Raw genomic sequence first — 112452 nt, 5'->3', positions numbered from 1 at the left:
GCCGCTCGCCGAGTGCTTGAACCTCCTGGTGCGCGATTTCGGACGACGCCATCCCGGAACGACCTTCGCGGGCGGCTTCGAGGGTCTGGCGCGCGGCTACGGCGACCTCATCGACCTGACGGTGTTCCGCTGCATTCAGGAGAGCATGACGAATGCCGTGCGGCACGGGGGCGCCACGGAGGTCCGCGCCGAGGGGCGGGAGGGCGACGGGGCCGTCCTGACGGTGACGGTCGTGGATAACGGCAGCGGCCTTCCGCCTGCGCACGGCATCGGACTCGGCATTTCCGGGATGCGCGAGCGGCTGGGCGCGCTCGGCGGAACGTTTATGCTTGACAACGCAAGGCCAGGCACGGTTGTCCGGATTGACATCCCGATCGATCCGGAACGGGATGAGGCAACCTCGAACGTTCCGTCATGAACGCCATCGCGCTGAAGACCGACGCCGCGACGACCCGGACCCCGGTCCTCGTCATCGACGACCATCCGATCGTTCTGCAGGGCTGCCGGCGCGTGCTGGAGGATGCCGGCATCGAGACAATCGCCGAGGCGACGAGCGTCATCGCGGGCTACCGGATCTTCCACCGGCTGCGCCCGCCCGTCGTCGTCTGCGACCTCACCTTCCAGGGCAGCGGCCTCGCCGGCCTCGGCCTGATCCGCCGGATGCGGGCCGTCGAGCCGAAGACTCACATCCTGGTCTTCAGCATGCACAACGACCCGGTCATCGTGTCGCGCGCGCTCGAGGCCGGCGCGCTCGGCTACGTCCTCAAAGACCACGCCTCGGGTGAGCTGTTCGAGGCCTTCGAGCGGGTGCGGGCCGGCGAGGTCTACCTCGACAGGCGCCTCGCCACCGAGGTAGCGATGCTGCGCTCCGACGCGCGGCGCACGCCGGAATCGCAGCTGACACCGCGCGAGCAGCAGATCCTGGCACGCCTGGCTCAGGGCAAGGCCTACGGCGCCATCGCGGCCGATCTCTCGGTCAGCTACAAGACCATCACCAACGCGTGCTCGCAGATGCGCCAGAAGCTCGGCGTGCGCACGCTCGCGGAGCTGATCCACGTGGCAGTGACGCAGGCCCAGCGCCAGGGCTGAGCGCGGGCCCAGGGAAGCCGAACGATGTCCGCAACCGCATCCCGCGCCGAGGCGACACGGTTCTCAGCCGAGGCGTGGGCACGCAACGCCGGAGCTTACGAGTCCATCCGGACGATGCCCTTCAACGCGGAACTCGCCGCCGGCACGCTCAGCCGCGAGCGCTTCCGCCACTACATCGTGCAGGACGCGCATTACCTGATCGGGTTCGGCCGGGCGTTGAGCCTCGCCGCCGCCAAGGCGCCCGAGCCCGACCGCATCGTCCAGTTCGCGAGAGCGGCCGAGACCGCGATCGTGGTCGAGCGCGCGCTCCACGGCGGCTTCCTCCGGGAGTACGGCATAGGGCCGGAGACCTTCGCGGCGACGCCTCTGTCGCCGGCCTGCGACCATTACGTCTCGTATCTCGTCGCGACGGCCTATGCCGAGCCCTACGAGGTCGTCCTCGGGGCGCTGCTGCCCTGCTTCTGGATCTATGCGGAGGTCGGCCGCGACATCCACGCCCGGGCCGCCGCCGGCAATCCCTACCGGGCCTGGATCGACACCTATGCGGGCGAGGATTTCGCCTGCGCGGTGGCCGAGATGATCGCCGCGACCGACGCGGCGGCGGTCGATGCCGCGCCGGCCCTGCGCGAGCGCATGCACGGGGCCTACACGCGGGCCACCCAACTCGAATGGATGTTCTGGGACGGCGCCTACAGGCGGACGGCGTGGCCGCTCTGACCTGCGGCCCATATCGACCGAACGACAGGGGGCGCCCCCTGAATCGGCGCGACGTCACGGCCGCGGCCGTGGCCACCCTCGGCCTGGGAGCGATCCGCCCGGCGCTGGCACTTTCCGAGCCGGGCGCGCCGCGGCCGGCGCGCATCGCGATGCTGCTCTATCCCGGCATGACGGCCCTCGACGTCGTCGGCCCGCAGGCGCTCCTGGCCGGCCTGTCCGCCGGGAACCTCCACCTCGTCGCCAAGGTGGCGGGCGCCGTGGAGAGCGACACCGGCGTCAGCCTCCTGGCGACGATCAGCCTCGCGGAATGCCCGCGCGACCTCGATGTCCTGTTCGTCCCCGGCGGTGACGGCACGCCGGCGCAGATGCGCGATGCGCAGGTGATCGCCTTCCTGCGCGATCGTGCCGAGCGCGCCGCCTGGATCGCGAGCGTCTGCACCGGGTCGCTGATCCTCGGCGCGGCGGGGCTTCTCGACGGCTATCGCGCCACCTCGCACTGGTGCGTGAGGGATCGCGTGCTGCCGATTCTCGGGGCCGAGCCGGTGGCCGAGCGGGTCGTTTTCGATCGCAATCGCGTCACCGCGGCCGGCGTGTCGGCCGGGCTCGACCTCGGGCTGGCGCTCGCGGCGCGCCTGTGCGGATCGGACTATGCCCGCACCGGCCAGCTCGTCGCCGAATACGCGCCGAGGCCGCCCTTCCGATCCGGTACGCCGGAGGAGGCCGGGCCCGAGATCACGCGCGCGGCCCGGGCGATCCTCGATCGGCTCGCCGCGGATTCGCTCACCGCCGCACTCGCTCTGCGCCCGCGCTGAAAAAAATCCTTGGCCGGCTTCCTGCACGGACTGGTCGCGTGATGGCTTTCGACTAGCTTGTCGGAAGACCGAGGCGGCGGCAGCCCTGAAGGGTATGGGACGCCTGCTCGCGCAGAACGGGATGGAAGCATGTCGGCCGGCGTCGCGAGCGAGTTGATGCGCACGAAATCTCTCGAGCGGCTCAATGCCGACGCGGAGGCCGGCGAGCATACGCTCCAGCGCACGCTCGGCCCCTGGAGCCTGATCGGGCTCGGCATCGGCGCGGTGATCGGCGCGGGCCTCTTCTCACTCACCGGCATCGCGGCGGCCGAGCATGCGGGGCCAGCCGTCGTCATCTCCTTCGCGATCGCCGCCATCGGCTGCGCCTTCGCGGGCATGTGCTACAGCGAGCTCGCCGGCATGATCCCGGTCGCCGGCTCGGCCTACACCTATACCTACGCCACGATGGGCGAATTCGTCGCCTGGATCATCGGCTGGGACCTCGTGCTCGAATACGCGGTCGGCGCCGCCACGGTCTCGGTGAGCTGGTCGAAATACGTCACGCGCTTCCTTCACGAGTTCGGCATCGATCTTCCGGCAAGCCTCGTGCACTCGCCCTTCGAGACCTATCAGCTCGCAGACGGCAGCATGGGCCACGGCCTCGTCAACCTGCCGGCCATCGTCATCATCTGCGCCACCTCGGCCCTCCTGATGATAGGCATCCGCGAATCGGCGCGCGTCAACGCCATCGTGGTGGCGATCAAGCTCGCGGTGGTTGCGGCGGTGATCGGCGTCGGCATCTTCTACGTGAAGCGGCAGAACTACGTGCCGTTCATCCCGGAGAATACCGGCACGTTCGGCGAGTACGGATGGAGCGGCATCATGCGGGCCGCGGGCGTGGTCTTCTTCGCCTATATCGGCTTCGACGCGGTCTCGACCGCCGCGCAGGAGGCCAAGAATCCCCAGCGCAACATGATGATCGGGATCCTGGGCTCGCTCGCGATCTGCACGGTCATCTACATCCTGTTCGCGGGCGTGCTCACGGGCCTCGTGCGCTACGACGCCATGCGGGGCGACGCCGCGCCGGTGAACACCGCGATCGCCCAGACGCCGTTCCCGTGGCTGACCTCGCTCGTGACGCTCGGCATCATCGCGGGCTTCTCGACCGTGATCCTGGTTCTGCTGCTCGGCCAGAGCCGCGTCTTCTACACCATGTCGCAGGACCGCCTGCTGCCGGCCCTCTTCTCCAGGATCCATCCGACCTGGAAGACGCCCTACCGCTCGAACCTGTTCTTCATGGTGTTCACCGGGGCGCTCGGGGGTTTCCTGCCGATCAGCCAGCTCGGCCACATGACGAGCATCGGCACGCTCCTGGCCTTCGTGCTCGTCTGCCTCGGGGTCATCATCCTGCGGCGCACCCAGCCCGCAGCTGAGCGGGCCTACCGCACGCCGCTGGTGCCGCTGGTGCCGATCCTCGGCATCCTGTCCTGCGGCGCCATGATGGTGTCGCTCGACGGCGAGACCTGGATCCGCCTCGTGGTGTGGCTGGCGATCGGCCTCGTGATCTACTTCGCCTGGAGCCGGCACCACAGCCGCATCGGGCGGGAGGCCTAGATCATGCTGCGTTCCGGCCGAATCGGTCAAAACGCAGAAAACATGATCGATTCAATCCGTTAGAGCATACTGCGAAAAGCCGTTGCCGCTTTTCCGCAGCATGCTCCAGCGGGCAGCTCTCAGGCCATCCGCACCAGCGCCGGGGGCTTGCGCGGCTCGGCGGCGCGGCGCGCGGTGGTGTCGGCGGCGTTTTCGGCTTCGCGCGTCGGGGGATTGCCCTTGCGCCCCTCGCTCTTGCGCGGCCTGCCGGCCGGGGCGCCGACGGTCACGCTCTGGCGCTCGCGGGCGATGAAGGCGGTCGGCATCTCGGCCTGCATGTCGGCCTCGACGCTGCGCAGCGCCGTGTCCGAGTGGCAGGGATGCAGGTGGATGATGGCGAGCGCCTTCACCCGCGCCGCCCGGGCGAGCTCGACGCCCTTCTGCCAGGTCGAGTGGCCCCAGCCGCGGCAGGTCGGATACTCGCAATCCGTGAACATGCCGTCGTAGACCATCAGGTCCGCGCCCTCGACGAAGTCCCGCAGGGCCGGGTCGGGCCAGGGATCGGTGTGCTCGATGTCGCTGATCACGCAGAGACGCCTGCCGCCATGCTCGAAGCGATAGCCGACCGAGCCCTGCGGATGGTTCAGCAGGATCGTGTCGACCCGGGTCCCGTCCGAGAAGATCAGCGGCTCGCCGGCCTTGAAGCCGTGGTGCCGCAAGGTGCAGGGCAGGACGTCGAGCGTGACCGGAAAAAGCGGCGGCGCGTAGAGCCGGCCGAGCGCCTCCTCGGCGGACGCACCGCCGAGATTGCCGCAATAGGTGTTGATGGTGCGCTCGGCATCGAACACCGCGGGCTTGAAGAAGGGCAGGCCGCCGGTGTGGTCGAGATGCAGATGGCTGAACAGCAGGTCGACCTGCTTCGGCAGGGCATCGCGGTGGTGCTGGCCGCAATTGTAGATGCCCGAGCCCGCATCGATCAGGAACATGCGCTCGCCGCATCGAACTTCGAGGCAGGGGGTGCTGCCGCCGAACTCGGCGTAGCTGGGGCCGCTGACGGGCGTGGACCCGCGGACACCCCAGAAACGCAGGACAAGGCCGCCGTCCGGGGCCGGACATTTCGACGTCATCATACCGGTTCGTTTTACCAAATCGTCCTGACCTCGAGCGATCAGGAACCTGTCGCCGCGCCGTCGTCAATGCGTCCGCGCGGATCGGCCGAGAGGCCGGGAGCGGCTCGCGCTCTGTATAGGAGATTGAGGTGGTGAGAACCCACCGGCCCTGATGTGCGTGTCCGCACACTGCGGAACGGGTCTCCGGCGCTTTTCCGCATGGCTTTCCGGGGCTTGATCAGCGGGCCGCCAGGTGGTCGCGGGCACTCGCGGCGCCCGCCTCCGGGCTCGGCACGAGGCTCGCGAGCTCGACTCCGACGAGGGTCGGGAGGGTCTGCGCGTACGAGACGACGAGCGGTTCGAACGGGTCCGGGGCGCGCGCGTAGGCGGGCACGAAGCCGCGGGCCCGGCGGTCGAAAGACAGGGCCGTATCCGGCGCGATCCAGGCCGCCCAGACCGCCTCCGGTACCGGCGGGGCGCGCCGGCGCGCCGGGATGACGATGATCTCCTGGCCCGCGTAGGCAAGCGCCTCGGGCCGGCTCACCTCGCCGACCGGCACGCCCTTGGTGATGAGCGCGGCCCAGAACGCGTTCTGGCCGCCGTCCGAATAGGTGGTGCGCACGGCCGCGGCCCCGTCCTCGACGAGCGCCGCGATGCGCGCCTCCTCGGCGGCGCGGCGCGTCGCGACCGCCGTTTCCCTGGCCGGGTCCTTCGAAGGCGCGAACACGTATCGACCGGCCGTGACGCCGACCTGAAGCTCCTCCCCGGTCGCCTCGAAGCGGTCCGAGCCCTCCTTGAGTTCGCGCCAGAAGGCGATGTTCGGGTCGGTGCGGTGCCGGGCCATGTTCGCGGCACTCATGCGGAACGGGTAGGATTGGAACTGGAAGGCCGCCTGGCCGCCTCGGAAGGCCTCTCTGGCGATCGCGTAGATCTCAGCCACGGTCTGGTCCGTCATGGCGAAGCAGCCCATCGAGGAGCAGACTCCGTGCACCATCACGGCCGAGCCGGTGCCGCCGTGGGCGCGGTCGTAGGCGTTCGGGTAGCCGACGTCGAAGGAGAGATAGTAGCGCGAGTTCGGGTTCATCTGGCTCTTCGGCACCGTGTAGAACCCTTCCGGCGTCTGCCGGTCGCCCGTCTTGCGCTTGGGCCCGAGCTGGCCCGACCAGCGGCAGATCGGGAAGGACTTCACGAGGACGAAGCGGCCGGCCGGCCCCTTCTTCCAGACCTCGATCTCGGATTCCTTCTTGTAGGCCCGGAACAGGACCGGCGCGGCGGCGCTGGTGCCCTTGGCGGCCATCAGCGCGAGCGTCGCGGGCGGAATCGGCGCCTCGGCCTTGGCGTTCTGTGCCTGCGCGGCGCCGGCCGCGAGAACGAGCGCGAGGCCGGCGAGCCACGATCGCATTGCCGAGAAGCGAAGATGCATGGGCAGCCCGGAGAGACGGCCGAGCTTGTAGCAGCTGCGCCGGAGTCGCGCGAGATGCGGACGCGCTGCGACGCTGGCGCGCCAATGCGGCGGCGTTGAGGCCGGCGCGGGCGTCAGGCCGGCACCGCCTCCGCCTGGGCCGGCACCACCGTGTTGCGCTCGACCGCCGCCACCGCGTCGAAGGGCGGCAGCTCGCGAAGATCGGCCGCGTCCGGCAGGCAGACGATCAGACCCCGTCCCGCCCGTGCCGCGCGCAGGCGGGCCAGCCGCTCACGAAAATCGCCGGGCTTGCGCTCGTCGAGAAGGATCGCGACGACGAGGATATCGGGGCGGCGCACGAGGCATCGCGCGAGATCGACCGCGACGCGCTCGCGTGGGCCGATCGCGCCGTCGCCGAGGCTCGCGCCGCCGCCGGCCAAGCCGGGCTCAACGCGGCTGTCGAGGCCGAGCCTGTAGACGGACTGCTCGAGCCCCTGCTCGGACAGGACCCGCCGCACGAGGGCGCGCACCCGCGTCTCGGCGCCGGCCTCGCCGTAGGCGATACGCCCGAACAGCAGGTTCTCCTCCAGGCTCGCCGCCGCGTTGAGGCGGGACGGATCGTAGAACTCGACCTTGCTGCGCAGATGCGGCGGCAGCATCCGCGAGAAGGAATGGCGGGCGCTCACCAGACGATCCTCGAAGGCCGCGTCGATGAGCCCGAACCGGTGCCGGCTCTCGCTGTAGCGCAGCGACAGCCCGATCAGGCGCTCGCGGTCGCGCTGCCCGGCCGGGCCGCGGCGCCAGCCGCTCGCCTCGGTCTGGCGCGCCACGAGGTCCTCGAAATAGCCGCGGTCCGCCGCCGGGAAGAGCGAGAACGCGTCGAACAGCGGATGGTCGTTCGGCAGGTCGGCGAAGATCTCGACCGTGCTGCGCGCCACCTGGAGGCCGATCTCGGCGAGCGGACGGGTCAGGTCCTCCGCCTCGAGCACCGCGCGGAGATACGGGTGCCGGGCGAGGTTGGCGTCCGAGAAGGCGGTCCCCACGGGCTCGCCGAACAGGATGTTCTTGCCGACCGTCGCCTGATGGTTGTAGCGCGCCGGATCGAAGGGCTCGACGAGGCGTGCGGCCTGATCGGCGTCGAGCGACTCGCGCACGGCGCGGCGGGCCGCGACGATGGCGCGCGCGAGATCCGGCTCCGTGCGCGGATTGACCCGCCCGACGAGGCCGCGCGCGTACACGACGGCGTCGAGTCCCGTCAGGCGCAGGATCTCGACGAGTTCCGGCTCGTCCGGGCAGGCCGCCGGATCCGAGCCGTAGAGGACGTTCTGGCGCAGAGACCCCTCCATCAGGATCGCCTCGCCGGCCGCGAAGGCGATGCGGCGGGCGCGCTCGGCCGGGTCGAAGGAGCGCAGGTCGTGTCCCGCGAAGGTGACGGCGCCGGCGGTCGGCTCCACCTGTCCGGCCAGCACCGCGGCGAGCACCCGCGCGCCGCTGCCGCGCCCGCCCGTCACGGCGAGATGGCCGGGCATCGGGACCTGCAGGTCGACGCCCAGCAGCCGCTCGCCGGTCGCCGGATCGTAGGCGCCGACGCCGTCCGCCACGAGATCGCCGCCGCTCGGGATCGGGGTGTCCTGCGCCGCGTTGCGCGGGCGACGGCTCTCGAGCCCGCGCAGAACCCGCGCGATCTCGCCGAAAACCGGCCGCACATCCTCGCGGATGAACCAGAAGCGCAGGCTCACCGCGATGAGCAGGGCCGCGATGGCGAAGGCGCCAACGGCCGCCGCGAGGGCGCCGGGCGTGACGGCGACGGCCGGCGCCGCGGACGGGTCGGGCGAGCCGCGCCACAGCGCGCTGCCGAGGCCGAGCGCGGGCAGCACCACGGCGAGAGCCAGCGCGGGCGCCCGCGCGTAGGCCAATCGCTTCTCCGCCCGCGCGAAGGCACCGCGGCTGGCGAGCGCCTTGCCGCGCAGGCGCGCGCGCTCGTGGGCTACCGCGCCGTGGACGCGCACGGCCGGCATGCGGCGGACGAGATCGACCAGGATGCGCTCCGCATTCGCGCTCTCGCGCCGCCGAAGGGCGGTGCGGTCGCGGCTTCGGCGCAGGATGAGGGCGCGGCCGAGGCCGGCCGCCAGGAGGCCGACGGTGGCTGCCGGAACCAGGCGCGGCGCCGCGAGCGCCGCCATCAGGAGCGCGAGGAGCGTCGCGCCGAGTGCCATTGCGGGCACGAGCAGGCCCAGCGAGAGCAGCCCGTCGATGCGGGAGAGGGCGTCCCCGACGAGATGGGCGAGGCCCCGCACCTCGTCGCGGGCGCCCGGCGGCGCCCGCAGGATCGCGCCGCTGGCGATCTCCCGCAGCGCGGCGGCGGCGCGCGCCTGCGCGGAGAAGCACAGGCTCGCCACCGCCCAGCCGAGGCCTGCAAGACCGACCGCGATTCCCGCGAGCGCCAGGAATCCCGCGAGCTCCAGGGTGAGCGGCGCGAGGCTCCAGCCCGAGGCCACGACGAGATCAGCCCGCTCGCCCGGCAGGGGCAGCACGATGCGCAGGAACGGCAGCGCCGCCGCCTCGCTCCGGGCGAGAACCGCGACGAGGTCGCGCAGACAAAGGAGCGCCAGGAAGCAGAGCGGCCCCCCGATGCCCAGCGCCAGCGCGATCGCGGCCGCGTGCCGGCCCGGTGCGGAGCGCCAGGCGAAGAGCATCGGGTCACGTTCCATCATCGCCCCTGCCGCCGCGGCCTTCGCCCGGCCGAGCTTCGCGCTGCCGCATGGGCACGGGGCTTAGAGGATCGGGCCGGCCGCGCAAAGCGCGCCGCCGCACCTCGGTGACGCGGATGTGATCAGCGCGCGGGCCGTGGCTGCCGGCGCGCCGCGCGCTATCTCGTCCGGGCCGCGCGGTGCCCAGGCCGTTCGCGGCGAGGGTCGGCGACGTCGCATTGATTTATGATGTCGACCGCTCGTGATCAGCTTGGGCATAGATTTCGGCGACGCGGCTCCTGCGTCCAGATTGGGTGAAGCCGGCTTGCGGTCCTGCAATTCCGTACCTGATCACCTTCGAGCGGCGGGAGCCGGCTGATGGCGCAGCTCTTCTCGCCCGGCGCCGACGCGATCTACCGGCTCTCGCTCCTGACCGCGCTCGCCTGTCTCGCCGGCATTCCGGTCGTCGCGGCCGGAATCATGCGCTCCGACTACGTCACCGGCGTCGGCATCGCCCCGGCCCAGCCCGTCCCGTTCAGCCACAAGCACCATGCGGGCGAGCTCGGCGTGGATTGCCGGTACTGCCACACCACGGTCGAGACGCAGGCCACCGCCGGCATCCCGCCGACCCATACCTGCATGACCTGCCACTCGCAGATCTGGACGGGTGCCGACATGCTGAAGCCCGTGCGCGAGAGCTACGCCCGGGACACGCCGCTGCAATGGGTGCGCCTGAACCGGCTGCCGCAATACGTCTATTACAACCATTCCGTGCACGTGACGAAGGGCATCGGTTGCTCGACCTGCCACGGCGACGTCACCGCCATGCAGATGACCTACCGGGCCAACGCCTTCGAGATGCGCTTCTGCCTCGATTGCCACCGCAACCCCGAGAAGTATGTGCGGTCCCCCGATCAGGTCTGGAACATGACTTGGAGCCCGCCTCCGAATCAGGCGACGCTCGGGCCGAAGCTCGTGGTTGAGAACCACATCCGGGGTGGCGAGCGCCTCGCCGAATGCTCCGTGTGCCACCGCTGATGGCCGGGGCATCCGATATCGGCGCCCTGCGCGCCCGCCTCGCCGGCGGCGACGGTCCGGCCTTCTGGCGCAGCCTCGAGGCGGCGGCCGACACGCCGGAATTCCGCGCCTATCTCGAGGCCGAGTTCCCGGCCACGGCCCGGCTCGCCGCGGCGCCCGAGCGGCGCGGCTTCCTCAAACTCATGGCGGCCTCCTTCGCGCTCGCCGGCCTCTCGGCCTGCGACGGCTTCGACGGGCGGAGCCGCGAGCTGCCCTACGTCAACCAGCCCGAGCGGATCGTCCCGGGCGCAGCGCTGACTTACGCGTCCTGCGCCCTGTTCGACGGCTTCGCCAACGGTGTCTTCGTCACCACCCGCAACGGGCGGCCTCTCAAGATCGAGGGCAACCCTGAGCATCCGTGGACGCGCGGCGGCACCGACGTGATGGCGCAGGCCTCGGTGCTCGGGCTCTACGACCCGTTTCGCTCGCAGGCCGTCCAGCATCTCGGCCGGCCGAGTTCGTGGAGCGCCTTCCGGGGTGCGATGACCGGGCCGCTGGCGACCTGGCAGGACAATGGCGGGGCGGGCGTCGCGATCCTCACCGGCGCGGTCACGTCGCCGTCGATGGCGGCCGAGTTCGAGCGGATGCGGAAAGCCTATCCGGCCCTGCGCTGGTTCGCCTCGGCGGGCGTCTCCCGAGAGAGCCTGTACGAGGGCGCTCGCCAGGCCTATGGCCGCCCGCTCGAGACGCAGTTCCGCTTCGACAGGGCGCGGGCGATCGTCTCGCTCGACGGCGATTTCCTCGATGCCGGACCCGGTCAGGTCGGCCTGTCGCGGCGGTGGATCGAGGCCCGGCGCGCATCCCATGCGGTCGGCAGCCTGCTGACGATGCACTCCGCGGCGCCGACGCCGAGCCTGACCAGCGCCAAGGCCGACCACGCGGTCGCGGCGGGCAGCCGTCAGGTCGCGCAATTCGCCCGCGATCTCCTGAGCCTGACCGAGGGCGGCTCGGCTCAGGAAGCGGATGGTCCCCTCGGAGCATGGCTGACGGGCGCCTTCGAGGCGCTGAAGGCGGCGCGCGGCGCCGGCATCGTCACGGCGGGCCTCGCGCAGCCCGCGGAGGTACACGCCCTCGTTCACCGCCTGAACGGGGCCCTCGGCAATACGGGTGCCACCCTCGTCCACACGGCGCCGGTGCCGCTTCTCGGTTCGGAGACGGTCGCGGCGCTTGCCGAGGCGATGGCGAGCGGTGCGGTGCAGGTCCTCGTGGTCCTGGGGGCGAACCCCGTCTACGAGGCGCCGGCCGCCCTCGACTTCGCCGGGCGCCTGGAGCGGGTGCCGCTCAAGATCCACGCGGGCCTCTACGTCGACGAGACCGCGGCCTATGCGGACTGGCACCTGCCGCTCGCCCATCCCCTCGAATCCTGGGGCGACGCCCGCGCGCTCGACGGCACGGTCGGGCTGATCCAGCCGACCGTCGCGCCGCTCTATGGCGGCCTCTCCCCCCACGAGATGCTGACCCTCTTCGACCGCGGCGAGCCCGCTGTGGGCCGGGCGCTGCTCCGCGACCACTGGCGCGCGGCCAGCGAGGACGAGGCCGCCTTCGACGCCCGCTTCGAGGAGGCCCTGCGCCTCGGCTTCCTCCGCGACACGGCGCTCCCCGTCGAGAGCGCCACGCTCACGCAGTCCGTCGCCGCGCCGACCGCGCCCGCCCCCGGCGGCGACGCGATCGAGGTCGTGTTTAGGCCCGATCCGACGATCTGGGACGGCAGCGTCGCAAATCTCGCCTGGCTGCAGGAACTGCCCAAGCCCCTCACCAAGGTCGTGTGGGAGAACCTCGTGTCGCTGAGCCCGCGTCTGGCCGAGCGCCTCGGCATCGCGCCGGGCGACATCGTGCGCGTGGAGGCGGAGGGACGCGCCGTCGAGGGACCGGCCTGGATCGTGCCGGGGCAGGCCGCGACGACCGTCACGCTAACCCTCGGCTACGGCCGCAACGTGCCAGACCATCTCGCGAACGGGCTCGGCTACGCCGCCAACCTCCTGCGCCCGGACGGCGCCCCGGTTCTGCCGGAGGCCAGGATCGTGAAGACCGGCCGCCGCCGCATGCCCGCGACCACGCAGGATCTCGGCACGATGCAGGGCCACGACTTCGTCCGGGTCCAGCCCCTCGGCGCGGCGCCGGTCGGCGAGAGTGACAGCCTCCGCCTCGCCTCCTTCTACCGGGCGCCCGAGGCCGCCGCTCCGGGCCGCGAGCGCGCCTGGGGCATGGTGATCGACCTCGACGCCTGCATCGGCTGCAACGCCTGCGTCACGGCCTGCCAGGCCGAGAACAACATCCCGGTGGTCGGCCGGGACGAGGTGGCGCTCGGGCGCTGGATGGGCTGGATCCGGGTCGACCGCTACTATGCGGGCGGCCTCGACGAGCCGCGGACGCATTTCCAGCCCGTGCCCTGCATGCATTGCGAGCAGGCGCCCTGCGAGGTCGGCTGCCCCGTCGAGGCGACGCTCCACGACAGCGAGGGCCTCAACCTGCAGGTCTATAACCGCTGCGTCGGGACGCGCACCTGCCAGAGCTACTGCCCCTACAAGGTCCGGCGCTTCAACTTCCTCGACTATACGGGCGAGATGGCGCCCGTGGAGCAGCAGCAGCGCAACCCAGAGGTGACGGTGCGGGCCCGCGGCGTCATGGAGAAATGCACGTATTGCGTGCAGCGCATCGTGGCGGCCCGGATCGAGTCCGCCAAGGACGCGCACGCGCCGATCCCCGACGGCGCGGTCGAGACCGCCTGCCAGAATGCCTGCCCGACCCGGGCGATCGTCTTCGGCGACCTCTCGGACGCGGGAAGCCAGGTCTCCGCCGCCCGCAGGGACCCGCGCCACTACGCGCTGCTCGGCGAGCTGAATACGCGGCCCCGCACCACCTATCTCGCGAGCCTCGCGCCCGCCGACGGTGGAGGTTGAGGCGTGGCGGGCGCGACCCTCGACCGCGGGCCGGACGCGGCCCTCATCGCTCCGGAGGAGACCCTCGGCGGGATCGGCCGCGCGGTGACCGCCATCCCGCTGCGCCACCCGATGAACCGGCGCTGGTGGATCGCCTTCGCCGGGGCGCTCTCGCTGCTCGTCCTATTCGCGGCGGCGATCGGCTGGCTCCTCATCAACGGGGTCGGAATCTGGGGCAACAACAACGCCGTCGTCTGGGCGCTCGACATCGCCTCCTACGATTGGTGGATCGGCATCGCCTCGGGCAGCCTCCTGGTCTCGGCGGCGCTGCTCCTCATCGGCGCCGAGTGGCGCAGCGCCGTCAACCGCGTCGCCGAGACGAGCGCCCTCCTCTGCACCGTGGCGGCGGGGCTCTACCCGATCCTGCATCTCGGGCGGCCGTGGTTCTTCTACTGGAACCTGCCCTACCCGAACACGCTGGCGCTGTGGCCGCAATTCCGCTCGCCGCTCGTCTGGGACGCGGTCGACATCGTGTCGTTCCTCGTCGTCTGCGTGAGCTTCTGGTACATCGGCCTCCTGCCCGACCTCGCGGCCCTGCGCGACCGCGCCTACGAGGCGGCGCTCGCGCTCGAGACGGAGCGGGGCCGGGGCCGGCGGCTCGCGCTCCTGAAGGCGCAGCTCTACGGCATCCTGGCGGCGGGATGGCGCGGCTCGGCTGCCCATTGGCAGCTCTGGGCGCAGGCCTACCGCACCATCGGGCTTCTCGGCCTGCTGCTCGTGGTCTCCCTGCAGACGGGCGCCTCGGTGATGCTGGCGGGCTCGGTGATGCCGGGCTGGCATGACACCATCATGCCGGTCACCTTCCTGGTGAACGCGGTGCTCTCCGGCGTCGGCCTGACGGCGGCGCTGACGGTCCTGATCCGCTCGGTCTACGGGCTCGGCGCGCTCATCACCGCGCGCCACCTCGCGATTCTGGCCCGGCTGCTTCTCTGCCTCGGGCTCGCGAGCCTCTACTGCTACGCCGCCGAGTTCTTCTCGACCGCGCTGCACGGCGACGCCTACGAGCGGGCCGCCCTGGTCCGCCGGGTGACCGGCGCCCATGCCTGGGCCTTCTGGGCGATCGTCGCCTGCCTGCTGCTGCCGGTCCAGGTCTTCTGGCTCGCCGCCGCGCGGCGCTCGCCGCTCATCATCGCGGGCGTGGGGATCCTCACGGCGGTCGGTGCCTATGCCGACCATTTCATGGTTCTGGTCGTCACGCTGCAGCAGGACTTCCTGCCCTCCTCGCGCCTGCCCTACGCGGTGAGCCTCTGGGGCGTCGCGACCTTCGTCGGCTCGATCGGCCTGTTCCTGACGCTGTTCCTCTTGGCGCTGCGCTACTTGCCGCTGGTCTCGATCACGGAAACGCGCCGCCTCGCCCTCGCGCGGGCCTCCGGAGCGGCGGAATCCCCGGCCGACAGGCACGCGGCCGCGCCCGACGAAGATCCGCGCGACGCCCCGTTCTGGGGTATCAGCGCCGAGTTCGGCTCGGAGGAGGCTCTCGCGGCGGCGGCGCGCGCCGTCGGCGGGCTGCAATCCGAGCATGTCCATATCGATGCGCATGCGCCGGTGCCGATCCCGGGCGTGCTGAAACCGCTGCGCATCCGCGACCGGATGATCCGCCCCTACGCGATTCTCGGCGCGGCCCTGGGCGGTGCCGGCTTCATCGCCCTATGCATCTACGCCACGGCCTACGACTATGCGTTCCTGATCGGCGGGCGGCCGCGCTTTTCCTGGCCCTCCTTCGCCGTGCCGAGCGTGTCCGTCGCGATGATGAGCGGGACGCTGGCCGTTCACCTCGCCCTCCTCGTGCTCAACCGCCTGCCGCGGCTCAATCACCCGGCCTTCAACATCCCCGGCTTCACCCGTGCGACGCAGGACCGCTTCTTCCTGTCGGTCGAGGCGCGGGGCGACCGCTTCGATGCCGACCAGATCGAGGAGATCCTCGCGAGCCTGCCCGCCGATGCGGGACGCCCCCTCGCCATCCGGCGGATCGGCCGATGATCGCCGCGCGGACCCTCGCTCTGATCGGCTTCCTGAGCCTCGGCGCCTGCGGCGAGGCGAACATGACCGAGCAGGACCGCGCCGACACCTGGGACAGGAACGAGTTCTTCGGCCGCGACATGACGATGCGCCAGCCGGTGCCCGGCACCGTGCCGCGGGTCGACCCCGCCAGACCGGTGCTGCAGCCCGCAACCGTCACCGAGGCGATGCTCGAGCGCGGCCAGGAGCGCTACGACATCTTCTGCGCGCCCTGCCACGGCCGCACCGGGAACGGCAGGGGCATGATCGTCGAGCGGGGCTTCCCGGCCGCGACCGTGCTGACCTCGGACCGGATGCGCGCTGTCAGGGCGGCCGAGATCGAGCGCGCGATCGCTGAGGGCCACAAGACCATGTTCGGCATGGCCCAGATGATTCCCTCCGCCGACCGCTGGGCCATCGTCGCCTATATCCGCGCGCTCCAGCTCAGCCAGAACGCCGAGGTCGCGAGCCTGCCCGAGCCCGACCGGGCCAAGCTCGAGGCGGTGCGATGAGCGCCGGGCCCGTCCGAGGCGAGGGCCGCCGCGCCCTCCTCGCCGCCGGCGCCGGCGTCGGCCTCCTCCTGCTCTCCGGCCTCGCGCTCGGCTGGCGGGCGGCGATGACGTCCTATCTCGCCGCCTGGCTGGTGCTGCTCGCGCTCCCGGTCGGCGCCCTGCCCCTCGTGGTCCTGCTGCAGCGTTTCGGTGGCGGACGCTGCCCCTTCCTGCTCGCTGGCCTGCGGCGTCTCCTGTCGCTGATGCCTGTCGCCCTCCTCCTCGCGCTGCCGCTGCTCGCCTCCGTCTGGACCCTCTATCCGTGGGCGCAGGGCGCGCAGCCGGCCACGCCCCTCGGCAAGGCCTGGTTCACCCCGGTCTTCTTCGTCGCCCGGCTCATCGCCTACGGCGCCGCGTGGTTCTGGCTCGCGCTCCGCCTCGTCGCGCAAGCCGGGACCGACGACCGGACGGCGATCCTCGGTTGTTTCCTCCACGCCATCGTCGGAACGCTCGCGGCGCAGGACCTCGTCATGTCCCTCGACCATCGGCTCGGATCGAGCCTCGCGGGCCTCCTCCTGATGAGCGCCTGGAGCGGCCTGGCGCTCGCCGCCGCGATCCTGCTCTCTCCCGCCCGCGGCGAGGCCGTCGGCGACGGCGACGCGTCCCTGACGATGCTCGCCGTCCTCACCGCGGCATGGGCGTTCCTGCACTTCCTGCAGGTCTTCATCGTCTGGTCGGCCAATCTTCCCGACGAGGTGCTCTGGTACTTCGCGCGCGGCGGCCTGTTCGGGCGTGCCCTGAGCGTGCTCGGCGGCCTCGTCGCGGTCGGCGCGGCGCTGCTGACGCTGCGTCCCGGCGGCTCGGTCAGGCTCGTCGCGGGCGCCGCCGTGGCGCTGCACGGCGCCGAGATGTTCTGGTTCGTCACCCCCGCGGCCCGCGACCGTTTCGGCATCGCCTGGACCGACGTGCTCGCCCTCCTGGCGATCGGCTGCCTGAGCGCCGCGCTCTTGCCCATCTCGGCCCGCCTGATGCCGCGGGCGGCAGCGGCCGGCCGCGAGGTCGATGCCGTGAGCGCCCCGACATGAGCGAGGGCAACAGCCGCTCCGCCCTCAAGCTGATCCCGGCAATCCTCGCCGGGCTGCTGCTGCGCCGCAGCGGCGTGCTGCCCGTCCGGACGAGCCCCCCGCCCGAGGCGAGCGAGGCCGGACCCGGCTTCGAGACGCAGGACGTCGACGTCGCCAAGACCGCTTGCGTGATGGCCGGGCTCGCCGCCGCCGCCCTGGTCGCGGTGGCGATCATGGTCTGGCTGATGACGAGCCTCACGGCCAGCCAGCGCCGGGCTCTGCCCGCGCTGACGCCCCAGCAGACCGTGCGGGTGAACCCGCCCGCGCCGAACCTCCAGGCGAATCCCTACGCCGACATCGACCGGCAGCGCGCGGCGCAATCCAGGCGGCTCGACGCGTACGGCTTCACCGACCCGAGCCGGCAGCGCGCCCGCATCCCGATCGAGCGCGCCATGACGCTGACGGTCGGCCGCCCGCTGGATCCCTGACCCGATGTCGCCGAAGCAATCTCCCCTCGATCTCTGGCCGGCCTCCGCCTCCGCGCACGCGGTCCAGGCCGATTACCTGATCCTCGCCTTCACGGTGCTCACGCTCCTCCTCACCGTGCCGGTCTTCCTTGCCATCACGTATTTCGCCATCCGCTACCGGGAGGGGGTCGAGGCGAACCGCGACACCGGCAATGTCCGCTCGAACCTCATCGAGATCAGCTGGATGCTGATCCCCTTCCTGCTGACGCTGATCTTCTTCGCCTGGGGGGCGCGCCTCTTCGTCGACTCGAAGAACCCGCCGCCGGATGCCATGGTGGTCGAGGCGATCGGCCGGCAATGGATGTGGAAGTTCCAGCATCCGACCGGCCAGTCCGAGATCAACGACCTGCACCTGCCGACCGGCCAGCCGATCAAGCTCCGCATCATCAGCCAGGACGTGGTGCACGCCCTCTACCTTCCGGCCCTGCGCATGCAGGTCGCGGCCCTGCCCGACCGCTACACCGAGCTCTGGTTCAAGGCCGACCGGACGGGAACCTACCGCCTCTACTGCTCGGAATATTGCGGCACCGACCACTCGGTCATGGACGGCAACCTCACCCTGATGACGCTGGGCGAGTACCAGGACTGGCTCACGCATGCGGGCGCGCAGATCTCGGCGGTGGCGGCGGGGCGAGCCATCTACAACGCCTATGGCTGCCCCGCCTGCCACGATGCCGGGGTCCACGTGAAGGCGCCGAAGCTCGCCGGTCTCTACGGCACTCAGGTGAAGCTCGCCGACGGCCGCACGGTCACGGCCGACGACGGCTATCTCCGCGACAAGATCCTGAACCCGAACGCCAACCGGCTGGCCGAGGGCTATAAACCCATCATGCCGAGCTTCGCCGGCGTGATCCCGGCCGACGATCTCGGCCGGCTGATCGACTACCTCAAGGCCTACGACCGGACTGCCGACGGGGAGGCGACGCGATGAGCGGCACGAGCGCGATCGATACCGGCCTCGCCCAGCGCGAGCCGCACGTCCCGGAGCCGACCCTCGACCGGCCGGCCGACTATCTCCACGCGGAATCGACGCTCCGCTCGTGGTTCCTCGCCACCGACCACAAGCGGATCGCGATCCTCTATCTCGCCTCGATCACGGCCTTCTTCATCGTCGGGGCGGTGGCCGCGGGCGTGGTACGCCTCGCCCTCGTCGTGCCGAACGGCGCGATCATGACGAACGACACCTACAACAAGGCCTTCACCATCCACGGCGTCGTGATGGTGTGGTTCTTCCTGATCCCGTCGATCCCCGCGACCTTCGGTAACTTCCTGATCCCGCTGATGATCGGGGCGAAGGACCTCGCCTTCCCCAAGCTCAACCTGACGAGCTGGTACATCTTCATCGGCGGCGCGCTCTTCACCATGGTGTCGGTCGTGCTCGGCGGCGTCGACACGGGCTGGACCTTCTACGTGCCCCTCTCCACCGCCTTCTCGAACACCTGGGTTCTGCCCGCGCTGATCGGCGTCACGATCGTCGGCTTCTCCTCGATCCTCACTGGGCTCAACTTCGTGGTGACCATCCACACCATGCGGGCTCCCGGCATGACGTGGTTCAAGCTGCCGATCTTCGTCTGGGCGCACTACGCGACGAGCCTGATCTTCCTGCTCGCCACGCCCGTCATCACCACGGCCCTGATCCTGCTCATCATGGAGCGGGCCTTCCACATCGGGGTGTTCGATCCGGCCTATGGCGGCGACCCAGTGCTGTTCCAGCACCTGTTCTGGTTCTACTCGCATCCGGCCGTCTACATCATGGTGCTGCCCGGGATGGGGGTGATCTCCGAGATCGTACCGGCCTTCGCCCAGAAGAAGCTCTTCGGCTACCGCTTCGTCGCCTACGCGTCGATCGGGCTCGCCTCGGTCACCTTCTTCGTCTGGGGGCACCACATGTTCGTGAACGGTCAGAGCGAGCTCGCCTCGCTCGCCTTCTCGGTGCTCTCCTTCGCGGTGGCCGTGCCCTCGGCCGTGAAGGTCTACAACTGGACCGCCACGATCCATAAGGGCGCCGTCCGGCTCGACACGCCGATGCTCTACGCGATGGGCTATATCGGCCTGTTCGTGCTCGGCGGCCTCACCGGGCTCTACCTCGCGACGCTCGCCATCAATCAGCACATCCACGCCACCTACTTCGTGGTGGCGCATTTCCACTACATCATGGTCGGTGGCACGGTGCTGGCGTTCCTCGGCGGCCTGCACTTCTGGTGGCCGAAATTCACGGGGCGGATGTACAACGAGGCCTGGGGGCGGATCTCGGCGCTGTTCATCTTCATCGGCTTCAACGTCACCTTCTTCCCGCAATTCATCCTCGGCTATCTCGGGATGCCGCGGCGCTACGCGACCTATCCGCCCGAGTTCCAGCTCCTCAACGTGCTCTCCTCCGCGGGCGCCACGATCCTGGCGGCGGGCTACATCTTCCCGATGCTCTACCTCGTCTATTCCCTGTGGTTCGGGCGGCGCGCGCCCGCGAACCCCTGGGATGCCAAGGGGCTCGAGTGGGAGACGAGCTCGCCGCCGCCCACCCACAACTTCATCGGCCAGCCCGCCGTGCCGCGCGTGCCGTACGATTATCCCATCCAGGAACGCGAGACCGGGAGCCATCACGCGTGAGCCTCACGGCGGAACCGCAGCCTGTCGGCGTCGAGCGCGTCGAGCATTTCGCGAGCGTCGAGCAGCAGCGCCACGCCGCGACCCTCGGCATCTGGGCCTGGCTCGTCACGGAACTGCTCCTGTTCTCCGGCCTGTTCCTCGTGGCCCTGATCCTGCGCCTCCAGCACCCCGAGGCGGTGCACGCCGCCGCTCGGCACCTCAAGTTCTGGATCGGCGCGGTCAACACCGTGGTGCTGATTGGCTCGAGCCTCACCATGTCGGCGGCGATCGAGTTCTCCCGCATGGGTTGGCAGCGCGCGATGGTGCGGGCGATGCTCGCGACCGCCGCGCTCGGCAGCCTGTTCCTCGTGCTGAAGGGCTACGAGTACTACGCCGATTTCGAGGAGCACATGATGCCCTTCCTCGCCCGCCGCCCGTTCGAGCTCACCGAGACCCCCGCCGCGCGCCTGTTCGTGAACCTCTACTACGTGGCGACTTCGCTCCACGCGCTGCACCTGTTCACCGGCATCTCGATCCTGCTCGGCATGACCTGGATGGCCACGAAGCCCGGCTTTCTCGGACGACACCAGAACTGGATCGAGGTCTACGGCCTCTACTGGCACTTCATCGACCTGATCTGGATCCTGGCCTTCCCGATCCTCTACGTGGTCAACCGGTAGGACGGCATGCGCTCGCCCCTCGCGTCCCTCTCCGCCGACGACCGTGCCCTCCTCCGGCGCCGCCTGCGCACGCCGCTCATCACCTTCGCGGCGCTCCTGGCTCTGCTCGCCGTCAACGTGACGCTCGGGGCCACCCTGCCCTTCCGCCATGTCTGGATCGTCGAGCTCCTCGTCGTCACCGCCATGGTGGCGATCATCCTGCTGGTCTCGATGGAAGTGCGCCGCGAGCCGCCGCTGATCCGGCTCTTCGCCTGCCTGGGCTTCTTCTGGGTGGCGATCCTGTTCGGCATGACGCTGACCGACTATCTCGGCCGCTGAGCGCCGGCCCGGCCATTGTTCCGCACCGCCAAGGCTTCTAAAGCTCGCCCAGGCTGCGCGGATGCAGCGGCGCGAACCGGGGCCCCAACGAGAACCCATGTGCGAATTGCTCGGCATGAGCGCGAACGTACCCACCGACATCCGTTTCTCCTTCGCGGCGCTCGCGCGGCGGGGCGGCGAGACCGGGCCGCACGTGGATGGCTGGGGCATCACCTTCTACGAGGGCCGGGGCTGCCGCAGCTTTCACGATCCGGAGCCGAGCGCGCGCTCGGAACTGGCCAAGCTGCTGCGCAACTACCCCATCAAGAGCCGGATCGTGATCGCGCATGTGCGCAAGGCCAATCGCGGACGCGTCTCGCTCGAGAACACCCATCCCTTCACCCGCGAATTGTGGGGCCGCCGCTGGACCTTCGCGCATAACGGGCAGCTCAAAGGCGTGAAGAAGCTGCCGCTCTCGGGTTTCCAGCCGGTCGGCTCCACCGACAGCGAGCACGCCTTCTGCTGGTTGATGGGGCGGCTCCAGGCCCGCTGGACGAAACTGCCGCGGCCCGCGGCGCTCGACCGGGCGGTGGCCGACCTCTCGGCCGAGCTGAACGGGCTCGGCGTGTTCAACATGCTCCTGTCCGACAGCCGCACCCTCTACGCCCATTGCGGCAAGCGGCTGTGCTATCTCACGCGCTGCGCGCCGTTCGGCACCGCGACGCTCATCGACGAGGATTGGCGGGTCGACTTCGCCCAGGAGACGACCGAGCGCGACATCGTGACCGTCATCGCGACGCAGGCGCTCACCCGCGACGAGCAATGGACCGACGTGGCGCGCGGCGACGTTCTGGTGCTGCGCGACGGCGGCATACGCCTCCTCAAGCCCGGCAGCGGGCCGGCCCGTACGGTCGCGGCCCCCGTCGGCGCCCCCCGCGCCTGTTGATCCCCGGCCGGCGGCCGGCCCCGACGACCTCCCGAAGGATGCGCGCCGGGACGCGATGCGCTACAAAGCCCTGAACTCCACGCGCTCGCCGGAAACGGACCGCCGGCCCGCGCCGACCATCAACAACAAGACGAGCCATGAGAAGCGACGAGACTCAGACCGCCCCTGATCACCGCCCGGATCAGGACACGGATGGCCGCCCGAGCCTGCCGCCGAGCATCCGCTCACATCTCGGCGATCACCTCCGCAGCGCCTACGAGATGATCGGACAGGCCGAGCTGCCGAGCCGCTTCGCGGAGCTGATCGAGAAGCTCGAGGCGGCCCTGCGCGCCCGCGGCGAGGCGATCGAGCCGGAATTCCGCAACGGGCTGCTGGCCGCCGTACCCTCCCTGCGCGCCTTCGCGCTGTCCCTGACGTCGAACCCGGCCCGCTCGGACGACCTCGTTCAGGACACACTCCTGAAGGGCTGGCAGCACCGCGCCCGCTTCCAGCCGGGCACGAACCTCAATGCGTGGCTGTTCACGATCCTGCGCAACATCTTCTACTCGGATCACCGCAAGCGCGTCCGCGAGGTCGAGGACCAGGACGGCTCCTACGCCGCCCGCCTCGCTACGGCGCCGCATCAGGGCGACCGCCTCGACGTCGAGGATCTGCAGAGCGCGCTCGCCAAGCTGCCGCCCGACCAGCGCGAGGCGCTGGTGCTCGTCGGCGCCGAGGGCGTCTCCTACGAGGAGGCGGCGACGATCATGGGCTGCAAGGTCGGCACCGTGAAGAGCCGCGTCAGCCGCGCCCGCGGCCGCCTCGCCGAACTCCTCGGCTACGACGAGGAGGATCTCGGCTCCGACCGGTTCATCCAGTCGGCGATGCCGAAGGAAGCCTGAGCGGGATTGCCGCGGGGTGCACCGCTCCGTTCGTGTCGGCGTCCGCCGGGGCGAGGCCGTTCTGCCTCATTCTCCGCCAACTGAACAAAGATCAATCACCTGAGGTTTTTGCGCATCCGAATCCGGAAGTCGTGCGTTATCGGCCCAAGCTCCACCGTGCTTCGGCGCGGCGGACCGTTGGAAACGGAGATTTCTGCATGAACGTGAAGACCCTTCTCGCGGCTTCCGCGATCGCTCTCGCCCTCCCGATGGCGGCCCAGGCCCAGGGCCTCGTCCGCGGTGCCGAGCAGGGCGCGCGCGACGGCGCGGACGCGGCCGGCCCGGTCGGCGCGATCGTCGGCGGCGCGGTGGGCGCGGCGACCGGCACGGTCGGCGGCATCCTGGGCGTCGACGACCGGCCGCGCTTCCGCAGCTACGTCACCGGCCGCCACGTCCGCTCGTACGACTACGATGGGCGCGTCGCCGTCGGCAGCGTGCTGCCCTCCTCGGGCGTGAGCTACTACGAGGTGCCGGACGATTACCGGATCCAGCCCGGCTACCGCTACACCGTCGTGAACGACCGGCCCGTGCTGGTCGACCGCAGCCACCGCATCGTCGAGGTGATCGACTAGGCGGCCGCGCGCCGCCTCGCGGCGGAGGACTCCGGGAAGGCCCCGGCGCTTCAGCGCCGGGGCCTTTCCTTTTGGCGAGACCTGGGCGACTTTGCGGCGAAACCGTGGCGCGAGCGGCGCAACAGTCAAGCGCGACGCGCGTTGTAGCGCTCAAGGATCGGAGACCCTGCCGATGAGCGACGACCAGAACCAGCCGAACGCGACGCTGCCGGAGCCCGTGCGGGACCATCTCGGCCAGCAGCTCCGCACCGTCTACCACGTCGACGGGAAGCCGCGATATCTCGGAGACGAGTCCGTGCCGGAGGCTTTCGAGCCCCAGATCAAGCGCCTGGAAACCCGCCTGAAGACCCACGAGGAGGGCACGGTCGCGGTCGAGAGCGCGCTCGACCGGATCCTCGACGCCTTCGGCGTGCAGCCCGACGACAAGGCTTCGCGCGGCTGACCTCCGTCCCTCACGCCCGCGGGCGCGTCGCCAGGATGTCGCGGATCTCGCCGAGGATCCTCACGTCGGCCGGCACCTCGGCCACCGCCTCCGGCTTCTTCTCCTCGCGCGAGACCAGCCGGTTCATGGCCCGGATCACCATGAACAGCACGAAGGCGACGATCATGAAGTTGAGCGCCACCGTGATGAACTGCCCGTAGCCGAGCACGGCACCCTGCTTCCTCGCCTCCGCGTAGGCGAGGCCCGGCTGCACCTTCGACGAGAGCGGGACGTAGTAGTTCGAGAAGTCGAGCCCGCCCGTGACGGCGCCGATGATCGGCATGAAGACGTCCTGCACCGCGGACGTCACGATGGCGCCGAAGGCGGCGCCGATGATGACGCCGACGGCCAGATCGACCACGTTGCCCCGCAGCGCGAACCTCTTGAACTCCTCGAGCATCGCCCTCCCCCCGCATGATCCGGCCGGCAGGATCCGGCCGGGGAAAGCTTAGGCGAGCGCTCCGCGCCGCGACAGGCGGGCGCGATCGGTTTCCACGCCGCGATCGCGGCGCGGCCGCGCCGGCTTCACGGTCCGCTCGCGGACGACGCCTGGCTCTCCGAAGGCTCCGGCCGGCCCGGCAGGTCGAGCCTGGCGCGGCGCCGGTACTGCGCGGCGCCGACGGGGATCACCGCCAGATAGGCGATGCTGATCGCCACCATCGCCTCGAACGGGAAGCTGATGAGGAGGCCGAAGGCCGCGACGCCCGCCAGGAAGATCGGCAGGACCCAGCCGCGCGGCACCCGCTTGCCCATGGTCTTGCCCGAGAAGGTCGGCACCGTCGAGACGACGAGGAGCGCGATGCAGAGCACGTAGACCAGCACCGCCGGCGCGGCCCATTTCTCGAAGGAGAGGCCGAGGAAGTGGAGATAGAGCGGCAGCATCGCCGTCATGGCGCCGGCCGGCGCCGGCATGCCGACGAAGTAGTCCTTCTTCCACTCGGGGCGGTTCGGGTCGTCCAGCATCGCGTTGAAGCGGGCGAGCCGCAGGCCCATCGCGATGGCGAAGATCAGCGCCACGATCCAGCCCACCGACCGCAGGTGGAACAGCGCGAAGCCGTAGAGGATGAGCGCCGGGGCGCAGCCGAAATTCACGAAGTCGGCCAGCGAATCGAGCTCCGCGCCGAAGCGCGAGGTGCCCTTGAGGAGCCGCGCCACGCGCCCGTCGACCCCGTCCAGGAAGGCCGCCACCACGACGGCGATGACCGCCGGCTCGAACTTGCCCTCGAAGGCGAGCCGGATCGCCGTCAGCCCGAGGCAGAGCGCCATCAGGGTGATCATGTTCGGCGCGATCATCCGGAACGGAACCGGCTTGAAGCGGCGCGGCTTCGGCTCGTTCGGATCCGGCTCGAAGGGCGGGAAGAGATCGTCCATGGCGCGCCGCCCTCCTCAGATCCGCCGGAACTGCCGGTCCGGCCCGCCCGACAGGTCGGCGAGCACCGTCTCGCCGGCAACCGCCTTCTGGCCGAGCCCGACGAGGACGCGGGTGCCGGCGGGCAGGTAGACGTCGACGCGCGATCCGAAGCGGATCAGGCCGAAGCGCTCGCCGACCTGGAGCGCGTCGCCGGCGCTCACGAAGCCGACGATGCGGCGCGCCACGAGGCCTGCGATCTGGACGACGCCGATGCGCAGGGTCTCGCCCCGGTGCAGGGTCTCCATCACGAGGCCGTTGCGCTCGTTGTCCTCGCTCGCCTTGTCGAGCTCGGCATTGAGGAACAGGCCCGGCGTGTAGTGGATCTGGCCGATCCGGCCCGTCACCGGCACGCGGTTCACGTGGCAGTCGAACACGTTCATGAAGACCGACACCCGGGTCATCGGCACCGGCGGCAAGTCGAGCTCCGGGGGCGGCAGGACCGTCGTGATGAGGTTCACGCGCCCGTCCGCCGGCGAGACCACGAGGCCCTCGGCGATCGGGGTCACGCGCTCGGGATCGCGGAAGAAGTAGCAGACCCAGAGCGTGAGGATCAGGAAGACCCAGCCGAAGAACTGCGAGAAGTAGCCGGCCAGCACGGTGAGCACGATGCCGATCAGGATGAAGGGATAGCCCTCCTTGTGGATCGGCACGAGGACGCGGCGGATCGTCTCGAAGAGATCGGTCATGGAGGTTCTGGCACTCCTTGCGGTCGGCGGTATGGACCGCGCGCTCCGGCCGGGCGGATGGCAGTCCTAGAGGCTCCCGTCAACCGCCGCGCCGGCTACTCCGCGGGGACGGACTCGGGCGCGGCGGGACTCGGAGCGCGCGCGGGGGGAGCCTCCTCGTCCTCGGCGCGCTTGAGGGCCTCGCGCGCCGCATCGGCCTCGCGCTGGCGATTCCACAGGGCCGCGTAGACGCCGCCCTCGGCGAGAAGGCCCGCGTGGTCGCCCCGCTCCACGATGATGCCGCGGTCGAGCACGATGATCTCGTCGGCATTCACCACCGTCGAGAGGCGATGGGCGATGACGAGGGTGGTGCGTCCCCGCGAGACGCGGTCGAGCGCGTCCTGGATCTCGCGCTCGGTGAACGAATCGAGGGCCGAGGTGGCCTCGTCGAGGACGAGGATCGGCGGCGCCTTGAGGATCGTGCGCGCGATCGCGACGCGCTGCTTCTCTCCGCCGGACAATTTCAGGCCGCGCTCGCCGACCGGCGTGTCGTAGCCCTCCGGCAGGCCCGAGACGAAGCCGTCGATCTGCGCGAGGCGGGCGGCCTCCCGCACCGCGTCGGCGCTCGCGTCCCAGCGGCCGTAGCGGATGTTGTAGCCGATCGTGTCGTTGAACAGCACCGTGTCCTGCGGGACCATGCCAATGGCGGCGCGCAGGCTGTCCTGGCGCACGCCCGCGATGTCCTGCCCGTCGATCAGGATGCGGCCGCGCTGCGGCTCGTAGAATCGGAACAGGAGCCGCGAGAGGGTCGACTTGCCGGCGCCCGAGGGGCCGACGATCGCCACCGTCTTGCCGGGCGGCACCTCGAAGGAGATGCCGCGCAGGATCGGGCGGTCCGGATTGTAGGCGAAGCGGACATCCTCGAATCGGACGGAGGCGGCCTCGATCCGGAGCGGCGGCGCGTTCGGCCGGTCGGCGATCTCCGGGTTGCGGTGGAGGATCGCGAACATGTCGTCGATGTCGATCAGCGCCTGTTTGATCTCCCGGTAGATCATGCCCATGAAGTTGAGCGGCATCGAGAGCTGGACCAGCATCGTGTTGACGAGCACGAAGCCGCCGATGGTGGTGCGGCCCGCCGAGATGTCGCGGGCGGCCAGCCACATCACGATCGTCATGCCGATCGTGAAGATCACGGCCTGCCCGGCGTTCAGCACCGCCAGCGACACGTAGGTCTGCGTCGAGGCGCGCTCGTACTTCGCCATCGAGGCGTCGTAGCGCCCGGTCTCCCGGGCTTCGGCGCCGAAATACTTCACGGTCTCGTAGTTGAGGAGCGAATCGACCGCCTTGGTGTTGGCCTCGGTGTCGGAATTGTTCATCCGGCGGCGGATCTCGATCCGCCACTCCGTCGCCTTGTAGGTGAAGGCGAGGTAGGCCGCGACCATCAGAAGGACGACGAACGAGTAGAGCCAGTCGAACTCGTAGGCGAGGACGCCGAGAACCAGCACGAACTCGACGATGGTCGGCACGAGCGTCAGCACCATCAGGCGCGACAATTCCTCGATGCCGCCCCGCCCCCGCTCGAGCACGCGGGTCAGGCCTCCGGTCTTGCGCTCCAGGTGGAAGCGCAGGGACAGGCGATGCATGTGCTCGAAGGTCTGCAGGGCGAGCCGGCGCACGGCGTGCATCGCCACCTTGGCGAAGAGCCCGTCGCGGACCTGCGTCAGCCCCGCCATCGCCACCCGCGACAGGCCGTAGAGGCCGATCAGCAGCATCGGCGCGGCCAGCAGGCCCGTAGGCAGGGCCTCGCCGGGCTTGTCCCCCGTCATCGCCACGAGAGCATCGGTCGCCCACTTGAAGGTGAAGGGCGTCACCATGGTGGCGAACTTGGCGACGAGCAGCAGGCCGAAGGCGAGGAAGATGCGCCTCTGCAGGTCCGGCCGCCCATGGGGCCAGAGATAGGGCCAGAGCCGGCGATAGGTGGCGATCAGGCCGGGGCGTTCCGGCGGCGCGGCGGTGCCGCGCGCGGCGGGCGCGGGATCGGATGTCATTGGGATGAGGTCCGGGCGTTGTGCGTGCAGGGCATATAGGCGCCGCGCGCCGCCGGAGCTACCGGCCCGGGCCGCGGGGCCGGCCTGCGCGACGATCGGCCGGCCTGGCAGCACCTCAGCCGCGCTTGCCGCCCTGGCGCGCCTCAGCCGCGCTTGCCGCCCTGGCGCGCGGCGGCCGTGCCGTCGTCGGTCGGCAGCACGAAGATCTGGCCCGGATAGATCAGGTCGGGGTCGCGGATCTGGCCCTGGTTGGCGTCGTAGATCACCGTGTAGCGGTCGCCCTTGCCGTAGGTCTTGCGGCTGATCTGCCAGAGGCTGTCGCCGCGGGTGATCCTGGCGGTGTTGACCTCGGCGACGAAGACGTCGCGCGGCGCCTCGCCGGGCTTCGGCGCGATTGCGGCCGGCGGGCTCGGCCCCACGGTCCGGGCGGCTTCGCGTGTGGTCGGCGCCTGCGGGGCCGCGGCGGCGAGGGCAGGCCCCGGCCCGGCCGCCGGCGGCGCGGCACGGGCCGCGACCGGCGCCTTCGATCCGCGGTGGGCGCCGGCACGCGCCTCGGCCTGTCTCGCGGCGGGCGTGGCCGCGGCGGGCCCGCCCGGCAGGGACATGGCGGCTGTCGGGCCCGACATCCCGGCGCCCGGACCGGCGGGCGACGGCGCCTCGGCGGCGGGCGCCTCGCGGCTCGCCACGCGCGGCCCGCTCGCCGGAAAGACGAACGGCACCTCGGAGCGGTGCCGCACCTTGCCGGTCACCGGGTCGACCTGATCGATCCGCACCCGGTAATCGCCGGCCCTGACGCCGCGGCCGATCGTGAACGTGACCTTGCCGTCCGGCCCGGCGCTTCCGGGCGCGACGAGCGTGTCGTTGAGGTAGAGGCGCAGCGTCGCGCCGGGCGTCGCCTGGCTCGTCACGTAGAGGCGCCCGCCTTCCTGCGCGTCGACGCTCACGATCTTGACCGGCTGGGCGGGGCCAGCCGTCCCGCCGACGCTCCTCGCATCCGGTGCGACGGCGTCGCCACGCCGCGCCTGCGCGCCCGCGGGCGGTAGTCCGGCCGTCTCCGTCCCGGGCCGTGCCGGACCCCCGCCCGGCATCGTGCCGGGCTCGGCCGAGGCGACGGCGTCCGGCTGCGACAGCACGACGGTCGGCCGGTCGGGCGCGCTCAGCGCGACGAGGGGCTTGGTGTCGCGCGTGCCGGCGACGACCACCGCCACGCTCTCGCGGGAGCGGACCTCGCGCCCGTCCGCCCCGGTCTGGCGCAGGGCGATCTCGCTGTTGCCGGCGGGCAAGGCCGGCGGCACGATCGCGAACTGCCCGTTCGGATCGGCGAGCGCCCGCGCCACCGTCCGGTTGTCCACCAGCATCTCGACGGTGGTGTTCGGCGCCGCGCGGCCCGCGATCACGGTCTCGCCGTTCGGCTCGACCCGGATCACGTCGAAGGCCGGCGCCGCGGCGAGCTGGGCGGCGGGCGCGCGCCTCGCCTCGCCCGGCGGCTTCGCTTCGGCGCGGGCAGCGGCCGGCTCGTCGGCGGAGGACTTGGCGGCAGCGCCGGCAGCCTCAGGCGTCGCGGCTCCCGGCCGCTCGGCCGGGGCGCCGGGCGTCGGCGCCCCGGCGACGGCGCGCGCCTCGGGCGCGTTCGCCTGCGGCGCGGCGGCGCGCTTGACCCATTCGCCGGCGCCGTACAGGCCCAGCACGAGAAGGAACCCGCCGAGAAGCCCGATTCCTGCGAGGGCGAGACTCCGCCGCATCTCCGCCGTCATGGCGACCTACTCCGAACGCGTCGAGGCGACCTGCGGCGGCGCCGCAACCGGGCACGGGACCGCCGACGAAAACCGTCGACTGTTCGTGGCATATTACCGTACATGGCCAGGACACCAAGCCGGCGTAATCCGGATTAGGGCGAATCCTGCGCGAATTCAGCACTTTGGCACGGGACGAAGCCGCCTCCGCCGGATTGTCCCGGCAGATCTGTCGGCCACGCGAAGCGATTGATGGAGGGCGCCGGATGGCTCCGGTGAAGACGGTCTGTGTGTATTGCGGCTCCGGGTTCGGCGGAGACCCGGCCTTCCGGAACGCGGCCGAGACCCTCGGCGCGGCGCTCGCCGCGGCCAGGATCGGACTCGTCTACGGGGGCGGCAATGTCGGCCTGATGGGCACGGTGGCGCGCGCCGTCCTCGACGGCGGCGGCCACGTGACCGGCATCATCCCGGACTTCCTGAAGTCCCGCGAGCGCATGCTCGACGAGATCCAGGAGACGGTCGTCGTCGGCGACATGCACACGCGCAAGCGCATGATGTTCGACCGCTCGGACGCCTTCGTCGCGCTGCCCGGCGGCATCGGCACCCTCGAGGAGCTCGTCGAGCAGCTGACCTGGGCCCAGCTCGGCCAGCACCGCAAGCCGATCCTGCTCGTCTCGATCGCCGAGTTCTGGACGCCGCTCCTCACCCTGTTCGAGCACATGCGCGCCCACGGCTTCATCCGCGAGGGCCTCGACCTGAACTACCTCGTGGCGCCGGACGCCGCCTCGGTCGTGCCGATGCTGCGCGAGGCCGCCGCCCGGACCGAGCCGGCCCCGGAGGCCGAGGAGTTCATCAAGGAGCGGTTCTGAGCGCGCCGCGATCCGCGGCACGCCACGCTTCCGCGCGGACAGGCGGCGGCGAGCGCCTCCCGGCAGGTCGACCTATCCCGCCACGCTCCACGTCGTCGTCCCGTCCTTGTTGTCCTTGACGGCGACGCCCATCGCCGCGAGGTCGGCGCGCACGCGATCGGATCCCGCCCAGTCCTTCGCGGCCCGCGCGGCGCGGCGCGCCTCGATCAGCGCCTCGACCCGCGCGACGTCGATCCCCGAGGCCGCGACGCTCGCGCGCTCGCGCTCGGACCGGGTCTCGCCGAGGAAGCCGAGCAGCAGGGCGCCGGCCTTGAGCGCGGCCGGATCGTCGAGCCGGTGCAGCTCGGCGAGCGCCGCGGCCGTGTTGAGGTCGTCGAGGAGCGGCTCGAGCACGGTCTCGGGCGGCGCGCCGTTCCCCGGCTCGTCGCCGACCGCCGCGTACCAGCGGTCGAGGGTGCGGCTCGCCTCTTCCAGGCCGCGCAGCGTCCAGTCGATCGGCTGGCGGTAATGGGTGCGCAGCATGGCGAGCCGCGCCACCTCGCCGGGCCAGTCGTTCAACACCTCCCGGATGGTGACGAAGTTGCCGAGCGACTTCGACATCTTCTCGCCCTCGACCTGCAGGAAGCCGTTGTGGAGCCAGACATTGGCCATCACCGGCGTGCCGAAGCAGCAGCGCGACTGCGCCACCTCGTTCTCGTGATGGGGGAAGATCAGGTCGATCCCGCCCGCATGGATGTCGAAGGTCTCGCCGAGATGCTTCCACGACATCGCCGAGCACTCGATGTGCCAGCCGGGCCGGCCGGGCTCGGCGATGCCGGCGGGCGAGGGCCAGGCCGGCTCGCCGGGTTTCGAGGGCTTCCACAGCACGAAGTCGAGGGGCGAGCGCTTGTAGGGCGCGACCTCGACGCGCGCGCCCGCCTCCATCTCGTCCAGCGGCCGCTTCGAGAGCGCGCCGTAATCGGGCATCGAGGGCACGTCGAACAGGACGTGCCCCTGCGCGACATAGGCGTGGCCGGATGCGACGAGCCCCTCGATCAGGCGCACCATCTCGGCGATGTGGTCGGTGGCGCGCGGCTCGACGAAGCGGGGGCGCTCGCCCGGCCGGTTCACGTCCGCGGGCATCAGCACGCCGAGTTCGCGGACATCCGCGTGGAAGGCGCTCAGCGTCTCGTCCGTCAGCTCGCGGATCGTGATGCCGCGCTCGGCCGCGCGCGCGTTGATCTTGTCGTCGACGTCCGTGACGTTGCGGGCGTAGGTGACGTGCGCCGGCCCGTACAGATGGCGCAGCACGCGGAACAGCAGGTCGAAGACGATGATCGGCCGCGCATTGCCGATATGGGCGGCGTCGTAGACCGTCGGTCCGCAGGCGTACATGCGCACATGCGCGGGGTCGATCGGCGCGAAGGGCGCCTTCTCGCGGGTCAGCGTGTTGTAGAGCCGCAACATCGGGGCCATGAAACCAACTCTCGTCCCTGGGGCCGCCGGCGGGTCTCCGGCCGTGTTGCATGGAGGCGACGGCCCCGGCGGCTGACCTGCGCTAACCCAAAACAGTGAGCTTTTCGAGAAGGAGCCGGGAACGCCGGCCCTTTCCCGGCCGCCCGATCGCGGACGATGCGGTGGGCCGTCGAAAGCCTTTGTTTACCGACCCGTCGGAACTTCGGTGCAATCGTCGTCATCAGTGACAAGGATTTTCCCATGCGACGCTCGGCTGCCGGCCTCAGCGCTCTCCTCGCCGCCGCACTGGTCTCCTCGCTCGCGCACGCCGCCTTCGCGGGCGCCGACGGCGAGACGCCGGCCAAGGCGCCCGCCCATGTCGAGAAGACCTTCCTGATCCCGTCGAGCGAGGGTTACGGCGTCGCCGATTGCCTCACGAACGGGGCGAGCGAGTGCGGGCAGGTCGTCGCCAACGCGTGGTGCGAGTCGCAAGGGTTCGCCGCGGCGGGCTCCTACGGCGTCGCGGCCGCCGACGAGTATACCGGCGCGATCGACACCGCGCCGGCGATCAAGGTCGAGGAGCGGCCGATCCGCATCACCTGCCAGGACTGAGGCGCGTTCAGCCCCTCAGGGAATCGGCGCATTTCGGCGGCGGCTCCGTGCCCCAGGGCATGAGCGGCACAGCCGAGGTCGAGTTCTTGGGCGAGCCCTGGATGACCTTGTCCGAGTAGACCATGTAGATCAGGGCGTTGCGCTTGGCGTCGCAGCCACGCACGATCTGCATCGACTTGAAGATCAGCGAGCGGCGCTCGCTGAACACGACCTCGCCCTGCTTGAACTTGTCCTTGAACTGGACCGGGCCGACCTGCCGGCAGGCGAGCGAGATGTCCGAAACGTCCTCGGCCAGCCCGAGCGTGCCCTTGATCCCGCCCTTCTCGGGCTGGGTGTACCAGCAGGCGACGCCGCCGACGACGGGATCGTCGACCCCGTAGACCACGAGCTTGTCGTTCGGCGTCAGCGGCCGCCAGACCGTCGACTTGTCGAAGATGCGGTCCGGCTCCTCGGCCCGGACCGGCGCCGGCAGAGCCGTGAGCGCCAAGCCGGCCGCGAGCGCGTAACCTGTGAGACCCCGAAGCCACATCGTCGGACCTTTCCCCCGCTGGATCGATCGGGCGCATGTAGGGAGGCTGTCCCCGCGCCGCGAGGGCGTTTAAAAAAGTTAAGCTTCGTCGCCTAGCGGACCCTGGCCGGCGGAGCGGAACCGCGAAGCTTCAGACCTGTTGCCAGCAGAGCCATGCCGCTGATCCGTCCGCCGATACGTCAGCTCGCCGGAGCGCTCGTCGCAGCCGCGCTCGCGGTTCTCTGCGCGGGCGCCGCACAGGCGCAGAATTCCGCCTGCCAGCGCTACCGCGCCGAGCTTGCCAATCTCAGCGACGGCGCCAGCGTGGCCCGCGCCCTGCAGGGCGAGATCGGCCGCCTCCAGGCCTATTTCCGGACCCTGAACTGCGAGGGCGGCAAGTTCCTGTTCTTCGATACCCGGCCGCCGCAATGCGGCGCGGTCGAGCAGCGCATCCGCGCGCTGAACGCCGGCTACGGAGCCGAGAACGGCGAGGTGACGGCGGCGCGCCGGCGCCAGTTGCAGGCCGCCGTGGCCGGCGCCTGCGGCGACCAGCCGCTCAACCCGGACGGCAAGCCCGGCGAGTATGCCCGCGGCGGCGCGCAGGTGATCTGCGTGCGCACCTGCGACGGCGCCTATTTCCCGATGAACAACCTGCCGGACGGGCGCGAGGGCGCGAACGAGCTCTGCCAGGCCCTCTGCCCCGGCGCCGAGGCCGCCGCCTACTCGATGCCGCGGGGCGACGATGCGCTGAAGCATGCCGCGACGATCAAGGGCAGCCGCTCCTACGCCTCGCTCGCCAACGCCTTCAAGTTCCAGAAGGCCTTCGTGCCGAACTGCTCCTGCAAGCGCGAGGGTCAGACCTGGGCACAGTCCCTCGTGAAGGCCGAGAGCATGCTGGTGCGCCACAAGGGCGATATCTTCGTGACGCCGATGCAGGCCGAGGCCCTGTCGCGGCCGAAGGTCCGCCTGACACTGGTCGGCCGCGCCGACAAGACCGCGGCCGAGCTCGCCGCGGACGCGGCCGGCCGTGCCGGCGAGGCGGGCGATCCGAAGAGCACCGGGACGGCGCTCGCCGCGGGCGCCACCGGCAAGGACGAGCGCCCGAGCATTCGCGTGATCGCCCCGAACGTCATCGCGGTCCCGGCCTTCACGGCGCCGCCGACGATCCCTCCGGCCATCCCCTAGCCCAGGGCCGGATCCGATCGGGCCGCGGCACACGGCGTCGAGCCGAAGTCTCGCGCACGGGCGCGCGAGTAAAGCCCTGATCGTCTAAAGCATCGCCCGCGGCTCGATTTGACCTCTCGCGACGGGGAACCATATCGCCCCGACACAGATCGGCTCAGCCCGACGACAAGGCGAGACAATTCCTGATGCGGACAACGCGACTTCTGCTCCTGACGGGCACGATCCTGCCCGGCCTGATCCTGACCGGGCCGCTTCTGGCGCGGCCGGCGGACGGGATCACCGGTACGATCCTGCTGGCGCAGGCCGGCCCCGGCGGGGAGCGCGAGCCGCGCGGCGAGGGTCCCCGCGGCGGCGAGGCGCCGCGCGGCGGGCCGCCCGCGGGAGCCAGGCCCGAGCGCGGGCCGCCGGAGCGAGCCCCCGCCGAGCGGCCGGAACGGGCCGCGCCGCCGGCTCGCCCGGACCGGCCCGAACCCCGGCAGGAGCGTCCGGAGCCGAGGCCGGACCGGGCCGCCCCGGAACGCGCGCCGGAGCGCTCTGCGCCGCGTCCCGCGGAGCGGGCGCCCGAGGCGCGGCCGGAGCGCGCCCCGGATCGGCCCGCGCCTCGACAGGAGCGCCCCGAGCCGCGCGAGGACCGCGCGCCCGCCCGCCCGGACCGCGAGCCGGCCGAGCGCGCCGCTCCGCCTGCCGCCCGCGAGCGCGCGCCAGACCGGCCCACAGCGCCCGAACGGCCCGCAGCGCCCGACCGGCGCGAGGCTCCCGACCGGCGCCCGGCCGCGCCCGGAGCCGCACCGGCCGAGCGCCAGAATCCGTCCGCGGCGCCGACGCCGCAGCGCGGCGCCCCCGAGCAGCAGCGGGCCGCGCCCGAGCCCACGCGCCCGCAAGGGCAGCCGCAGCAAGGGCAGCCGCAGACCGCCCCCAACACGGCGCCGGGCGTGCCCGGCCGCCCCGTCGCGCCGCCGGCTGCCGCGCCCGCCCAGCCGACCCCCGGGGCGGCACCGAACACGCAGCCCGGCGTGCCCGGGCGGCCCGTTGCCCCGGCCGAGCGGGCGGCACCGCCGGCCACCGCACCCGGGACGCCCCCGGCGGCGCCCGCCGCTCCCCCGGCCGCCGCACCGCCCGCAACTGCGCCGAACGCGCAGCCCGGCGTTCCCGGCCGGCCCGTCCAGGCTCCGAATGCCGGCCAGCCGGGGACCGGGCCCGGCCTTCCGGCCGGGCGCGTCGACGATCGCGGCGGCGACCGCTTCAACATGCCGGGCCGCCCCGGCTACGTGCCGGGCGGCTTCCGCGAGGACGATGAGGACGTCCGCGATTACGACCGCATCCGGCGCGACCGGCGCGAGTTCAACGAGGACGGTCGCACCTATATCCGCGAGCCCGGCCGCATCATCGTGCGCGACCGCGACGGCTACTTCATCCGCCACGACGAGAACGAGCGCTTTCGTGATCTCGACCGCGGCCGCTACCGCAGCGAGCGGCGTGCCGGCGAGACCGTCACCTACCTCGAGCGGCCTGGCGGCGAGGTGATCGTCACGGTCGTGGACGATGACGGGCGCCTCCTGCGCCGCTCCCGCCGCTTCCGCGACGGTCGGGAGGTGGTCCTGATCGACAACGCCTATGGCGGCCGCCCGCGGCCGATCTACGAGGACGTGGTCGACCTGCCCCCGCCCGACATCCGCATCCCGCGCGAGCGCTACGTGGTGGAGTACGACCGAGCCGACGAGCGCGCCGTCTACGAGGCGCTGTCGGCGCCGCCGGTGGTGCCGATCGACCGGCGCTACACGCTCGATCAGGTCCGCTACAGCCCGCAATTGCGCGCCCGCATGCGCAGCGTCGACATCGACACGATCAACTTCGACACGGGCTCGTTCACGGTGACGCCGGACCAGGCCGCCCGCCTCGCCACCATCGCGGCGGCGATCAACCAGGCGATCCGGGCCAACTCCCAGGAGGTCTTCCTGATCGAGGGCTACACCGACGCCGCGGGCAACGACGTCGACAACCTGTCGCTGTCGGATCGCCGGGCGCAGTCGGTCGCGACCGTGCTGACCCAGCGGTTCCAGGTCCCGCCCGAGAACCTCACGACGCAGGGGTACGGCGAGCAATACCTCAAGGTGAACACGCAGAACGCCGCGCGGGAGAACCGGCGCGTCACCGTCCGGCGCATCACCCCGCTGATCCAGCCGGGCGAAGCGCAAGGCCAGCCGCCGCGCTGACGCCTCTACACGACCCGGAGCGCCGGCCACGAGCGGCGGGCGGCCCGGGTCCGCCATGTGTCGGAGCACACCTGCGCGCACCGCATCCGCCGCGCGCCGCGGTTGACGGCCCTCGCACCGGTGGCCTTTACCGACAGGCGGGTGCGTGAACGGAGCGGCGGCGACATGGGCGAGGCGGAGGATCGTTTGATCGAGGCCGGCACGCCGGTCTTCCGCCGCACGACGGTCGCGCTCGCGGCGGCCGGCTTCTCGACCTTCGCGGTGCTCTACGGGGTTCAGCCGCTCCTGCCCGTCTATGCCGATGATTTCGGCGTCTCGCCGGCCGAGAGCAGCCTCGCCCTGTCGCTGCCCTGCGCGATGCTGGCGGTGGCGCTTCTCGTGGTGAGCCCGCTCTCCGAGATCTGGGGCCGCAAGCCCGTGATGACGGCCTCGCTCTTCGCCTCGGCCATCCTGACGATCGTGGCGACGCTGGTGCCGAGCTGGCACGGCTTCCTGGCGCTGCGCGCGCTCGCCGGCCTGACGGCGAGCGGCCTGCCGGCGGTGGCCATGGCCTATCTCAGCGAGGAGATGCACGGGCGCGCCATCGGCCTCTCGATGGGCCTCCTGATCGGCGGCAACGCGCTCGGCGGCATGGTCGGGCGTCTGATCGCGGGCGTGATCGCCGATTACGGATCCTGGCGCCTCGGGCTCGGCACGATCGGCGTGCTGGCGCTCCTCGCCGCCATCGCCTTCTGGCAGGCGCTGCCCGAATCCCGGCGCTTCGTGCGCAGCGAGCTGAGATGGCGGCAGATCCCCAGCACCTTCCGGCACCATTTCCGCGATCCCGGCCTGCCCTGGCTGTTCGCCGAGGCCTTCCTGCTGATGGGCGGGTTCGTCTGCGTCTACAACTACATCGGATTCCGCCTGCTCGAGCCGCCCTACTCGCTGAGCCAGGCCGCCATCGGGGCAATCTTCGTGGTCTACCTCGCGGGCACGGCGAGTTCCGCGGCGGTCGGCGAGATCGCGAGCCGGCTCGGGCGCCGGAAGGTTCTGTGGCTCGCCATCACCTGCGGCATCCTCGGCATCCTGATGACGCTCGCCGAGAGCCTCGTCGTGATCATCGCCGGCATCGTCGTCGTCACGGTGAGCTTCTTCGGGGCGCACTCGGTCGCCTCGAGCTGGGTCGGGCGCCGGGCGCTGCGCGACCGCGCCCAGGCCTCCTCGGTCTATCTCTGCCTCTACTATCTCGGCTCCTCGATCCTCGGCACGGCGGGCGGCTGGTTCTTCGCCCATTCCGGCTGGAGCGGCGTCGTCGCCTTCGTCTGCGGCCTCTACGGGATCGCGCTCGCGATCGCGCTGCGCCTCGCCCGGCTGGCGCCGATCACGCCGCGCTGACAGGAGAGATCCGACGATGACGCACAAGACGGTGCGCAGCCACGAGGCTCACGTCACCGACCAGTTCGGCCCCCAGGCCGCCGCCTACCTGGCGAGCGCGGTGCACGCGCAGGGCGAGGATCTCGCCGAGATCGCCGCGCTGATGCGCGGGCAGGCCGGGGCCGCGGTGCTCGATCTCGGTTGCGGCGGCGGCCACGTCGCCTTCGCGGTGGCCCCGCTCGTCGGCCGGGTCACGGCCTACGACCTCTCGACAGGCATGCTGGAGGCCGTCGCCGCGGAGGCGGCGCGGCGCGGGCTCGCCAACATCGGGACGCGGCAGGGGGCGGCCGAGGCCCTGCCCTTCCCGGACGCGTCGTTCGACGCGGTTCTCAGCCGCTTCAGCGCACATCACTGGCGCGACGTGCCCAGCGCGCTGACCGAGGCGCGGCGGGTGCTGCGGCCGGGCGGCCGCCTCGTCATCGCCGATCTCTTGGCGCCGGAGGACGTCCTCCCCGACACGCATCTCCAGGCTGTCGAGCTGCTGCGCGACCCCTCTCACGTGCGCGACTATTCCCTCTCGCAGTGGCGCGCGATGCTGGATGCGGCGGGCTTCTCGGTCGGCGCCTCGACGTCACGGCGCCTGCGCCTCGACTTCGCGAGTTGGATCGCGCGCATGCGCACCCCCGAGCTTCACGCCGCTGCGATCCGCTCCCTGCAGGACGGCGCCTCCGAGGTCGTGCGGCGCCACTTCGCGATCGAGCCCGACGGCAGCTTCACGGCCGACACCGTCACGCTCGCGGCCGCACGGTAGCCCCGCGCCGCGCGGGGAGCGGATCATTCGGCGGCGCCCCGCCGTTGACCTGAGGCGGGTATGGTCCCATCTACGGCCGCGCCCGTCGCCATCAGAGGAAGCCCGGAGCGCCTGACCAGCGGCACCGGCCTGACGTTTGCCCGCCTTGCTCGAGCTCGCCGTCGCCGTCGCCCTCATCGCCCTCAACGGCGTCTTCGCGCTCTCCGAACTCGCGGTCGTCTCCTCCCGCAAGGCGCGGCTGCGGGCGATGGCGCAGGACCGCCGCCGGGGCGCCGCCGCGGCGCTGGCGCTCGCCGAGGAACCCGGCCGCTTCCTGTCGACGGTCCAGATCGGCATCACGCTCGTCGGCATCCTCTCGGGCGCCGTCTCGGGCGCCGCGCTCGGCGAGAGGCTCGCGACGATCCTGCTCGATCTCGGCCTCAGCAAGGGCTGGGCCGAGACCCTCGGCTACGGGCTCGTCATCACGGCGATCACCTACCTGTCGGTGATCATCGGCGAGCTCGTGCCGAAGCACCTGGCGCTGCGCGACCCCGAGCGCATCGCCTGCCTCGTGGCGCCGAGCATGCGCCTGGTCTCGCGGGTCGCGAAACCCGCCGTGTGGCTGCTCGACGCCTCGACGCGGGCGGTGTTCCGCCTCATCGGCCAGGAGACCGCGAGCGCGAGCGCGGTGACCGAGGAGGAGATCCGCACCCTCGTGGCCGAGGCCGAGACGGCGGGCGTGATCGAGACCGACGAGCGCAAGATGATCGCGGGCGTGCTGCGCCTCGGCGACCGGGCGGTGCGGGGCGTGATGACCCCGCGCACGGACGTCGACTGGATCGACCTCGCCCGCGACGAGGCGGAGATCCGCGCCCTGATCCTGGCGAGCCCGCATTCGCGTCTGCCCGTGGCCGAGGGCAGCCCCGACAACATGATGGGCGTGGTGCAGGTGCGCGACCTCGTGCGGCCGCTGATAGAATCGGGCGGCTTCGACCTGCGCCGCCACATCCGGAAGGCGCCGATCCTGCCCGACACGCTCGACGCGCTCGACGCCCTCTCGGCCCTGCAGGAAGCCGAGGTGCCCGTCGCCCTCGTCCACGACGAGTACGGTCATTTCGACGGGCTCGTGACGCCGGCCGACATCCTCGACGCCATCGCGGGCGCGTTCCGCTCGGAGGATCCCGAGCCCGAGGCGGTCCAGCGCCAGGACGGCTCCTGGCTGATCGCCGGCTGGATGCCGGTCGACGAGATGGCCGACCAGCTCGGCCTCAGGCTCGAGACCTCGCGCGACTACGAGACCGCCGCGGGCCTCGTCATCGAGCGCCTGCAGCGCCTGCCCGAGACCGGCGAGAGCTGCGACATCGCCGGCTGGCGCTTCGAGGTGGTGGACCTCGACGGGCGGCGCATCGACAAGCTCCTCGTCTCCCGCCTCGACGCCGACGCGGTCGGCGGCTGAGGCGCCCTACGCCGTCTCCCCGCGCAGCCGCCGCTCCGCGCGCTCGTGCCCGATCAGGGGCAGCAGGCCGGCGAGGTCCGGGCCGTGGTCGAGGCCGGTGAGCGCGAGGCGCAGCGGCATGAACAGCGCCTTGCCCTTGGCGCCGGTCCGCTCGCGCACGGCGCCGGCCCAATCCTTCCAGGTCTCCGGCCCCCACGGCTCGGCCGGGATCGTCGCGACGGCCGCGGCGATCACGGCCTCGTCCGCGAGCGCGGGCTCGACCGGGCCGGCGACGACGCGCCACCAGTCCTCCGCCTCCGCGACCTTGCCGAGATTGGCCCGCACCGCCTGCCAGAACGGCTCGGCGGCCACCGGCGGGATGCCGAGCGCGAGGAGGCGCTCGCGCGCCTCGGCGAAGGGCATCTCGTGGACGAGGCGGGCGTTGAGCGCGTCGAGGTCGTGCGGGTCGAACCTAGCGGGCGCGCGCGAGATGTGCGCGAGATCGACGAGGCGGGCGAGATCGTCGAGGGATGCGACCGGCCGCACCGCCTCGGCCGAGCCCGTCAGCACGGCGAGGGAGCGGATCGCGGCCGGCTCGTAGCCGGCCTCGCGCAGGCCCCGCAGGGACAGGTGGCCGAGCCGCTTCGAGAGCCCCTCCCCGTCCGCCGTGGTGAGGAGGTTGTGGTGGCCGAAGACCGGCGGGGCGTGGCCCAGCGTCTCGAAGATCTGCACCTGCACGCCCGTGTTGGTGACGTGGTCCTCGCCCCGGATCACGTGCGTGACGCCCATCTCGGCGTCGTCGACCACGGAGGGCAGCGTGTAGAGATAGCTGCCGTCAGCCCGGACCAGCACGGGGTCGGAGAGCGAGGCGCAGTCGATATGGGCCTCGCCGCGCACGAGGTCGGCCCACGTGATCGTGCGGTGATCGAGCTTGAAGCGCCAGTGCGGGCGCCGTCCCTCGGCCTCGAAGGCTGCGCGCTCCTCGGCCGTCAGGGTGAGCGCGGCGCGGTCGTAGATCGGTGGCAGGCCACGGCCGAGCTGGCGCTTGCGCCGCCGTTCCAGCTCCTCCGGCGTTTCGTAGCAGGCGTAGAGCCGCCCCTGCGCACGCAGGCTGTCCGCCGCCGCGTCGTAGGCCGCCACCCGGTCGGATTGGCGGGCGCGGAGGTCCGGCACGATCCCGAGCCAGGCGAGATCCTCCTCGACCGCTGCGGCGTAAGCCTCCGTCGAGCGCTCGCGGTCGGTGTCGTCGAGGCGCAGCAGGAAACGGCCGCCCCGCGCCCGCGCGAACAGGGCGTTGAGGAGAGCCGGGCGGGCGTTGCCGATATGCAGGTAGCCCGTGGGCGAGGGTGCGAAGCGGACGAGCGGTGCCATGGCGGCCCTCCTACAGCGTTTTCGCGTCCGGTGGATCCGCTTCCGGACGATAAAATGCGGACGGCCGACGCGCGGGCCTCCTCTCGCTCCGGGGCCGTTCCTCCGAGGCGGGCGCGGCGCCCGCGGATGCGATCGCTCTACCGGCGCGCCGGTATCGCGCCGGCTGCGGCCCCGCGCGTCCGAGGGCCTTGACGGGGCTGCCATGGGCACCCTAGAAGGCCCGAGGTCCGGGTGCGTAGCTCAGCGGGAGAGCATTCGCTTCACACGCGAAGGGTCACAGGTTCGATCCCTGTCGCGCCCACCATTCCTTCCTCCGAACGATCATCGTTCTGCGCAAGGGTCCGGTCCTGACCGGCCTAGCTGCGGCATTGCACTCCTCTAGGAGCGTCTGCACGCAAGGTATATGGTCTGCCAGCATTTCGAGCCGCGTCCGGTCCTGAGGGCACGTGATCCATGAAAGCGCACGGTGACGCGCACGACATCCCGCCGCCGCCGCGCAAGGGACCGTTCGTCCTCGTCGCGCTCGTCGGTGCCGGTCTCCTCGGCTGGGGCGGCTACGGCCATTGGAAGGAGCGCGCCGCCGCCGCCGAGACGCAGCGCAAGGCCAAGGATTTCGTGCCGCGGCTGCGCACGGCCGCCGTGGAGCGGGCCGACAAGGCGATCGACCTGACCTTGCCGGGCGAGACGCAGGCCTTCGCGAAGGCCGCGATCTTCGCCCGGGCCACCGGCTACGTCTCCGAGCGCCGGGTCGATATCGGCTCGCGGGTGAAGGCTGGCGACGTCCTGCTCCGGATCGCCGCGCCGGACCTCGACCAGCAGCTCGCCCAGGCCGAGGCACAGCTCGGCCAGATGCAGGCGCAGCTCCTGCGGGCCAGGGCGATGGTCGATCAGGCGCGCGCCAACGTGAATCTCGCCAACGTCACGAACAGCCGCACCAGCACGCTCGCCGTTCAGGGCTGGGCCTCCCGCCAGAACGCCGATACCTCGCAGGCGGGCGTGCTGAGCCAGAGCGCCAACCTCGCCTCGGCGGAAGCCGGCGTGAAGGTCGCCGAGGCCAACATCAAAGCGCAGGGCGCGACGGTCGACCGCCTGAAGGCGCTCACCGGCTTCAAGGACGTGGTCGCGCCCTTCGACGGTGTCGTGACGACGCGGTCGGTCGATATCGGTGATCTCGTCAAGGCGGATGCGGGCGGCACGCCGCTCCTGACCATGGACCGCGACGACATCCTGCGCATCTCGGTGAACGTGCCGCAGAATGCGGCGGTCGGCGTCACGGCCGGCGTCGAGGCCGCGATCAAGGTGCCGCAGATGCCGGACCGGACCTTCTCGGGTCAGGTCGAGCGCAGCTCGGTCGCGCTGCTGACCGCCTCCCGCACCCTGACCACCCAGGTCGACGTGCCGAACCCCGACGGCGTCCTGCGGGCCGGTCTCTACGTCTACGTCACCCTCAAGATTCCCCGCACCGAGCCCGCCGTGATCATTCCGGCGGAGGCGCTCGTCTTCAACCAGCGGGGCACGCAGGTCGTGGTCGCCCGCGACGACGGGCAGGCCGAGTGGCGCCCGGTCCACATCAGGCGCGATTTCGGGCAGACGATCGAGCTCGACCAGGGTCTCTCGGGTCACGAGCGGATCGTGCTGAGCCCGCCGCCGGACCTGCGCGACGGGCAGCCCATCGAGCGCGCGCCCGATCCCGACGCGGGCAAGCCGGTCCAGGCCGCCGCGCGCTGAACCCACCGGAATCCACGAGGACGTCGGTGCAGGGCCCGTGGCGCTTCTCACCCGGGCGCGGGTCCCCTCTCCCGTGCGGGAGAGGGACAGGGTGAGGGGTGCGAACTCTCCGGAGGCGGCGAACCCCTCACCCGGTCCGCGTGCCGCGGACTCGACCTCTCCCGAATGGGAGAGGTGGGGCGGGCCCGCCTCTACGGGGTCACGCGTACGGCGAGCTTCATCTTCGGATGGATGCCGCAGAGCACCTGGAAGGTGCCGCCCTGGCTGAAGGTGATAGCGGTGCGGCTGCCCGGCATCTGGTCGCCGGAATCGAAGGTGAAGGTCTCGGACTCGACGTAGAGATGGTGCAGCAGGTCGCTGTCGTCGTTGACGATCGTGATCGTCTCCCCGCGCTTCACCGCGAGGCTCCCGGGCTGGAAGGCCCTGCCCTTCTGCGAGACGAGCAGCCCGCCGGCTTCGAGCCCGCTCACCAGGCCCGCCCCCGCGAGGAGCCCGGCTCCGAGCGAGAGGCAGAGGGTCGCGGCGAGCCTACGTGCAGCCTTCGCGGGTGCCGGCGGGAATGTGCGAGCAGTCATGGTGATCTCTGGCGCGTCGCGGCACGCTAGCGGTCGAGAGCTTAAGAATCTGCTCCGAACTCGACCACCGATTGTCACAGCGTCGAGGTGCCCGTCGTGCACCCGGGCACCGGTGCGGAGCCTACAATCCTAGGGTGAAATGTTGCGCAAGCCGAGAACAGGCTCCTCCCCCGGCCTGCGAAAGCCGGCGACGTGGTGAAGCCGACTTTTCGCGTCCGATCATCATCCTCGATTGAACTTGGCAATAGCCTCGCTCCGGGGGGCGGCGCTGTCACCGGTTGCATCGGATAAGCGCGTCTTAACCTGTGCGGCCTAACCTGTCCCAGAGCGAGATGAGAGCACCTGCGTTTCGATGCGACGGAACCGGACGAAACCGAGAGACGTGCATCCCGTGTCGGCGCCGGTGAATCCGCGGCGCGCCGCCGACACGCTCTCGACCATCCGCGGACGCATCTTCGTCGCCTTCCTGATCATGAGCCTGATCACGGGCGCTCTCGGGCTCTACGCGACCCTCGGGATCCGGCAGGCCGGTGTGCTGGTCAACCGCACCTACGACCAGTCGCTGATGTCCATCAATTACGCGCGGGCGGCGGCCGCCGACTTCGCGAAGATGCGGGCGATCTTCGTCCGCCGCACGATCGCGCAGGATGCGGCGGCCCGCGCCAAGCTCGACACGGAGCTGGCGGAACTCGCCATCAACCTCTCCGAGGACCTCGCCATCGCGGTCGAGCGCTCGCAGTCCGACCGGGCGGCCCGCGCCGGCATCGCCGTGCAGGGCGCGGTCTCGACCTGGGACGAGATCCGGCGCGGCCTCGACCACGCCACCACCTCGGCTTCCGCCTGGGAGGCTCTCGACCGCCAGGCGGGCATCGTCGACGGGCAGATCGACCTCCTGGTGAACTACACGGCCGGCGACGGCTTCACCTACCGGCAGACCGCCCGCAACGTGGTGGCCAGCGAGATCAACTTCTACGCGGCGGCGACCGGCGTCGCGCTGCTGCTCTCGGCCATCACCGCCTTCCTGCTGAACCGCCGCATCATGGGCCCCGTCGCGGTCGCCTCAGCGGTGGCCGAGCACATCGCCGCCGGGCGCCTCGACGTCACGATCCCGACGGGCGCGCGCGACGAGCTCGGCGCCCTGCTCCGCGCGATGGCGACGATGCGCGACAACATCCGGGCCATGATGGAGCGCGAGGTCAGCGAGCGCCGCTCCGCCCAGACGCTCCTCGCCGACGCCCTGGAGAGCTCGCGCGAGGGCGTCGTCGTGGTCGATGCCGGGGGCCAGATCGCGCTGGCGAACGCGCAGGCCGCCGACTTCTTCGGCGGCGACGGCGAGGCCGTGAAGGCGGGCGCTCCCGTCGCCGGCCTCGCGGCCCGCGGCGCCGATCCGGCCGCCGCCGTTCTCGATTCGGCCCGGACCCTGGCACGGGACGGCGAGATCCGCCTCGCCGACGGGCGCTGGCTGCGGGTCAGCCGCAGCGCCACGCGCGAGGGCGGCTTCGTCGCCGTCTGCAGCGACATCAGCCTGCTCAAGGAGCAGGAAGCGCGCCTCACGGCCACGAATCTGCGCCTCGACGCCGCCCTCGACAACATGTCCCAGGGCCTGTGCCTGTACGATGCCGAGCATCGGCTCATGGTGGTCAACCGCCGCTATTCCGAGATCTACGGGCACGCCCCGGGCACGGTCGCCTGCGGCATGACGGCCCGCGAGGTGATCGGCCTCAGCGTGGCGGCCGGCAACCATCCGGGCCGGAACGTCGCCGATCTCCTGGCGGAGGAGTCCGAAGCCTTCAGCCGCCCCGAGAGCCGCACCTTCCTGCAGGAGCTCGGCGACGGCCGCATCGTCGCGATCGAGAAGCGGCCCACCGCCGATGGCGGCTTCGTGGCGACCTTCGAGGACGTCACCGAGCGCCGGCACGCGGAAGCCCGCATCGCCTTCATGGCGCGCCACGACGCCCTCACCGACCTGCCCAACCGCCTGCTGCTCGGCGAGCAGATCGAGAGCGCCATCGCGCAGGCCAGCCGCGACAGCGGCTTCGCGGTGCTCTGCCTCGACCTCGACGATTTCAAGCCGATCAACGACACGCTCGGGCATCCGGTCGGCGACGCGCTGCTCTGCGCCGCGGCGAGCCGGCTCGGCGCCTGCGTGCGCGAGATCGACAGCCTCGCTCGGCTCGGGGGCGACGAGTTCGCCATCGTCCAGCGCGGCGTCGAGCGGCCCGAGGACGCGGCCGTGCTCGCCCGCCGCATCATCGATGTGCTCGGCGCGCCCTACACGCTCGGCGAGAACACCGTCACGATCGGCGTTAGCATCGGCATCTCGCTAGCGCCTGGCGACGGCATGACCTGCGACAAGCTCCTGAAGCACGCCGACGTCGCCCTCGACCGCGCCAAGGCCGAGGCCCGCGGCTCGTTCCGCTTCTTCGAGCCCGAGATGGATGCGCGCCTGCAGGCGCGCCGCCACCTGGAGCGCGACCTGCGCGAGGCCGTCGCCGCGGAGGCGTTCGAGCTGCACTACCAGCCGATCTACGACCTCAACGCCGAGCGCGTCTGCGGCTTCGAGGCGCTGCTGCGCTGGACTCACCCCGAGCGCGGCCGCGTCTCGCCGGCCGAGTTCATCCCGCTGGCCGAGGAGCTCGGCCTCATCATCCCGCTCGGCGAGTGGGTGCTGCGCCGCGCCTGCCAGGAGGCGAGCCGCTGGCCGGACGGTCTCAAGGTCGCGGTGAACGTCTCGGCGGTGCAGTTCACCTCGGCCCGCCTGATCGGCGCGGTCCGCGACGCGCTCGCCGCGAGCGGGCTGCCCGGGCGGCGGCTGGAGCTCGAGATCACCGAGAGCGTGCTGGTCGCCAATCCCGGCACCACCACGGCGATCCTGCACAGCCTCAAGGCGCTCGGCGCCCGCGTCTCGATGGACGATTTCGGCACCGGCTACTCCTCGCTCAGCTACCTGCGCTCCTTCCCGTTCGACAAGATCAAGATCGACCAGTCCTTCGTGCGCGACCTCGGCGAGGCGGAGGATTCGGGCTTCATCGTGCGCGCGGTGATCGGGCTCGGCGCGAGCCTCGGCATGACCACCACCGCCGAGGGCGTCGAGACCGAGGCCCAGCTCGCGCGCCTGCGCGAGGAGGGCTGCGACGAGGTGCAGGGCTACCTGTTCAGCCGGCCCGTTCCGGCCGCCGAGGTGCCCGCGATCCTGCGCCGCTGGAACGGCACCGCGCGGGCGATCGCGTAATCCCCAACGAGCTGCCAGAATTCACGGAACCCGCGCTCGCTAGTTCCCGTTGAACACCGCTTTTGTTCAATGGAGAGTCGCAATGCTCAAGGGTGGCCTGCTCTGGCTCATCGGCATCCCGCTGCCGGTGATCCTGTTGATCTACTTCTTCACCAACTGGCTGCACTGAGGCGGCGCCCCCGGGGAGCGGCCTCGACCGCTGCCCGGGGGCGTGCCCCTCACTCGGCCGCGTCGAGGCGCGGGCGCTCGATCTCGGCCTGCTCGCGCTTGACGAGCTCGGCCGTCAGGAAGGCCACCTCAAGCGCCTGCTCGGCGTTGAGGCGCGGGTCGCAGTAGGTGTGGTAGCGGTCCTGCAGGTCGTCGGCCGTGAGTGCGCGGGCGCCGCCCGTGCACTCGGTGACGTCCTTGCCGGTCATCTCGAGGTGCAGGCCGCCCGCGATCGTGCCCTCGGACCGGTGGATGTCGAAGAAGCTCTCGATCTCCTGCATCACCCGCTCGAAGGGCCGCGTCTTGTAGCGCCCCGCCGTGACCGTGTTGCCGTGCATCGGGTCGCAGGCCCACACCACGGTGCGGCCCTCGCGCTCGACGGCCCGGATCAGGTTCGGCAGGTGCTCGCCGACCTTGTCCGCGCCGAAGCGGCAGATCAGGGTCAGGCGCCCGGCCTCGTTCTCAGGGTTCAGCGCGTCGATGAGCCGGACGAGGCCCTCCCCGGTCATCGAGGGCCCGCACTTGAGGCCGATCGGGTTCCGGATGCCGCGCGCGTACTCGACATGGGCGTGGTCGGGCTGGCGGGTGCGGTCGCCGACCCAGAGCATGTGGCCCGAGGTGGCGTACCAGTCGCCGCTCGTCGAATCGACCCGGGTCAGTGCCTCCTCGTAGCCGAGGAGCAGCGCCTCGTGGCTCGTGTAGAAGTCGGTGGTGCGGACCTCCTGGTGCGTCTCGGGATTGATCCCGATGGCGCGCATGAAGTTCAGCGCCTCCGTCATCCGCTCGGCGCAATCGGCGTAGCGCGAGGATTGCGGCGAATCCTTCACGAAGTCGAGCATCCAGCGGTGCGAGTTCTCGAGGTTGGCGTAGCCGCCCTGCGCGAAGGCGCGCAGCAGGTTCAGCGTCGCGGCCGACTGGCGGTAGGCCTCGAGCTGCCGGCGCGGATCGGGCACGCGGGCCTCCTCCGTGAAGGTGAGGCCGTTGACGATGTCGCCGCGGTAGCTCGGCAGCGAGACGCCCTCGAGCGTCTCGGTCGGCGAGGAGCGCGGCTTGGCGAACTGGCCGGCGATTCGCCCGACCTTCACCACCGGCGAGCCGCCCGCGAAGGTGAGCACCAGCGCCATCTGCAGGAAGACGCGGAAGAAATCCCGGATGTTGTCGGCGGAATGCTCGTCGAAGCTCTCGGCGCAGTCGCCGCCCTGGAGCAGGAAGGCCTCGCCGGCCGCGACGCGCGCCAGCGACTTCGTCAGCTTGCGCGCCTCGCCGGCGAAGACGAGCGGCGGAAACGAGGCGAGCTGCGTCTCGACCGCCTGCAGGGCGGCGGCATCCGGATACTGGGGCACCTGCTGGATCGGCAGGTTACGCCATGTCTTCGGTGTCCAACGCTCGCCCATGACCAACTCCCGTACACCCCTCGGCACAGTTCGCGCGAAGATTCCCGCGCGGAGAGCCGGGCTTATACGGGGGATCGCGGGCGGAAGCGAGCGTTTATCCGGAACGCCAACCCCGGCGCGCGGCCGGGGTGCCGAGCGCCCCGCATCCGCGCTCAGGCGGCCCGCACCGTCGCCAGGAAGTTGCGCACCTCCGCGCCGAGATGCTCGGACTGGCGCGACAATTCGGAGGCGGAGGCCAGAACCTGGCTGGCCGCCGCGCCCGTCTCCTCCGCGGCGCCGGCGACGCCCGCGATGTTGCTCGTCACCTCCCCCGTGCCGGTCGAGGCCTGGGCGACGTTGCGCACGATCTCCTGCGTCGCCGCGCCCTGCTCGTCCACCGCCGCCGCGATCGAGCCCGAGACCGTACTGATCTCGCGGATCCGCCCCGCGATCGAGCCGATCGCGCTCACGGCCTGACCGGTCGCCCCCTGGATCTGGCCGATCTGCTGGCCGATCTCCTGCGTCGCCTTGGCCGTCTGGCTCGCCAGTTCCTTGACCTCAGTGGCGACGACGGCAAAGCCCCGTCCCGCCTCGCCGGCCCGCGCCGCCTCGATGGTCGCGTTGAGCGCGAGCAGGTTCGTCTGGCCCGCGATGCTCGAGATCAGCCCGACCACGTCGCCGATCCGGGTGGCGGCCTGGCTCAGCTCATGGACGAGCCGCGCCGTCTCGTCGGCCTCGCCGACCGCCGCCTGCGCGAGGCCGGCCGAGCCCGAGACCTGCCGGCCGATCTCCTGAACGGACGCGCCGAGTTCCTCGGCCGCCGTCGCGACCGTCCGCACGTTCGAGGCGGCCTGCTCGGCCGCGGCCGCCACGGTGGTCGATTGCGAGGCGGTCTCGGCGGTGGTCGCCGTCATGGTCTGGGCAGTGGCCTGCAATTCGGTGGCGGAGGACGAGACCATGCCGACGATGCCGCCCACCGCCCGCTCGAAGCCGTCGGCGAGCTCGATCATGGGTGCGTCGGCGCTCGGCGGCGGCCGCCGCCTCGGCGATGCGCTTGACCTCGGCCTCCTCGGCGGACTTGCGGGCAACCATCGCCTTGATGCCCTCGACCGCGAGGCCCACGGCGCCGATCTCGTCGCTGCGGCGCGCCTCCGGGATCTCGGCGTCGATCTCGCCGCCCGCCATGCGCTGCAGGACCTTAACCAGGCGGCCCAGCGGCCGTGTGATGCCGATGAGGGAGATCAGGACGGCGCAGAAGAGCCCGGCCGCGAGGCCGAATGCGCTGAACCCGATCTGGGCCCAGCGCGCCGCGTTGGTCTTCAGCGTGAGGGTGTCCGAGACCTTCTGCGCGTAGGCGTTGATGTCGTCGGCGAGCTTGATCGACATCTGCGCCAGCCCGTCGAAGGTCGGATCGATCGTTCGATGGACGAGAGCGATGGCCTGCTCGTTCTGGTTCCGCGTCGCGAGCGCGCGCACTTCCGAGACGTCCCTGACGAAGCGCTGCGTGCGCGCGCCGACCTCGTCGATCTGGGACGCGAAGGCCGGAAGCTGCTCGCGGATCTGCGCGATGAGCTCGGCGAGGCGCGGCGCGGCCGCGTCGAACCGCGCGTTCGCCCGGCGCATCTGCTCGGCGTCGGTCTCGGCGATGGTCCGGTAGACGGCGTAGTTGAGCTCGAAGATCACGCGATTGATCCGCCGCGCATCGGCCGCCGCCTGCGCTTCGCGATTGATCAGGAGCGATTAGGCGTCGTCGATCGCGGTCATCTCCGACTGCGCGTACCAGACGCAGCCGCCCACGATCGCCGAGATCATGGCGATGACGGCGATGAGCTTGGTTAGAATTCCGGTCCGGGACATGAGCGACACGACAGCCTCGCGGGTGAAAAACCTCCCGTGAACGCTCGGCCGGCAGGGTTAATAGCAGCTTAAATTCGTAGTCTTGGGCATAAGATCAGGCTGTCGATCCATCGTCTGTGATACTTCTGCCCGTCGCTTGTTCGTCAATATTTCAATATAGCCACGTACTTAAATTAAGAGTTGTTTTTCAGCGATGACGTTCCGTCGTTGCGGTCGGCATGCCTTCCGAGCGGCATCGGGGCGGTCCGGCGCTGGCCGGCATCGACGCCTCTCCGCGGCTTGCCGCGCGCGAACCGGGCGGGAGGGGATCCCGGGCGGGACCGGTCGTCAGGTCTCGCCGTCTTCGACCTCGATCCCGTGCTCGGCCAGGATCCAGAAGATCGCCTCCAGGTCCTCCGCCGAGACGTCGCGGGGCGGCAGCGCCTCCTCCAGATCGTCGTAGGTCAGGCAGCGGCGGCGCTGCGCCTCGGCCTTGGCGAGCAGCGCGTCGATGGCGCGGCGGATGTCGGCGGGCAGCGCGTCGTGGCTCGGCAGGCGGTAGGTATAGGCCGGGCGCAGGGCGTCGGCCAGCATCCCGTCGATGATGGCCTGCCGCCGATCGTGCGCGTCGTCTCGCTTGCCCATACGGGCAATATGGCTCGGCGGCCTGCCGCGTCGAGGGCTCGCGCCTAGCCGACCGCGACCGGCCGCTTGGTGACCGCGGGCACCCGCATGGTGACGAGTTCCTCGCTCGCGGTGGGGTGGACCGCGATGGTGCGGTCGAAATCGGCTTTGGTGGCGCCCATCGTCACCGCGATGCCGACCGCCTGGATGATCTCGCCCGCGTCGTGGCCGACGATGTGCACGCCCACCACCGTGTCGCTCGCGCAGTCGACGAGCACCTTCATGAGGACGCGCTCGTCGCGCCCCGAGAGCGTCGCCTTCATGGGGCGGAAGCTCGCCTTGTAGACGTCGATCTCGCCGTAGATCGAGCGGGCGACGTCCTCGTTGTGGCCGACGACCCCGATCTCGGGCGTCGAGAACACGGCGGTCGGGATCAGGCGATGGTCGACGCAGGACGGCTTGTTTCCGAAGACCGTGTCGGCGAAGGCGTGGCCCTCGCGGATCGCGATCGGCGTCAGGTTCGCCCGGTTCGTCACGTCGCCGACCGCGTAGATCGACGGCACGGTGGTGCGCGAGGTGGCGTCGACGGGAATCGCGCCGACCCGATCGGTCTCGATCCCGGCCCGTTCGAGGCCGAGACCCTGCACGTTCGGGCGCCGGCCCGTCGCGACGAGGACCTGATCGGCCAGGATCTCGCTGCCGTCGTCGAGGCGGGCCGCGACGGCGCCGTCCCGGCGCTCCAGGCTCTGCACGGTGCGGCCGAGCCTCAGGTCCATGCGCTTGGCATAGGCCTCGCCGAGGGCGTCGCGCACCTCGTCGTCGAAGCCGCGCAGAAGCTTGTCGCCCCGGTGCAGCAGGGTCGTGCGGCTGCCGAGCGCCGCGAAGACGCCCGCGAACTCGACCGCGATGTAGCCCCCGCCGACCACGAGAATGCGCTCCGGCAGGGATTCGAGCTCGAACACCTCGTTCGACGTGATGGCGAGTTCCATTCCGGGGATCATCGGCTCCTTCACCGGGTGCGCCCCGACCGCGATCAGGATGACCCGCGCCGTCACGCGCTCGCCCGTGCCCGCCAGCCGGACCGTGTGCGGATCCTCGATCACCGCGCGCTGGGGCACGATCTCGACGCCCGCGCGCATCAGGTTGGTGTCGTAGATGCCCTCGAGCCGCGCCACCTCGGCGTCGCGGCGGCGCTTCAGCACGGACCAGTCGAACCGCGGCGCCCCGACGCTCCAGCCGAATCCCGCCGCATCCTCGAACTCGTCGGCGAAGCGGCCGGCATAGACCATCAGCTTCTTCGGGACGCAGCCCCGGATGACGCAGGTGCCGCCGACCCGGTACTCCTCGGCGAGCTTGACCCGGGCGCCGTAGCCCGCGGCGATCCGGGCCGCGCGCACGCCGCCCGAGCCGCCCCCGATCACGAACAGGTCGACATCGTGCTCTGACTTCATGGTGAGTCCCGTCGGTCGGACAAAGGCTGCGGGCGGGCCGCCTCCCGCAGCCAGGAGATGGCAGCCCCGAGCCCGGCCGTCCACCATGCCTGCCAGGCCCCGTGCTCGACGAAGGCGACCGCCGCCGCCGCCGCCGTCAGGCCGAGCGCCGCGGCGCGCTCGGTCGCCTGCCAGGCGGCGAGCGCGCGCAGCGTTAGCAGCAGCACGGCCATTGCGAGACCGGCGCCGACGATCCCGAGCTCGGCCCAGACCTGCAGGAAGCTGTTGTGTGGATGGCCCACCGCGAGCATGTCCCGCATCTCGGGCTCGACCCGCTGCGCGACCGGCGTCTCCGCGAAGCGGCCGGAGACGCCGTAGCCCGCGCCGCGCCAGGGATCGGCCGCGACCGCGGCTCCGAAGCTGCGCGCGATCGCGACGCGGGCGCGCGAGGAGGATTGCACCAGCCTCTCATGCGCCGCCTCCGGCATCACCCGACGCAGCAGGTCCCCCTCGATCGGCGCCAGCGCGACCGCGCAGCCGAGGCCGAGCCCGGCGAGACCGCTTCCGAGGCGCGCCGGCAGGAGGCGCGCGGCGAGCACCATCGCCGTGCCGGCGATCAGACCCATCGCGGCGGCGCCGCTGACGGAGCGGAGGATGCCGGCAGCCCCGAAGGCGAGCACGGCCGCTCCGGCGAGGCGCCGCCCGCGCCGCGCCAGCACGAGAGCGAGCGGCCCGGCCACGAGCAGAAGCGTCAGCGCCGGCCGGTTGAACACGAAATCGGCGACGCGCATCCCCAGCGCGCGCTGCACCGGCAGGCCGGCCGCGAGCCCGACCACGATCCAGAGGGAGGCCAGCACGATCGCGGCCGCCGCCAGCGGCGCGGCGAAGGGCGGCAGCCGCCCGGGCGCGAGGCGCGCGAGGATGTAGGCGGCCGCGAGCGTCGGCAGGAACTCGCCGGCGCTGCGGCCGGAGGCCGCCGGGAAAGGGCTCCAGGCGACGGAGACCGCGCACCAGCCGAGGAAGCCGAGGGCCGCCAGGCCGACCGGCGTGACGAGCGGCCGGACGAGGCGGCCCAGCGCATCCGAAGGATCGTCCGCGAGGGCGGCGGCAAGGAACAGGAGCGCCGCGAGCCCGACGACCAGCGGGCTCGACCGGTTCGCCAGCGCCATGGCGAGCGGCATCAGCGCCAGCGCCACGGCACCGGCGGCCGAGAGGCGCCCGGACAGGCTCACGGGAGCGGGTTCCGCGCGGCGGGGCGACCGCGGCTACTGCATCTGGTGGCCGCGCTTGCCCATCTCGGCCCGCACGCGGACCATGACGTATTCGGATACGTCCTGGGTCCAGGTCTGCATGGCCTGAACCATCTCGTCGAGAACCTGCGGCTGCGTCTCGACGTAGCGCTTGCCGGCCGGCGAGCGGAAGAAGGTGGCGATGTCCTGAAGCTCGGCCTCGTTGAGCTTGGTCGCGTAGATGCGCGCCGCGTTGTCGATCATGCGCTGCTTCTGGAGTTCCATCTCGGGCCCCAGCGCCACCAGGACCTCGTCGAGATCCTTGCTCAGATCGGGCCGGGTGACCGTCTGCTGCCGGATCTGCTCGCCGAAGGCCGGGATGATCGAGTCGAACGAGCGCGCGATCCCGGAATTCAGCATGACCTCGCGGGCCAGCGCGAGATGGTTCGCGCTGATCGCGGGCGCCGCAGGCGCGGCGGGGGCGGGCGATGCGGGCTTCTGCGCCGCGGGTCTGTTCTGCGCGTCAGCCGCCTGCGGGGCGGCCAGAAAGAGGCCGGCCAGCGTGGCGGCGATGAGGCGGCGGGACATGGCTGCGTCTCCGGTCGTTGTCGGTCGCTGAGGCGGGGCGGGCTCGGTGCCGTTCAACGGCCCGGGCGCCCGTGAGGAAAGGGTGTCGTCTCGCGCGGCCCGCGCAGCGGCCAGCCCCGCGGAATGCTAGAGGGTGCCAAGGATGGTGACCTCGGCCCGGCCGCCGCGATCCGCCGCCAGGATCGCCGCCGAGGCGATCCCGAGGAACAGGCCGTGCTCGACGACGCCCGGCACCGACCAGAGGGCGGCCGAGAGGGCTTCCGGGTCGGGAATGCGACCGAGGCGCGCGTCCAGGATGCGGTGGCCGCCATCCGTCGTCAGCGGGGACCCGTCGGCCGCCATCCGCAGCGAGACGGGACCGGCGCAGCCCGCCCGCCCGATCGCGGCCTCGACGGCGATCTGCGTGGGGCGCAGGCCGAAGGCGTTGACCTCGATCGGCAGGGGAAAGGCGCCGAGCGTGCCGACCTGCTTGGCCGCATCCGCGATGACGACCATCCGGCGGCTCGCGCAGGCGACGATCTTCTCGCGCAGCAGCGCGGCTCCCCCGCCCTTGATCAGGCGAAGCTGAGCGTCGACCTCGTCCGCCCCGTCGACGGTGAGGTCGAGTTCCGGCACCTCCTCGAGGGTGGCGAGGCGGATCCCGGCGCGAGCGGCGGCCGCCTGCGTCGCCTCCGAGGTCGGCACGCCGACGATGGCGAGCCCGCCGCGCACGCGCTCGCCGAGGAGCTCGACGAAGGCGTTGGCGGTCGAGCCGGTGCCGATGCCGAGCCGCATGCCGGGCTCGACGAGGTCGAGCGCCCGTGCGGCCGCGGCCCGGCGCAGGTCCGGCCCGCTCATCGGGACGCTCCGAGCGGGGCGTGAACGGAAGGGCGCATGGCGATACCGACGTGAGTTCCCGAAAGCGGCGCGCCTGCCCCTAGCACGGCGCGGCCGCGGCGCGAAAGACGATGCTGCGTCCGCCCGGTCAGGGCCGGCCGCCCTGCGGCGGCGTCGCGCTCGGCCCGGCGCGACCGGGCGCCGCGCCAGTGGCGGGCGCATCCCCGGCGCCGCCCGTCGCCGGGTTGGCCTGCGGCGTGCAGACCACGACCTCCTCCTTCACCTGGACATAGCAGATGCTCATCTCGCCGGTCCGGTAGTTCACCCGGAACACGCCCGCCTCGCGCGTATGGCGCGATGCAACCAGACCGTACTCGGAGGGCGCCTGCGCGACCGCCCCCTCGCCGGCGCCGAAGCACAGGGTCTGGCCGATGCCGCCGCCCTCGCGCAGGCCGTATTGGCAGGACGTGACCTCGCCCGTCACCTTGTCGATCCGGTAGACCCGGTTCAGGTCGATCTGCGGAGCCGGAACAAACTCGAAGGACGCGGCGAGGGCCGGCGCGCTCGCCAGGATGCAGACGGCGAGAATCGGGGACGCTGATTTCATGGTTTGTCTCGTTTGACGCGGCAGCAGGATGTCTCTGGGATTTCGGGCGAGTCTTGGGCATCGAACCTGCTTGATCGCAGGTGCCGCCACGGTTAGCCAGACGGCGAGCCTCGGATTCCAGCCTCCCCGCCCCCAAGGATGCCCATGTCGCCGCGCAAGCCGATCGCCGTGTTCGACCTCGACGGCACGCTCGCCGAGACGGCCGGAGACCTCGTCGGGACCCTGAACGTGCTGCTCCGGCGCGAGGCCCTGCCGCCGGTGCCCCTCGAGGAGGCGCGCGACATGATCGGCGCCGGTGCCAAGGCGTTGATCCAGCGTGGCTTTTCGGCGGCCGGCGAGCCGCTCTCGACCGAGCGGCTCGAGCGTCTTTTCGGGGAATTCCTCGATCATTACGGCGCGCATCTGTGCGACCACACCTACCTGTACGAGGGCGTGGCGGCTGCGCTCGACCGTCTGGAGGCGGACGGATTTCTCCTCGCCGTCTGCACGAACAAGGTTGAGCCGCACGCGGTCGAGCTACTGGACAGGCTCGGGATCGGCAGCCGGTTCGCGGCGATCTGCGGGCGCGCGACCTTCCCCTACTCGAAGCCCGACCCGCGCCACATCACCCTCACGATCGAGCGCGCAGAGGGCGATCCGAGCCGCGCCGTGATGGTCGGCGATTCCCGCGCCGACATCGATGCCGCGAAGGCCGCCGGCATTCCCGTGGTCGGCGTGACCTTCGGCTACACCGACACGCCCGTCGATCAACTCGGCCCCGATCGGGTGATATCGCATTTCGACGATCTGGCCGGCGCCATCCGGGACCTTGTGTCGCCGATCAGGCGTAATCCTCCAGCGGCTTGACCGCGCCCCGGCGCAGGAGCGTGTAGAGGAAGGGCACGAACAGGAGCGTCGAGGGCGTGCCGAACGCGATGCCGCCCATCACGGCGCGCGCCAGCGCCGCGTTCTGCTCGCCGCCCTCGCCCGTTCCCAGCGCCATCGGGATCAGGCCGAGGAACATCGCGCCCGCCGTCATCAGCACGGGCCGGAGGCGCGTCTCTCCTGCGAGAAGCGCCGCCTCGACGGCACCGCAACCCGTCGCCTCCCGATGCTCCTTGGCGAAGGTGACGAGCAGAATGGAGTTGGCCGAGGCAATGCCGACCGACATGATGGCGCCGAAGAGCGAGGGTATCGAGAAGGTTGTGCCCGTCACGAACAGGCTTGCGACGATGCCGCAGAACGCGAGCGGCAGCGCCGCGAGCACCACGAAAGGGTCGCCCCAACTCTGGTAGTTCACGGCCATCAGAAGGTAGACCGCGATCAGCGCGATGCTCAGGCCGACGCCGAGCCGGAAGAAGGCCGAATCCATGTTCTCGATCTGCCCGCGGATCGTGATCTTGTCGGGCGCCGGCAGGGTCTTCTGCTCCTCCGCCACGATCCTGCGGATTTCGCGGGCGACGGATCCGAGATCGGAATTCTGCACGGCCGCGTAGATGTTGAAGGTCGGCGCCGTGTTGACGTGACTGATCACCGTCTGTGTGCCCTCCCGACGGGAGGAAGAGACGCTGGACAGGAGCGTCAGGACGCCCGGTTGGTCCGAAGCGCCCTGGACGAGGAGCGGCGTATTCTGCAACGCGGTGAGCGACGCATTCCGATATTCCGGCGTCTGCACCCAGAGCTGGTACGGAATTCCTGTCTTGGGGTCCGTCCAGAAGTTCGGCGTGACCTGGAAGGAGCCCGAGAGTGAGACGTTCAATCCTTGCGCGACCTGCTGCTGAGTGAGGCCCAGCTCGGAGGCGAGGCGGCGGTCGACATCCACGAAGAACTGCGGCGTCCCGATGATCTGGTGCAGATGCACATCGACCGCTCCGCGGGTTTCCTTCAGACGCCGGACGATGTTGAGTGCGACGGCCAGATCCTTGTCGGAGCTGCGCCCTGAGACCTGGACATCGATCTGGGCGAGCGTGCCGAAGTTCAGGATCTGCGTGATGATGTCAGAAGGCTGGAAGTAGAACACGACGTCCGGAAAGCGTTCGCGCAGCACGTCGCGGAGGCGCTTGGCGTAGGCGGCGGCCGGGCCGTGCCCTTCCCTCAGATTGATGAGCATCTGTCCGTCATTGTAGGCGACGAATGATCCGTCAGAGAAAGCAAAGTTATAATTGCTTGCCGGCAATCCGATATTATTGAGGATCTGGTCGACTTCGTTGTCGGGAATGACCTCGCGTACGGCCTGCTCGACCTGCGCAAAAATTTGCTGCGCCGTCTCGATCCGCATGCCGGGGCGGGTACGGATGTGGAGCGTCATCTGGCTGGAGGCTACCTGCGGGAAGTAATCCTGTCCGACGAAAGTGAACAGCACCGCGCTTCCGGCGAAGATCGTGGCCGCAAACACGAGCGTCACGATGCGACGCCGGATCAGCACGTGAAGCAGTCCGAGATAGCCGCGGTGGAACTGCGCGAAACGCGCCTCGAAGCCGTGACGGAAGCGGTCGGCCAGCGTGAAGACCGGGCGCCCGACAAAGCCGAGGGCGCGGGCAACGCGACCCTGCCGAGGAGCCTCCGCCGGCGTTCCGTGATGGCGCGCATATTCCGACGCCACGAGCACGTCGATCAGAACCGGCACGAGGGTTCGGGAGAGCAGGTACGAGGTCAGCATCGCGAAGACGACCGCAAGGGCCTGCGGGGTGAAAAGATATTTCGGCGTATCGGTGAGCGCGAAGACGGAGACGAAAGCGGCGCAGATCGAGAGGGTCGAGATAAGGGCGGGCTTCGCGATCCCGGCTGCGCCCTCGACGACGGATTTGCGGAACGGCTCGCCCTCCTCGAACAACCGATACGTGTTCTCGATCGCCACCGTCGCATCATCGACCAGAATACCGACCGCGAGCGCCAAGCCGCCGAGGGTCATCACGTTGATGGTCTCGCCCAGCGCTGCCAGCACGGCGAGCGAGGTCAGGATCGATAGGGGAATCGAGATCAGCACGACGATGGTCGAGCGCCAGGAACCGAGGAACAGCAGGATCGTCAGGCCTGTGAGCCCGGCCGCGATGGCGGCTTCGTGGATAACGCCCTCGATCGCCGCCGAGACGAAGACCGACTGGTCGAAGATGGGCTTCAGCGTCATGCCGTCGGGCGCAGCGGCTCGGATGTCGGGGAGCGCTTTCTTGACGTTGCTGACCACATCGAGCGTGGAGGCGGTTCCGTTCTTGAAGACGCGCATCAGCACGGAATCGAGGCCATCGGCCCGCACGATGTTGACCTGCGGCGGACCGCCATCGCGGACATAGGCGACGTCCCGCACAAGGACCGGCTGACCGGCGACGACCTTGATGGGGATCTCATTGAGCGCCTCGATCGCCTCGGGCGTGGCATTCAGGCGGACCGGATATTGCTGTTCGCCGATCTTGGCGAGGCCGGACGGGACCGTGAGATTCTGCGCTGTCATCGCGTTGGTGACGTCGATCGGCGTCAGTCCGAGGGCCTGGAGAGCGTGCAGGTCGAGATCGACCATGATCTGACGGGGCGATCCGCCGAAAGGCGAGGGCAGGGTCGAGCCGGGCACCTGCACGAGGCGCTGGCGAATGCGATATTGCGCGTAGTCGTAGACTTTGGTGAGACTCTCCTTCGTGGATGCGAGCGAGAGCTGGATGACGGGCACGGAAGAGGCCGAGAAACGCAGGATCACGGGCGGCTGCACGCCGGGTGGCATGGTCGCGCGGATCGAGTTCGTCGACGACACGACCTGCGCGATGGCGAGATCGATGCTGACGCTCTGGTCGAAATAGACCTTCATCACCGACGTGCCCTGGAGGCTCGTCGATTCCATGCGGGATATGTTGTTGACGTTGTTCGAGATTCCGTACTCGCTGTAAGTCGTGATCCGTCGTTCCATTTCTGGCGCGGACAGACCGTTATAGGTCCAGACCACCACGACCACGGGGATGTCGACGGTCGGCAGCACATCCTTCGGCGCCACGATCACGGCTGCGGCCCCACTGAGCATCATGAGCACGGCGAGCACGTAAATCGTGATCCGAAATTTCAGTGCGTACAGAACGAGGCCCATGCGGTCTCCGCGACGCAGCCATCGGCGAGACTTGCCGCCCCCAATCTGCGGTTGCAGCGAGCGCGCATATTGTTTCGCTTTGGTGTCTGAGGCGATCGACGGTGCAGCGATGTGTCGACGCAGGCGGCCGACATCGACGCGCGGACACCGAATGGCACCGCCGGCCTCAGCCCAGCAGAGCCGCCTTGTCGACCTTCAACGCCCGCGCGATCTCGTCGAGCGCCCTGTGCTCGACCTCGCTGATGCCGCCGAAATCCGCAACATCCGCGGCGATCAGGAATACGTCCTGCCGCTGATTGATCGGTCTGTCCGCGATCGCCTCCAGGAGGCGGATGTTCTCGAGCCGCCCCGCGCGGGTCTTGGCGCGCGCGATGCCCTCGTAGAGCGCCTGCTCGACCCGGAGCGTGTCGTAGGATTTCTCGAGGATCGGATTGGCGCGCATTCCGCTGATCGCCGACTCGATTTCCTCCTCGTCGATCTCGCCGTCGGCCAGCGTCACGTTGGCGGCGGCGGACACCGACGCCTCGAGGAAGACAGCGTCACCCGCGTAGGACATGATGGTTCGTCCGAACCGAAGGATCGCGTCCTGAAAGATGCTCATCTCCGCCTCCCGCTCACGCGAGTGGCAGGGATCCGGTCCGGTGAGTCAAGGGCTGCGTTGAGTCGATCCTCAGACGATCGGCTCATGGCCGGGCCAATCCCGGCCGAGATGCGCGGCGACCGCGGCCGGGTCGTTTCCGACGGCGTCCACCGCCGCCTGCACAGCTTCGACCGGAACCATGAAGCGACGAGCCCAGTAAGCCCGCTCCCAGGGCTCTCCGATGTTGACGGCCTTCGGCTCGAGTGCTGCGGATTGATTGTCGGCCATCGTGGCTCCTCGGCATTCGGGCGAGCGATCGGGTCCGATCGCGTCAGACCGGAAACGCCAGGGCCGAGGCATCGTGCCGCCGAACGTCGAGGATTCGGGCGAAATCCGGAAATGCTCGTCAGCAGCAGCGAAATCCGCTGCGGTTGCCGACGCCGAACCGAGCATTCTCGCGATTGCGGAAGAACTCGCGTTCGGTCATCGGCGTCTGGTCAGGATGCGTCCTGCGGATATGATCCGCATAGGCTTGGTAATCACCCTGGCCGACCATCAGGCGAGCGCCGTCGCAGACGCATTTCGAGAACGTCTTCCAACGTTCCCGCAAGTCCTGCGACGACCGGGTCATGCGTGTCACTCCGCCGGCACGGCCGCAGCATCGGTTTCCAGCGCCGTCCAGCGATCGGCCCGGAAGGCACGAATGCAGGCGAGCAGACCGAAAGCCGCGATCGCCACCACGAGGGCTATGAAGAGCGCCGCGAGTGCCGCGTCGATTCGGTCGTTGAACACGATCTGGCTCATCTGGTCGATGTTCTTGGCGGGAGCCAGGATCTTTCCCTCATTCAGCGCGGCACCATACTTCTCGGCATGCGAGAGGAAGCCGATGCGCGGGTCTGCGGAGAAAATCTTCTGCCAGCCGGCCGTCAGCGTGCAGATGCAGAGCCAGAGCGTCGGCACGATGGTGACGAACGCGTAGCGCTCGCGCTTCATCTTGAAGATGACTACCGTGCACAGCGTCAGTGCCACCGCCGCCAGCATCTGGTTCGAGATCCCGAACAGGGGCCATAGGGTGTTGATGCCGCCGAGCGGGTCGGTCACGCCCTGATAGAGGAAGTAGCCCCAGGCCGCGACGCAGAGCGCGGTCGCCAGGATGCTCGGCACCCACGCCGTGGTCTCGCGGAATGACGGGACCGCGATACCGATAAGATCCTGGACCATGAAGCGGCAGGCACGGGTGCCGGCATCGACGGCCGTTAGGATGAAGAGCGCCTCGAACAGGATCGCGAAATGATACCAGAAGGCCATCATCGCCTTGCCGCCGATCGCGCTGGAGATGATGTGCGCCATGCCGACGGCGAGCGTCGGCGCGCCGCCGGCGCGCGAGATGATTGTGGTCTCGCCGACGTCCTTGGCGGCCTCCGTGATCGTCTCCGGAGTTACGGCGAAGCCGAGCGCGGTCACGGCCGTCGCGGCGCTCTCCGGCGTGGTGCCGACGAGGGCGGCCGGCGAATTCATGGTGAAGTAGACGCCGGGATCGATCACGCAGGCGGAAACCAGCGCCATCACGGCGACGAAGCTCTCCATCAGCATGCCGCCGTAGCCGATCATGCGAGCATCGGCCTCACTGGCGATAAGCTTGGGCGTCGTGCCCGACGAGATCAGCGCGTGGAAGCCCGAGACCGATCCGCACGCGATGGTGATGAACAGGAACGGGAAGAGCTGGCCGGACCAGACAGGGCCGCTGCCGTCCACGAACTTCGTCATCGCGGGCATCTGCATGTGCGGAGCCACGACGGCGATGCCGATGGCGAGGCCCATGATCGTGCCGATCTTGAGGAACGTGGACAGGTAGTCGCGCGGCGCGAGCAGTAGCCAGACGGGCAGGATCGAGGCGACGAACCCGTAGCCGATCAGCATCCAGCAGAGCTGGGTGCCCGTGAAGGTGAAGGCAGGCCCCCAGACGGGATGCTCGGCGACGCTGCCGCCGTAGACGATCGCAAGCATCAGAAGCACGAAGCCGAGGATCGAGACCTCGCCGATCTTACCGGGGCGGATGTAGCGCGAGTAGACGCCCATCAGGATGGCGATCGGGATCGTCGCCATAACGGTGAAGGTGCCCCAGGGACTGCCGGTCAGCGCCTTGACGACGATCAGCGCCAGTACCGCCAGGAGGATGATCATGATCAGGAAGGTGCCGACCAGGGCGATCACGCCCGGCACGGTACCGAGCTCCGCCCGTATCAGCTCGCCGAGCGAGCGACCGTCACGGCGCATCGATACGAAGAGGACGATGAAGTCCTGGACAGCGCCTGCGAAGACCACGCCGGCCAGGATCCAGAGCAATCCAGGCAGATAGCCCATCTGTGCGGCCAGAACCGGACCGACCAGCGGGCCCGCCCCGGCGATGGCGGCGAAGTGGTGCCCGAACAGGACACTCCTATTCGTTGGGACATAATCGAGCCCATCGTTGTGACGGACTGCAGGGGTCGGCCGCTTCGGATCGAGGTGCATCACCTTGGTGGCGATGAACAGCGAATAGTAACGATAGGCGATCACGTAGACGCAGATCGACGCGACGACGATCCAGAGGGCGTTTACCGCCTCACCGCGTTCCGTCGCGACGATTGCGAGCGCTGCAGCGCCGAGCGCCCCGACGAGGGCCCAGGGCCCATGTTTCTGGATCGCTTCCATGGACGTCCACTCCAAAGCCGGTTCTTGAAGGCCGGCGGTCTCGGCTCTTGTCGCAAAAAAATGCCCGCGGGAAAATACGCGTGATCGGTCGTTTGCGTACACCTTCGCGAGATTTGTCGCTGGCCTCCTGGCCTGCCTACGGTCGGTGGATGGGTTTGACGGCCTGCCCCCCTGAACCTAGATCGCTCGGCACGCATCCAGCAGACATCGGAGTCGGTTCATGGCGAAGATCGCGTTCCTGGGCCTCGGAGTGATGGGCGGACCCATGGCAGCGCATCTTGCCGCCAAGGGCCATGAGGTCACAGTCTACAATCGCACGGCGGCGAAAGCCGAGGCGTGGGTGCAATCAAACGGCGGCGCGCATGCACCGACGCCCCGCGAGGCAGCGCGGGACGTCGAGATCGTTTTCGCCTGCGTCGGCAACGACGACGACCTGCGCGGTGTGACGCTCGGGGAAGACGGCGCATTCGCTGGAATGCAGCGCGGTTCGGTCTTCGTCGATCACACGACCGCGTCGGCGGAGGTGGCCCGCGAACTGGCCGAAGCGGCCGACGCCAAGGGGCTCGGCTTCATCGATGCTCCGGTTTCGGGTGGCCAAGCCGGGGCTGAGAACGGCGTCCTCACGGTCATGTGCGGCGGCGACGCGGCGACCTACGCGAAGGTCGCGCCCGCGATCGCGGCCTTCGCGCGCGCGTGCCGCCTCATGGGACCCTCTGGTTCGGGTCAGTTGACCAAGATGGTCAACCAGATCTGCATCGCGGGCCTCGTCCAGGCCCTGTCCGAGGGTATCCACTTCGCAAAGAGGGCAAGCCTCGATGTCGAGGCCGTGCTCGACGTGATCTCGAAGGGCGCGGCCGGCTCCTGGCAGATGGAGAACCGCGGCCGCACGATGGACGCCGGCAAGTTCGAGTTTGGCTTCGCGGTCGATTGGATGCGCAAGGATCTCGGGATCCTTCTCGACGAGGCGCGCCGGAATGGGGCGACGCTGCCCGTGACGGCGCTTGTCGATCAGTTCTACGCGGACGTGCAGCGCCTTGGCGGCAGCCGCTGGGACACATCAAGCCTCATTGCGCGGCTCGACCGCTGAGGTGCTCCGCCACGTCCACCTCCTCCGGGTCGAGCCAGAGCCACTCGGTCCCCATCTGGTGGCGGAACCAGGTGAACTGACGCTTGGCGTAGCGACGGGTGTCGTTCTGGCCGCGGATGATCGCGTCCTCGAGGCTGATCGCTCCGTCGAGATGTGCGATCAGCCCCGGCACGCCGTGCGCGCGCATGATGGGCAATAGAGGGTCGAGGCCGCGGCCGCGCAGCCGTGCGACCTCGTCGAGAGCGCCCTCGCGCAGCATCTTGCGGAAGCGGTCGTCGATCCGCCGGCGCAGGCGCTCCCGGTCGGGCGCGAGAAAGACCTTGCGCAGGCGGCGACCTGCGAGCGGGCCGGGAACCGGCTCCCCACGAAACTCCGCGATGGGACGGCCCGTGGCGGAGTGAACCTCCAGCGCCCGCATGACGCGCGCCCGATCGCTTGGCCGCACCAGGGCCGCGCCCATCGGGTCATGCGCGGCCAGTTCGGAATGGAGATCCTCCGTCGCGCGCCCCTCGCATCGCGTTCGCACGGAGGTTCGAACAGCGTCGGGAATCGGCGGGATCTCGGACAGTCCCTCTTCGAGGGCCCGGAAGTAGAGGCCGGTGCCGCCGACGAAGACCGGCATCCGGTCTCTCAGATCGATCAGCAGTGCCGTGACGTCGCGTGCGAACTGCCCGGCCGAGTAGTTCACGGCCCCGTCGACGTGGCCGTAAAGCCGGTGCGGCACGCTCGCCTCCTCCTCGGCAGTCGGACGCGCTGTCAACGTACGCAGATCCGCATAGACCTGCATCGAATCCGTATTAACCACGACACCGTCGTGACGACGCGCCAGGGCTGTCGCCAGGGCCGACTTGCCGGAGGCGGTCGGCCCTGCAATGAAAATCGCCGCAAGCCGTTCGGCTGGCATCGGCTTTGGCAGCGGCAACTTCGGAACGCTCCAGGATGACTCTCGTCGCGACCCTGATAGCAAACGAGGCGGATCCCGCCATCACGGATGCCGTCCTGGCCGAAGCCCGGGCGGTGCTTGCCACCGAACACCAGCCGCGCATCCTCCACGGCGAGGTTGCGGCCGAGATCCTCGTGGCCGGCAGGCCGGACACGGCACAGGTTCTGACGAAGCGCCTACGGCGAGCCCTGGAAGGCGAGCCGATCGACATTGCAGTGCAGGTAGCCGGACCGCATCGGCGCAAGCGCCTGTTCCTGGCGGACATGGATTCCACCATGATCGAGCAGGAATGCATCGACGAACTTGCCGACATGGTCGGGCTGAAAGAGCGCGTTTCGGCGATCACCGAGCGCGCGATGCGGGGCGAGATCGCGTTCGAACCAGCCCTGCGCGAGCGCGTCGCGCTCCTCAAGGGGCTCTCCGTTGATGTGATCGACGGACTGATCGGTGAGCACCTCTCGCTCACAGCCGGCGGCCGAACGCTGGTACGCACCATGAAAGCGCATGGCGTCTACACCTGTCTCGTATCGGGCGGATTTTCAGTCTTCACAGGCCCGATTGGGCGCACGATCGGCTTTGACGAGGACCGGTCGAACCGGCTCGGGATTGCCTCCGGTCACCTGACGGGCACGGTGGAGGAGCCGATCGTCGGCAAAGCGGCCAAGCGCGATGCCCTCGTCGAACTTCGTGGACGTCTGGGACTCGACTCGGTCGAGACCCTCGCAGTCGGCGATGGCGCGAACGATCTCGACATGCTGGGAGAGGCCGGCCTCGGTGTAGCTTACCGAGCGAAACCGGCGGTTGCGGCGGCGGCTCACGTCCGGGTGGATCACGGTGACCTGACCGCGCTCCTCTACCTCCAGGGCTACGCGGCGAGCGAGTTCGTGGCGGGGTGACAGCAGGAGACGTGCAGGAGCGTCCCTCGATGCGTGATCCCGAGTTCCGGCCGTGGAACTCGGGATTTCGAAGGACGTGCCGGACGGCTCTATTCGAGGCCGATTGCCACGAATCGGACGTCGCCGCTGGCACTCGCGACCAACAGAAGCACGGACTTGCGCCCCTCCTTCCGCAACGCATCGACGCGCTTGGTGACATCGGCAGGCGTGGCAACGGCCTCCTGGCCGACCTCGACGATCACTTCGCCCGGCTGGATGCGCTTGTCGGCAGCCGTCGAGTTTGGATCGACGCGGGTGACCACCACGCCCTTGACGCTGTCCTTGATGCTGTAGCGGCGACGCAGTTCGTCCGTGATGCCGGACAGGTTGAGGCCGAGCGCCTGCCGCACGGCGCTCTCCGGCTCTGGCTGCTTTGCGTTGGCGAGTTGCGGCTTCTCGCTGTCCTCCAGGCGGCCGAGCGTGACGGGCTTCGTTGTCTCCTCGCCTTTTCGGACGACGACGACGTCCACGGTCTTGCCAACGGGTGTCGCGGCGACGATCCGGGGAAGGTCGCCCGACGCCTTAACAAGATTGCCGTTGAACCTCACGATGACGTCGCCGACCTCGAGACCGGCCGCCTTGGCCGGCCCCTTCTCGTCGACGCCCGCGATCAGCGCGCCCTTGGCGCCGCCCTTCAGCCCGAGGGCCTCGGCGGTGGCATCGTCCACATTCTGGATGCGGACGCCGAGCCAACCTCGCCGGACCTCACCGAACTCGCGCAACTGATCGATGACGGGCTTGGCCGTACCGGACGGCACAGCGAATCCGATGCCCACGGAGCCCCCTGTTGGCGACAGGATGGCCGTGTTGATGCCGATTACCTCGCCGTCCATGTTGAAGAGCGGCCCGCCTGAATTGCCCTTGTTGATGGCGGCATCCGTCTGAATGTAGTTGTCGTAGGGGCCGGACTCGATGTTTCGCCCGCGCGCCGAGACGATACCGGCCGAGACCGAGCCGCCGAGGCCGAACGGGTTGCCGATTGCGATGACCCAATCGCCCGGACGCATCCTGTCGGAGTCGCCGAAAGGCACCGCCTTCAGCGGTCGATCGGCCGTTGGCTTCACCCGGAGCACCGCGAGATCGATCTTCGAATCCTTGCCGATGATCTCGGCCTTCAGCTTGGTCCCGTCGTGCAAAATGACCTGAATATCGTTGGCGTCGCCGATGACATGGTTGTTCGTGACGACGATCCCGGCGGCGTCGATGATGAAGCCCGAGCCAAGCGAGTTCGACTTGCGCTGCTGGCGTGGCGTGTCGTTGTCGCCCCGCTCGTTGCCCTTGCCGCCGCGGCGGTTGAAGAATTCCTCGAAGAGATCCTCGAAGGGCGTGCCTGGCGGGAGTTGCGGCGTGTTGCGCGCGCTCGGTCGCGCCTCGACCGTGGTCGAGGCAGAAATGTTGACGACGGCGTCCGTCACCTGCTCGGCCAGACCGGCGAGTGAGTCCGGCCCCTTCGCGAGAGCGGGGATCGGCAGAGCACTCATCGCGACCGACGAGCCGATCATCAGCGCCGCGAGAGCCGTGCGGGCGCGGGTTCGAAGCGCGTGATGACGATGCGCCGGGACGGCGCTCGCGACGGGGATCATGGTCGACCTCTTCAAAGAAGCATTTCCCGGTTGCCTGACGCGGTCTGCCAGGATCACGCGGCGTGCGCTCGAGCGTCGCCCATAGATCGGCAGGCGCGGCAACCATTCAAGTGCGGCGCATCTGCGGTGGTTCGGCCGAACCGCCGCAGATGCGCGCGGGCCGGTCAGCGGGCTCCTGCGGTCGTGCCCGTGGTGGCGCCGGGGTCACTAGTCCCGCGCTGCGCATTTGCGGCTGCCCGGCCCTGCGGGTCACCGAAATATCGAAAGAAATCCGAATTCGGGCTGATCACGAGCCGCGTGTCGGAGCCTTTCAGTCCGGTCTCGTAGGCCTGCATCGAGCGGTAGAAGGAGAAGAAGTCAGGATCCTTGCCGAAAGCCTCGGCGAGGATCCGGTTCTTGTCGGCGTCACCCTGGCCCCGCAGCTGCTCCGACTTCTGGTTCGCCTCCGCCAGGATAACCGTGACGTCACGATCCGCCTTCGCGCGGATCGTCGCCGCGATCTGCTCACCGTTTGCGCGGACGTCGGCAGCCTCCCGCTTCCGCTCGGTCTTCATCCGCTCGTAGACCGCCGAGCTGTTCTGAGCCGGCAGATCGACGCGTGTCATCCGCAGGTCCACGATCTGGATACCGAGCGCCTTGGCCTGACGGTTTACCTCCTCTTGGATCTCGTTCATGAGCCGCGTGCGCTCCGTCTTCACGATCGCGTCGCGCGTCGAACGGGCGAGAACGTTGCGGAGGCTCGAATTCGTGAAGCTCGCGAGGCGCTGGTTCGCAAGCGCCGTATTGCCGACCGACTGGTAGAACCGCAGCGGATCGATGATGCGATAGCGGGCGAAGGCATCGACTTCGAGATTCTGCCGATCGGCCGTAAGAAGTGCCTGCACGGGCAGGTCGAGGTCGAGGACCCGCTTGTCGAAGACGATGACGTTCTCGATGAACGGCCACTTGAAATAGAGGCCGGGACGGTCTTCGCCGGTCTGGTTCAACACAGCGCGCACACGGCCGAGCTGGAGGACCAGCGCCTGCTGCATCTGGCCGACAGTGAAGACCGAAGCGTAGAGAGCGACGACGATCGCGGCCGCGACGATGATGAGGCCGGTGCGCAGAGCGTGATTGTTCATCGTGCCGCTCCACCCGCCTGCTGTCCGGAGGTTCCGCGTCCGCCGAGTTCCGTCAGCGGCAGAACGGGCAGCACGCCCGCGGCAGCTCCGGCACCCGTGCCGCCCCCACTTTGATCAATAATGACCTTGTTCACCGAACCGAAGACCCTCTCCATCGTCTCAAGGAAGATCCGCTCGCGGCTGACGGCCGGCGAGGTCTTGTACGATTCGAAGACCTGCTGGAATCGGGCTGCCTGGCCTGTGGCCTCGGCAGTAGCCTGGGTCCTGTACGCCTCAGCCGCCTGCACGATCTGAGCGGCCTTGCCTCGGGCCTGCGGCACCTCGCGGCTCGCATAGGTCTTCGCCTCGTTCTGCAGGCGCTCCGCGTCCTGCTGCGCGGCATTGACGTCGATGAAGGCCGGCCGCACTTCCGGAGGCGGGGTCACGCTGACGAGCTGCACCACCTCGATACGCACACCGGCGCCGTACTCGTCCAACGCCGCCTGGGTGATCTCCTTCACCTCCTGCGCGATGCTCGACTGCTCGTTCGTCAGGATCGCCTGGATGTTGCGGCGTCCGACGACCTCGCGCATGGCGCTCTCGGCGATCGCCTTGATGGTGCCCTCCGGGTTCTGAAGATTGAACACGTAATCCGACGCCTTCAGCGGGTTGACCCGCCATTGCACCTCGAAGTCGAGATCGACGATGTTCTCATCGCCCGTGAGCATCAGGCTTTCCTCAGGCAAGTCGCGGCCGCGTGCCTGGGCGCCGACGCCTGCGCGGTAGCCGACCTGAATCGAGTTTACCTGACCGACATTCGGCTTCACGACGCCGCCGATCGGATACGGGAAGTTGTAGCGAAGTCCCTCACCCTTCGAGCCGACGTAGCGGCCGAAAATCGTCTCGATGCCCACCTGATAGGGCTCGACGCGGTAGAAACCTGTCAGGAGCCAAACCCCGACCGCGAGACTGGCCACGATCAGGATGCTTCGACCTCCTCCGAGGGAACCGCCCGGCATGACCCCTCGTAGCCGATCCTGGCCGCGGCGAAGCAGGTCCTCAAGATCCGGCGGGGTCTTTCCGCCCCCATTGCCGCCGGTACCCCAGGGTCCGCCATTGCCCCCGCCGCGACCCCAAGGCCCTCCCCCGCCGCCACCGCCGCTCTGATTGCTCCAAGGCATGCTCGCCGATATCTCCTGCTCGCCTCCGGGATGCGTCGCACCCGCCGCGAAATCCGCCCGATCCAATGCGATCCGCCGCTGCCGACGGCCGCGACTACTCGCCCCTCGCCTGAAAATCCGTTGTGCGGCACCATCTTGGCGCAACGCAACTGAGTGGGACCACTCAGCCCTGTCAAGGCAAACCGGCGGCGTGCCTGCCTTTGCAGTTGGGCATCCGCCGCGCGGATGACAACCGCGACCTTGCGCCCGGGCGCGCCCATTGTCGAAGCGTGCGCTTCACCACGTCAGGCCGCCCGCACCAGATCAACGAAGCGGAAGGCGAATTCATCCTGATCGGTCGGTTCATGCGTCTCGCGGTGAACCTCGCGGAACGCGGTCGGATCGAGAGCGGGAAAGAACGTGTCACCGTCAGGTTCCGCGTCGACCTGGGTGAGATGGATGCAATCCGCGTGCGGCAATGCCAGGGCATAGATCTCGGCTCCGCCCACGACCATGAGCTCGTCCGCTTCCCTGGCCACCGCGAGGGCGCCAGCCCAGTCATGGACGACGGTGACGTCCGGAGCTCCGAAACTTCGGTCCCGTGTCATCACGAGGCTTCGGCGTCCCGGCAGCGCCTTCCCGATCGACAGGAAGGTCTTGCGGCCCATGAGGATCGGCTTGCCCATCGTGAGCGACCTGAACCGCTTCAGGTCGCTGCGTAGGCGCCACACGAGACCATTGTCCCGTCCGATGACGCCGTTCCTTGCGACCGCTACGACGAGGGTAATCTTTGGCATGAGGCTCCAACAGCGAGGATGCGGACGGTGGGACGGATGGGATCAGACAGCCACCGGTGCGCGGATCGCTGGATGCGGCGCGTAGCGCTCGATCGCTATGTCCTCGAACCGGAATGCGAAGAGATCGCGGATATCGGGGTTGAGCCGTAATTTCGGCAACGATTTCGGCGCCCTGGCCAGTTGCAGTCGCGCCTGCTCGATGTGGTTCAGATAGAGGTGTGCATCACCGAAACTATGAACGAAATCGCCGGGTGCGAGGCCCGTCACCTGCGCGATCATCGCCGTCAACAGCGCGTAGCTCGCGATGTTGAAGGGTACGCCGAGAAAGGCATCGGCCGAGCGCTGATAGAGCTGGCAGGAGAGTCGGCCTTCCGCGACATAGAACTGAAAGAGGCAGTGGCACGGCGCGAGCGCCATGCGGTCGAGGTCGGCCGGGTTCCAGGCACTGACGATAAGGCGGCGCGAATCGGGGTTGCGTCGGATCTCGTCAACAACCCAAGCTATTTGGTCGATCGTGCCGCCGCCCGGCTTCTGCCACGAGCGCCACTGCTGGCCGTAGACCGGACCGAGATCGCCATGCTCGTCCGCCCACTCGTCCCAGATCGTGACACCGCTCGCCCGGAGGGCGCGCACATTCGTGTCGCCCGCGAGAAACCAGAGCAGTTCGTGGATGATCGAGCGCAGGTGCAACTGCTTCGTCGTGACGAGCGGAAACCCCTCGCGCAGATCGAAGCGCATCTGGTGGCCGAAAACCGAGAGCGTGCCGGTCCCCGTGCGGTCGTCCTTGCGCGCGCCCTCGTCGAGGATGCGTCGGAGAAGCTGATGATAGGCCTGCATCGGTCTTGGTCTCCCGTACCGAGTTAAGCCGTCTCGCCCATCAACGCGAGGGCATGAGGGGTGCCATCCCCGATTTCCGCGCGGTGCCGCTCATGCATGCGCAGGCCACAGAACATAGGCGATGAGGGCGAGGTTGCTCCAGCCGTGCAGCGCGATGCAGGGCCAGAGGCGCCCCGTCCGCCAGCGCAGCCAGCCCAACATGAGCGCAAGCGGCATCAGCGAGACCGGACGTGCCAAACCCCAGGCGGAGGCGTGAGCCAGGGCGAAGAGGACGGCTGTCACGACGACTGCCACCGCGGGCGGCAGGAAACGGCGCGCGCTCGCGAACAACTCGCCACGCATCAGCAGCTCCTCGGCCGCCGGCGCCAGCATGACCACATAGACGAGCCACGCGGTGATCGCCGTGCGGCTGAGAGCGGGGGAGAGTTGAACGCCCTGCGCGAAGGAAGCCCCGAACGCGTCCGCCGTACCAGTCACCCATACGATGTGTAGGACGGGCCAGAACAACAGGATCAGCAGGAGGTGGCGCGCCCGCATGCCGTTCGGCTCAGCCCGATCGAGGGCGAGGCGGCGACGCCAAGCCGACGGCTCACGCCACATAGCCGTGAGAACGACGAGGGCGGCGAGAAAGCCCTGGCGCAGGATATCGACGGCGAGTTCGCGCTGAGCGAGCCGGGCCATTCCGAGAGGCGGCCGCAGCGCGGGCTCGGCGAACGGGTTGATCCCGTCGAATAGGTCTCCGGCGACTCGAACCACGACGAGCGCCATCAGGCTCGCGGCCGCGAGATAGAGCGCGACGGCGACGACGAGGGCGATGATTCGCAGGCAAGCGAGCGCCAGGACGCGCGCCAGATGGGCGCTTCCTGCAACAGCCTCATGATCGCGCATCGACGCTCCATGATCGGGCTTCAAAACCGAGACGATCCCCCCTATATTCCCCTTGCCGGTCGCAAGGCCGGCTATGGCGATAAACGTTCTTCGCAATAAACCTATCGGACCCGGGGGCGGTACCCGGCGCCTCCACCGAAACCCAGGGCCTTTGGACGCAGACGGCGCTGGGCTTCGGCGGGGGCGAAATAGGATCGACGAGGGCGTAAAGGTAGAGCTTTCGCTCGGCATGGTTCCGCCGTTATCGGGCCTTTGCAATAGTTGCCAACGACAACTTTGCTCCGGTGGCGGTGGCTGCGTAAGCAGTCCCCAAAACCATCTAAAGTCCTAGCGGTTAGCATCGCATAGGCGGGGTTCGGAGGCACCTGGCAACAGAAGCCTCCACTCGATTTCATGACCCGGTTCGCCCGACCGCGCGGCACGGCCGGTAGGCAGCCCGGGCAAAGCGACGGCCGATGGCAGACGATCTGATCCGCTACGATCTCCTTGTTCAGGATGCCCTGCGCGGCGTCGTCCGCAAGGTGCTCACCGATGCGGCCCGCGACGGGCTCGCCGGCGAGCACCACTTCTACGTCTCGTTCCGGACGGAGGCGCCCGGCGTGCGCATGTCGCAGCGTCTGCGCGAGAAATACCCGCAGGACATGACGATCGTCCTGCAGCACCAGTTCTGGGACCTTGGCGTCACCGAGCACAGTTTCGAGGTCGGCCTGTCCTTCTCAGGCGTTCCGGAGCGCCTTCTCGTGCCCTTCGACGCGCTGACCGGATTCTTCGACCCTTCGGTCCAGTTCGGGCTCAAGTTCGATCTGAGCGACGGCAACGAGATCACCGAGGAGGACGAGGTTCAGGCGCCGCCGAAGCAAGGTCCGCGCGGGGCCGCCTCCGAGCCGAGCGAGACCAAGCCGCGGAGCACCGGGCTTGCCGCGATCAGCGGCAGCGTGCCGAAGGTCGTGGCGGCCCCATCCACTGACCAGGAAGGTGCGAAGGGCGACGCCGCCAAGCTGTCGACACGGCCCGCTGCGAAGAAGGACGACGGTGAAGCTGCTGCCGAGGGCACTGCCGAGGTCGTGAGCCTCGATGCCTTCCGCAAGAAAAGCTGAACAATTTCAGCCTCGCCGCTCGACATCCATGTTGAGCCCGTATTCCGGCCGCAGCGTCACGCGATGCAGCGGTGTGACCGGAGCGTGATCGTCCGGCAGAACGAGGCGGACTGCTCGCACAATGTGCGCTAGCAGGATCGTCGATTCCTGCAATGAGAAGCTCTGACCGATGCAGACTCTCGGCCCCGCTCCAAAGGGCAGGTAGGCGAAGCGCGGAATTTTAGTCCGCTCCGCGTCGAGGAAGCGCTCGGGCACGAAGGCGTCCGGATCGTCCCACAGGGTCCTGTGCCGGTGGAGCACGTAGGGTGCGACCATCACCATCGAGCCCCGCGGTATCTTGATCCGGCCGATGCGGTCGTCGGCCGCGGCCTGCCGGCTCATGAAGGGAACGGGCGGGAAAAGCCGCATCGCCTCCTCCATCACGGCTTTCGCGAAGGGCAGCGCCTCGACGTCGAAGCCGTCATCGGCGCGTGCCGCCCGATCCGCCTCGCGCTCGAGACGTGAGCGGGCGCCAACATCCTGCGACAGGCAGTAGAGCGCCCAGGTCAGGGCATTAGCCGTCGTCTCGTGACCGGCCGCGATGAAGGTAACGATATTGGCCTTCACTTCCAGGTCAGTCAGGCCCTTCCCGGTCTCCGGATCCTGAGCGGCCAGTAGAAGCGTCAGCAGGTCCTGGGGCGCTTCGCCGCGATCCATCAGGCCGCGGCGCCGGGCGATGAGTTCGTCGACGACCTCGGTCAGGAAGCGGATCGCGGGCTTGGCGCGCAGCCGCCCGATCCGCGGCACGAAGGCCGGCACCCCGAACACATCGAGCGGATCGATCGGACCGACAGCCTCCAAGAACCGCGTGATGGCGCGCCCGAGGGCATCGGGATCGCTCGGCAGACCGCTCGTGAAGATCGTTCGCTCGAGGACGTCGAGGGTGGTGCGCGTCATCTCCAGCGCCACGTCCACCCGCGAGCGGTCCCGGCGCGAGAGCCGCCGTGCGATGCGGGCGCCCGCAGCATTCATCGCCGGAACGAAGCTCGCTACGTTCCGAGCGGAGAAGATCGGTGCGAGCGTGCGGCGCTGCAGCCGCCACTCGTCTCCCTCGGCCGTGAGAAGGCCGTTGCCGAGACCCGGCGCGAGGACGCGGCGCTGCAAGTCGTCCTTGCGGTAATTTCTGGCATTCTCCACGAAGAGATAGCGGATCAGCGCCGGATCGCTCACGACGGTGATACGTCCCATCGCCCCCTCGCCGGCCACGACCGGCATCGTGAAGTGGTCCTCCATCCAGGTCGTGATCGGGTTGGCGCGTGCCGCTTTCAGGAACGCGAACAGGCCCATCGGCTCGCGCAGCGGCGGGGGAACCTTGGGGCGAAACCGGTCTAGAACCGGGCTCAGCATAGTCGCTACCATCGGAGCGCGTTCCTCGGGCGGGGCCGCGACAGGCTGCGCCGATTGTCAGACGCTTCGAAAAGCGCCATCGCGATTTGACGTTGCCTGCCGTAAGTAGGGCTCAAGCAGTTCCAGACGTAGAGGCCACGATGTCGCCGCAGCCCACCGAGACAGACACCCGCACGGAATCCGACACGTTCGGCCCGATCGAGGTGCCGGCTCACCGGTACTGGGGCGCGCAGACTCAGCGCTCGATCCAGAATTTCAAGATCGGCACGGAGCGAATGCCGGCGCCGCTGGTGCAGGCGCTCGGTCTCGTCAAGCAGGCCGCGGCCCTCGTGAACAAGGACCTCGGCCAGCTCGACGGCAAACTCGCCGACGCCATCGCCGAATCCGCTGCCGAGGTAGTGGCCGGCCAGCACGACGAGGAATTCCCGCTCGTCGTCTGGCAGACGGGCTCGGGCACCCAGTCTAACATGAATGCCAACGAGGTCATCGCGAGCCTGGCCAACGAGCGTCTCGGCGGCAAGCGCGGCGGCAAGTCGCCGATCCATCCGAACGACCATTGCAACCGCGGCCAATCGTCGAACGACACATTCCCGACCGCGATGCACATCGCGGTCGCGCGCGAGATCCACGATCGGCTGATGCCGGCGCTCACCCACCTTCACGGCAGCCTCGACGCCAAGGCCAAGGCCTTCGACAAGATCGTGAAGATCGGCCGCACGCATTTGCAGGATGCGACTCCGGTCACGCTGGGCCAGGAGTTCTCGGGCTATGCCCAGCAGGTCGCGCTCGGCGGCGCGCGCGTCGCCGCGACGCTTCCCGGCGTCCTGGCGCTCGCACAGGGCGGCACGGCGGTCGGCACCGGCCTCAACGCGCATCCGCAATTCGCCGAGGCCTTCGCCGCGAAGGTGGCCGCGCTGACGGGCCTCCCCTTCACCTCCGCCGAGAACAAGTTCGAGGCGCTCGCGACCCACGATGCCCTGGTCTTCACGCAGGGCGCCCTCACTGCCCTCGCCTCAGGGCTGTTCAAGATCGCGCAGGATATCCGGCTCCTCGCCTCCGGCCCGCGCTCAGGCCTCGGCGAGCTCTCGCTGCCCGAGAACGAGCCCGGCTCCTCGATCATGCCGGGCAAGGTCAACCCCACTCAGGCCGAGGCCCTGACCATGGTGTGCGCGCAGGTGATCGGCAATGGCACGACGGTGGCCTTCGCGGGCAGCCAGGGCAATTTCGAGCTCAACGTGTTCAAGCCGGTGATCGCGAAGTCCGTGCTGCAGTCGGTTCGGTTGCTCGCGGACGCGGCGGTGAGCTTCGCCGATAATTGCGTCGTCGGGATCAAGGCCAACGAAGACCGGATCGCCGACCTGATGAGTCGCTCCCTGATGCTCGTGACCGCGCTCGCGCCGACGATCGGCTACGACAAGGCAGCCGAGATCGCCAAGACGGCGCACAAGAACGGCACCACCCTGAAGGAGGAGGCGCTGCGTCTCGGCTACGTCACGCCGGAGGAGTTCGACCGCGTGGTTCGGCCGGAGGACATGCTGGCGCCGAGCGCGGATTAGGTGCAATCTCCGGCGGCGCGGATTTTTGTCCGCCCCGCGAACGGCAGGAGGTCCGCATGGCCGAGATCATCAACCTGCGTCAGGCTCGCAAGGCACGCGAGCGCATCGTCAAGGACGAGAAGGCCGCCGAGAACCGCGTGGCCTTCGGTCGCCCGAAGAAGGCCAGGACGCTCGCCGAGTCGCGCAAGGCCGTCGAGACCGCGCGCCACGAGGGCCACCGTCTGAGGGGCGACGATCCGGAGGCATGAGGGCGGGCGTCGTTAAGCGCTCGGTCATGATCGCGGGCCATCGCACCAGCGTCTCGCTGGAAGAGCCGTTCTGGGACGCGCTGCGGGAGATCGCCGCCGGTCGCGGCGCGTCGCTGCAGGCCCTGATCGGCACGATCGACGCCGGTCGCGGCGAGCAGAATCTCTCCTCGGCGATCCGGGTCTTCGTGCTCGAGACCGTCCGCAAGCCCGCCGGGTAGCTACTCGGCGGCGATCGGCAGAGGAGACGGCTCAAGTCCTTCCAGTGCCAGCGGTTTCGGGCCTCCGGTCGCCCAGTCGAGCAGCTCGACCGTATGGACGATCGGAAGGGCCGTACCCTTCCCGATCTGGGTGGCGCAGCCGATATTGCCGGTCGCGATCAGGTCGGGCCGCATCCGCTCGATATTGGCGACCTTGCGGGCGCGCAGGCGCTCGGCGATCTCGGGCTGGAGGATGTTGTAGGTGCCTGCCGAGCCGCAGCAGATATGCCCTTCCGGCACGTCCCTCACGGTGAAGCCGGCCTTCTTCAGGAGGTTCTTGGGCGCGGTGCGGATGCCTTGGCCGTGCTGCATCGAGCAGGCCGAGTGATAGGCGACCACGAGGTCGCTCGCGATCACGGGCGGCAGGAGGCCGGAACTTTCCATGAACTCCGTGACGTCCTTGGCGATCGCCGAGACCCGCGCGGCCTTCTCCGCATAGGCGGGGTCGTTGCGAAACATGAATCCGTAGTCTTTGATGGTGGTGCCGCAGCCTGAGGCCGTCACCACGATCGCGTCGAGGCCCGGGCCGTCCATCTCGGCGATCCAGGCGTCGATCGTGCGTCTGGCATGGGCGTGGGCCGAGTGCTCCTTGCCCATGTGGTGGGTCAGAGCCCCGCAGCAGCCCTCTCCCTTCGGCTGGACCACCTCGACGCCGTGTCGGGTCAGGAGGCGGATCGCCGCCTCGTTGAAGTCGGGCCGCAGCACGCTCTGGGCGCAGCCGCGCAGGAGGGCGACCCGGCCGCGGCGGGCGGGTGCGGCCTCGCCCTGCACCAGGGCGCTGAGCTCGAGGCTCGCGGTGTCGGCGGGGAAGACGCCCGGCCGATCCATGGGATGGCGATTGGGGAGTTGCGCCGGCGCGAGGTCGAGCATCGCGGCGAGGCGATTGCCGAGGCGGGGCAGCCGGGCCACGAGAGACCGGAAGGGCTGGCCGAGCTTCGCCGCGAACAGGGCCGCGCGGAAGCGGTTCGGATAGGGCAGCACGGCGGCCAGCAGCGCCCGCAGCCAGCGGTCGTCGCTCGGGCGGCGGTAGGTCTTCTCGATATGCGTGCGGGCGTGATCGACGAGGTGCATGTAATGCACGCCCGACGGGCAGGTCGTCATGCAGGAGAGGCAGGAGAGGCAGCGGTCGACGTGCTTCACAACCTCGGCGCTGGCGGGCTTTCCGCCCTCCAGCATGTCCTTGATCAGGTAGATTCGTCCGCGCGGCGAATCCAGCTCGTCGCCGAGCAGCAGGTAGGTCGGGCAGGTGGCGGTGCAGAAGCCGCAATGCACGCAGGTGCGCAGGATCTTCTCGGAGGCCGCCATGGCCGGGTCGGCGAGCTGCGCGGGGCTGAAATTCGTCTGCACGGTCGTTTCCTCGACTCGAACCGCCGGGCGCGAGGCGCCGGCGGGGCCCGGACGTTTCTTAGACTTAAACTAGTTATACCGAACTGCTCGGACGTGGGGATGCGGGATCGTCGCGCCTCGGCAGCGTCCCGATCCTCAGACGCCCGCGTACATCCGGCCGGGATTGAAAATACCTTTCGGGTCGTGCGCGGCCTTGATCCCCTGCGTGACCCGCATCAGCGGCTCGGACAGCGGCTCGAAGACGGGCACGGCCGCCCGCACGGAATCGGGCGCGCGGATCAGCGTGGCATGCCCTCCGTGCTGCCTGAGGGCGGCCCGGGTCGCGGCCGCGCCGGCATCTCCGCCCGAGTCCGTGGCGAGCCAGATCTGGCCGCCGCCCCAATCGTAGAACCAGCGGGACGCCCGCTCCGCGCCGATGGCGGCGGCCACGGCCGCTCCCGTCACCGGGGCGGTGGCGATGCGCCAGACCGCCTCGACCCCGGATGCGGCGAAGGGCTCCACGTCGCGGACGCGCTTCCACAGCGCGGCCCCGGCCTCGCCCTCGACGAGATCCGGCTGACCGAAGCGCTTGAGCAGACGACGCAGCTCGCCCGCCCGGTAGTCGATCGCGTTCGCGAAGCCCTCGATCCGCATCAGCGTGCGGGCCTCGGGCCCGTCGATGCCGGGCGGCAGGTGTGCGGCGCCCGTCAGCTCGAAGGGCGAGCCGAGCGCGGCGCTCAGCGCCTCGATGGCGCGGCTGTCATCGAGCCCGCGGAACACCAGCGTGGCGACCCGCTCCTGCACCGGCAGCACCTTGAAGGTCACCTCCGTGAGGAAGCCGAGCGTACCCCACGAGCCGGCCATCAGCTTCACGAGGTCGAGGCCGGTGACGTTCTTCATGACGCGGCCGCCCGACTTGATCGCCTCGCCGCGGCCGTTGATGAAGCGCACCCCGATCAGGCTGTCGCGGGCGGCCCCGAGATTGATGCGTCGGGGGCCGGAATTGTTGGCGGCGGCCACGGCCCCGAGTGTCGGCTCGCCCGTGCTGCCCATCAGGACGCGATGGTCCATCGGCTCGAAGGGCAGGGTCTGGCCGCGCTCGGCCAGGAGCGCCTGGACCTCCGCGAGCGGCGTGCCGGCACGGGCCCCGATCACCATCTCGGCGGGCTCGTAGAGTGTGATGCCGGACAGCGCCCTGGCCGACAGCGTCGCCTCGTCCTGCGCGGGGCGGCCGATCCGGGCCTTGGTGTCGGCGCCGACGAGGCGCAGGCGCTCGCCCCGCCCGGCAGCCTCGCGGACGATCTCGGCGGCCTCGTCCTCGCCCTGCGGCTCGTATGAACGCATCGCTTCCTGCCCATGGGACCATGCTCGAGAGCCCCGAGCGGACTTCCCGATCGCTGGGAGACCGCCCGCCGCGACGACGGGGTCGCGGACTTCGCGAGGGCTTCGAGCCGCACCCTTTAGGCACGATCATGCGGGAATGCACCCGCGTTTCAAGCGCGCGCGGCGCTCGAATCTATTCAGCCGGGGCCGGATGTCGCCGTCCGAGGCGCAGCACGATCGCGGTGCGCAGGCCCGCGATGTCGAGGCCCCAGGCGAGAGCGCCGTAGAGCACGATCCCGAGCGGGACGCAGAGGCCCAGCGCGGCCGCAGGTTCGAGATGGCGAAGCGGCACGAGGGCGAGCCCCATGATGAGGCTTGCCGCGGCGGCTGCGGCGATGTCCCGCCAGGGCAGCCGGATCCGCTGCGGTCCGGTGAGCGCCCGCACGGACAGCCAGAGGAAGGCGAGGCCGAGCCCGAGGCTCTGCGCGAGCGCGATGCCGGCCGGCCCGAGAAGCGGCGGCAGCAGCAGCAGCCCGGCGCCGTTCACGGCGAGGCCAAGGATCGCGGCGGCGATCACCGGCAGGGTGCGGCGGCGGATCTGGAAGACGGGATTGAGCGCGAAGTTCATGAGGGCGAGGCAGAACAGTCCCGGCACCAGGAGCCCCGCGTAGAGCGCGAAGGGGCCGCGGAACGCCTCCGGCACGACGAGGGCCTGCAGCGCCGGCAGCACGGCCCAGAACCCGACCGCGCAGGGCAGCAGCAGCGCGACCACGGTCGCGGCGTTGCCGGCGACCTGCCGCTCGGCCGCGTCCCGGCCGTGATGCTCCTCCGCCTGCACGGCGAGCTGGAACAGCAGGAGGTCGAGGGCGGTGCCGAGCGTGCTGAGGCTGCGCGAGGTGACGTCGGCAGCGAGCGCGAAGTAGCCGGCCTCGGCGAAGCCCGCCTGCGCCGCGATGGTGCCCCGGTTCACGAAGGGCAGGATCTGGTAGATCGCGTTCGCGGCGATGAGCGGCAATCCGTAGGCCAGGAACAGCCGCCAGGTCTCGCGAAGGCGCACCCGCACGACCGGCGCGGCGGGGTCCCGCAGGGGCGAGCGCAGGATCACGATGGTGACGACCTGCGAGACCGCGAAGGCGGCGAGGACGTAGGCCGGCCTGGTCCAGTACCAGGCGGTCGCCGCCATCGCGGCGAAGCTGACGACGTTCTTGACCGCCACAAGCCGGAAATACAGTCCGCCGTCGAAGCGCGCGCGGGCGAGCGCGGCGTGATAGTCGAAGACGCCGATGCCGAGCGCCGCGAGCGCCGTGCCGGCCATGACGGCGCCGCGGCTCTCGGGGCCGGTCTCGAGACCGAATCCGGCGCAGAGCAGGGCGGCGGCGAACAGCGCCGTCGCGATCACCGCGTAGGCGCGGTCGAGCCCGTGGCGGATCCAGGGCTCGTGGATGCGCACGCGCCCCGAGTAGAATCGGGTCGCGGAGAGGCGCAGCCACTCGAACAGCAGCGTGTTGAGTACTATGGCGCCCGCGGTCGCCAGCGCGAAGCGGCCGAAATCGGCCGGGCCGAGCAGCTTCGCGATGATCAGGCCGAGGACGAAGTTCAGGCCGGCATTGAGCACAAAGGCGGCGATCACGGCCATGGGCGAGCCTTCAGCGAGCGTCCTTCATCGGCGCGCAGGATGGAGCCGAGACGCCGTACTAGCGGTTGCCGCGGTAAGATTCTCCTAATCCGGCAGCAGGATGGCGGTTGCCGGAAGCTCTACCTCGATCGGACGATTGCGCGCTCCGCCGCAGGCCGGATCCGCAGGGAAGGCTCGGGCGGCGCAAGCTCGGAACTGTTCCGCTTGGGTTGTCGTTGAGAGCGCATCTTCAACCTCTGAATGAGGAATCCATGCGCAACCAGCTTCTCGCCGCCGTGGCCCTTCTGACGATCGTCGGCGCGCAGGCCGCGACCGCGGAGACGACCGTGATCCGCCGCGACGCGCCCGACACCGTGGTCGTCGACCGTCCGGCCACCGAGCACAAGACTGTCGAGACGCGCGAGAGCGGTGACGGCTGCCGTTCGAAGACGGTGTCGAAGACGAACGAGCTCGGTGACCGCAAGACCGTTCACAAGGAATCGTGCGACTGAGGCCGCGCGATCGGCCGGGCCGGCCCGGGGCGCGGCCCGACGCCCGGCTCCAACGCTTGCCGGTGCACGCGCCGAGGCCGGCACAGGCCTCGACGGCGATCGGATCGGGCGCGCTTGACCGCTGATGCCGATTCCGCCTGATGAAAGCGGACGGCGCAGGAGGTCCGCACGGTTGTGATCCGGAACCGAGCAGCCTCGTCCGGCCCGCGACCTCATCCTGAGGCGCCGCGTCAGCGGCCTCGAAGGAGGCCTCCAGATGCCATGATGATTTCTCGAACCCTCCTTCGAGGCTCCGCTCCGCTTTGCGCCTCAGGATGAGGGCGCGGGTGGGAGGCCGGTCCTCGGCCGGGCCGATCGGAACGCGGTGCGGGGGTCGCACGGGCGGGCCCGGCAGCCCCCTTCGTCCCATCCTCCCTCCTCATCCTGAGGTGCCGCGTCAGCGGCCTCGAAGGAGGGCTCCAGATGCCGCGGAGTTCCCGGCAGCCTCCTCGAGGCCTCCGCTTCGCTGCGGCGCCTCAGGATGAGGGCGCGGGTGAGACCACGTCCCGGATCCGGGCAGGCCATAGCCCGGACGGCGAGCTGCGCCGGCCGCCACGATCGCCCGGGGACGGTATATGGCACGGGAGCGGGGCGTCGCGGACCGGCCGCCGCCCGAGCACCGCTCATCCGGGCCGGCGCGAGGCTTCAGGCCCGCCCGAGATCCTTCTCGTAGCGCCAGGCCTCCATGCCGTCTTCGTAATAGGCGGGCAGCACCGCGAATCGCCTGTAGCCGCGGCGCTCGTAGAGCCGGATGCCCGCCCAATTGTCGGCCCGGACCTCGAGCCGCAGCCGGGAGCAGCCGTGGCGGCGTGCATCCGCCTCGGCCGCCTCGAGCAGGCGCCCGCCGAGGCCGAACCCGGCCCTGGCGGGCGAGACCGCGATGGAGGACAGGCGGGCGCTGCGGCTGTTGCGTCGCCGCTCGATGGTCGCGGCGCCGACGAGCACCGGATCCGCCGAGGCGTCGTCGAGAAGGGCGACGAGGAGGGTCATGGTCGGCGACGCGATCGCGTGACGGATCGCGCGCCGCTCCGCCCGATCGCTCGCGAAGGCGGCGTGCTCGAGCGCGAGCAACGCGTCGAGATCGTCCCTGTCCGCCTCGCGCAGGCTGACGATCGGACTCGGCGCGGCGGTGGCCGCGCTCACGCGGCGGTCCAGCCGTAAGTCCAGGTCTCCGACAGGGTGCGGTGGCCCGCTCGCAGGAAGGCGCGCAGTTCCGTCGCCTGGCCGGGCGCGTCGAGCCGCACGTCGATCGCCGCGCGAATCCCGGCGATATGCGGATTGGGCGTGATCGAGGTCGCCACGATGGTCCCCTGCTGGGTGCTGGCCACGACCTCGACGAGGTCGGGGGCGGGCATATAATAGCCGAGATCGCCGCCGGTGAAGTCGACGAGGAACCGCCGGGTCGTGATCGCCTCGGGTTGTGCACCGGGGGTCGCGGACCGCGCCGCGCCGCTCGCCGTCGCTCCGACGACGTAGGTGTTCGCCACCCATGCGCCGCCGTGCAGCCGGTCGCCGCAGCCGAGTGCCCGCACGCGGTAGCCGACCGAGACCGTCTCTCCCGCCCGGTAAGGCTGCTTCGGGCGCCAGCAGGCCACCACGTTGTCGTGCGTCTCATTGTCGGTGGGCAGTTCCATCAGGACGACGCTGCCCTCCCCCCAATCGCCCGCCGGCTCGACGAAGTAGCTCGGGCGCCGGTGATAATTGGCTTCGAGGTCCTGATAATCCTCGAAGCTGCGGTCGCGCTGCATCAGGCCGAAGCCCCTCGGATTCGTGTCGGCGAAGGCAGAGATGCGGCGGGCGGCCGGGTTGTCGAGGGGGCGCCAGATCCATTCGCCGCTGCCCGACGCGATCAGCAGGCCGTCGGAATCGTGCAGTTCCGGCCGGTAATCGTCGGCGGCTGCGCGGTCGTTCTCGCCGATGAAATACATCGACGTCAGCGGCGCGAGACCGATCGTGGCGAGGTCCCGGCGCGGGAAGAGCCGGGCCTCGACCGACACGCTGGTCTCGTCTCCCGGGTGCACGCCGAAGCGGTAGGCGCCGGTGATCGACGGGCCGTCGAGCAGCGCGTAGAGGGTGCAGGCATCGGCGCCGCGCTCGGGCACCTCGACCCAGAACTCGCGGAAGAACGGGAATTCCTCCGGGCCGCCCTCGCCCTCGATATTCGCCGCGAGCGCCCGCGCCGAGAGCCCGTAGAGCTGCTCCCGCCCGAGGAAGCGGTAGTAGCTCGCCCCGAGGAACACGATCAGCTCGTCGAGGAGGTTCGGCCTGTTGAGGTTCGTGTGCAGGCGGATCCCCGCGAAGCCGAGATCCACCGGCAGGGGCTTCTCGATGCGCGTGCGGCCGAGATCGAACAGGGCCGCCTGGTAGGGGATCGAGGTGGCGAGGCCGCCGCGCACGAGGTTCACGGTGACGGGGCGGCGATACAGGAAGCCGCGGTGGAAGAGCTGCAGGCGGAACGGGCCTCCGGCCTCGCCCAGGAAGGCCTTCTCGGGCCTGAAGCGGATGTCGCGCCACGCGTCGTAGTCGAGCGCGGCGAGCTGCGGCGGCAGGACCGGCTCCCGCGCGTCGAAGGGCGCGCCGGCGAGATCGCGGGCGCGGCGCTCCACGTTCTCGAAGCCGAACGGCCTCGGCGAGGATCTCGGGTTCTGCCCCTCCGCCCGCACCGGTGCCTGCACGGGCAGGAGCGCGGCGGCGAGCCCGGAGACGACGGCACGGCGGGTGGGCTTTGTCATGATCCTCGTTCGCGCGGGAGCGGCCGGCGGCGTGGCCCCCAGTCCGGCCCGTGAGATGCGCCCTCGGCGCCGGCTTGAAAAGCCCGCCGGACGGGCGGCGCGGCGTTTGTGCAACAAATGTGGGAAAGTCCGGGGAAAGTGCGGTCGAACGGCCCTGATTTCCCTTGTGACCGGCGAGCTCAGCACGTATATCCGCCCTGCCCAATTTCGCACGTGCCTGTGGCCGCGTGTCGGTTGGTGGGCATCCGGCCAACTGCCGGACAGCCGCCAGGGGTCTTAAAGGATCGATGGTCGACAGGGTGGATTCCCTCCGGCCGGCATCCAGGTGGCGACACCGGACCCCGACAACAACCGGCAGCCGGAGGCGAAACCGGCGAACCCCGCTCTCCACGGGGGACGCAGCTTAAAGCAACGACGAACGGGCTTTTTTGGTCTCGTCGGCCCTCCAAAGGCCGGCACCGAAGAGGCTTGTTTCTCTTTGCCCGGCGTGCGGTTGGGGTTTCCCCTACCAATCCACGGCAGCTTCCGGGTGCTCTGCGCCCGCCTGGCCCGACGTGTCTCCAAAGCACGCCGGACCACGCGACGCATCGCCCCCTGACGCCGGCGATCCCCGGATCGCCCGATCTTCGACAACGCGCCCCGCGACAGGGCGCCTGCGAACCTATGGTGGGGACGTCCATGACCGATCGCATCCGCGACTTCCTGCGCGCACGCCGCGACCTCGGCCGCGACGAGGGCCCGGTGATGGTCCTCGACCTCGACGTCGTGCGCGACAACTACACGGCCTTCGCCCGGGCGCTGCCGGACACGCGCGTGTTCTACGCCGTCAAGGCGAACCCGGCCCCCGAGGTGCTGCGCCTGCTCGCCGAGATGGGCTCGTGCTTCGACACGGCCTCCGTCGCCGAGATCGAGATGGCGCTCGCCGCCGGCGCCACGGCCGACCGGATCTCCTTCGGCAACACCATCAAGAAGGAGCGCTGCATCGGCCGCGCCCTCAAGCTCGGCGTGCGCCTGTTCGCGGTCGATTGCGAGGCCGAGGTCGACAAGATCGCGCGGGCGGCGCGGGCCGTCGAGATCGACGCGGCCGACGTGCAGGTCTTCTGCCGCATCCTGTGCGACGGGGCCGGGGCGGAGTGGCCGCTCTCGCGCAAGTTCGGCTGCGTGCCGGAGATGGCGGTCGGCGTGCTGGAGCACGTGCACCGGCAGGGGCTCGGCGCCTACGGTGTGTCCTTCCACGTCGGCTCGCAGCAGGGCAACACGGAAGCCTGGGACGGGGCGCTCGCCTCGGCCTCCATGATCTTCCGCGAGTGCGCCCTGAGGGGCATCGGCCTCTCGATGGTCAATCTCGGCGGCGGCTTCCCGACCCGGTACCTCAAGGCGGTGCCTGGCGTGGAATCCTACGGCGACGCGATCTTCCGGGCGCTCACCAAGCACTTCGGCAACCAGATCCCGGAGACGATCATCGAGCCGGGCCGCGGCATGGTCGGCAATGCCGGCATCATCGAGGCCGAGGTGGTGCTCGTCTCCAAGAAGTCGGAGGCCGAGGACGAGGTGCGCTGGGTCTATCTCGACATCGGCAAGTTCGGCGGCCTCGCCGAGACGATGGACGAGTCGATCCGCTACGCCATCCGCACGGAGCACGACGAGGACCGCATGGCCCCCTGCGTGCTCGCCGGCCCGACCTGCGACTCGGCGGACGTTCTCTACGAGAAGGTCCACTACCCGCTGCCGGTCTCGCTCTCGATCGGCGAGAAGGTGCTGATCGAGGGCGCCGGCGCCTACACCACGACCTATGCCGCGGTCGCCTTCAACGGCTTCCCGCCGCTGCAGCAGATCGTGATCTGACCCCGGGCCGGGCGGGAACCCGCCCGGACCGCGCGGGGCATGCGCCCTTCCCAACCTCACCGTCCCGGACGGCCGGCCTCGGGCAGAGGCCGGTGCGAGGGCTGTCGCTTCTCCCCCAACCGTTCCGGGAGGCCACGGCCGTGATCGAGATCCGCGAAGAGCATGCCGTCGACGTCCCGGCGCGCGAGCGCCTGCTCGATGCGTGCTTCGGTGCCTCGCGCTTCGCGAAGACCTCGGAGCGTCTGCGCGAGGGTCGCCTGCCCGCGCGCCGCCTCGCCCTCGCGGCGACCCGGCAGGGCCGCCTCGTGGGGACCGTGCGCCTGTGGCACGTCGAGGCCGGCAGCGCCGGCCCGGCGCTCCTGCTCGGTCCGCTCGCGATCGATCCGGCGGTCCAGGGCCAGGGCCTCGGCACGGTCATGATGCACGCCGCCCTCGGGCGGGCCGAGGCGCTCGGCCACGGCGCGGTGCTCCTCGTCGGCGACGCGCCGTACTATGCCCGCTTCGGCTTCTCCGAGGCAGGGGCCGCGGGGCTTTGGCTGCCCGGCCCGTTCGAGCGCGAGCGCTTCCTCGGCCTCGAACTGCGCGAGAATGCGCTCTCGGACGCGGCGGGCCTGCTGCGCGCGACGGGCCGCGCCGCCCCGGCCGAGGCCCTGCCGGCCGTCGCGGCGGGGGCGCGACGACGCGCGGCCTGAACGGGGCTGACGCGCTCCCTCGGCCGCTCGGGCCGCGGTGTTCACGCGTCCCGGCGCGTCTCGGTGGCTGTCCGCCGCCGAGCGGGCCGTCCGCGCCCCTAGCGGCCCGGTTCGATCGCCGGCAGCTCGTTCGGCGGCAGCACCGGGGCGCTCGCCTGGGCCTGCGCGGTGACGCCGCGCGCGCGGTTCGCCAGGGCGACCGTGAGCTTCTCGGCCGCCTCCGGCTGCATCACCGCGAGGACCTCCGCCATCTTGCGCGGGTTCATGGCGAGCACGATCGGGACGAGGACCTCGTGGTTCAGCCGATCGAAGACGCGGGCGGCGTCCTTCGGCTTCATGGTCTCGTACATCGTCACGATGTTCTTCAGGCCCGCCTTCTCGGCCTCCGAGCGCTTGGTGCCGCCGGCATCCGCCTTCTCCTCGGCCTGCTTCAGGTCGCTGACGCCGCTCTCGAGCTTGCGCTCCGCCTCGCCGAGCATCTGCTCGCGCAGATCGAGTTCCTGGCTGCGCTGCTTGATGGCGTCGCGCCGTGCGCCGAGCTTCTCCATGAGCGCGCGCTCGGTGGGCGAGGCCGCCTCCGGCATCGGCGGCTGGGCCTGGGGCGGCGGCTCGGCCTTCCTGGCCTCGGCGGGCTTCTCGGGCTCCTTGGCGCTGACGGATCCCGTCGTCGAGGGGTCGGGGATCTCGTAGCCGGTGCGCGCCTTGGCGAGCGCGCGGGCGAAGTCCGGCAGCTCGGAATCCGCCCGCGGCGGCTCCATCACGAGCGCGGAGAGCTTGAGCACGAGGAGGCCGGCGGCGGCGAGCGTCACGGCGTCGATCAGGCGGAGCTTCAGCGGACGCGGCTGGCGCAGGCGCGACAGGCGCAGCGCCGTACCGGACTTCCGCGCAGCCGCCGTCGCCGGCGTGGGCATCCCGGCGGGCGCCGGCTCGGTCGGCTTGACGGGCGCGCGCCCGCTCATGCGGCGCGGCTCCGGACGCGGCTGAGGGCGCGCTCGGACATGGCGAGTGCCGCCGCGGCGGCCGCGCCGAGGCGCTCGCCGTTCGGGCTCGCGGCGACGGGGGGAGCCGGCACGGCGGGCTGCGGCTCGGGCGCCGGCCGGGGCACGCGGGCGGGCGCGCCCATCTCGGCCACGATGGCGCCGATGCGTGCCAGCACGCCCTCGCCGGCCTGGACCTGCGCGGCGATGTCGGCGGCGTAGCGCTCGGCGGTGCCGAGGCGCTCGGCGAGCGTGCGGTCGCACTCGTCGAGGGCGGTGCGCAGGCCCGCGATGGCGCGCTCGGCCGTGCTGCTCGCGACCATCAGGTCACCGATCGTCTGGCGCAGGGCGGCCTCGTCGCCCTTCATTACGGCGATCTTCCGGGACAGGCGCACCGAGGACACGATGGTGGCGACGAGGAGCACGGCTACGAGGATGTCGGCGAGCAGCGTGACCAGAACACTCATTGCAGGACACTCATGGAACGCTACCCGTCGTTGCGGTTGTTCATCGAGGCCTCGAAGGCCTGAAGCGTGGTGCGGGAGCGGCGCAGCGGCCGCGTGACCTGCACGGCGATGTTGTCGTCGACGCGCCCGATCCGCCCCTGCGTCAGGGCCCAGTCGCCGCAGCGGACGGTGATCAGGTCGGTGGGCTTGGCGTCGAACATCAGCGTGTCGCCGACCTTGAGCGCGAGGACGCGCTTGAGAGGCAGCATCATCTCGTGGAGCACCGCCTCCATGGCGACGTCGGCCTGCCAGATCTCGGTGGCGAGGTGCCCTTCCCAGACGTGGTCGCGGCCGAGCTTCTCGCCCATGAAGCTCTGCATGAGCAATTCACGGATCGGCTCGATCGTCGCGTAGGGAAACAGGATCTGCAGGAGGCCGCCGCGGCCGTCCATGTCGAGGCGCAGCCCGATCAGGATGGCGGCGTTGGCCGGCCGCGTGATGGTGGCGAAGCGCGGGTTCGTCTCGATCCGGTCGATCAGGAAGCGCACCGGCGAGAGCGGCTGGAACGACATCTCGAGGTCGCCCAGGATGATCTCGACGAGGCGCCGCACCAGCTGCATCTCGATCGTCGTGAAGGGCCGCCCGTCGAGGCGGCTCGACGAGCCGCCGCGCTTGCCCCCGAGCAGGAGGTCGAGGGTCGAGTAGGCGAGGTTGGATTCGACCGTGACGAGGCCGGAATTCTCCCAGGCGTCGGCCTTGAACACGCCGAGCAGCGTCGGCAGCGGGATGGCGTTCAGGTAGTCGCCGAAGCGGACCGAGGTGATGTTGTCGAGGGTGACCTCGACGTTGTCCTGGAAGAAGTTGCGCAGGGAGGTCGACAGCAACCGGATCATCCGGTCGAAGACGATCTCCAGCATCGGCAGGCGTTCGTACTGGACGACGCCCGAATCGACGATGGCGCGCACGCCGCCCGCGCCGGAGGCGGACAATTCGCGCAGGGAGAAACCCAGGACGCCGTCGATCTCGTCCTGATTGAGGATGCGGTCGTTGCCGGCGAGCTCGGGGAGGTTGTCGGTCTCCCCGTCCTCGATCATCGTCGCCCATTCGGCGGCGACGTCGCTGGCATTGCGGGTGGTGCCCTGCTCGGCGAGCGCCGCGCCCCATTCCTCGGCGAGCGACGCGTCCCCGCCGCCCTCCCCGTTCTGCTCGAGGAGGGCTGCGGACCAGTCGTCCTCCATGTTCGGATCGTCGGGTTCCATGGCTGTCTCGACAATCCGTTACTGGATGATCACGTCCTTGAAGAGCACCGCCTCGGCCTTGGCGGGATACAGCGCGACGTTGACGCGCCGCAGAAGCTCCTCGCGCAGCCGGTAGAGCCCCATCGACCCGGAGAAGTCGCTCGCGCGCAGCTCGCGCATGTAGACCTGGAGCGTGTCCTCGACGCGCGGCATCAGGGGCTTCACCTCGCCCTCGACCTTCGCGTCCTTCAATTCGAGAGCGATCCGGAGCTTGGCGAAGCGCGCCTTGTCCTGGCCGAGCTCGGGGGTGAGGTTCAGCACCATCTCGCGCACGTCGAGGAAGACGACCGGCTTCTTCACCTCGGCCTCGGCGTGCTCGGCCTCGGCATGGGCCGCCTTCTTCTTCATGATGAAGAACCCGCCCCCGCCACCGAGCAGCAGCACGGCGGCCGCAATGATGATGATGATGAGCTTCTTCTTGCCCTTCGGCGCCTCGCCCTCGCCGCCCTCGCCTTCGGCGGCGGCCTTCTTCGGCTTCTTGGCCATGGTGGCGTCTTCCGAGATCCCGAAGGGCCGCGCCGTCCGCGGCGATCCAACGGAAAGAGGTATCGGTTCGTACGGTTAACGCGCCGTTAAGGCGGCAAAAGCTGCCGGGTCGTGTTTGCCGCCCGGCCCGTCGCGCCGCGCCGGACACCCCGGCATATCGACGTTTAAGCCATTCTGAGTAAACAGGAAATTCAGAGTGTCTCTTTTGGCACGCAGTGTGCGGACAGCGTTAACGACGCCGTCCGCGTCGCATGGGCCGGAAGATGCAGAACGCGCTGTTCGTGGGAGTGTCGAGCCAGGTCGCGCTGCAGCGCGAGCTCGACGTCATCGCCAACAACATGGCGAACGTCTCGACGACGGGCTTCAAGGGCCGCAACTCCCGGTTCCAGGAATACCTGATGCCGACGGCGAGCGCGGATTCCTTCCAGGGCACGGACCGCCAGGTCTCCTATGTGATCGATGCCGGCACTGCCCTCGATCTCTCGCAAGGGGCGATCGAGCAGACCGGCAACCCGCTCCACGTGGCGGTGCGGGGCGAGGCCTTCCTGACCGTGCAGACGCCGCAGGGGCCGCGCTACACCCGCAACGGCGCCTTCGAGCTCGACCAGCAGGGCAACCTCGTGACGAGCGACGGCTACGCCGTCCAGGGCGAGGCCGGCCCGATCACGATCGGCCAGCAGGAGACCGGCGTCTCGATCGGCCCGGACGGCACGGTCTCGACCAATCTCGGGGTGCGGGGCCGCGTCCGCATGGTCACCTTCGCGAACCCGCAGCGCCTGCAGAACGAGGGGGCGAACCTGTATTCCTCGGCCGATCAGCCGCGGCCGGCAGGGCTCGCGGGCCGCCTCGAATCCGGTGCGCTCGAGCGCTCGAACATCCGCCCCGTCGTCGAGATGACGCGGCTGATGGACGTCAACCGCAGCTACACGATGGTCTCCAGCGTGATCTCCCGCCTCGACGACCTGCGGGGCACGGCGATCCGCCGCCTCGCGGACGTCGCCTGAGACCGCCCCCCCGCGAGGAAGGATAGGCACCGATGCGCGCGCTCTACGCCGCCGCCACCGGCATGGCGGCCCAGGAACTCAACGTCCAGGTCATCTCCAACAACATCGCGAACCTGCGCACCACGGGCTACAAGCGCCAGCAGGCGCATTTCCAGGACCTGCTCTACCAGAACCTGCGCCGCTCCGGCTCCTCGACCTCGGACCAGAACACGCAGCTGCCGGCGGGCCTCGCCCTCGGCTCCGGCGTGAAGACGGTCTCGACCGCCCGCGTCATGTCGCAGGGCACGCTGACCTCGACCGAGAAGGATTACGACGTCGCGATCCGCGGCGAGGGCCTGTTCCGGGTGACGATGCCCGACGGCCGCACGGCCTATACCCGCGACGGATCCTTCGACCTCTCCGCGCAGGGGCAGCTCGTCACCCGCGACGGCTACCTGATCGATCCCGGCATCACCGTGCCGAACACCGCGACCGCCGTGACGATCAGCGCGACCGGCGCCGTGCAGGCGACCCTGCCCGGCCAGACCGCTCCGCAATCCCTCGGGCAGTTCCAGCTCGCCCGCTTCGTCAACAAGGTCGGCCTCGAATCGATCGGCGACAACCTCTTCATCGAGACCGCCGCCTCCGGCCCCGCCATCAACGGGCTGCCGGGCTCCGAAGGGTTCGGCAACCTGCAGCAATCCTACCTCGAAGAGGCCAACGTGAACGCGGTCACGGAGATCTCGTCCCTGATCGCGGCCCAGCGCGCCTACGAGATGAATTCGAAGGTGGTGACCGCCGCCGACCAGATGCTCTCCACCACCTCCCAGATGTTCCGCAGCTGAGGCCGACGGTGACAGCGATGCCCGTGCTCTCCGATTCCCTCGATGCCCTGAACCCGATCACCCCCGCGCCGTCGCCGCGCATCGCGCCGCTCGGCCCCGCCGTCGTCGGCCGGGCCGCCCTCGCGCTCGCGGCGCTGCTCGCCATCGGCTTCTTCACGCTGCCCGCGCTCGCCGGCGGGAGCCTGCGCCTGCGCGGCGACGTGACCGCCCGCGGCGACATCCTCAACCTCGGCGATCTCGTGGAGGGGGCGCCCCAAGAGGCCGGCCAGCGGCCGCTGTTCCGCGCTCCCGCGCTCGGCTCGACCGGCACGATCCAGGCGCGGCGCATCGTCGAGGCGGTGGCGGCGCTCGGCCTCGGCACGGTCGAGACCGGCGGCCGCGTCCAGATCGCGGTCCAGCGCGCCGTGCGCCGGGTCGGCGCGCCGGAGATCGAGGCGGCGCTGAAGCGGGGCCTGGAGACCGCGTTCGGGCTCGATCCGCGCAACCTCAGCATCCGCCTCGACGGGGAGGCGCCGGCGCTCCTCGCGCCGGTCGACCTCAACGGCCAGGCGGCAGCCCTCGACGTCACCTACGAACCGCGCTCGCGCCGCGTCACCGGGCTGATCAGCCTCGGCGAGCGGCAGGCTTCGCTGCGGGTCTCGGGGCTCGTCGTCGAGATGCGGGACGTGGCGGTGCTCGCCCGGACCGTGAGCCGCGGCGAGCCCGTGACCGCCGCCGACGTGACGCTCGAGCGCCGCCCCCGCGAGGGCTCGCCCCCCGACGCGCAATCCGGCGTCGCCGACGTCGCCGGCGAGGTGGCCCAGCGCACGCTCAGCGCCGGCTCGGTCCTTCGCACCGGCGACACGGCCCCGCCGGAGCTCGTCAACCGCGGTGAGGCCGTGACCATCGTCTACGAGACGCCCGGCATCGCCCTCTCGATCCGCGGCATGGCCAACGAGAGCGGACGCCTCGGCGCGACCGTGAACGTCATCAACAGCGCCTCGAAGAAGGTGCTGCAGGCGACCGTCGTCGGGCCGGGCCGGGTCTCGGTCGGCCCCACCGCACCGCAACGCCAGGCGAGCGCCGCCCTCGACGCGCCCGTCCGCTGACGCCCCGACCCCCGTTCGAAGAGTTCGCGTCCGATGAGCCCCAGCCGCCCCCTCGCCCTCGCCGCCCTCGCGCTCGCCGCGACGGGCCTCGGCGCCTGCAACACGGTCGACCGCCTGTCGCAGGTCGGCGCCACCCCGACCCTCTCGGCGATCCAGGACCCGACCGCGCAGGCCGGCTACCGGCCGGTGCGCCTGCCGATGCCGGAGGTGCAGCCCGTCTCCTACGCGCCGAACTCGCTCTGGCGGACGGGCTCGCGCGCCTTCTTCAAGGACCAGCGCGCCGCGCGGATCGGCGACCTCGTCACCGTCAAGGTGAACGTCACCGACAAGGCCAACCTCAACAACGAGACCAAGCGCTCGCGCTCGAACGCGGAAGGGTTCGGCCTGCCGAACGCCTTCGGCCTGGAGACCAACGCGGGCGTCAAGGCGGCCGGCATCGCGGCCGACAAGCTCCTCAACGCCACCTCGACCTCCGCCAGCGACGGCGCCGGCTCGGTCCAGCGGGCCGAGCAGGTCACCACGAACGTGGCCGCGATCGTGACGCAGGTCCTGCCGAACGGAAACCTCGTGGTGGAGGGCAAGCAGGAGATCCGCGTCAACTTCGAGGTGCGCGAGCTGATCGTGGCCGGCGTGGTCCGCCCGGAGGACATCGAGTCCGACAACACGGTCGATTCGACGAAGATCGCCGAGGCCCGCATCGCCTATGGCGGTCGCGGCCAGATCACCGACGTGCAGCAGCCGCGCTACGGGCAGCAGCTCGTCGACATCCTGCTGCCGTTCTGAGGGGCGCCGGGGGCGCTGCCCTCAATGCTCGGTTCCCGGTCGGTTCGGCCGGGCCGGTCCGCCGTGCTGCTCGGTGAAGGAGGAGCGGCGCGGATCGCCCTTGGCTGCGGCGACGCGCGAGCGCTGCCACAGGGCGAAGCCGACCACGATGACGAGCGTCGCCACCGCCAGCACGATGATCAGAATTTCATTGTCCATCTCGACGTCCTCGAACGAGTTTCTCGGTCGAGAATGGCCGGCAGGCGCCTAAGTTCCGAAGCTTAACGGCGCGCCGCCCCGCGATTTAGCGAGGCGAGATCCAATAATCGGACGCCTTAATCTTGGGCGTTTCAGATCACGATGCACATCGTGCCCGCGTCTTCGCCGGGGCGATCGCGCGCCCCGCACCCGATCGTACGAAAGCGCTCAATCGTCGCGGTAGACCCGCTCGCGCCGCTCATGCCGCTCCTGCGCCTCCAGCGACAGCGTCGCGATCGGCCGCGCGTCGAGGCGCTTCAGCGAGATCGGCTCGCCCGTCTCCTCGCAGTAGCCGTAGGACCCGTCCTCGAGACGGGCCAAGGCCGCGTCGATCTTGCCGGTGAGCTTGCGCTGCCGGTCGCGGGCCCGGAGCTCGATCGCCCGGTCGGTCTCCGAGGAGGCGCGGTCCGCGAGATCGGGATGGTTCTCGTTCTCGCTCTGCAGGGCCACCAGCGTGTCCTGGGCCTCCCGCAGGATGTCGTTCTTCCAACCGAGCAGCTTGCGCCGAAAATACTCGCGCTGCCGATCATTCATGAAGGGCTCGTCGTCGGTCGGAACGTAGCCGTCCTCGAGCACCACCTTCGCCATTCGTCGCCCTCACACTTCCCGTACGGCCGGTCTGCGGCGATAATTTCGTGCCGTATAGTCGAGGTCTGTGATCCTCACAACGGACCTCGACGCCGGAACCGCTGCACCAGGGTATATGCCGCTTGCAATGCGGCAAACACGCCACGGTGGTAAGGCCGTAGACGATACCGAGATGTCAGTCCTGCGCCCGCGATGACTGGATGAGAGGCCGCAGGCGCGCCGCGATATCGTCGGTCAGGCGGTGCGCGAGCGGGTGGCGGTAATGGGTCTGGTCGAAGAAGAGCGCCGGGTCATGCAAATCCGGGCGGTCGCGGCGCCAGTCGAGCACCGCGCTCAGCGGGTGCGTCGCAAGCGCGCCGCCGATCGCGGCCTTGCATGCGGATTCGGCCGCCTCGCGCGCGGTGCCCGGCCGCGGCAGGCCGGGCGCGTAGAGCGGCGGGAAGACGAGCAGCACGGGCGTCCGGGCCGGCACGCGGGCCAGAACCTCGGCGAAGCGCGCGGCGGCCGGGAACGGGCCGGCGCGGTGCGGATCGGGGCCGTCGGGCGCGCGCCGCTCGCGGTCGGCGACGAGACGCGGGTCGTCGGCGTAGCCCTGGCGCAGGTAGTCCGGCTCGTAATCCCACCAGCCGTCGGGCCGGGCGAGCGGGCGGCGCGCGCGCATCAGCCAGCCGATGCGGCCGACGACCTCCTGCGCGACGGAAAATCGCATCAGGCCGCGCAGATAGGCGGGCCAGCTCTCCGAGAACAACCAGAAGGGGAACGGCTTCGCATTCGTCAGGGCGGGATCGTCGGTGCACCAGTACGCGTCGGCCGCCACCACCAGGGCCGCGGGGCTCGGGTGATGGCGGAGATACCAGTCGAGCAGCAGGAACTGCTCGCCCGGCCCCGTCGCCGGCACCGAGAGCTGGACGAACGGGATCCCGGTGGCGGCGCCGAGCCGGGCTGGCTCGACGAGCTGGATATGCGAGTTGCCGATGACCGCGCCCGTGAAGGCGGGGTCGCGACCGCGGCTCGCGGCGGCCGTGCGCGGCCCCTGCGGCCGCACCGCCCCGGCCGAGAGCAGGCTCGAGCGGCCGCTGTCGTAGGGATCGACGATCACCGCGAGCGCGAGATAGCCGGCGAGAAGCCCGGACGCGGTCGCCGCGAACCCGGCCGCGAAACGGCGCCAGGCACGGGCGGAGGCGGTGGGGGCGTCCTCCATCGCGTCAGAACTGGAAGTAGATGAACTCGTAGTTCGCATCGTCCCCGATCTTGAGGAGGACGACGACGAACAGCACCGCGAAGGCGGCCGCGAGCGCCCGGTTCGGCGGCAGGCGGTGCACGGCGGCCCAGGCGCTCGGGCCGACCATGGCGATTGCGGCCGCGATCAGGATGGTCCTCCACTTGAAGCCCGACCCGATCGGCGCGAGCCCGAACAGGCCCTTGAAGATGATCAGCGCCGCCTCGAAGCTGGTCGCCCGGAACAGCACCCAGGTCAGCACGACGAAGAGCGCGGTCAGCGCCCAGCCGAGGAGGGCCGGCACCTGCACGCCCGCGCGCCGCCAGAGCACGCCGAGCCCGAGCCCGAGCCCGTGCAGGGCGCCCCAGACCACGAAGGTGAGCCCGGCCCCGTGCCAGAGGCCGCCGAGCGTCATGGTGGCGAAGAGCGCGGCGAGCTGGATGCCGAGGCCGCAGCGGTTTCCGCCCATGCCGATGTAGAGGTAGTCGCGCAGGAAGCGCGACAGGGTCATGTGCCAGCGCCGCCAGAAGTCGCGCAGCGAGGTCGCGCGGTAGGGCACGTCGAAATTCTGCGGCAGGACGATCCCGAACAGCAGCGCGAGGCCGAGCGCCATGTCGGTGTAGCCGGAGAAGTCGAAGTAGATCTGGAAGGTGAAGCCCAGCGTCGCCTGCCAGGCCTCCGCGACGGTCACGGCCTTGCCGGCGGCGGCGGCCTGGAAGACCGGATTGACGTAGACGCTGAGCGGATCGCCGAGGAACACCTTCTTGGAGAGGCCGACGCAGAGCAGCATGATGCCCCGCCCGATCCGCTCCGCCGCGTCCGGGCGCGCGTAGGGCCGTTCTTCGAACTGGTGCATGATCTCGCTCCAGCGCACGAGCGGGCCGGCGAGAACCTGCGGGAAGAACCCGATGTAGAGCGCGTACCGGACGAGGCCGTAGGCCGGCGCGCGCCCGGCCTTGAGGTCCGTCAGGTACATCACGTGGTGGAAGGTGAAGAACGAGATGCCGAGCGGCAGCACCCAGTCGAGGTGCGGGGCGTGCAGGCCGGGAATCAGGTTCGCGAGGTCGGCGAAGAAGTTCAGGTACTTGAAGAGCGCCAGGACCACGAGGTTTCCGGCGATCGCGACCGGGATCAGCAGGCCGGCCCGGCTGCGCAGGTAGGCACGGGCGACGAGCCAGTTGACCAGGATCGAGCCGGCGAGCAGGGGCACGAAGCGCAGGTCCCACCAGCCGTAGAACACGAACGACAGCAGCAGGAGGACGGGCAGCCGCCAGCCGTGCCGGAAGCGCTCGGCGAGCCCGTGCAGGATCAGCGCGGCCGGCAGGAAGGCGAGGAGAAAGACGAAGGAATTGAACAGCATCGGCGCCGGAGGATCGGCGCGACGGCAAGTCTCCCCGGTCGCGCCACCGGGTTCGAGGCGGGCGCTTTGTCGGGGATCGCGGCCAAGCCGTCAATCTCGCGCGTCGATCAGGCCTCGCGGCCGACCTCAAGCTTGGCGAGTTCCACCGCCGCGCGGAGCTCGATATCGGCGACGAGCCCGTCGAGGCGCGGATCGCCGCTGAGCGCGGCCCGGTCCGAGAGGCGGCCGGCAATCGCCCGCAACTCGCCGGTCGGCACCCGGCCCGACAGGATCGCCGCCTTGAGACGGTCGAGTCCGTCGAGGAGGTCGTGGCCGCGCCGGGCCGAGCGGCGGCGGCGCTCGGTCGCGGATTCGGTCTCGCCCTGCAGGGCAAGCACGGCATCGAGGCCGGCGAGCGTCGCGGCCGCGGCCGGGGCCTGCGCGGCGGCGGCCTCTCCGCCGGTGGACAGGGCGAAGGTACGCCCCTCGGCGGAGCGGCGCGCGCCGCCGACGGAGGTGGTCCCTTGAGCGGTGAAGCGGGTCTCGACACGCATGAGAAAGGACCGATCCGAGCCGACGAAGGCGGCCTCGCCTGGGCCCGACACTCGGTCCCGCCTGGTTAACGGTGCGTAAACGGCCCGGCAAAAGCTGCCGGGCCGGCAGTTTCCGGCAGTGGCCCGCAGCGTGGCCGATCCGTCAAGCCCCGGAAAAACCCTTCAAATTCAAACCATTATGGAAAGGCGGCGGCTGGCACGGTCCTGGCAGGGTGGGGCGAGACCTGTCCCGATCGAAGCCCGGCATGAACCCGCAGCCCTCCGGCCCCCGCACCCTTCTGAGCCTGGCGCTGGCGCTGGCCGTGCTCGTGCTCGGCCAAGCCGGGCCGGCCCTCGCCCTGTCCCGGGTCAAGGACCTCGCCTCGATCGAGGGCGTGCGCCAGAACCAGCTCGTCGGCTACGGCATCGTGGTGGGCCTCAACGGCACCGGCGACACGCTGAACAACATCCCGTTCACCAAGCAGTCGCTGCAGGCGATGCTGGAGCGGCTCGGGGTCAACACGCGGGGCGCCACCATGCGCACCCAGAACCTCGCCGCCGTGATGGTGACGGCGAGCCTGCCGCCCTTCGCCGCCCAGGGCACCCGGATCGACGTCACCGTGTCCTCGCTCGGCGACGCGAAGTCGCTGCAGGGCGGGACCCTTCTGGTGACCCCGCTGCTCGGCGCCGACGGCGAGGTCTACGCGCTGGCGCAGGGATCGGTCGCCATCGCGGGCTTCGCCGCCGAAGGCGACGCTGCGAAGATCACCCGCGGCGTGCCGACGAACGGGCGCATCTCGAACGGGGCCAATATCGAGCGCGAGATCGCCTTCAGGCTGAACGACGCGCGCACGCTCCGCCTCTCGCTGCGCAATCCGGACTTCACCACCTCGAAGCGCATCGCCTCGGCCATCAACGACTTCATGGGCGAGGACACCGCCGAGCCGACCGACCCGGCGACCGTGACGCTGCAGATCCCGGCCCGCTTCCACGGCAACATGATCCGCCTCGTCACCGAGGTCGAGCAGCTCAAGGTCGAGCCCGATCAGACCGCCAAGGTCGTGGTCGACGAGCGCTCGGGGATCATCGTGATGGGCCGCGACGTGCGCGTCTCCACGGTGGCGATCGCGCAGGGCAACCTCACGGTCACCATCACCGAGCAGCCGCAGGTGAGCCAGCCGAACCCGCTCTCGAACGGCCAGACCGTGGTGGTGCCGCGCACGGGCCTGAAGGTGGATACGGGCGACGGCAACAAGCTCGCCCTCGTCAAGGAGGGCGTCACGCTGCGCGAGCTCGTGGACGGCCTCAACGCCCTCGGGGTCGGCCCCCGCGACCTCATCTCGATCCTGCAGGCCATCAAGGCCGCGGGCGCCCTCCAGGCCGACATTGAGCTGATGTGATGCCGCCCCTCCCCTCTCCCTCCGCCACAGCGAGGTAATCCCATGCTGCCGCTCGCCACCTTCGCCGCCTCGGCCGCCCTGCAGGTCGGCAAGTCCATCGCCGGCAACATCGCGGCCTCGGTCACGAAGACCGCCGACGACTCGGCCAAGGCCGCGAGCACCAAAGCCAGGAAGGCCGCGACCGACTTCGAGTCGATGTTCCTCGAGCAGAGCCTCGACCGCCTGACGCAGTCCGAGGGCACCGACGGGCCGCTCGGCGAGAACGGCACGGGCGGCGGCGTCTACCGCTCGATGCTCACGAAGGAATACGCGAGCCAGGTCGTGAAGAGCGGCGGCGTCGGCATCGCCGATCAGGTCTACCGCGAGATGATGAAGATGCAGGAGGCCGCCCGTGCCGCGTGAGACCGACGCCAAGCCGGTGCGGATCGGCGACCGGGCCGGCGCCGAGGCCCTCGTGGCCGAGGTGATGGCGACGATGCAGGCCCTGGCGGAGATCCTCGCCGAGGAGAGCGGCCATGTCCGCGCCGGCCGCCTGCGCGAGGGCCTCGCCCAGTCCGGGCGCAAGAGCGCGCTCGCGGCCGCCTACATGCTGGGCCTCGAGACGGCCAAGGCCAACGCCATCGCGCTGGCCCGCTTCGCGCCGCAGGGGGTCGAGACCCTGAAGGCCGCGCATCGCCGCTTCATGGCCGAGGTCGAGACGAACCAGATGGTCCTGGCCACCGCGCGCACCGTCTCGGAGGGCCTGATCAAGTCTTTGGCGGACGAGATCGGCCGCGCCCGCACGCCGACGATCTACGGCGCGCCGTCGGTCTCGCCCTCCCCTTACGGACGGGGCGCGCGCAGCGGGCCGCTCGTGCTCTCGCGCAGCCTCTAGAGCCCGATGCGGAAAAGCGGAGTCCGGTTTTCCGGAATCATCGTGCGACCAGAATGAGATAGAGCATGCCGCTGTATCCACGAAAGAGCCGCATGCTCTCCGGTCAGGGCCGGCCGCTCCCGATGCGCACGAAGGTCCGCACCGGGCCGTAATCGGTCTCGGAGCGGGTATCGATCGCGAAGCGTCCGGAGGCCGTGGGCCGGGCCGCCGCGCCGTGATCGATCCGCGCATCGAGGCCGGCGCGCACGCGGCCCGAGAGGCGGATGCAGCTGCGGCTCCCCGGCACCCGAACGAAGCCCTGGCCCTGGGACGGGCACGCCTGCAACGGCTCGGCGACCGGCGCCCTGACGGGCTCGCGCGCCGAGGCCGGCACGAGCGGCGTCATGAGGACGACGGCCAGGCAAAGGACACGAAACGAACCTGCCATCACCACGGCTCCCGCTTCCGGCTCCGCTCGACGATAGGCGGCCGGATGCCGGCCGATCAAGCGGGCTGGCGCGCCAGCCCGCGACGCAGGTGCGGATGGGCTCCTCGACGGAACCGTCGAGGCGGGCGCCGGTGCGCTGCCCGCGCCCGCCTCGTCAGCTGAGATAGTTCACGAGCGAGAGCTTCGAGAGCATCGAGGTGACCTGATAGCTCGCCTGGAGCTGGTTCTGCGTCGCCAGAAGCTTGGCCGCGACCTCCTCGGTCGTGACCGATTCGACCGAATCGAGGGACGATTGCAGCGTGGCGCGGGTGGTCTTGTTCTGCGACTGGGCGTTCGAGAGCGAGCTCGCCGCGAGGCTGAAGTCGGAGGCGACCGTCTCCAGCGTCCCGGCAGCGGGCAGGATCGCGGTCGTGCGCTGGGCGACCGCGTTCCAGCGATCCTGCGCGGTGGTGGCCGACACCCCGGCATTGCTGACGGCGGCCGCGGCGAGCGATGTCAGCGCGGCTTTGATCGCGGCCTCGTTGGCGCGGGCGCCGACCTCGACGGTCTGGGTGGCGCCGACCCGGACGCTCGCCGAACCGCGCGCATCGGTCGACGATATCTCGCCCTGGTACCATTGAACCGTCGAGACGGGCGGCGTCTGCGCCGAGGCCTGGGCGGCCGTGAGGAAGACGGGGTTGCTGCTCGCGTCGAAGCCCACGCGCTTCACGCCGGTCTCGTCGAAGAAGTTCTGGGTCGCCCGCACGACCGAGCTTGCCGACAGGGTCGTGTTGGCCTCGTAGCCAAGCGCGTTCCTGATCGCCGTCGAGAGATTGGCGGCGGTGTTGGCCGGGCTCGTCGGGTCGATCGCGAAATCGGTCGTGGATCCGGCCGCCGACGAGCCCATCGCCGTCAGCGTGATGGTCCTGGTGGTGTTGTCGGGCAGCGCCAGCGTGAGCGTGAGGCTGTCGCCCGCGGCAGGATTCCCGGAGAGCCCGATCTGGTAGGAGGGCGGCGAGGCCGCGGCCGTGGTGACGGTGAAGGCGGATCCTTTCGCGGTCGGCGCGCTCGGCAGGCCGAAGCCGAAGGCCGGCGGCGTCGCCGCGCTGGCGGCCGAGAGCGTCAGGTTCGTCGCCGGCGCGACGGGCGCGGCGAGCGTCAGCCGCCCGAGACCCGTATTCGGCGCCGCCACATCCGTCCCGATATCCGCGTTGATCAGCTCCTGGACGACGGTCTTCAGGCCATCCTTCTGCGGCGCGGTCGATCCGTTCAGGAGCGTGTCGGTCGAGACGACCGGCGGCGTGTTCGAGACGCGGCCGCCGAACAGGTACTGGTCGGCCGATTGCTGGTTCAGCGCGTCGATCGCGGCGTCGAGGCCGTTGCGCGCGAGCAGCGCATTGTTCGACGCGCTCGCCCCGTTGTTCAGGGCGGCATTGTCGATGCTCTTGCGCAGCGTCGTCGTCAGGCTCGAGAGCTCGGTCAGGCTCGCCGAGGCGAGTTGCACGCGGGTCTGCGCGGTCGTGATGGTCGAGTCGTAGCCGTCGAGCGCGCTCAGCGCCGCGTGGGCGCTCAGGCTCTCGGAGCGTCCCGTGCCGAGGCCGCCATAGGTCTCGGCGGCGCGCCCCGTCGTCAGCTGCGTCGTGAGCGTGTCGAGTTGGCTCTTCAGGTTGACGAGGTTGGCCGTGTTTCGGCCCGTCGCGTAGCTGCCCGCGGCGAACGGCTGGATGATCGACATGGCTGGCCTCAGATCCGCAACAGGGTATCGAGCATGTCGCGGGCCGCGGTCAGAACGCGGGCATTGGCCGTGTAGGCCGTCTGCAGCTCGATGAGGCGCGACATCTCCTCGTCGATGTTGACGCCGGCGGTCGCCGCGAAGCGGCCCTGCGCCGTCGAGAGCGCCACGCTCTGGCCCTCGTCGAGGCTCTGGGCCGTCGTCGCCGCGGCCCCCTGCGCGGCGATGACCTCCTGCGCGAAACCGACGACGCTCGCCGAGTGAGGCGCGTTGATACCGCCGATGCCGCTCGAGGACGAGAAGGTCTGCTTCGCGCTCGTCAGGGCGTCGTAGAGATATTGCGGCCGGACCGAATCCGGAAGCGTCGAGGTCGCGCTCGCGGCGACGAGCGGGGAGGTGTCGCTGATCAGCGACGGGTTCACGCCGAGCCGCTGCGCGAGGCCGGTCCGCTGGATGGTCCCGTCGAGCGAGCCCGTGATCAGCGCGGCGCCCGAACCGTCCACGAAGAGCGGGATCTGCGGGAAGCTGCCGGTGAACGAGGTCGTCGAGTTCGGCACCGTGATCGCGGCCGTGACGCCCTGCACGCTCGAACCCGTGACCGAGACCTTGCCCGAGGAAGCCGTGGCGGCGGCCGACACGCCCGACACGAGTGGTGGGGGGCCATCGAGCGCGGCTTTGATCGCGCTCGCGAAGTCCGTCTCCGAGGCCGGCGCGGCCGGGATCGTGAACGCCCTGACGAGCGCGTTCGAATCGTTGGTCTGGCTCGGATCGACCTTGGTGCCGGCCTGGGCCGAGGCGACCAGGTTGATGTTGCGGACGCTGCCGCCCGACGCGACAGGGATCGTGATCGTGTTGCCGGGCTTGATCGATTGCAGGTCGCTCAGGTTGAGGTCGAAGCCGCCGGAGCCGTTCTTCGTGCCCGTCACGCTCTTGTCGGTGAGGGCCTGCGACAGGCCCGCGGCCAGGTCGTCGAGCTGGCGCTGGGCCTGGGGCAGGATCTTGTCGCGCAGCTCGAGCTCGGCCGCGATCGATCCCGAGCGGAGTGCCCCGGATTCCCCGAGGTCGATGGTGCCGCCGCCGGGGGTCGTCGCCGTGATCGTCCCGACGCTGCGCGTCGTCGGATCCGTCGTGTAAGCCGATTCGGCGCTGAGCGTGCCGCGGCCGTCGAAGGACAGCGTCGTCGCGCTGCCGCGGTCGACCAGCGTCACGCCCGAGGTCGTCAGCAGCGTCACGGTGCCGTCGCGCTGATCGACCGTCTTCACGTCGAAATAGGACGAGAGCTGCGTGATCTGCTGGTCGCGCTGATCGAGGATGCCGGCGCGGACGGAATCGTCGCTGGTGCTGGCGGCCTTGAGGTTCAGGCTCGCGATCGAGGTGAGAAGGCTGTTGGCCTGCTGGGTCTCGGCGGACAGGCGGCTCTCGACCCCGGTGCGCAGGTCCTGGATGCTGCCCGCGATGCTGCCGATCTGCGCCGCGACCGTCGAGGCGGCGTTGACGACCGTGGTCCGGGCATTGGCGAGATTGGGGTTGGCGGCGAGCTTCTGCAGCGCCTGCGTGAAGGCGTTGAGGCTCGCGTCGAGCGCGGTCGGATCCCCCGGCGTACCGTAGAGCTTGTCGACCTGCGCCAGGATGTCGGCCTTCGTCGCGGTATAGGCCGAGCCGGACGTCTCGAGCCGCAACTGCTTCAGGGCCGCGTCGTCGAAGGTGCGGCTGACCGTGCCGACGGCGACGCCGGCATTGCCGGGCGCCGTCGAGACCGTGGAGACGGTCCGCTTGACGTAGCCCGCCGTGCCGGCGTTCGCCACGTTCTGCGAGACGATGCCGATCGCGAGCTGCGTCGCCTGCAGCCCGGCCGTCGCGGTGTTGAGGGCATTCACCGACATCTCATCCCTCCCGGCGCCGGGCTCTCACGCTCCTCGGGGCGTCCGTCAACGGATCACGTTGAGCAGGTCGGACATCATCTGCTGGGCGGTCGACATGACGCGCGTGTTCGCAGAGTAGGCCTGCTGGGTTACGATCATCTTAGAGAATTCGCCCGCAATGTCGGTATTCGACTGCTCGACATTGCCGCCGACGATCGTTGCGCCGCCGAGGCCCGCGATCGGCACGCCGGAATCGAGCGTCTGCTCATAATTCCCGCCCGAATCCGGCTTGAGCCCGTCCGGGTTCATGAAATGCACGATCCCGACCGTCGCCACCGGAATGGTCGAGCCGTTCGAGAAGGAGCCGACGATCTTGCCCTCGGGCGTCACCGAGACGCTGTTGAGGGTGCCCGCCGCGTAGCCGTCCTGCGTCAGGGTGTTGGTCGTCACGGAGCCGGCCGAGGAGGCGTACTGCGTCAGCGCGTTGGCGCCGAGGTTGAGATTGAGGTCGCCGACATCGGCGCCGTCCACGGTGACGTCCGGGATCTTGATGGTGACCGAGGCGTCCGCATTCGTCGTCGCGACGCTCGCATCGGTCGGCGGCACGAACTTGCCGGAGGCATCGAACGAGAAGGCCGCGCCGACATTGATCCAGTCCGACGCCGTGGCCGCCGAGCTCGAGCTCGACGCGTAGAACAGGTTCCAGACCGCGTTCGTCGCCGGGGTCGTCGTCGCGTCCGCGTCCTGGACCTTCGCCCAGCGGGTCGAGAGCGAGACCGGCGCGCCGCTCGCCGTGTAGACCGTGAGCGCCGGGCCCGCGATGCTCTTGTCGAGGAAGGCGGGAGCCTCGGTGGTCTTGGCGACCTTCAGGGGCGTGGCGGGCGCGGCCGCCGCGGGATCTGTGATGATCGCGCCGGCCACCGCCGTGTAGGGCGTCGAGTCGCCCGCCTTCGACGCGGTTGTGATCGGCACCTTCGGAAGGTTGGCGCCGTAGGTGATCGCGTTCGTCTGCTTGGCCGGCAGCGTCGTGTTGTTGATCTTGATCGGGCCCGAGGACGTCACCTGGCCCGAGATCGGGTCGAGGTTGTCGCCGAGGAGGTAGGCGCCCGCCCCGTTGGCGAGGTAGCCGTCCTTGTCGAGGGCGAAGTCGCCGCGCCGGGTGTAGAGGTTGTTGCCCGAGAAGGTCGGCTGGCCGTTGGCGTCGCCGGTCTTCTGCTGGACCGTGAAGAAGCCCTGGCCGTTGATGGCCATGTTGGTCGGGATGCTGGTGGCGGCGATGTTGCCCTGGACCGAGTTCGTGAGCTGCGCCTGCGACATCACGGTGCCGGCGACCTCGTGCTTCGGCGTCTGCTCGGCGATGAGGTCGACGAAGCTCGTGTCGACTCGCTTGTAGCCGGTCGTCTGCGAGTTCGCGATGTTCCCCGAGATGTTGCCGATCGCGTAGGACTGCGCCTTCAGTCCGGTGACCGCCGTCTGCAGCGCGGTGAAGATATCCATGGTGGGAGGTCCCGGCCTGAAAACCCTGGATGGCGCCAGGCGGCGGCCATCCTCGGGAGCCTGCCGCGCAACTGGCGTGCCAATGCTAACCCATTGACGATACGAGAGCTTGCAGGCCGGGAGCGGCAAAAAGGAACGTGCGGCCGGCGGCCTCCCGGCAGCTTTTGCCGGGTGGTCGGTGCCGGTCCGCCGGCGTTTACGCGCCGTTATTTCCGGGCGCCTAAGCTGGCGGCATCCGGTCTGGGACAAATGCAGTCATGCGCGCCAAGAGGACGAGCCTCGTCCATCTGATCTATTTTTCCCGGCTGAACCTGTCGTCCGACCCGCAGCTGCGGGCGAACCAGCTCGGCGACATCACGCGGCAGGCTCAGAAGAAGAACGAGTTCTCCGTCATCACGAGCTTCCTGATCATCGAGCAGAACTTCGCCGCCCAGGTCATCGAGGGCGAGCGCACGTCGATTCACGAGACCTTCAACCGGATCGCCGAGGACCAGCGCCATCGCGACGTCCAGATCTGCGAGTGGCGCGAGATCGCCAAGCGCGAGTTCGTCCACTCCTTCAAGACCGGCATGCGGAATACGGCGACGGAGGCCCTGTTCAACAAGGCGAACCTGCTTCCGACGCTGCAGCGGGGAACGCCGAAAGCCGCCGCCATCCACACCCTCGCGGTTTCCCTGCAGGCCGACGCGATGTCCAAGCAGGGCATCGATCACCTGTTCATCTGATTGTCCGAGCGCCGTGACCGGTCCCGCCGACGCCCCTGACCCGAGCCAGCCAGCGCCATGAGCGACACGCCCCCGATCCTCGTCGTCGACGACCAGGAAAAGCTCCTGAAGCTCGTCATCATGCTGATGAACCGGCTCGGATTCCCGGAAGTCGAGGGTGTCACCACGGGCATCGAGGCGCTCGAGCGCCTGCGCGAGCGCAAGTACGCCCTCGTCATCTCGGACCTCGACATGGAGCCGATGGACGGCGTCGCGCTGCTGCGCGAGATCCGCGGCGACGACACCCTGATGAACACGCCCTTCATCCTCACAGAGTCGTCGTTCGACTTCGAGGACATCAACGTCGCCCACCAGGCCGGCGCCGACGCCTTCATCCTCAAGCCGTTCGACATGGCGGTCCTCAAGACCAAGCTGAAGCAGGTCCTGAACCGCAAGCCGCGCCGGCGGGAGGCGCCGCTCGCGACGGAATCGACGCTCAGCATCGACTTCCCGATGCTCGGCAAGTTCTGAACCCGCGCGGACGGGTGCGCCCGCCCCGTCCGCGTGCGGATCCTCAGTCGGCGACGATCCGCCCGTAGAGGTGCCAGGTGGCATGGCCGAGAACCGGCATCACCACGGCGAGCCCGACGAAGAGGGGCAGCGAGCCGAGGACCAGCATCCCGGCGACGATGAAGCCCCAGGCGAGAAGCGTGCGCGGATTCTGCCGGAAGGCCGCGATCGAGGTCTCGAGCGCGGTCAGCGCGTCGACGTGGCGCCCGACGATGAGCGGGACCGAGACCACGCTGACGGCGAGCGTGATCAGCGAGAAGGCGAAGCCCGCGAGGTTGCCGAGCAGGATCAGGGCCCAGCCGCGCTGCGTCGTCAGCACCTCGTGGAAGAAGCCGAGGAACGTCGCCGGAGCGTAGGAATCGTAGAGCGCCCAGTAGAGCCCTTCCGCGACGACGAGCCAGCAGGCGAAGATCGTCGCCAGCAATCCGCCGACGGCGACGAGCGAGCCGACGGCGCGGCGCCTCAGGCCCGAGAAGGCGTAGGCCCAGCTCGTGTCGAGCCCGGCCTCGCGCCGCCGGCTGAGCTCGTACAGGCCGACCGCCGCGAACGGGCCGACCAGCGCGAAGCCGGAGGCCAGCGGGAACAGCAGCGGGATCAGGTTGCCGTCGAAGGTCAGCGCCGCGAGCACGATGCCGATGATCGGGTAGATCAGGCTGATGAAGACGACGTGCGTGGGCATCGCCAGGAAGTCGTCGAAGCCGGCGCGGAGCGCGGCCTTCAGGTCGCTCGCGCCGATGTCGCGCACCGGCAGGGCGGCCGATGCGTGACCGTGGGTGACCGCGTGGAGTGTCGTCATCGCCTAACCTCCGGATGGGAGAAGCTCGCGACGAGAGGCAGCCGGGGCCTGACGCATGCTCGACTGGCAGGCGCCGAGAGCGGAATGGGTCGAGGATAGGCAATCCGGGCGTCGATGTCGCCCGGAACTTGGCTCCGCCGCCGTGACAGGGCGACGGCGCCTGTCAGTCGGATCGCTTCTGGTAATCCTTCACGTCCGTGAAGCGCACCTCCGGCCAGCGCTCCTCCTCGTAGCGGAGCGAGAAGGCGGTGGTCGCCATGAAGACCGGCGCGCCGTCGAGGTCGCTCGCCATCGACGAGCCGTGGCTCCCGATGAACTTGTCGAGTTCGGGCTCCGAATCCGACGCGATCCAGCGGCAAACCGTGAACCGGGTGGTGTCGTAGTCGACGGGCAGGCCGTACTCCGCCTGCAGGCGCTCCTTCAGCACGTCGAGCTGAAGCGCGCCGACGACGCCGACGATGGCCTGCGCGCCGTCATGCGGCAGGAACACCTGCACCACGCCCTCCTCGCCCATCTGCTGCAGCGCCTCGCGCAGCTTCTTGGCCTTCATGGCGTCGGTGAGCTTGATGCGGCGCAGGATCTCGGGGGCGAAGCTCGGCACCCCGCGGAACACGATGTCCTCGCCCTCGGTCAGCGTGTCGCCGATGCGCAGCGTGCCGTGGTTCGGGATGCCGACCACGTCGCCCGCGAAGGCCTCGTCCGCGATGGCGCGGTCCTGCGCGAAGAAGAATTGCGGGGCCGAGAGCGAGATCGGCTTGCCGGTGCGCACGAGGCGCGCCTTCATGCCCCGGTTCAGGCGGCCCGAGCAGACCCGCATGAAGGCGATCCGGTCCCGGTGGTTCGGGTCCATGTTCGCCTGGATCTTGAAGACGAAGCCGGTCATCTTCGGCTCGGTCGGCTCGACGAGGCGCTTGTCGGCGTCCTGGCCGCGCGGCGGCGGCGCGAAGCGGCTGAGCCCGTCGATCAGGTCGCGCACGCCGAAATTGCGGAGCGCCGAGCCGAAGAAGACCGGCGTGAGATGGCCCTCGCGGAAGGCCGCGAGGTCGAAGGCCTTGAGGCCGCCCTCGGCGAGCGCGGCCTCCTCGCGCCAGTTCGCCGCCTCCCCGTCCTCGGTGAGCAGGCGATCGAAGAGCGGATCGTCGAGGCCGGAGACCGGTACGGTGCCGGCATCGTCCGCGGCGTCGAGCCGGCGCACCCGGTTCGCCCCGAGCTCGTAGGTGCCCGCGAAGCCGCGGCCCCGGCCGATCGGCCAGGTGACGGGCGCGACGTCGAGGGCGAGCGTCTTCTCGATCTCGTCGAGAAGCTCGAACGGGTCGCGCGCCTCGCGGTCGAGCTTGTTCACGAAGGTCACGATCGGGATGTCGCGCAGGCGGCAGACCTCGAACAGCTTGCGGGTGCGCGCCTCGATGCCTTTGGCCGCGTCGATCACCATCACGGCCGAATCGACCGCGGTCAGCGTCCGGTAGGTGTCCTCGGAGAAGTCCTCGTGGCCCGGCGTGTCGAGAAGGTTGAAGACGCAGTCGCCGTACTCGAAGGTCATCACCGAGGTCACGACCGAGATGCCGCGCTCCTTCTCGATGCCCATCCAGTCGGACCGGGTCGAGACCCGGTTGCGCTTGGCCTTGACCTCGCCCGCGAGCTGGATCGCGCCCCCGAACAGGAGCAGCTTCTCGGTGAGCGTGGTCTTGCCCGCATCCGGGTGCGAGATGATCGCGAAGGTGCGGCGCCGGGCGACCGGATCGGTCGGGCGGCGGGTTTCGGCGACGTTCTGCGTCTGCATCAACATGGCGGGCAACGGCTCACACGCCCGCGGGCGGGCGATCGTCTCGGACGACGGATCGAAGGGAATCGCTCGCGCCCCGGCGGGCCCCGAGGGCGCTGTCGCGCCTATGTAGGCGCTCCCGCGCAGAATCGCAAAGACGCCCTGCGTCTCAGCCGCGGCCGATATAGGGCATCTTGGTCGCCACGACCGTCATGAACTGGACGTTGGCCGAGAGGGGGAGGCCCGCCATGTAGACGACCGCGTCGGCCACGTGGCGCGCATCGATCACGGGCTCCGGCCGTATCGATCCGTCGGCCTGCCGGGCTCCTTCAGCGAAGCCGCGCGTCATATCGGTCTCGGCGTTGCCGATGTCGATCTGCCCGCAGGCGATGTCGTGGGGGCGTCCGTCGAGGGAGGTGGCGCGGGTCAGGCCGGTGATGGCGTGCTTCGTGGCCGCGTAGGGCGCGGAATTCGGCCGCGGCACCTGCGCGGAGATCGAGCCGTTGTTGATGATTCGCCCGCCGCGCGGATCCTGGGCCTTCATCATCCGGAACGCGGCTCGCGTGCACAGGAAGGCGCCCGTCAGGTTGACGTCGACGGAGGCGCGCCAGTCCTCGAGCGCGATCTCGTCGACGGGCACGGCGGGCGTGAAGATGCCGGCGTTGTTGAACAGGACGTCGAGCCGGCCGAACGCCTCGCGGGTGCGGGCGAACAGCCGCTCCACGGAGCCCGCGTCGGCGACGTCCGCCTCGACGGCGAGCGCCCGCTCGCCGATCTCGTCCGCCGCCGCCTCCAGCGGCGGGCGCCGCCGGCCCGCGAGCACCACCCGGTAGCCGGCCCGCCCGAGGCCGAGCGCCACCGCGCGCCCGACGCCCGAGCCGGCTCCCGTCACGATCGCGACCGGCTGCGTCATCCATCCCTCCCCGCCGTCCGCGGCTTCGTCGACGTCGCAACCCTGTTGCCTCGAAACGCGCCGGCGTCTAGACACCGCACGGCCGCGTTGGGGCGTCGCCAAGTGGTAAGGCAGCGGTTTTTGGTACCGCCATTCCCAGGTTCGAATCCTGGCGCCCCAGCCAGCTTTTTCAAGCTGATCAGGTACTTACAAGCCGGGACATCTCGGCCACACCGGAACAAACGGTGTTCTGGGCCGGCACGAAAGCCGGCACAGTCGTACCTTTGCTACGCTCCGCAGAATCATCCGGCCTGAGGCCGCGCCATCGCGCGATTGGCCTGCGCGCTTTGTCGCGTCCCCTCCCCGCCCGTTCGCGCGCCTGCCCGGCGGCCGGCGAGGCATGCGCGAGGGCCATCCGAGAATTGTCCGATAGGGAGACAGCACCGATGAGCGTTCCTAGGACAGCCGCCCGCGGGTGATTTCAGCGGCCGCGTTCCACATGGATTTTGGTCCTTCCGGCGACACTGGTTCCAAAATCTAAAACGAGGCGTCTGGAACGGGCCCACGCGCTGTTTGGACCGTTCCGTTAGAGCAAGCCCTATTGGAACAGTGACGCTCACTGGTCCGTTTCATGCGGCTGTTCAGCAGCCAGAATTCAACTGTGATCTAGATCACAGATCCCGAAAAAATATATAGCAACTATTTAATTGACTAGCATTGCTCTGACTAAATTTCTCATCGCCGGCTAGTCGCTTAACAACTTCTACCTATAGTCGAAGCCTAATGCCTAGCTTGGCATTTTGGCTAAAAACCACGCGGATTTTTAAGGAGTAAAGGCATGGGCGCGACATGGTACGGCGGTAGCGGAAACGACTATCATTCCTTCTCAGACCCGTCCTGGTGGGAGTTTTGGAAAGACGGCAACGACATCGGGTATGGGAAAGACGGCAACGATACGATCTTGGGCAATGGCGGCAACGACCACCTCTACGGCGGCAACGGGGATGACGACCTCTATGGCGGTGTCGGCAACGACTACCTCTACGGCGGCAACGGCATGGACACGTTGCAGGGCGGCGACGGCAACGACTGGCTCGACGGCGGCGACGGAAACGATTGGCTCGGCGGTTTGACCGGCAATGATACGCTCTTCGGCTATGCCGGGGACGACTACCTAAGTGGCGCTGAAGGCAACGACAAGCTCTACGGCGGTGACGGCAACGATTACCTCGACGGCTGGTCCGGCGACGACAACCTCTACGGCGATAACGGCGACGACACGATGTTCGGCGGCGACGGCAACGACTATCTTGATGGTTGGACCGGCAACGACTTTGTCGATGGCGGCAACGGCAATGACACGCTGCTCGGCTTTGACGGAAACGACAGCGTCTACGGCGGCAACGGCAACGACTACATGTATGGCGAGAGCGGCAACGACTATCTGATCGGCGGCACGGGTGTCGATGTGCTCTACGGCGGATCCGGTGCCGACTCCTTCTACTTCGACACGGCCGATACCGGCGACGTCTATCAGGGCAAGGCCGACACCATCACCGACTTTACCGATTCCGACCAGATCTTCCTGAAGGGCTCGTACAGCTACAATGCCACCGGCACCAACGCGCCTGGCGAGGGCCAGTACAGCATCTGGCAGAAGGACGGCAACTTCGTCGTCACCTACAACTCGACCAGCGACAGCGGCTACCACGACATCGTGGTCAAGGGCGGCGATCCCCACGGCGACATCTCCTTCTACTGAGACGACGCCGGTTTCATTCCGGAATGACACAATGCTCCCGCCGGGTCCGCCCGGCGGGATGTCTGTTTCCAAACCCATTACGCGCGCCGACAGTTCCATAACGTCCATTGCGCGTCCAGGCGTAAGGGCGGTGCGCCTGTCCCGATAACGGTCGGACACTGTTGGCGAATTCGACAGCTATGCCGTGAGGGCCTTGAAGCGTGAGGTGCGCGTGGGTGCCAGCGGACGCAGCGAGAACCAGGCAGCGAGGCG

The 112452-nt window shown here is 69.9% G+C and carries 102 protein-coding genes, 2 tRNA genes, 1 other RNA gene and 1 pseudogene (1 of these 106 only partly in view); 51 read left to right on the top strand and 55 right to left on the bottom strand.

Annotated features, from left to right (window positions below; translation table 11 throughout):
- The 5 genes from WDW90_RS06960 to WDW90_RS06940 form a co-directional block, all read left to right on the top strand.
- Positions 1–418: the end of an ATP-binding protein gene (locus WDW90_RS06960; RefSeq protein WP_431310991.1), read on the top strand. 1037 nt of this gene lie to the left of the window's left edge; the window shows 418 of its 1455 coding nt (coding positions 1038–1455); its start codon lies beyond the left edge, outside the window; its stop codon occupies positions 416–418.
- Positions 415–1089, top strand: a complete 675-nt coding sequence (locus WDW90_RS06955) for a response regulator (protein ID WP_336486603.1) — start codon at positions 415–417, stop codon at positions 1087–1089. Before WDW90_RS06960 ends, WDW90_RS06955 begins: the two co-directional genes overlap by 4 nt.
- Before the next feature lie 24 nt (positions 1090–1113).
- Positions 1114–1806, top strand: coding sequence for a TenA family protein (locus WDW90_RS06950; RefSeq protein WP_336486602.1), 693 nt, complete (start codon positions 1114–1116; stop codon positions 1804–1806).
- 149 nt (positions 1807–1955) lie between these two features.
- A complete protein-coding gene (locus WDW90_RS06945; protein ID WP_336486629.1) occupies positions 1956–2618 on the top strand; it encodes a DJ-1/PfpI family protein in 663 nt (220 codons plus the stop codon).
- Positions 2619–2747: 129 nt separating this feature from the next.
- Positions 2748–4211, top strand: coding sequence for an amino acid permease (locus tag WDW90_RS06940; protein WP_336486601.1), 1464 nt, complete (start codon positions 2748–2750; stop codon positions 4209–4211).
- A gap of 119 nt (positions 4212–4330) precedes the next feature.
- Here the strand turns inward: WDW90_RS06940 and WDW90_RS06935 are convergent, their stop codons facing one another.
- The 3 genes from WDW90_RS06935 to WDW90_RS06925 all read right to left on the bottom strand — a co-directional run bounded on the left by WDW90_RS06935 (position 4331) and on the right by WDW90_RS06925 (position 9412).
- The gene (locus WDW90_RS06935) at positions 4331–5317 is read right to left on the bottom strand and encodes an MBL fold metallo-hydrolase (RefSeq protein WP_336486628.1); all 987 of its coding nucleotides are present in this window, start codon (positions 5315–5317) and stop codon (positions 4331–4333) included.
- 220 nt (positions 5318–5537) lie between these two features.
- Entirely contained in the window at positions 5538–6722 is a 1185-nt protein-coding gene (locus tag WDW90_RS06930) for a L,D-transpeptidase family protein (RefSeq protein ID WP_336486600.1), read from the bottom strand.
- 113 nt (positions 6723–6835) lie between these two features.
- Entirely contained in the window at positions 6836–9412 is a 2577-nt protein-coding gene (locus WDW90_RS06925) for an ABC transporter ATP-binding protein (RefSeq protein WP_336486627.1), read from the bottom strand.
- A 357-nt stretch (positions 9413–9769) separates the two neighbouring features.
- Here WDW90_RS06925 and WDW90_RS06920 point away from each other — a divergent pair, with 357 nt between their 5' ends.
- The 14 genes from WDW90_RS06920 (at position 9770) to WDW90_RS06855 (ending at position 23930) form a co-directional block, all read left to right on the top strand.
- Positions 9770–10429 (top strand): cytochrome c3 family protein, encoded by a 660-nt coding sequence (locus WDW90_RS06920; protein WP_336486599.1) that lies wholly within the window; start codon positions 9770–9772, stop codon positions 10427–10429.
- Positions 10429–13368 (top strand): TAT-variant-translocated molybdopterin oxidoreductase, encoded by a 2940-nt coding sequence (locus WDW90_RS06915; RefSeq protein ID WP_336486598.1) that lies wholly within the window; start codon positions 10429–10431, stop codon positions 13366–13368. The genes WDW90_RS06920 and WDW90_RS06915 overlap by 1 nt, the downstream gene beginning before the upstream one ends.
- Before the next feature lie 3 nt (positions 13369–13371).
- The gene (locus tag WDW90_RS06910; RefSeq protein WP_336486597.1) at positions 13372–15387 is read left to right on the top strand and encodes a quinol:electron acceptor oxidoreductase subunit ActD; all 2016 of its coding nucleotides are present in this window, start codon (positions 13372–13374) and stop codon (positions 15385–15387) included.
- Positions 15384–15917, top strand: a complete 534-nt coding sequence (locus tag WDW90_RS06905; RefSeq protein WP_336486596.1) for a c-type cytochrome — start codon at positions 15384–15386, stop codon at positions 15915–15917. The genes WDW90_RS06910 and WDW90_RS06905 overlap by 4 nt, the downstream gene beginning before the upstream one ends.
- On the top strand, positions 15914–16981 hold the full coding sequence (locus WDW90_RS06900; protein WP_336486595.1) for a hypothetical protein: 1068 nt from the start codon (positions 15914–15916) through the stop codon (positions 16979–16981). The genes WDW90_RS06905 and WDW90_RS06900 overlap by 4 nt, the downstream gene beginning before the upstream one ends.
- On the top strand, positions 16978–17448 hold the full coding sequence (locus tag WDW90_RS06895; protein ID WP_336486593.1) for a hypothetical protein: 471 nt from the start codon (positions 16978–16980) through the stop codon (positions 17446–17448). Before WDW90_RS06900 ends, WDW90_RS06895 begins: the two co-directional genes overlap by 4 nt.
- A 4-nt stretch (positions 17449–17452) precedes the next feature.
- Positions 17453–18418, top strand: coding sequence for a cytochrome c oxidase subunit II (gene coxB, locus WDW90_RS06890; protein ID WP_336486592.1), 966 nt, complete (start codon positions 17453–17455; stop codon positions 18416–18418).
- Positions 18415–20094, top strand: coding sequence for a cytochrome c oxidase subunit I (locus WDW90_RS06885; protein ID WP_336486591.1), 1680 nt, complete (start codon positions 18415–18417; stop codon positions 20092–20094). The genes coxB and WDW90_RS06885 overlap by 4 nt, the downstream gene beginning before the upstream one ends.
- On the top strand, positions 20091–20753 hold the full coding sequence (locus WDW90_RS06880; protein ID WP_336486589.1) for a cytochrome c oxidase subunit 3: 663 nt from the start codon (positions 20091–20093) through the stop codon (positions 20751–20753). The genes WDW90_RS06885 and WDW90_RS06880 overlap by 4 nt, the downstream gene beginning before the upstream one ends.
- 6 nt (positions 20754–20759) lie before the next feature.
- Complete coding sequence (locus WDW90_RS06875; RefSeq protein ID WP_336486588.1) at positions 20760–21071, top strand: cytochrome C oxidase subunit IV family protein; 312 nt, start codon at positions 20760–20762, stop codon at positions 21069–21071.
- A 97-nt stretch (positions 21072–21168) separates the two neighbouring features.
- Positions 21169–21996 carry a class II glutamine amidotransferase gene (locus WDW90_RS06870; RefSeq protein ID WP_336486587.1) on the top strand — a complete coding sequence of 276 codons (828 nt, stop codon included), beginning with the start codon at positions 21169–21171 and terminating at the stop codon, positions 21994–21996.
- 137 nt (positions 21997–22133) lie between these two features.
- Complete coding sequence (locus tag WDW90_RS06865; RefSeq protein ID WP_336486586.1) at positions 22134–22877, top strand: NepR family anti-sigma factor; 744 nt, start codon at positions 22134–22136, stop codon at positions 22875–22877.
- A gap of 197 nt (positions 22878–23074) precedes the next feature.
- Positions 23075–23488, top strand: a complete 414-nt coding sequence (locus WDW90_RS06860) for a DUF1236 domain-containing protein (RefSeq protein ID WP_336486585.1) — start codon at positions 23075–23077, stop codon at positions 23486–23488.
- 172 nt (positions 23489–23660) lie between these two features.
- Positions 23661–23930, top strand: coding sequence for a hypothetical protein (locus WDW90_RS06855; RefSeq protein ID WP_336486584.1), 270 nt, complete (start codon positions 23661–23663; stop codon positions 23928–23930).
- A 10-nt stretch (positions 23931–23940) separates the two neighbouring features.
- Here the strand turns inward: WDW90_RS06855 and mscL are convergent, their stop codons facing one another.
- The 5 genes from mscL to WDW90_RS06830 form a co-directional block, all read right to left on the bottom strand.
- Positions 23941–24369 (bottom strand): large conductance mechanosensitive channel protein MscL, encoded by a 429-nt coding sequence (gene mscL, locus WDW90_RS06850; protein WP_336486583.1) that lies wholly within the window; start codon positions 24367–24369, stop codon positions 23941–23943.
- A 125-nt stretch (positions 24370–24494) separates the two neighbouring features.
- Complete coding sequence (locus tag WDW90_RS06845) at positions 24495–25340, bottom strand: CDP-alcohol phosphatidyltransferase family protein (protein WP_336486582.1); 846 nt, start codon at positions 25338–25340, stop codon at positions 24495–24497.
- 15 nt (positions 25341–25355) lie between these two features.
- Positions 25356–26066 carry a phosphatidylserine decarboxylase gene (locus WDW90_RS06840; RefSeq protein WP_336486581.1) on the bottom strand — a complete coding sequence of 237 codons (711 nt, stop codon included), beginning with the start codon at positions 26064–26066 and terminating at the stop codon, positions 25356–25358.
- 95 nt (positions 26067–26161) lie between these two features.
- A complete protein-coding gene (locus WDW90_RS06835) occupies positions 26162–28093 on the bottom strand; it encodes an ABCB family ABC transporter ATP-binding protein/permease (RefSeq protein WP_336486580.1) in 1932 nt (643 codons plus the stop codon).
- A 143-nt stretch (positions 28094–28236) separates the two neighbouring features.
- A complete protein-coding gene (locus WDW90_RS06830) occupies positions 28237–29847 on the bottom strand; it encodes a LysM peptidoglycan-binding domain-containing protein (RefSeq protein ID WP_336486579.1) in 1611 nt (536 codons plus the stop codon).
- Between the two features lie 245 nt (positions 29848–30092).
- On the opposite strand from WDW90_RS06830, the gene WDW90_RS06825 reads away from it, so the two are divergent.
- Positions 30093–30695 carry an LOG family protein gene (locus WDW90_RS06825; protein WP_336486578.1) on the top strand — a complete coding sequence of 201 codons (603 nt, stop codon included), beginning with the start codon at positions 30093–30095 and terminating at the stop codon, positions 30693–30695.
- A 72-nt stretch (positions 30696–30767) separates the two neighbouring features.
- On the opposite strand, the gene cysS is transcribed toward WDW90_RS06825, so the two are convergent.
- Positions 30768–32150 carry a cysteine--tRNA ligase gene (gene cysS, locus WDW90_RS06820; protein ID WP_336486577.1) on the bottom strand — a complete coding sequence of 461 codons (1383 nt, stop codon included), beginning with the start codon at positions 32148–32150 and terminating at the stop codon, positions 30768–30770.
- 240 nt (positions 32151–32390) lie between these two features.
- On the opposite strand from cysS, the gene WDW90_RS06815 reads away from it, so the two are divergent.
- Positions 32391–32741 carry a hypothetical protein gene (locus WDW90_RS06815; protein WP_336486575.1) on the top strand — a complete coding sequence of 117 codons (351 nt, stop codon included), beginning with the start codon at positions 32391–32393 and terminating at the stop codon, positions 32739–32741.
- Positions 32742–32748: 7 nt separating this feature from the next.
- Here WDW90_RS06815 and WDW90_RS06810 read toward each other — a convergent pair whose 3' ends face one another.
- Complete coding sequence (locus WDW90_RS06810) at positions 32749–33270, bottom strand: CreA family protein (protein ID WP_336486573.1); 522 nt, start codon at positions 33268–33270, stop codon at positions 32749–32751.
- Positions 33271–33423: 153 nt separating this feature from the next.
- On the opposite strand from WDW90_RS06810, the gene WDW90_RS06805 reads away from it, so the two are divergent.
- From WDW90_RS06805 to WDW90_RS06785, 5 genes are all read left to right on the top strand, one after another.
- A complete protein-coding gene (locus WDW90_RS06805) occupies positions 33424–34434 on the top strand; it encodes a DUF2865 domain-containing protein (RefSeq protein ID WP_336486571.1) in 1011 nt (336 codons plus the stop codon).
- Positions 34435–34619: 185 nt separating this feature from the next.
- Complete coding sequence (locus WDW90_RS06800) at positions 34620–36647, top strand: OmpA family protein (protein ID WP_336486570.1); 2028 nt, start codon at positions 34620–34622, stop codon at positions 36645–36647.
- 165 nt (positions 36648–36812) lie between these two features.
- The gene (locus WDW90_RS06795; RefSeq protein WP_336486626.1) at positions 36813–38021 is read left to right on the top strand and encodes an MFS transporter; all 1209 of its coding nucleotides are present in this window, start codon (positions 36813–36815) and stop codon (positions 38019–38021) included.
- A gap of 16 nt (positions 38022–38037) precedes the next feature.
- Positions 38038–38811, top strand: a complete 774-nt coding sequence (locus WDW90_RS06790) for a class I SAM-dependent methyltransferase (protein ID WP_336486569.1) — start codon at positions 38038–38040, stop codon at positions 38809–38811.
- A 145-nt stretch (positions 38812–38956) separates the two neighbouring features.
- Complete coding sequence (locus WDW90_RS06785) at positions 38957–40246, top strand: hemolysin family protein (RefSeq protein ID WP_336486568.1); 1290 nt, start codon at positions 38957–38959, stop codon at positions 40244–40246.
- A 6-nt stretch (positions 40247–40252) separates the two neighbouring features.
- On the opposite strand, the gene gltX is transcribed toward WDW90_RS06785, so the two are convergent.
- Positions 40253–41596 (bottom strand): glutamate--tRNA ligase, encoded by a 1344-nt coding sequence (gene gltX / locus WDW90_RS06780; protein WP_336486567.1) that lies wholly within the window; start codon positions 41594–41596, stop codon positions 40253–40255.
- A gap of 229 nt (positions 41597–41825) precedes the next feature.
- Between gltX and WDW90_RS06775 the strand changes: the two genes are divergently transcribed.
- Positions 41826–41900: transfer RNA gene (locus WDW90_RS06775), tRNA-Val, on the top strand.
- Between the two features lie 149 nt (positions 41901–42049).
- Positions 42050–43324: an efflux RND transporter periplasmic adaptor subunit gene (locus WDW90_RS06770; protein ID WP_336486566.1), complete on the top strand. Its 1275-nt coding sequence runs from the start codon at positions 42050–42052 to the stop codon at positions 43322–43324.
- A gap of 191 nt (positions 43325–43515) precedes the next feature.
- Here WDW90_RS06770 and WDW90_RS06765 read toward each other — a convergent pair whose 3' ends face one another.
- Positions 43516–43899 (bottom strand): cupredoxin domain-containing protein, encoded by a 384-nt coding sequence (locus tag WDW90_RS06765; protein WP_336486565.1) that lies wholly within the window; start codon positions 43897–43899, stop codon positions 43516–43518.
- 352 nt (positions 43900–44251) lie between these two features.
- On the opposite strand from WDW90_RS06765, the gene WDW90_RS06760 reads away from it, so the two are divergent.
- Positions 44252–47131, top strand: a complete 2880-nt coding sequence (locus tag WDW90_RS06760) for an EAL domain-containing protein (protein WP_431310990.1) — start codon at positions 44252–44254, stop codon at positions 47129–47131.
- 218 nt (positions 47132–47349) lie between these two features.
- On the opposite strand, the gene WDW90_RS06755 is transcribed toward WDW90_RS06760, so the two are convergent.
- The 9 genes and pseudogenes from WDW90_RS06755 to WDW90_RS06715 form a co-directional block, all read right to left on the bottom strand.
- Positions 47350–48732, bottom strand: a complete 1383-nt coding sequence (locus tag WDW90_RS06755) for a class II 3-deoxy-7-phosphoheptulonate synthase (protein WP_336486563.1) — start codon at positions 48730–48732, stop codon at positions 47350–47352.
- A 152-nt stretch (positions 48733–48884) separates the two neighbouring features.
- Positions 48885–50445, bottom strand: a pseudogene (locus WDW90_RS06750) (methyl-accepting chemotaxis protein).
- Between the two features lie 6 nt (positions 50446–50451).
- Complete coding sequence (locus WDW90_RS06745; RefSeq protein ID WP_336486562.1) at positions 50452–50577, bottom strand: hypothetical protein; 126 nt, start codon at positions 50575–50577, stop codon at positions 50452–50454.
- A gap of 318 nt (positions 50578–50895) precedes the next feature.
- Complete coding sequence (locus tag WDW90_RS06740) at positions 50896–51192, bottom strand: RNA polymerase sigma factor region1.1 domain-containing protein (protein WP_336486561.1); 297 nt, start codon at positions 51190–51192, stop codon at positions 50896–50898.
- Positions 51193–51236: 44 nt separating this feature from the next.
- Positions 51237–52622: a glutathione-disulfide reductase gene (gene gor / locus WDW90_RS06735; RefSeq protein ID WP_336486560.1), complete on the bottom strand. Its 1386-nt coding sequence runs from the start codon at positions 52620–52622 to the stop codon at positions 51237–51239.
- Positions 52619–53782: an O-antigen ligase family protein gene (locus WDW90_RS06730; protein WP_336486625.1), complete on the bottom strand. Its 1164-nt coding sequence runs from the start codon at positions 53780–53782 to the stop codon at positions 52619–52621. Before WDW90_RS06730 ends, gor begins: the two co-directional genes overlap by 4 nt.
- Before the next feature lie 84 nt (positions 53783–53866).
- Positions 53867–54418, bottom strand: a complete 552-nt coding sequence (locus WDW90_RS06725) for a DUF2059 domain-containing protein (protein ID WP_336486559.1) — start codon at positions 54416–54418, stop codon at positions 53867–53869.
- A 126-nt stretch (positions 54419–54544) separates the two neighbouring features.
- The gene (gene rpiA, locus WDW90_RS06720) at positions 54545–55255 is read right to left on the bottom strand and encodes a ribose-5-phosphate isomerase RpiA (RefSeq protein ID WP_336486558.1); all 711 of its coding nucleotides are present in this window, start codon (positions 55253–55255) and stop codon (positions 54545–54547) included.
- A gap of 127 nt (positions 55256–55382) precedes the next feature.
- A complete protein-coding gene (locus tag WDW90_RS06715) occupies positions 55383–55841 on the bottom strand; it encodes a hypothetical protein (RefSeq protein WP_336486557.1) in 459 nt (152 codons plus the stop codon).
- 138 nt (positions 55842–55979) lie between these two features.
- Here WDW90_RS06715 and gph point away from each other — a divergent pair, with 138 nt between their 5' ends.
- Complete coding sequence (gene gph / locus WDW90_RS06710; protein WP_336486556.1) at positions 55980–56687, top strand: phosphoglycolate phosphatase; 708 nt, start codon at positions 55980–55982, stop codon at positions 56685–56687.
- On the opposite strand, the gene WDW90_RS06705 is transcribed toward gph, so the two are convergent.
- From WDW90_RS06705 to WDW90_RS06685, 5 genes are all read right to left on the bottom strand, one after another.
- Positions 56662–59889, bottom strand: a complete 3228-nt coding sequence (locus WDW90_RS06705; RefSeq protein ID WP_336486555.1) for an efflux RND transporter permease subunit — start codon at positions 59887–59889, stop codon at positions 56662–56664. The two genes, gph and WDW90_RS06705, sit on opposite strands and share 26 nt — an antisense overlap.
- 166 nt (positions 59890–60055) lie before the next feature.
- Positions 60056–60490 carry a tellurite resistance TerB family protein gene (locus tag WDW90_RS06700; RefSeq protein WP_336486554.1) on the bottom strand — a complete coding sequence of 145 codons (435 nt, stop codon included), beginning with the start codon at positions 60488–60490 and terminating at the stop codon, positions 60056–60058.
- 69 nt (positions 60491–60559) lie between these two features.
- The gene (locus WDW90_RS06695) at positions 60560–60757 is read right to left on the bottom strand and encodes a DUF3606 domain-containing protein (RefSeq protein WP_336486553.1); all 198 of its coding nucleotides are present in this window, start codon (positions 60755–60757) and stop codon (positions 60560–60562) included.
- Positions 60758–60875: 118 nt separating this feature from the next.
- Positions 60876–61100, bottom strand: coding sequence for a YbdD/YjiX family protein (locus tag WDW90_RS06690; protein ID WP_336486552.1), 225 nt, complete (start codon positions 61098–61100; stop codon positions 60876–60878).
- 5 nt (positions 61101–61105) lie between these two features.
- Entirely contained in the window at positions 61106–63163 is a 2058-nt protein-coding gene (locus WDW90_RS06685; RefSeq protein WP_336486551.1) for a carbon starvation CstA family protein, read from the bottom strand.
- A 220-nt stretch (positions 63164–63383) separates the two neighbouring features.
- Here WDW90_RS06685 and WDW90_RS06680 point away from each other — a divergent pair, with 220 nt between their 5' ends.
- Positions 63384–64250 carry an NAD(P)-dependent oxidoreductase gene (locus WDW90_RS06680; RefSeq protein ID WP_336486550.1) on the top strand — a complete coding sequence of 289 codons (867 nt, stop codon included), beginning with the start codon at positions 63384–63386 and terminating at the stop codon, positions 64248–64250.
- Here WDW90_RS06680 and miaA read toward each other — a convergent pair.
- The gene (miaA, locus tag WDW90_RS06675) at positions 64228–65154 is read right to left on the bottom strand and encodes a tRNA (adenosine(37)-N6)-dimethylallyltransferase MiaA (protein WP_336486624.1); all 927 of its coding nucleotides are present in this window, start codon (positions 65152–65154) and stop codon (positions 64228–64230) included. The two genes, WDW90_RS06680 and miaA, sit on opposite strands and share 23 nt — an antisense overlap.
- A 35-nt stretch (positions 65155–65189) precedes the next feature.
- Between miaA and serB the strand changes: the two genes are divergently transcribed.
- Positions 65190–66089, top strand: a complete 900-nt coding sequence (gene serB, locus WDW90_RS06670; RefSeq protein WP_336486549.1) for a phosphoserine phosphatase SerB — start codon at positions 65190–65192, stop codon at positions 66087–66089.
- An 89-nt stretch (positions 66090–66178) separates the two neighbouring features.
- Here the strand turns inward: serB and WDW90_RS06665 are convergent, their stop codons facing one another.
- The 6 genes from WDW90_RS06665 to WDW90_RS06640 all read right to left on the bottom strand — a co-directional run bounded on the left by WDW90_RS06665 (position 66179) and on the right by WDW90_RS06640 (position 72493).
- Positions 66179–67711, bottom strand: a complete 1533-nt coding sequence (locus tag WDW90_RS06665; RefSeq protein WP_336486548.1) for a Do family serine endopeptidase — start codon at positions 67709–67711, stop codon at positions 66179–66181.
- 164 nt (positions 67712–67875) lie between these two features.
- Complete coding sequence (hflC, locus tag WDW90_RS06660) at positions 67876–68832, bottom strand: protease modulator HflC (RefSeq protein WP_336486547.1); 957 nt, start codon at positions 68830–68832, stop codon at positions 67876–67878.
- Positions 68829–69992, bottom strand: a complete 1164-nt coding sequence (gene hflK / locus WDW90_RS06655) for an FtsH protease activity modulator HflK (RefSeq protein ID WP_336486546.1) — start codon at positions 69990–69992, stop codon at positions 68829–68831. The genes hflC and hflK overlap by 4 nt, the downstream gene beginning before the upstream one ends.
- A gap of 284 nt (positions 69993–70276) precedes the next feature.
- Entirely contained in the window at positions 70277–70768 is a 492-nt protein-coding gene (locus WDW90_RS06650) for a dihydrofolate reductase (RefSeq protein ID WP_336486545.1), read from the bottom strand.
- 42 nt (positions 70769–70810) lie between these two features.
- Positions 70811–71605 carry a thymidylate synthase gene (locus WDW90_RS06645; RefSeq protein WP_336486544.1) on the bottom strand — a complete coding sequence of 265 codons (795 nt, stop codon included), beginning with the start codon at positions 71603–71605 and terminating at the stop codon, positions 70811–70813.
- Between the two features lie 90 nt (positions 71606–71695).
- Positions 71696–72493: a CPBP family intramembrane glutamic endopeptidase gene (locus tag WDW90_RS06640; protein ID WP_336486543.1), complete on the bottom strand. Its 798-nt coding sequence runs from the start codon at positions 72491–72493 to the stop codon at positions 71696–71698.
- A gap of 15 nt (positions 72494–72508) precedes the next feature.
- Between WDW90_RS06640 and ssrA the strand changes: the two genes are divergently transcribed.
- Together ssrA and WDW90_RS06630 are read left to right on the top strand one after the other, a co-directional pair.
- Positions 72509–72879: a transfer-messenger RNA gene (gene ssrA, locus WDW90_RS06635) on the top strand.
- A gap of 69 nt (positions 72880–72948) precedes the next feature.
- Complete coding sequence (locus tag WDW90_RS06630) at positions 72949–73590, top strand: SspB family protein (RefSeq protein ID WP_336486542.1); 642 nt, start codon at positions 72949–72951, stop codon at positions 73588–73590.
- A 6-nt stretch (positions 73591–73596) separates the two neighbouring features.
- On the opposite strand, the gene WDW90_RS06625 is transcribed toward WDW90_RS06630, so the two are convergent.
- Positions 73597–74988 (bottom strand): cytochrome P450, encoded by a 1392-nt coding sequence (locus WDW90_RS06625; RefSeq protein ID WP_336486541.1) that lies wholly within the window; start codon positions 74986–74988, stop codon positions 73597–73599.
- Positions 74989–75116: 128 nt separating this feature from the next.
- Between WDW90_RS06625 and fumC the strand changes: the two genes are divergently transcribed.
- Genes fumC through WDW90_RS06610 form a run of 3 tightly spaced genes read left to right on the top strand, consistent with a single transcriptional unit; the run spans position 75117 to position 76998 of the window.
- Positions 75117–76532 (top strand): class II fumarate hydratase, encoded by a 1416-nt coding sequence (gene fumC, locus WDW90_RS06620; protein WP_336486540.1) that lies wholly within the window; start codon positions 75117–75119, stop codon positions 76530–76532.
- Between the two features lie 56 nt (positions 76533–76588).
- A complete protein-coding gene (locus WDW90_RS06615; protein ID WP_336486539.1) occupies positions 76589–76780 on the top strand; it encodes a DUF4169 family protein in 192 nt (63 codons plus the stop codon).
- Positions 76777–76998, top strand: coding sequence for a ribbon-helix-helix domain-containing protein (locus WDW90_RS06610; protein WP_336486538.1), 222 nt, complete (start codon positions 76777–76779; stop codon positions 76996–76998). Before WDW90_RS06615 ends, WDW90_RS06610 begins: the two co-directional genes overlap by 4 nt.
- Here the strand turns inward: WDW90_RS06610 and WDW90_RS06605 are convergent, their stop codons facing one another.
- The 3 genes from WDW90_RS06605 to WDW90_RS06595 all read right to left on the bottom strand — a co-directional run bounded on the left by WDW90_RS06605 (position 76999) and on the right by WDW90_RS06595 (position 81322).
- Complete coding sequence (locus WDW90_RS06605; RefSeq protein ID WP_336486536.1) at positions 76999–78384, bottom strand: heterodisulfide reductase-related iron-sulfur binding cluster; 1386 nt, start codon at positions 78382–78384, stop codon at positions 76999–77001.
- A gap of 135 nt (positions 78385–78519) precedes the next feature.
- Complete coding sequence (gene glcE, locus WDW90_RS06600; protein WP_336486535.1) at positions 78520–79707, bottom strand: glycolate oxidase subunit GlcE; 1188 nt, start codon at positions 79705–79707, stop codon at positions 78520–78522.
- A gap of 172 nt (positions 79708–79879) precedes the next feature.
- Positions 79880–81322 (bottom strand): lipopolysaccharide biosynthesis protein, encoded by a 1443-nt coding sequence (locus WDW90_RS06595; protein ID WP_336486534.1) that lies wholly within the window; start codon positions 81320–81322, stop codon positions 79880–79882.
- 251 nt (positions 81323–81573) lie between these two features.
- On the opposite strand from WDW90_RS06595, the gene WDW90_RS06590 reads away from it, so the two are divergent.
- The gene (locus WDW90_RS06590; protein WP_336486533.1) at positions 81574–81813 is read left to right on the top strand and encodes a hypothetical protein; all 240 of its coding nucleotides are present in this window, start codon (positions 81574–81576) and stop codon (positions 81811–81813) included.
- 684 nt (positions 81814–82497) lie between these two features.
- Here the strand turns inward: WDW90_RS06590 and WDW90_RS06585 are convergent.
- A complete protein-coding gene (locus WDW90_RS06585; protein WP_336486532.1) occupies positions 82498–82995 on the bottom strand; it encodes a GNAT family N-acetyltransferase in 498 nt (165 codons plus the stop codon).
- Positions 82992–84584 (bottom strand): OpgD/OpgG family glucan biosynthesis protein, encoded by a 1593-nt coding sequence (locus tag WDW90_RS06580; protein WP_336486531.1) that lies wholly within the window; start codon positions 84582–84584, stop codon positions 82992–82994. Before WDW90_RS06580 ends, WDW90_RS06585 begins: the two co-directional genes overlap by 4 nt.
- Positions 84585–85262: 678 nt before the next feature.
- Here WDW90_RS06580 and WDW90_RS06575 point away from each other — a divergent pair.
- Positions 85263–86429 carry a type III PLP-dependent enzyme gene (locus WDW90_RS06575; protein WP_336486530.1) on the top strand — a complete coding sequence of 389 codons (1167 nt, stop codon included), beginning with the start codon at positions 85263–85265 and terminating at the stop codon, positions 86427–86429.
- A 140-nt stretch (positions 86430–86569) separates the two neighbouring features.
- The gene (locus tag WDW90_RS06570) at positions 86570–87121 is read left to right on the top strand and encodes a GNAT family N-acetyltransferase (RefSeq protein ID WP_336486529.1); all 552 of its coding nucleotides are present in this window, start codon (positions 86570–86572) and stop codon (positions 87119–87121) included.
- Positions 87122–87219: 98 nt separating this feature from the next.
- On the opposite strand, the gene WDW90_RS06565 is transcribed toward WDW90_RS06570, so the two are convergent.
- Genes WDW90_RS06565 through fliL form a run of 4 tightly spaced genes read right to left on the bottom strand, consistent with a single transcriptional unit; the run spans position 87220 to position 90328 of the window.
- Complete coding sequence (locus WDW90_RS06565) at positions 87220–88032, bottom strand: MotE family protein (protein WP_336486623.1); 813 nt, start codon at positions 88030–88032, stop codon at positions 87220–87222.
- 44 nt (positions 88033–88076) lie between these two features.
- Entirely contained in the window at positions 88077–88565 is a 489-nt protein-coding gene (locus tag WDW90_RS06560; protein ID WP_336486528.1) for a DUF6468 domain-containing protein, read from the bottom strand.
- Positions 88566–88585: 20 nt separating this feature from the next.
- A complete protein-coding gene (gene fliM / locus WDW90_RS06555; RefSeq protein ID WP_336486527.1) occupies positions 88586–89803 on the bottom strand; it encodes a flagellar motor switch protein FliM in 1218 nt (405 codons plus the stop codon).
- An 18-nt stretch (positions 89804–89821) separates the two neighbouring features.
- Positions 89822–90328 (bottom strand): flagellar basal body-associated protein FliL, encoded by a 507-nt coding sequence (gene fliL / locus WDW90_RS06550; RefSeq protein ID WP_336486526.1) that lies wholly within the window; start codon positions 90326–90328, stop codon positions 89822–89824.
- A 263-nt stretch (positions 90329–90591) separates the two neighbouring features.
- On the opposite strand from fliL, the gene flgF reads away from it, so the two are divergent.
- The 4 genes from flgF to flgH are packed head-to-tail and all read left to right on the top strand — an operon-like array spanning position 90592 to position 94027.
- Positions 90592–91332, top strand: a complete 741-nt coding sequence (flgF, locus tag WDW90_RS06545) for a flagellar basal-body rod protein FlgF (RefSeq protein ID WP_336486525.1) — start codon at positions 90592–90594, stop codon at positions 91330–91332.
- Between the two features lie 32 nt (positions 91333–91364).
- A complete protein-coding gene (gene flgG, locus WDW90_RS06540; RefSeq protein ID WP_336486524.1) occupies positions 91365–92156 on the top strand; it encodes a flagellar basal-body rod protein FlgG in 792 nt (263 codons plus the stop codon).
- Between the two features lie 17 nt (positions 92157–92173).
- The gene (flgA, locus tag WDW90_RS06535; RefSeq protein WP_336486622.1) at positions 92174–93244 is read left to right on the top strand and encodes a flagellar basal body P-ring formation chaperone FlgA; all 1071 of its coding nucleotides are present in this window, start codon (positions 92174–92176) and stop codon (positions 93242–93244) included.
- 33 nt (positions 93245–93277) lie between these two features.
- Positions 93278–94027: a flagellar basal body L-ring protein FlgH gene (gene flgH, locus WDW90_RS06530; RefSeq protein WP_336486523.1), complete on the top strand. Its 750-nt coding sequence runs from the start codon at positions 93278–93280 to the stop codon at positions 94025–94027.
- A 21-nt stretch (positions 94028–94048) separates the two neighbouring features.
- Here flgH and WDW90_RS06525 read toward each other — a convergent pair whose 3' ends face one another.
- The 5 genes from WDW90_RS06525 to WDW90_RS06505 all read right to left on the bottom strand — a co-directional run bounded on the left by WDW90_RS06525 (position 94049) and on the right by WDW90_RS06505 (position 97964).
- Positions 94049–94225: a hypothetical protein gene (locus tag WDW90_RS06525; protein ID WP_336486522.1), complete on the bottom strand. Its 177-nt coding sequence runs from the start codon at positions 94223–94225 to the stop codon at positions 94049–94051.
- Positions 94226–94432: 207 nt separating this feature from the next.
- Complete coding sequence (gene dksA / locus WDW90_RS06520; RefSeq protein ID WP_336486521.1) at positions 94433–94852, bottom strand: RNA polymerase-binding protein DksA; 420 nt, start codon at positions 94850–94852, stop codon at positions 94433–94435.
- Positions 94853–95027: 175 nt separating this feature from the next.
- Positions 95028–96053, bottom strand: coding sequence for a hypothetical protein (locus WDW90_RS06515; RefSeq protein ID WP_336486520.1), 1026 nt, complete (start codon positions 96051–96053; stop codon positions 95028–95030).
- A gap of 4 nt (positions 96054–96057) precedes the next feature.
- Positions 96058–97431: an MBOAT family O-acyltransferase gene (locus WDW90_RS06510; RefSeq protein WP_336486519.1), complete on the bottom strand. Its 1374-nt coding sequence runs from the start codon at positions 97429–97431 to the stop codon at positions 96058–96060.
- Positions 97432–97538: 107 nt separating this feature from the next.
- On the bottom strand, positions 97539–97964 hold the full coding sequence (locus tag WDW90_RS06505; RefSeq protein WP_336486518.1) for a flagellar assembly protein FliX: 426 nt from the start codon (positions 97962–97964) through the stop codon (positions 97539–97541).
- Positions 97965–98209: 245 nt separating this feature from the next.
- Between WDW90_RS06505 and WDW90_RS06500 the strand changes: the two genes are divergently transcribed.
- Genes WDW90_RS06500 through WDW90_RS06490 form a run of 3 tightly spaced genes read left to right on the top strand, consistent with a single transcriptional unit; the run spans position 98210 to position 100217 of the window.
- Entirely contained in the window at positions 98210–99343 is a 1134-nt protein-coding gene (locus WDW90_RS06500; RefSeq protein WP_336486517.1) for a flagellar basal body P-ring protein FlgI, read from the top strand.
- 42 nt (positions 99344–99385) lie between these two features.
- Positions 99386–99745 (top strand): rod-binding protein, encoded by a 360-nt coding sequence (locus tag WDW90_RS06495; protein WP_336486516.1) that lies wholly within the window; start codon positions 99386–99388, stop codon positions 99743–99745.
- A complete protein-coding gene (locus WDW90_RS06490) occupies positions 99735–100217 on the top strand; it encodes a hypothetical protein (RefSeq protein WP_336486515.1) in 483 nt (160 codons plus the stop codon). The genes WDW90_RS06495 and WDW90_RS06490 overlap by 11 nt, the downstream gene beginning before the upstream one ends.
- Positions 100218–100320: 103 nt before the next feature.
- Here the strand turns inward: WDW90_RS06490 and WDW90_RS06485 are convergent, their stop codons facing one another.
- The 4 genes from WDW90_RS06485 to WDW90_RS06470 form a co-directional block, all read right to left on the bottom strand.
- Positions 100321–100644 (bottom strand): porin, encoded by a 324-nt coding sequence (locus WDW90_RS06485; RefSeq protein WP_336486514.1) that lies wholly within the window; start codon positions 100642–100644, stop codon positions 100321–100323.
- Positions 100645–100798: 154 nt separating this feature from the next.
- Complete coding sequence (locus WDW90_RS06480) at positions 100799–102358, bottom strand: flagellin (RefSeq protein ID WP_336486513.1); 1560 nt, start codon at positions 102356–102358, stop codon at positions 100799–100801.
- 8 nt (positions 102359–102366) lie between these two features.
- The gene (flgK, locus tag WDW90_RS06475) at positions 102367–104238 is read right to left on the bottom strand and encodes a flagellar hook-associated protein FlgK (RefSeq protein WP_336486512.1); all 1872 of its coding nucleotides are present in this window, start codon (positions 104236–104238) and stop codon (positions 102367–102369) included.
- A gap of 45 nt (positions 104239–104283) precedes the next feature.
- A complete protein-coding gene (locus WDW90_RS06470; RefSeq protein WP_336486511.1) occupies positions 104284–105714 on the bottom strand; it encodes a flagellar hook protein FlgE in 1431 nt (476 codons plus the stop codon).
- Between the two features lie 257 nt (positions 105715–105971).
- Between WDW90_RS06470 and WDW90_RS06465 the strand changes: the two genes are divergently transcribed.
- Together WDW90_RS06465 and WDW90_RS06460 are read left to right on the top strand one after the other, a co-directional pair.
- Positions 105972–106439, top strand: coding sequence for a BLUF domain-containing protein (locus WDW90_RS06465; protein WP_336486510.1), 468 nt, complete (start codon positions 105972–105974; stop codon positions 106437–106439).
- Between the two features lie 57 nt (positions 106440–106496).
- Positions 106497–106949 carry a response regulator gene (locus tag WDW90_RS06460; protein WP_336486509.1) on the top strand — a complete coding sequence of 151 codons (453 nt, stop codon included), beginning with the start codon at positions 106497–106499 and terminating at the stop codon, positions 106947–106949.
- A 43-nt stretch (positions 106950–106992) separates the two neighbouring features.
- Here WDW90_RS06460 and WDW90_RS06455 read toward each other — a convergent pair whose 3' ends face one another.
- From WDW90_RS06455 to WDW90_RS06445, 3 genes are all read right to left on the bottom strand, one after another.
- Positions 106993–107784, bottom strand: coding sequence for a DUF2189 domain-containing protein (locus WDW90_RS06455; RefSeq protein WP_336486508.1), 792 nt, complete (start codon positions 107782–107784; stop codon positions 106993–106995).
- A 163-nt stretch (positions 107785–107947) separates the two neighbouring features.
- Complete coding sequence (locus WDW90_RS06450) at positions 107948–109570, bottom strand: peptide chain release factor 3 (protein ID WP_336486507.1); 1623 nt, start codon at positions 109568–109570, stop codon at positions 107948–107950.
- Positions 109571–109715: 145 nt separating this feature from the next.
- Positions 109716–110459 (bottom strand): SDR family oxidoreductase, encoded by a 744-nt coding sequence (locus tag WDW90_RS06445; protein WP_336486506.1) that lies wholly within the window; start codon positions 110457–110459, stop codon positions 109716–109718.
- An 88-nt stretch (positions 110460–110547) separates the two neighbouring features.
- Between WDW90_RS06445 and WDW90_RS06440 the strand changes: the two genes are divergently transcribed.
- A tRNA-Gln gene (locus tag WDW90_RS06440) sits at positions 110548–110622 on the top strand.
- Positions 110623–111276: 654 nt separating this feature from the next.
- Positions 111277–112200 (top strand): calcium-binding protein, encoded by a 924-nt coding sequence (locus WDW90_RS06435; protein ID WP_336486505.1) that lies wholly within the window; start codon positions 111277–111279, stop codon positions 112198–112200.
- Positions 112201–112452 lie beyond the last annotated feature (252 nt).

Source organism: Methylobacterium nigriterrae (assembly GCF_037106235.1).
GTDB classification, from domain to species: domain Bacteria; phylum Pseudomonadota; class Alphaproteobacteria; order Rhizobiales; family Beijerinckiaceae; genus Methylobacterium; species Methylobacterium nigriterrae.
Note: the sequence above shows the minus strand (reverse complement) of the source record. Positions and strands in the feature narration are given on the sequence as shown.

Bases quoted from the DNA above. Each gene is read 5' to 3' on its own strand.
- WDW90_RS06460 (WP_336486509.1), top strand. From the start codon at position 106,497: ATGAGCGACACGCCCCCGATCCTCGTCGTCGACGACCAGGAAAAGCTC.
- WDW90_RS06695 (WP_336486553.1), bottom strand. From the start codon at position 60,757: ATGGCCGACAATCAATCCGCAGCACTCGAGCCGAAGGCCGTCAACATC.
- WDW90_RS06610 (WP_336486538.1), top strand. From the start codon at position 76,777: ATGAGGGCGGGCGTCGTTAAGCGCTCGGTCATGATCGCGGGCCATCGC.
- WDW90_RS06650 (WP_336486545.1), bottom strand. From the start codon at position 70,768: ATGCCAAAGATTACCCTCGTCGTAGCGGTCGCAAGGAACGGCGTCATC.
- WDW90_RS06690 (WP_336486552.1), bottom strand. From the start codon at position 61,100: ATGACCCGGTCGTCGCAGGACTTGCGGGAACGTTGGAAGACGTTCTCG.
- WDW90_RS06835 (WP_336486580.1), bottom strand. From the start codon at position 28,093: ATGACATCCGATCCCGCGCCCGCCGCGCGCGGCACCGCCGCGCCGCCG.
- WDW90_RS06500 (WP_336486517.1), top strand. From the start codon at position 98,210: ATGAACCCGCAGCCCTCCGGCCCCCGCACCCTTCTGAGCCTGGCGCTG.
- WDW90_RS06715 (WP_336486557.1), bottom strand. From the start codon at position 55,841: ATGAAATCAGCGTCCCCGATTCTCGCCGTCTGCATCCTGGCGAGCGCG.
- hflC (WP_336486547.1), bottom strand. From the start codon at position 68,832: ATGAACAATCACGCTCTGCGCACCGGCCTCATCATCGTCGCGGCCGCG.
- WDW90_RS06495 (WP_336486516.1), top strand. From the start codon at position 99,386: ATGCTGCCGCTCGCCACCTTCGCCGCCTCGGCCGCCCTGCAGGTCGGC.
- WDW90_RS06895 (WP_336486593.1), top strand. From the start codon at position 16,978: ATGAGCGAGGGCAACAGCCGCTCCGCCCTCAAGCTGATCCCGGCAATC.
- WDW90_RS06640 (WP_336486543.1), bottom strand. From the start codon at position 72,493: ATGCGCGATCATGAGGCTGTTGCAGGAAGCGCCCATCTGGCGCGCGTC.
- WDW90_RS06525 (WP_336486522.1), bottom strand. From the start codon at position 94,225: ATGGACAATGAAATTCTGATCATCGTGCTGGCGGTGGCGACGCTCGTC.
- WDW90_RS06560 (WP_336486528.1), bottom strand. From the start codon at position 88,565: ATGAGTGTTCTGGTCACGCTGCTCGCCGACATCCTCGTAGCCGTGCTC.
- WDW90_RS06930 (WP_336486600.1), bottom strand. From the start codon at position 6,722: ATGCATCTTCGCTTCTCGGCAATGCGATCGTGGCTCGCCGGCCTCGCG.
- WDW90_RS06860 (WP_336486585.1), top strand. From the start codon at position 23,075: ATGAACGTGAAGACCCTTCTCGCGGCTTCCGCGATCGCTCTCGCCCTC.
- WDW90_RS06900 (WP_336486595.1), top strand. From the start codon at position 15,914: ATGAGCGCCGGGCCCGTCCGAGGCGAGGGCCGCCGCGCCCTCCTCGCC.
- fliM (WP_336486527.1), bottom strand. From the start codon at position 89,803: ATGGAACCCGACGATCCGAACATGGAGGACGACTGGTCCGCAGCCCTC.
- WDW90_RS06615 (WP_336486539.1), top strand. From the start codon at position 76,589: ATGGCCGAGATCATCAACCTGCGTCAGGCTCGCAAGGCACGCGAGCGC.
- gph (WP_336486556.1), top strand. From the start codon at position 55,980: ATGCCCATGTCGCCGCGCAAGCCGATCGCCGTGTTCGACCTCGACGGC.
- gltX (WP_336486567.1), bottom strand. From the start codon at position 41,596: ATGGCACCGCTCGTCCGCTTCGCACCCTCGCCCACGGGCTACCTGCAT.
- WDW90_RS06950 (WP_336486602.1), top strand. From the start codon at position 1,114: ATGTCCGCAACCGCATCCCGCGCCGAGGCGACACGGTTCTCAGCCGAG.
- WDW90_RS06760 (WP_431310990.1), top strand. From the start codon at position 44,252: ATGCGACGGAACCGGACGAAACCGAGAGACGTGCATCCCGTGTCGGCG.
- WDW90_RS06755 (WP_336486563.1), bottom strand. From the start codon at position 48,732: ATGGGCGAGCGTTGGACACCGAAGACATGGCGTAACCTGCCGATCCAG.
- WDW90_RS06955 (WP_336486603.1), top strand. From the start codon at position 415: ATGAACGCCATCGCGCTGAAGACCGACGCCGCGACGACCCGGACCCCG.
- WDW90_RS06840 (WP_336486581.1), bottom strand. From the start codon at position 26,066: ATGACCGATCTCTTCGAGACGATCCGCCGCGTCCTCGTGCCGATCCAC.
- WDW90_RS06740 (WP_336486561.1), bottom strand. From the start codon at position 51,192: ATGGGCAAGCGAGACGACGCGCACGATCGGCGGCAGGCCATCATCGAC.
- WDW90_RS06855 (WP_336486584.1), top strand. From the start codon at position 23,661: ATGAGCGACGACCAGAACCAGCCGAACGCGACGCTGCCGGAGCCCGTG.
- serB (WP_336486549.1), top strand. From the start codon at position 65,190: ATGACTCTCGTCGCGACCCTGATAGCAAACGAGGCGGATCCCGCCATC.
- WDW90_RS06705 (WP_336486555.1), bottom strand. From the start codon at position 59,889: ATGGGCCTCGTTCTGTACGCACTGAAATTTCGGATCACGATTTACGTG.
- rpiA (WP_336486558.1), bottom strand. From the start codon at position 55,255: ATGAGCGGGCCGGACCTGCGCCGGGCCGCGGCCGCACGGGCGCTCGAC.
- glcE (WP_336486535.1), bottom strand. From the start codon at position 79,707: ATGCGTTCATACGAGCCGCAGGGCGAGGACGAGGCCGCCGAGATCGTC.
- fumC (WP_336486540.1), top strand. From the start codon at position 75,117: ATGTCGCCGCAGCCCACCGAGACAGACACCCGCACGGAATCCGACACG.
- WDW90_RS06505 (WP_336486518.1), bottom strand. From the start codon at position 97,964: ATGCGTGTCGAGACCCGCTTCACCGCTCAAGGGACCACCTCCGTCGGC.
- WDW90_RS06870 (WP_336486587.1), top strand. From the start codon at position 21,169: ATGTGCGAATTGCTCGGCATGAGCGCGAACGTACCCACCGACATCCGT.
- WDW90_RS06470 (WP_336486511.1), bottom strand. From the start codon at position 105,714: ATGGATATCTTCACCGCGCTGCAGACGGCGGTCACCGGACTGAAGGCG.
- WDW90_RS06940 (WP_336486601.1), top strand. From the start codon at position 2,748: ATGTCGGCCGGCGTCGCGAGCGAGTTGATGCGCACGAAATCTCTCGAG.
- WDW90_RS06925 (WP_336486627.1), bottom strand. From the start codon at position 9,412: ATGGAACGTGACCCGATGCTCTTCGCCTGGCGCTCCGCACCGGGCCGG.
- flgG (WP_336486524.1), top strand. From the start codon at position 91,365: ATGCGCGCGCTCTACGCCGCCGCCACCGGCATGGCGGCCCAGGAACTC.
- WDW90_RS06920 (WP_336486599.1), top strand. From the start codon at position 9,770: ATGGCGCAGCTCTTCTCGCCCGGCGCCGACGCGATCTACCGGCTCTCG.
- miaA (WP_336486624.1), bottom strand. From the start codon at position 65,154: ATGCCAGCCGAACGGCTTGCGGCGATTTTCATTGCAGGGCCGACCGCC.
- WDW90_RS06480 (WP_336486513.1), bottom strand. From the start codon at position 102,358: ATGTCGATCATCCAGCCGTTCGCCGCGGGCAGCTACGCGACGGGCCGA.
- WDW90_RS06435 (WP_336486505.1), top strand. From the start codon at position 111,277: ATGGGCGCGACATGGTACGGCGGTAGCGGAAACGACTATCATTCCTTC.
- WDW90_RS06765 (WP_336486565.1), bottom strand. From the start codon at position 43,899: ATGACTGCTCGCACATTCCCGCCGGCACCCGCGAAGGCTGCACGTAGG.
- WDW90_RS06830 (WP_336486579.1), bottom strand. From the start codon at position 29,847: ATGACGGCGGAGATGCGGCGGAGTCTCGCCCTCGCAGGAATCGGGCTT.
- WDW90_RS06510 (WP_336486519.1), bottom strand. From the start codon at position 97,431: ATGCTGTTCAATTCCTTCGTCTTTCTCCTCGCCTTCCTGCCGGCCGCG.
- WDW90_RS06685 (WP_336486551.1), bottom strand. From the start codon at position 63,163: ATGGAAGCGATCCAGAAACATGGGCCCTGGGCCCTCGTCGGGGCGCTC.
- WDW90_RS06680 (WP_336486550.1), top strand. From the start codon at position 63,384: ATGGCGAAGATCGCGTTCCTGGGCCTCGGAGTGATGGGCGGACCCATG.
- flgK (WP_336486512.1), bottom strand. From the start codon at position 104,238: ATGTCGGTGAATGCCCTCAACACCGCGACGGCCGGGCTGCAGGCGACG.
- WDW90_RS06915 (WP_336486598.1), top strand. From the start codon at position 10,429: ATGGCCGGGGCATCCGATATCGGCGCCCTGCGCGCCCGCCTCGCCGGC.
- mscL (WP_336486583.1), bottom strand. From the start codon at position 24,369: ATGCTCGAGGAGTTCAAGAGGTTCGCGCTGCGGGGCAACGTGGTCGAT.
- WDW90_RS06625 (WP_336486541.1), bottom strand. From the start codon at position 74,988: ATGGTAGCGACTATGCTGAGCCCGGTTCTAGACCGGTTTCGCCCCAAG.
- flgF (WP_336486525.1), top strand. From the start codon at position 90,592: ATGCAGAACGCGCTGTTCGTGGGAGTGTCGAGCCAGGTCGCGCTGCAG.
- WDW90_RS06905 (WP_336486596.1), top strand. From the start codon at position 15,384: ATGATCGCCGCGCGGACCCTCGCTCTGATCGGCTTCCTGAGCCTCGGC.
- WDW90_RS06885 (WP_336486591.1), top strand. From the start codon at position 18,415: ATGAGCGGCACGAGCGCGATCGATACCGGCCTCGCCCAGCGCGAGCCG.
- WDW90_RS06790 (WP_336486569.1), top strand. From the start codon at position 38,038: ATGACGCACAAGACGGTGCGCAGCCACGAGGCTCACGTCACCGACCAG.
- WDW90_RS06805 (WP_336486571.1), top strand. From the start codon at position 33,424: ATGCCGCTGATCCGTCCGCCGATACGTCAGCTCGCCGGAGCGCTCGTC.
- WDW90_RS06770 (WP_336486566.1), top strand. From the start codon at position 42,050: ATGAAAGCGCACGGTGACGCGCACGACATCCCGCCGCCGCCGCGCAAG.
- WDW90_RS06810 (WP_336486573.1), bottom strand. From the start codon at position 33,270: ATGTGGCTTCGGGGTCTCACAGGTTACGCGCTCGCGGCCGGCTTGGCG.
- WDW90_RS06580 (WP_336486531.1), bottom strand. From the start codon at position 84,584: ATGACAAAGCCCACCCGCCGTGCCGTCGTCTCCGGGCTCGCCGCCGCG.
- WDW90_RS06945 (WP_336486629.1), top strand. From the start codon at position 1,956: ATGCTGCTCTATCCCGGCATGACGGCCCTCGACGTCGTCGGCCCGCAG.
- WDW90_RS06815 (WP_336486575.1), top strand. From the start codon at position 32,391: ATGCGACGCTCGGCTGCCGGCCTCAGCGCTCTCCTCGCCGCCGCACTG.
- cysS (WP_336486577.1), bottom strand. From the start codon at position 32,150: ATGGCCCCGATGTTGCGGCTCTACAACACGCTGACCCGCGAGAAGGCG.
- WDW90_RS06590 (WP_336486533.1), top strand. From the start codon at position 81,574: ATGCGCAACCAGCTTCTCGCCGCCGTGGCCCTTCTGACGATCGTCGGC.
- WDW90_RS06445 (WP_336486506.1), bottom strand. From the start codon at position 110,459: ATGACGCAGCCGGTCGCGATCGTGACGGGAGCCGGCTCGGGCGTCGGG.
- WDW90_RS06825 (WP_336486578.1), top strand. From the start codon at position 30,093: ATGGCTCCGGTGAAGACGGTCTGTGTGTATTGCGGCTCCGGGTTCGGC.
- gor (WP_336486560.1), bottom strand. From the start codon at position 52,622: ATGAAGTCAGAGCACGATGTCGACCTGTTCGTGATCGGGGGCGGCTCG.
- fliL (WP_336486526.1), bottom strand. From the start codon at position 90,328: ATGGCCAAGAAGCCGAAGAAGGCCGCCGCCGAAGGCGAGGGCGGCGAG.
- WDW90_RS06865 (WP_336486586.1), top strand. From the start codon at position 22,134: ATGAGAAGCGACGAGACTCAGACCGCCCCTGATCACCGCCCGGATCAG.
- WDW90_RS06730 (WP_336486625.1), bottom strand. From the start codon at position 53,782: ATGCCGCTCGCCATGGCGCTGGCGAACCGGTCGAGCCCGCTGGTCGTC.
- dksA (WP_336486521.1), bottom strand. From the start codon at position 94,852: ATGGCGAAGGTGGTGCTCGAGGACGGCTACGTTCCGACCGACGACGAG.
- WDW90_RS06725 (WP_336486559.1), bottom strand. From the start codon at position 54,418: ATGTCCCGCCGCCTCATCGCCGCCACGCTGGCCGGCCTCTTTCTGGCC.
- coxB (WP_336486592.1), top strand. From the start codon at position 17,453: ATGTCGCCGAAGCAATCTCCCCTCGATCTCTGGCCGGCCTCCGCCTCC.
- WDW90_RS06515 (WP_336486520.1), bottom strand. From the start codon at position 96,053: ATGGAGGACGCCCCCACCGCCTCCGCCCGTGCCTGGCGCCGTTTCGCG.
- WDW90_RS06700 (WP_336486554.1), bottom strand. From the start codon at position 60,490: ATGAGCATCTTTCAGGACGCGATCCTTCGGTTCGGACGAACCATCATG.
- WDW90_RS06645 (WP_336486544.1), bottom strand. From the start codon at position 71,605: ATGCAGGCCTATCATCAGCTTCTCCGACGCATCCTCGACGAGGGCGCG.
- WDW90_RS06450 (WP_336486507.1), bottom strand. From the start codon at position 109,570: ATGTTGATGCAGACGCAGAACGTCGCCGAAACCCGCCGCCCGACCGAT.
- WDW90_RS06795 (WP_336486626.1), top strand. From the start codon at position 36,813: ATGGGCGAGGCGGAGGATCGTTTGATCGAGGCCGGCACGCCGGTCTTC.
- flgH (WP_336486523.1), top strand. From the start codon at position 93,278: ATGAGCCCCAGCCGCCCCCTCGCCCTCGCCGCCCTCGCGCTCGCCGCG.
- WDW90_RS06465 (WP_336486510.1), top strand. From the start codon at position 105,972: ATGCGCGCCAAGAGGACGAGCCTCGTCCATCTGATCTATTTTTCCCGG.
- WDW90_RS06665 (WP_336486548.1), bottom strand. From the start codon at position 67,711: ATGATCCCCGTCGCGAGCGCCGTCCCGGCGCATCGTCATCACGCGCTT.
- WDW90_RS06565 (WP_336486623.1), bottom strand. From the start codon at position 88,032: ATGCCCACGCCGGCGACGGCGGCTGCGCGGAAGTCCGGTACGGCGCTG.
- WDW90_RS06595 (WP_336486534.1), bottom strand. From the start codon at position 81,322: ATGGCCGTGATCGCCGCCTTTGTGCTCAATGCCGGCCTGAACTTCGTC.
- WDW90_RS06575 (WP_336486530.1), top strand. From the start codon at position 85,263: ATGACCGATCGCATCCGCGACTTCCTGCGCGCACGCCGCGACCTCGGC.
- WDW90_RS06845 (WP_336486582.1), bottom strand. From the start codon at position 25,340: ATGGACGATCTCTTCCCGCCCTTCGAGCCGGATCCGAACGAGCCGAAG.
- WDW90_RS06455 (WP_336486508.1), bottom strand. From the start codon at position 107,784: ATGACGACACTCCACGCGGTCACCCACGGTCACGCATCGGCCGCCCTG.
- WDW90_RS06935 (WP_336486628.1), bottom strand. From the start codon at position 5,317: ATGACGTCGAAATGTCCGGCCCCGGACGGCGGCCTTGTCCTGCGTTTC.
- WDW90_RS06800 (WP_336486570.1), top strand. From the start codon at position 34,620: ATGCGGACAACGCGACTTCTGCTCCTGACGGGCACGATCCTGCCCGGC.
- flgA (WP_336486622.1), top strand. From the start codon at position 92,174: ATGCCCGTGCTCTCCGATTCCCTCGATGCCCTGAACCCGATCACCCCC.
- hflK (WP_336486546.1), bottom strand. From the start codon at position 69,992: ATGCCTTGGAGCAATCAGAGCGGCGGTGGCGGCGGGGGAGGGCCTTGG.
- WDW90_RS06875 (WP_336486588.1), top strand. From the start codon at position 20,760: ATGCGCTCGCCCCTCGCGTCCCTCTCCGCCGACGACCGTGCCCTCCTC.
- WDW90_RS06630 (WP_336486542.1), top strand. From the start codon at position 72,949: ATGGCAGACGATCTGATCCGCTACGATCTCCTTGTTCAGGATGCCCTG.
- WDW90_RS06485 (WP_336486514.1), bottom strand. From the start codon at position 100,644: ATGGCAGGTTCGTTTCGTGTCCTTTGCCTGGCCGTCGTCCTCATGACG.